Source organism: Mesorhizobium sp. P160219, assembly GCF_057786095.1.
This window is the reverse complement of record NZ_JBYNWG010000001.1, coordinates 3,730,353-3,845,695: the sequence shown is the minus strand read 5'-3', so window position 1 is coordinate 3,845,695 and position 115,343 is coordinate 3,730,353. Positions and strand designations below refer to the sequence as shown.

Here is a 115,343-nt window from a genome sequence, read left to right as displayed (position 1 = left end):
CATCGGCAGCGGTCGCGCCCATGCCTTGCTGAGGGCGATTAGATCGTGATGTTCGAGTTGCTCCAGTGAGACAGGTGTGCCCCGGCGGCCGAGGTAGGCCTTGGAAGTGTCCTGAAGGACCCGTCACGAAAGCGCGTGAGATCAGGCTGGAATCGCGCAACGGGCCGACGCGCACGGCGAGGTCGATGCCGTCGGCGACGAGATCGGCAACGCGGTCGGTGACGACGAGATCAACGGCGACCGCCGGATAAGCCTTACGGAACGCTGCAATAACAGGCGGTAGAAGCGTCTGCGCGATATCCACTGACGCCGTCAGCCGAAGCTGTCCGTCCATCCCCGCCGACTCTGCGCGAAGCTCAGCTTCGACGGTCTCGATTTCTCGCAGCGCGATGCGACACCGCTCGAAATAGGCTTGGCCCTTGGGCGTAGCGCGCAGCTTTCTGGTCGTGCGCTGGATCAACGAGAGCCCGAGCCGTCGCTCCAGGGCCGCGACCTTGGCGCTCACTGTCGTTGCAGGCATGCCGAGACGGCGCGCCGCGCCGGCAAAGCTCCCTGCCTCGAGGACGTTGATGAAGACACATATCTCGTCGATGCGCATTCCCGGATTATGCAGAAAACGGGATGCTCATTCCAGTCATCTCATATTTTCCGGGCAATGCATTTGCGCGATGATTTCGCTTGTGGAAATCGCCAGCAGGGGAGCGGAGGCCATGAACGATCAATCGATCAATCCCAATGACGCCGCCAGCGTCGTCGAAAAATATGCCATCAACCCGCGCGTTCGGGTCGGTCACGTCCATCTCAACGTCGCCGACATCGAGCGATCGCTAGCCTTTTATTGCGGTGCCCTCGGGTTCGGCGTCACCATGTCGCTAAGCGAGGAGGCTGCCTTTCTCGCGGCGGGCGGATATCACCATCATCTGGCGCTCACTAACTGGAAAAGCCGCGGCGGCGCCGCGCCCCCGATTGGCACGACGGGCCTACACCATGTCGCCTTTCTCTATCCGACACGGGCGGCGTTGGCGGCTGCGCTGCGCCGCCTGCGAGCAGCAGGGGTGACGCTCACCGGCGCGAATGACCATGGCGGCTCGGAGGCGATCTATGTGCGCGATCCCCGGCAACGGGGTAGAACTCTATTGGGATCGCCCGGAAGCGGAATGGCCGCGCAACCCGGACGGCGCGCTGAAACTGGTCAGCAATCCGCTCGACGTGGACAATCTCGCCCGCGAGGGGGCATCAGACTGCTAAGCCGGCCACCGCCATGGCGGGCTGCGTTCGGAGGACTGCTGCGACAGTGCTAGCCATTCACCGAGCCACGGAGCCGGTTGGCTGCGAGCGGAGGGCAACCACTCGGCTGGCGGGCTTCGCCACCCCAGGTATTAAAGTGTACGCTTCGAGAAGACCGTCGGCAAACTCAAGCGCTTAAAATGCGTCGCAATACCCTGCGGGAAGAGAAGCGAAGCTTCGCATCCGAGCTTATAGGACTTGACCGGCGGCTAGCCAGACGGCTCCCGCGCGGCTGAGACGGCCCTGTCCCGTTCCTTTGGATGAACTGCGCCTTGTGGCCGGTGATGTTCTCGATCGCCTTCAAAAGGGGTCGATGGACCTCACAGAGCTTGGCATGCTCGCTGTGGTACGCACAGCGACCCGAATATGCTCTTGTGCAGCGCTTCGGCTGCCGCCAGGAAGCGCTCGATTTCAGCCCGGGAAAGCTGTTCGGAAGGTTTGGTTCTGGCCATTGGTGCTTGCGCAATTACTAATTTAGTGAAACCTTACGTTCTTCTGGGGAGTAGACGTGAGACCGGTCGGTCCAGCTATGGGCGGCATTGAACATGATGTTTTTTCCGCGATTACTGATTGGGATGTTTGCCACGTCGACCGTGGTAGCGACCTGGACTTACCTAGCAACCGATTCGTTCTGGAAGTCCCTTGCATGGACCTTGCTGATTTTTATCATCTTTCAGGTTGCATATTTCCTATTTTCATTCGCGCTTTTCGACAAGCTTTGGTTGAAAAGAACCGAAGAAATACCGAACCCTGCCGAGCCTACCTGTCGAGACGGCGGTGTCTCATCTGAAGGGCGCTCGATGACGCTTTGAGGGAGACCGCCAGACACGAGAGCAGCGATCATGCTAATCTTTGCGAACCATGCGAAAGAAGGAAAGCCGTGGCAGCGCCAACAATCATCGAAAAGCGCGCTGGCGCTGGATGTCGCCACGGAGATCGTCGTTAGGGTGCGGACCGACGACGCCGAAGCCGAGGAGGGCGAGCGGGGTCTAAGGAGGAAACACAGATGGCTGCCTATCTGATAGCGGATGTAGACGTAAAAGACGCTGCCTTGTTCGAGGAATATCGGCGGGACGTTCCCGCTACCGAAGAGCGGTACGGTGGGCGGTACCTGGGCCGCGGTGGCGCCACCAAGGTTTTGGAAGGTGATTGGGATCCACACCGACTGGTCATTGTCGAATTCCCCGACATGGCGTCATTGATGGGCTGGTATAATTCGCCGGAATACGCCCGGCTGATCGAGATCCGCAAACGTTCCGCTAACACCAGGATCATCGCTTTAGAAGGGATTGCAACGCCTGCCGCGTGACCCATAAGCGCGGCCAGCGGACCCGACGACAGTTGGGCATCCTCAGCGTCATTTCTTCCTCACGGCGAGATGCCGGAGCAGCAAGACCACTTAGTACCGTCTATGATCAATTTGCCGCTGCGCCGGCGAGCGAGCAAAAGACGCGGGAACAGGTGTCTCGTGACCGCCGTGTTATCCCGATCATCCGAAGACGTTCGCTCTGGTGCGGGACGACTTCAAGTTCTTTTTCAAGGGTGTTCGGAGGTTGGCCCACGGCTGAAGGGCTGCACAACCAAGGGGCGACGATCAGCTTCTCCACCTTCAGACACATCGTGATAACCTGTCGGCCATGAAATCGGTGGCTTGAGAGAAACGTGGGCGGGCCCCAGGAGACTAATTTCTGCCCATGGGGAAGGCGATGTCCGCGCTAGCCGGAATGTCAGCTACCGAAGATCCGCCGTGTGAAGGCTGCCAGTCCGCTAACGGCCGCCCCAAAGCTGCCGGTCAAGACAAGGTCGCGTTGGAACCGATCCTTCGCATCCCCCGTTATCGAATGGAAGGGACATTACTTGCCATTAGGAGATGAAGAATGAAACGGCTTCTTTTTGCCACTGCCATGATGGCTCTTTCCAGCGGGCTTGCGTTCGCGGGGACGACAGGGACAACAGGGACGACGTCGAGTGGCTCCTCCACTACCACAACGATGCCGACGACAGATAACAACACGGATTCGACCACAACGAAGTCGACCAATTCGAACTCAGCGAAGGACTGTGCGCCCGGCCAGCAGAGTGGCAGTGCTAAGCAGGCCGCTCCTGGTCAACAGGATGACACCAGTGCCAAGTCCGCAGCCCCTGGACAGATGAAAACGACTGCCGAAGGTTGCTAATTGTGGCGGGAGGGGCTGGTTTGCACCGGCCGGAATGGATGCCTCCCGCTGCCGACCGGCGGCAACGGACCGGCCCGCGCCCTTCGATCAGCGCGGGCCGTTTTTCTGAAAGAACCTCCCTTAATCGTCCAAGGAGCCTGCAGCCTTTTCTTGGGCGAGCCGGAATGCATAGTTGGTTGCGGATGTGATTGTTGAATAGCGGCCCTTGGTGGGGCAGATTTGAACGCGACAAACGCCTCAAGCGGCACGCCCAGGAAATCGTATTGCTTCCCCCCTCGCTCAAACAGACCGAGAGAACCCTGGTCCGGGTCAATAGTCGAACTTGCGCATCGAGGTCGACGGCATGGTGCGTTTCAAGAAACCAGCGTGAGCCGCGGCCAGCCGGGTATGGACCGCCCTACAGGCTGAGCTGTATTCGAAGATGTGGCCGGGCGTAGAATGACCTCGCGTTCCGCCGCTTCGCGCGCCGCCCTGATCGGAGTTTTCGCGTTGACGGTGTGGGTGGCCGTCACGGCATCGGCTGCGATCTCCTCAACACGGTATTTCGGCACTTTTGTTCCTAAGCGTCGGTAGCGACTCCGCTTGTTTAGGGGTCGCCCTCAAAGAGGAGAAAAGGTGGCAAGCTCGTCGTCTCCCTGCCGCCGGGGGTGTGACCCGGCGGCTTGCACGTTCGACTAGGTCGTTTCAGCGGTGACCGGTCTTACGGCGTTGGCGCAGGATCCTGTTTGGAAGCCATCTCGTCGATCTTCTCGGCAAGCACGCTGTTGGCCCATTCGGTGACCTCGGCGTCGACCGGCTTGTTGGCCATATCGGCGAGCGCGTCATCCAGCGATGGGACGGCGGCAGCAGCATCGGCCGCCGCTATATTGGCGGCATCGAGCGCCGCCTGCGCTGCATCGATCTGCTCCTGGGTCGGGACTTGGTCGGCCGGAGTATTCGGGTCGTTCAATTTGGCGTTCAACGCGTCGACTTCCGCTTGGGCGGCATCTACCGCGGCTTGGGCGCCCTTGGCGGCAGCCGAAGCTGTCACATAAGCCTGAATGCCGGCGAATTTCTTGCTCTTGGAGTTCATATAAGCGTTGATGTTGCGCTGCAGCGAGTTCAGCCGGCCAAGCTTGGCGTGAATGTTCTTGTCCTTAGGCGTCGCGGCGACCTCAATGTCGTCGACGGCGACCTGGTCTTCGCCCGAGGCCTTCTTTCCGGCGTGAGCCGATGCCGACTTGCCGTGCGAAGCGCTGTTGCCGGACTTCCCGCCGCCGTTGCCGGACTTGCCGCTATTGCCGTGACCACCGCCATTGCCGTGACCACCACCATTGCCGTGACCACCACCATTGCCGTGACCACCACCGTTTCCACCCGCACCAGCGAAAGCAGGAGCGGTCACTAGCGCAAGCGCGGCAAGCGCCGCCAAAAGGGTTTTTCGGGATGTCATGGTACCTCCTCAGGCGAATAGCCACCTCGCCGATTCGTTATAGAGCGGCTTATAAGAGTTTCCTAATTCGACTGAATGAACTTTAGATAAATGCTTGTTGCAATGAGCGACTGACGACTGCGAAGCGCTTTGTAACCCTCTGAAATCTAGCAAAAAATCCGGAGTCGCAGACCGTATCCCCCTTTAGCGCGACTGAAGTCCCATACCGATCGACCTTGGTCGGGCGATGCACAACCGCGGAATGCTTGCGGCATTTCGGAGTATGGCGTCACCATGTGGCTGTGACTGCGCATTGGCAGACAACTCGCCGGGCGAAGACCCCAACAACCTCGAGCCCGGCGAGCCTTACACCTGATCAGAGTACGCGATCAGGACCGGGGATCAGCCGGCGAAAGATGTGGGTGCAATATGGGTGCCAAACTATTCGTCCCAAATTGGGACCATGCTGCGGCCGGCAAGCTGCGCTTAGGTCTCATAAAAGGCTTAGGCGCTGGCATCGGAAATGGCGATCCCTGGTCGCTCTGCGCCAAGCCGCAGGACCAGCATCATGGTTGCCCCATTTTGCAGAACTTGACGCACACAACCCCCCGCGACAAAGGCTGCTGGGCCGTCGTAGCGCCGATCTGCTCCGGCATGGCCGCGTGAATGCCCGCTCGACTCCAGCAACAGCTTCATCCTTGGTTGCGACGTTCCCGCGCGCGCCGCCGTCATCGAGCGTATCTTACTCGCCTAACCCGGATCGTGCCGCGTCCGCTTTCCGGGACGCACGGATCTATGCTCAATACCTAATGTCAGGCGCGTACCTGAATGGGTCCTCGAGCCGAGATAGCGCGTTAGTCCATACCCGACATTGCGATGTCCAGAAATCGACCGTTTCGCGAACAGCGATGACTACTCGGAGCTGCTATCTCGTTTGCGCCACGAACTGTCCCCTGCCCTCAATGCTTCCAACGTCTCATTTGGGGGCCGATAACGGACTGACAGCTTCGAGCGTCGAGCCGTTGGGTTAGACCCTGACGCCGATGCGTGCGCCGACGGAATCTTCCAACAGTCAACAACGCCGAGCTAAGCATCGAGCAAAACCGTCCCTCGCGGGCGGCTGCAACATGCCAGGACATAGCCGGCAGATTTCTCTTTAGCATTCAGTCCGCCCAAATCGTCCATGGTAACCTCGCCGGATAGTTTGGCTATTCGGCACGTTCCGCAAACGCCCTGCTGGCAGGCGGTTGGGATGTAGATGCCACAGTTCCGCGCCGCGTCCAGCAGGGTCTCTCCGGGCGCGCAGCGATGCTCCACACCCGAGCGGACAAAACGGACCGAAGACGAAATCGCCAAGCCCAATTCCGACCGAGAACCATTGCTGCCTCCGAAACTCTCCTCGTGATACTGCGCCGGCGGGAAGCCTATTGCATCAAGGCAGGCGCGTGCCGTCTTCATGTATCCTTCGGGCCCACAGGCAAAAACGGTGCGCTTGTGAAGATCGGGAACCAAGCTCAGCAGCATCCGACCATCAATTCGGCCGGTTGAACCCGTCCAAGCGGGACCTCCCTGGCCGCAAACCAAAGTCACTTGAACATTGGGAAAGCGAGCGGCAAGTGCTTCCAGTTCCGCTCGGAAGATGATGTCGCCTGGGGTTTTCGCGCTGTGAATGAAGCGGATCTCCCTGTCGTCTGCGCGGTCTGTAAGCGCACGCAGCATTGACATGGTCGGAGTCACGCCGCTCCCGCCCGAAAGGAAAACAGGTTTCTCCGACGGCAATTTATCCAGATCGAACGAACCGAGCGGCCCTTCGATCTCGATCTCGCTGCCCGGCGTCAAATGGTCATGGATCCAGTTGGAAGTGAGCCCGCCCTGCGTTCGCTTCACGGTGATCTGAAGATCAAGCGGTCGCGTCGGCGGTGACGATACCGAGTAGGCGCGCGTTATTGTGGCGCCGTTGATCCTGAGGTGCACGAGAACATACTGGCCCGCGCTGAAGCAGAACATCCGACCAGCGGCAGATGTGAGAACAAATGTTTTCACATCGTGCGTCTCGTCTATCACGCGACGGCAGAGCACTATATCTCGCGTCTTTTGTGCCCATCGCCGCTGACGCATGGTGGGCACGACATCTGAGGCTTGGATGGAGGCGTATGCATTCATCGTGCGGCTCGGCGTTAGGTCGAGCGAACATGCCAGTTCTTACCCCGCTGAACAGCAATATTATCCCAGCGTTATGATCGGGAATATCGATTAAACCTCCAGCGACATAACAGCGAGATGGAGAGCACGGATGCCTTTGCGAATGATCGGTTCGTGTTTGCGGCGTGCCAGTATCGCCGTATGGACTGGCTGGTGCAAGGTCGGCGCTCCTTCGACCAGGAACGATGGAATCTCACCGGTAAACCTGCGCGCATCATCGCTGCGCATGTAGCAAGTGCCGCCCGTTCGCCGGAGCATGATCTCCGCCAGAGCTTCCGATCCGGTCGAAAGTCGGCAGATCGCCAATTGAGCCAGCATCTCTGCGTGCGTTTTCTCCAGCACGACGGTGTAGCCTGGGCGGATGTAGGTGTCGGGATCGACGTCCGACAGGTTTCTGGCGGCAGTCGAAACCATTAAATATTCCTCGACCATCAGGTGCTCGTATGCGATCTCAGGCAAGTAGCGGGGGGCATAAAGCACCGCGATATCCAGGTTTCCCATGCTGAGGTCGCTGACCATCTGGTTCGAATAATCCGACTCGACATGGATTGAGGACTTCGGAAGTGCTTGGCACAGGGTTTCGACCCACCCGGGCAGGACTGAGCGGGTCATGCCCACTTGGGCGGCAACGCGCAAGGTGCCTTCGAAACGGTTGAAGGCCCGGACATCGTGGCGAGCCTGCGACCAAGTGGATACCAGAGATCTTGCGTAGGCTTCGAACCGGCGCCCTGCGGCAGTCGGCTCTGCCCCGGCGCGTCCGCGTTGGAACAGTTCAGATCCGATTGCGCTCTCCAGGTTCTTGATGCGGGTGCTGATTGTCGATTGGGTTAAGCCCAACCGATCTGCGGTGCGATTGAAATTTCTCGATTCGATGATGTCGAGAAAGGTTTCGATGTGATCAAGCTGCATGGAAATCCCGATCGAAAAATTCGATCATGTTCCTGCCTACCATAAGCTTGATCAAACAATACTCAAGGGGGAAGCTGCACCAGATCATCGGCCGGCGCACCGCCGGGACGGGCCACGGAGCGGAACAAAGTGTTCATAGTTGATTGCGACTGTCACAATTACTGGTCAAGCGCCACCGTGTTGACGCCATACCTTTCCGGCTTGTGGAAAGACATGTTCACCGAGGGCGAGAAAACAGGTCCAGTCGGCGCATTTCCGCATGGCCATCGCCCCTGGTTTCATCCGCAGGACTTCTCCCGCAAGGACGTCCGTCCGAAGACGGAAGCCGACAATTATCTCATCATGAAAGAGAAGCACCTCGACAAGTACAAAGTCGACGTGGCGATCCTCACCGGCGATGAGCCGATCGAGGCGTCGACCCTCGCCAATCCTTACTATGCCAGCGCCCTGGTCAGCGCCTACAATGACTATCAGATCAACCAATGGCTGCCGAAAGACGATCGTTTCATGGGTTCGATCATCATCGCACCACAGGATCCGAAGCTCGCTGCCGCCGAGATACGCCGTCTGGGCAGTTATCCGCGTATGGTCCAGGTTCTCGCTTCCCAAGGGTCCGTCAAGCCGTATGGAGACCCGTTCTACCATCCGATCTACGAAGCTTGCGCTGAAGTAGGGTTGCCGTTCGCCATACATCTGGGCGGGCATGGCGGCGTGAATTCAACTGCCATTGCGCCTGCGCCCACGACATTCTTCTGGGAAACGCATGCCATTTTGCACATGTCCGCGATGTCGCACGTGGCAAGCATGATCGCCCATGGCGTCTTCGAGAAGTGGCCGGACCTCTACTTCGTGATCATCGAGTGCGGTGTCGCCTGGGTTCCGTCGGTCCTGTGGCGCCTGGATGCCGACTACAAAGCGCTGCGCAAAGAGACGCCATGGCTGAAGATGCTGCCCTCGGAATATTGCCGGCGCAACATCCGCTTTTCCACGCAGCCGCTGGAGCAGCCTGCAAACATCCAACATCTCTGGTCCACGCTCGAAGCGATGGACGGGGAAAACACGCTGATGTTTGCGTCGGACTATCCGCACTGGGATTACGACGATGCCAACACGCTGCAAATCCCTCCTGCGTGGAAAAGCAAGATCATGGGACTGAACGCGCTGGAAGTCTACAAACGCATCCCCCGTGCGCAAGCCGCGAATGCCGCCTGAGGAAGCATACGATGCCCGAGAAAACATATATCTGCCGCGTCGACGAGATCGAAACAGGATCTCCGTTTATCGCCAAGATCCGCAGCCTTTCGGTCGGGATTTTCCGCATCGGAAATTCATTCCACGCGCTGCTGAATGTCTGTCCGCACCGCGGCGCTCCACTTTGCGAGGGACCGCAATGCGGGACAACCGCGCCAGTTGAACAAGCGCAATTCATCTATCATCGCGACAACGAGATCGTCCGATGCGCCTGGCATGGCTGGGAATTCGACATCAAGTCAGGTGAAGCCTTGGTCGATCCGTCCATTCGCGCTCGCACATTTCCAGTCACCGTCGAAGCCGGCAGCATCTATGTGACGGCCTGATTGGCCCAAAAGCCGATTGGGATGGAAAAATTCGAAGAAAGATGGCCGAAACCAACTAGCAGATTTGTTCGCAGGTGCTTGAAGAAAATAACGCGGAGAACTCCGCAATGGGAGAGTCAAATGTCAGAATCTGAATACAAGCTTGGTATCGCGCAAAGCCTGATCGGTGGCGGCAAAGTCTCCCGCCGCGACTTCATTCATCTTGGGCTGGCTGCGGGGCTGACCGTCGCCGCCGCCGACACGCTCTTCGTCGCCACGGCGCGTGCCGAACCGATGCACGGCGGCTTCGCCAAGCTCGGCATGGCTCACGGCGCGACGACGGATTCAATCGATCCGGCCGGCTACCCCGATACGTTCACACAAACCGCGTTCTCGGGCTCGATGTCCAACAGCCTCACCGAGGTCGACGCGAAAGGCAACGTCCAACCGGACCTGGCCGAGAGCTTTGAATCGTCGGATGGGGCCAAAACCTGGACCTTCAAGCTTCGCAAGGGCGCAACTTTCCACAACGGCAAGAATGTGACCGCGGACGACGTCGTGGCTTCGCTGCGCTATCATATGGGCGAGGAAACCAAATCGGCGGCGAAGCCGCTGCTGGAGCCCGTCGCAAGCATCAAGGCGGATGGCCCGGAAACGGTGGTCTTCACGCTCACGAGCGGCAACGCCGACTTCCCCTACATTATGAGTGACTACCATCTTGTCATCATGCCGGCCAAGGACGGCAAAGCGGATTGGGGGTCGGGCGTTCGCACCGGTGCTTTCGTGCTTGAGAATTTCCAGCCCGGAGTTTCGGCAAAACTCAAGCGCAATCCGAACTACTTCAAAAACGGCAAACCCTATCTCGACGAGGTGGAGTTCATCGCAATCACCGATCTCGCCGCTCGGATGGCCGCGCTATCGACAGGGGAGGTGGACTATATCGGCCGCGCCGACCTCAAGACCCTCGGCATGTTGAAACGCAATCCCAAGGTGGAGATCGTCGAGGTCACCGGCTATGGCCATTATACCTTGCCGATGAATGTCACGGTGGCGCCGTTCGACAATCCAGACGTCCGAATGGCTTTGAAATCGGCGATCAACCGTCAGGAGATTGTCGACAAGATCTTTCTCGGCCACGCCACTGTCGCCAACGACAACCCGATCGCGCCAGCGATCAAATTCGCTACGAATCCGCAGCCGCAACACAGTTTTGATCCTGAAAAAGCCAAACACTATCTGAAAAAGGCCGGAATGGAGAACCTGAAGGTGGATCTCTCGGTCGCCGATGCCGCTTTTGCAGGCGCGGTGGATGCGGCTTCGCTTATTCGCGAGACGGCAGCCCAGTGCGGCATCGACGTCAATGTCGTGCGCGAGGCCGAGGACGCTTATTGGGACAATGTCTGGCTCAAGAAACCCTGGTGCGCTTCCTATTGGAGCGGTCGGGCCACTGCCGACTGGATGTTCACGCAAGCCTTCGCCGCCGACTCCAGCTGGAATGAGTCGTTCTGGAAAAATCCCCATTTCAACGAATTGCTTGTTAAGGCGCGGGCCGAGACGGACGAGGCCAAGCGAGCGGCGATGTACGCCGAGATGCAGCAACTAACTCACGACGATGGCGGCAGCATCGTGTTGGTCTTCAACAATTTCGTCAGCGCCCAATCCAAAAAGCTCGCACATGGCGAAGTGGCGCCCAACTGGGAGAACGATGGACTGAAAATGGCCGAACGCTGGTGGATCGCCACGGCATGAGATGGCGGGCCGGAGCCGCGATGGTTGTGAGGCTCCGGTCGGCTGCTCCGAGTGCAGGGTTTGCCGCCCAAAGGAAACGCCACTCACATGAACCCCGTCGCAAGAACGGTTCTGCAGCGACTTGGCCTCGGCCTTGTCACGTTGTTCATCGTGTCCATCATCATCTTCTCTGCGATCGCGATGCTTCCGGGCGACTTCGCCAAGGCCACGCTCGGGCAGTCGGCGACGCCCGAAACGGTCGCCGCCTTTCAGCGGGAAATCGGCATCGATCGTCCGCCTGTCGAGCGCTACTTCGTTTGGGTCGCGCAAATGCTCCATGGCGATTTCGGCTCTTCGTTTGCGAGCCGCACCGGATATCGGCGAACCGTGGCCGAGATCATCGCTCCGCGCCTCTACAATACGATGTTCCTTGCAGCGGTGACCGCGCTGATAGCGGTTCCGCTGGCGCTCGGGCTTGGCATTCTCGCCGCGCTGTATCGCAACGGCTGGTTCGACCGGCTGGTGAATGCAGTGACGCTCACAACCATTTCGTTCCCGGAGTTTTTCGTCGCCTATATGCTCGCCTACCTTGTGATCTCGCGCGACACGTTCATCGGATCCGATTTCGCTCAATCCCTGCCCCATTGGCTCAGTATCTCACTGAACTGGGCGCTCAATGCGTTTCCCAAATTTCCGACATTGTCGAATGTGAACGATCAGACGCCATTTCGGGAGCACCTCTGGAAAGTGGCGCTGCCGGCAATCACCCTTACGCTTGTAATCGTGGCCCACATGATGCGCATGACCCGAGCAGCCATCATCAACATGCTGGCAAGCCCCTACATCGATATGGCGCGCCTCAAGGGAATGTCCCCGATGGTGATCGTGCTGAGGCATGCCCTGCCCAATGCCTGGGCTCCCATCGTCACTGTGGTAGCCTTCAATATGGCATATCTCATCGTCGGAGTGGTCGTGGTCGAGGTCGTGTACGTCTATCCCGGGATCGGCCAGCTGATGGTTGATGCGGTAAAATCCAGGGATGTTCCGGTTGTCCAGGCCTGTGCCCTCATTTTCGCCGCGACCTATATCCTTCTCAACCTGCTGGCCGACATTATTTCCATTGCCACCAACCCCAGGCTCTTGCACCCGCGATGAGCAGATCCCAATCTATCGCGGCGGTTCAGAGGCTGAGGCGCTCGCGTGCCAGCCGGGCGAAAACAGCGCTGAAGAAGGCACCGCTCAGTGCATGGTTCGGCATCGTGGTGATCGTTGGCTACGTCCTTGTTGCGGTCTTCGCGCACTGGATAGCCCCATATGGCGAGACGCAGGTCTTCAGCGAAGCCTTCGCGCCGTGGAGCCAGGAATTCAAATTGGGAACCGACCAGCTCGGCCGCGACATGCTCACTCGCTTGATCTACGGTGCGCGCAACACCATCGCTATCGCGGTCGCGACTACATTGCTCTCCTTCGCGGTAGGCGTGTCGCTCGGCCTCCTTGCCGCATTGTATAGGGGGTGGCTCGACCAGATCTTGTCGCGTGCGGTGGACGTGCTGATGTCGATCCCGAGTCTGATCTTTGCGCTGGTGCTTCTGTCGATCTTCGGCTCGTCGATCACCAGCCTGATTGTTATCATTGCGCTTCTCGATTCCACCCGTGTCTTTCGGCTTTCTCGCGCCGTTGGGCTTAACGTGGCCGTAATGGAATATGTCGAGGTGGCGCGATTGCGCGGCGAGGGACCGAGATGGATCATCGCCAAGGAAATTCTTCCCAATGTTATGCCTCCACTGGTCGCCGAGTTCGGCTTGCGATTCTGCTTCGTGTTCCTGACAGTCGCGGCGCTGTCGTTCCTCGGAGTCGGTATTCAGCCGCCGACGGCCGATTGGGGATCAATGGTGCGCGAGAACGCAACCCTGATCACTTACGGCGATGTCACGCCGCTGCTTCCGGCCGGCGCGATAGCTCTTCTTACCGTATCCGTAAACTTCGTTGTGGACTGGTTCCTGCACGCAACAAGCGGGTTGCGGGATGAAAAGTAGCGGTCCAGGCTCACGCGAAAAAGGAAAGGATCTACTGCAAATCCGCAATCTGCATGTGGAGGGATCCTCGGACGAACAGTGGCATCCCATCGTCCGCGGGATCGATCTTACGCTGAAGCGGGGGGAGGTTCTTGGCCTAATCGGCGAGTCAGGCGCCGGCAAGTCCACCATTGGCCTTGCCGCAATGGGCTATGCCAAACCGGGCTGCCGGATCACACAGGGCTCGGTTCTGTTCGACGGGATTGATCTCCTGGCAGTCAATGAAAAGGGGCGCCGTCGTCTCCGGGGCTCCCGCATTGCCTATGTCGCGCAAAGCGCGGCGGCCTCCTTCAATCCGGCACATCGACTTTTGGAACAAACCGTCGAAACCGCGGTGGCGCATGGAATCGTCAGCCGGGAAGAGGCGAACCGGAGCGCCGTGGATCTTTATCGACGTCTTCAGCTCCCAGAACCCGAGAGCATAGGCTTTCGCTATCCTCATCAGGTCTCAGGCGGGCAGTTGCAACGGGCCATGACAGCGATGGCAATGGCTTGTCGACCGGACCTCATAATATTCGACGAACCAACAACGGCGCTCGATGTGACCACGCAGGTTGAAGTCCTTGCCTCCATTCGCAACATCGTTGAGGAATTCAGTACTGCTGCAATCTACGTAACGCATGATCTGGCGGTGGTGGCGCAAATGGCGGATCGCATCATGGTTCTGCGACACGGAGTTACCGTGGAGGTGGCTGACACACGCCAGATGCTGGCCTCGCCCAGCCAGGAATATACGAGGACGCTCTGGGCAGTCCGCAAGCTCGCCAAGCCCGAAGTTCCAGCCGATGACTATCTCTTGACGATAGACAACGTCACCGCGGCTTATGCCGGAGGGGTCAAGGTGCTCCAGGATGTCTCCATCAAGGTTCCGCGCGGAAGAACAGTCGCTGTGGTCGGCGAATCCGGTTCTGGGAAATCGACGCTCGCTCGAGTCGTTACCGGACTCTTGCCGCCAAGTTCGGGTTCGATTTCTTTCGCAGGCCAACTCCTTTCCAAGAGCCTGAAGGCGCGGCCCAAGGAGGTTCTGCGTCGCGTCCAGATGATTTATCAAATGCCCGACAACGCCCTTAATCCCCGCCAAACGGTCGAAGAAGTCCTAGATCGGCCACTCGAATTCTACCTCGGCCTCAAAGGCGCGCAGAGAGATCGCCGGATAAGCGAACTTATGCACATGGTCGAGATGAGCGAGGATTTTCTGGAACGTCTACCTGGCGAGCTATCAGGTGGCCAAAAACAACGCGTCTGCATTGCGCGGGCATTGGCTGCCGAACCGGAGCTTATCATCTGCGACGAGATCACATCCGCGCTCGACCAAATTGTGCAGGAGGAGATCCTCAAGCTTCTGATGCGCCTACAGCGTGAACTCGGGATGAGCTACATCTTCATTACCCATGACATTGCCACGGTGCGCGCGATAGCAGACGAGATTGTCGTCATGCACGGCGGCAAAGTCGTCGAGCAGGGATTGAAGAGCGTGGTTCTCACACCTCCGCATGCCGCTTACACCGAACGGCTTTTGTCCTCTGTTCCCGAAATGGATCCTGACTGGCTGACAAGATTGCTGGCCAGTCGGAAAATCTGACAGGTTGCAAGGTGGTCAGGAATCAAGTCCCCGTCCGCCCATCTTCCACGTGCTTTGAAGGGCATGATCGAGCTCCACGCGCAGCGATCAGCGCGACCATTATCACGCTTTCTGGAGAGGCCGGCTATCGTTGATCCAGGATCATCAAGCTAGGTTTGGCGCTGAGACGTATCGGAAATTCGTTCGCGCAAGGCATGCTCGGTCTTGTCTGCTGTGGACTTCACGATCTCGCCGATCTGATCGGCCATCGTGTCTGCTTCCATATGTTCCCGGCCAGCTTCCTGCTTGATGGTCTCATAGGCGTCGGCGGCGACCTGCTTGGCCTCATCGAGGCCCCTGTCGAGCAAAGTTTCGGCGGAATCGCGAAGCTTGTCGCCATAGGCGCCTAGTTGCTCGTCCTCCGTTGCGGTATGGGGCAGCATTGCACCTATAGCGGCGCCGATGGCGAGACCGACGGCCGCTACGGCCAAGGGTTGATCCTCCAACAGATCTTGCGCGGAGCGGCTGGCTTTCGCCGCCATGTCCCCAGTCGTCGAGCTTGCATTGGCAGCGCTTCCCGTCAGACCCGCCGCAGCGGCTCTTGCGGTGCTCGATATGGTGTCGCCGACGCTGGCAGCGCTCGAGGAGAGCGATTCCGCGGCGTCGGAGAGCATGCCGCCCAACCCGCCGGGCTCCCCTGCTACATCATGTCGTCCCGGCGCTGAAGGCAATGGATAGCCAGCCGAACGGTGGGCGGTGTTTGAGGTACCGCTGCCGAACATCAGCCAGGCCAGACCTGCGCCCACCATGGTGACCGGCAAAGGATTGTCTCGGACCTGCGTTCTGAGATTGCTGAGCATGGCCGCGCTCTCCCCTCCCGAGAACAGCCCGGTGAACTCATCCAGCAATTGTCCAGGCGTCATCTTGCCTCGAATGGATTCGGCGGTCTCCATCACCCGAGCGCGAGCAGCCTCGGCCTCGCGTTCAAGTTCGGCTGCGGATTTCTCGTTCATCTCACCTGTTCCTTAATCGCGCTCGCGTCGCGCTTGAGCTGTCCCTGGGTCCGGTCGGGGGTAAGTTCCGAAGGCGCCATGCTGGCCGTCCCGGTCCGCAGCAGGATGACGCCGAGGACCGCCACGACCACACCGACCAGCAGGGAAGACCACCCCGCGCCAAGCCCTGCCCGCGTCAGCGCGATAATGAGCGCCTGCAGCAACACCAAGAGCGCGGCGAGCAGGCAAATCGCGCCGCCCAGCACTTCCGCGGCACCTGCTCCGGCTTTGGTAAGCTTTTCAGAGAGCTCGGCCCGAAACAGCCTCGCCTCGGTTTGCACCAGAGTGGTGACATTCTGGGCCAAATCGGTGACTAGCCCGGCAAGGCTGGGATTGTCCTGGGTGTTCATCTGTCCTGCTCCGCGATCTGCGTGGCCCCATCATCGCCGACCACGCCAAAATCTTGTGGACGATCAGCGGACCAACCCTGTGGCTGATCGGTGTGTGATCTGAGGCCTCCCGGAGCGGCCTCAGAATCGGGCGTTGCCGGCGGAGAAGCCTTGATGAACCGCCCGAGAGCCAATCCGGCCAACACCGATCCCGCAAGCAGGACACCGGGATTTTGCCGGCCGAAGGACTGCACGTCATCAAGGACTTGGCTAAAGGGCTTCTGTTTCAAGGACGATGAAAGCCGCTCAAGGCCACTGGCAGCATCCAAAGCGAACTTCGATGCGTTCCTTTCATCGTTGCTGGCAAGGTGATCGCTGGCGGCTCGCAGTGCACCACCCAACGCCGCCAAGCTCGATCCGATGTCGCGCTGCGCCTCCTCCGCCTTGTCGGAGATGACATGCGTGGCTTCAGATGCAAGTCGCCAGCCTTACGGGTCACCTCGTCCCGCGCGTCGTGAAGCAACTCGCTGGCACGCTCATTTTCCTGGCGAAGTCTGTCGGAGACGTCGCTTTTCGCCTTGTCGAAATCGGTGGGCTGTCCGCCCTGATCGTTCTCATGCTGCATGAGGCCACCTAGTGAAAACCGAGGAAGGAGAGGACCGCGAGCACGACAACGATAAGGCCGATAAGATAGATGACACTGTTCATGTGCACGTCCTCCGTAGCTTTCCAACTTCGACGAACCTGCGATGTTCCCTAAGTGAGAGCATTTATCTCAGCCGAAACGAAGAGCTTCGTCAGGCACGCACCCAGTCACCAGTGAGTTGCCCTGTCCCTCGTGCGGAGCGCCAGTTGCTCCGTACGAACGGGTGCGCCCGACATGGTTGACGCGATCCCAAAGAAAACCGGAAGAGCGGACTTGGATCGCTTGACCTGGGCAAATATGATCCTGACGCCTTGCAGAGGGACTGGATGGAAATCGGTCGGGTCGAGCGCAAGCTCTCGGCGATCCTTGCGGCTGACCTCGCCGGGTACAGTCAACTGATGGGCGCTGACGAAGAAGGTGCCCTCGAGCGCTTGAACAGCCATCAACGTGACCACCTCGATCCCTGTATTGCCACGCATCGCGGCAAGATCGTCGGCGACATCATCGAACAGGACGGTCACGTCTTGGGCGCGGGGGTCAACATCGCCGCGCGTCTGGAGAGGATCGCCGAGCCTGGCAGGATCTGCTTTTCCGAACGCGTGCAGGAACATGCAGCGGGAAAGATCGGCCTGCGCTTCGAGGACTCGTGACAGTCCGGCGGAGTGCCCAGAATTTTGCCTGGTATCGTCGCGCCTCATCCATTCGGCCCAGCTGAGCATTTGCCGCGAACATAACAGCCTGAGGGCTGGCCGTTTGGCGACGCCCGCTTTTGGTGAATGGACTGAACCGGGGAACCGACTGTCATGAGGCGCGAAGCCGCCGTTCGCGTCGTGAAAGACATACCTCCACATCGGTGAGATTGTGGAATAGCGGTGACCAACCTGGACTAAGATCTAGGGTCAAAGGGGGCGCTCACGAGCCGCCTAATCGATAGACCGGGATGCCGAGCTTGCGGGCCTTGTCGGCGAGGTTCTCCTGAATGCCGGTGCCGGGAAAGATGATGACGCCGATCGGCATGACCGCCAACATCTGGTCGTTGCGCTTAAAGGGAGCGGCCTTGGCGTGTCTGCTCCAGTCGGGCTTGAAGGCGACCTGCGGCACCTTGCGATGATCGGCCCAGCGGGCGGCGATCTTTTCAGCGCCTTTGCGTGATCCGCCGTGCATCAGCACCATGTCGGGGTGCTTGGCGCGGATTTGGTCGAGCTTTGCCCAGATCATCTCGTGATCGGCGGTATCGCCGCCGGAGAAGGCGATCTTGGGGCCGGCCGGCAACATGACCTCGGTTTCCGCGCGCCGCCTGGCCGCGAGGAAGTCGCGGCTATCGATCATTGCGGCGGTGAGATGGTGGTGGTTTACCATCGACCCCGTGCGCGGTCGCCAGGCAGAACCGGTGTACTGATCGTAGTGTTCGGCGGCCTGGTCACGCATGAGCTCGAAGGCGCCCCGCCGTTCGATCATGGTCTGGCCCTGGGCGGTGAGTGTCTCGAGTTCAACCGCCTTGATCTCGCTGCCATCCTGTTCGCGCTGCAGACAGCGCTGGGCCTGCTCGTTGTCTTCCAGTTGCCGCTCGATCCGTTGTACAGCTCGGTGGAAGACATTGGTGAGGGACCAGAGCAAGTCATCGAGGTCGGGTTCGAGGCGCGTGTCAGCCAGGGTGACGATGAGGGCGTCAAAGATGTCGGCCACGGCTCCGGCCACTTGGTCGCCACCGGGGAGCGGTCGCGGATCGGGCTCGTCCGCAAATGGTCGCCAGCCATAGAGCTGGAGTTCGGTGAGGATGTGATCGGTCGCAGAAGCGGCGTGGTGCGGTTCAGTGTCGTCGTGCTCTCTCATGGGGATGCTCCCGTCGGTTTGACCGCGACCCTCGCGGCCTTCATGGCGACGAGAGCCCACGGGCGGGACGGTCCGACACCCGCAGCGATGCGGAGGGCCGGAGCGCAGCGGAGGATGGCGGCGGCCGACTATTTTGCCTCGCGATGGAAAGGCGTCGCGCCCGATCGCTGCCATTCGCGACCAGTCGCGCGCGCCGGAAAATAGTCGGCCGCCGCCATTGCCTGGCCGGCCAGTTCGTGGGCCGATCGCCCTCTCGAAGGCCGGGTCTCGGGTCTCTGCCGGCGGGTCACTCATCCATGCGCCGCACCGGCACCGTGCGCCGCGCGCTTCCCCTCCCGGCTCATGCCGCCTGTGTCAGATATCGGATGCGATCTTTGCGCATGAGCTGGTCTGCAATCGAGGCCCGGAAGGCCGCAAGTCCGAAGCGGCTGAGGTCTTCGTTGAAGTCTTGCATCGCTGGCGACAGCACGATTGCATCGATTCCGGCGTCCGTCGCGCGCTCGAGCAGGCTGTCGCGGGCACCGTCACCGGCCGGATCGTTGTCGCGGATGACATAGAGCCGGCGCAGGGTTGGCGGGAACAGGATGGCGGCTAGATGGGCTGCCGAGAGTGCCGCAGCCATCGCCATATCGGGCAAGGCGCATCTGAGCGACAGCGTCGTCTCAATGCCCTCGCCTGCCGCCATGACGCTGCCGGGTGCACCGAAGCGGACGGCGTGACCCAGAAGGTCACCCATTGCGCGACGCGGCGTGTCGACGAGCGCCTTGCCGGTGCCGTCCGGTGCGAGCCAGGTGCGGTGCGCGCCGGTCAAATGTCCATCAAGGTCGGTGACAGCAGCGATCATTGCCGGCAAGGTCTCGGTCGGTCCATGATCGCCGGGCCGGTAGTAGCAGCGCGGATGGAACCGCAGCGATCCGGTGCCGGACAAAGTCGCAATGCCACGTCCACGCAAATAGGTTTCCACGAGGGTGCCGATAATGGGCTTCGACATGGCGACCAGTCGGCGAGCCGCTTCCGGAGATCCAATGGGGACCTGCGTGATCGGCGCGGCCGGTCGGGGTGGCATGGCATCTGGCATAGCGAGAAACAGGCGCGCCTCATTGGCGACGTCCCGGAAGTTGACCAGTCCGAGGGATTCGCGGATGACGTCGAGCAGGTCGCCATGCTCGCCGGTAGCGGCGTCGGTCCATTTGCCTGGCGGTCCCTTCGGGGATGGCTGCAGACGCACGAACGTCGAGCGGCCCGGCGCATTGCGGACGTCGCCGACGCTCCAATAGTTGCCCTGGCGACGGCCATTGGAGAGGTAGTGGCGGCACACCGCCTCGGCATGTTCGGCGAGGCGGTGTGCGAGGTCGGATGCAGCGTGACGCGTCATCATGCAGCCTCCCGCTCACTGACCCGCTCGATTGGGAAGCGGTCGAGCACGCGCTCCAGCACGGCGAGCCCGTTGGCGTCGATCGGCACGAACATCCTGAGCTTCCACGAAATGATCTCGTGGAAGAGACCGTAGGCGGTGAGGCGCTCCCGCATCATGTCGGTGAAGCCCGACAGTTCGATGCGCCACGCGCCCATGACGCGGCTGCGGCGAAGCTGGAGACCCTCGGCGAGATCAAGGATCGTCCGCCCGTCGATCAGCGCCGCGAGCGCCTGCTCGGGCGATAGCGATGCGACGCCTGTCACCGTGGCGTTGGCGGCCCAGGCCGGCGTGACAAGGCGACCAACTATGCGCTCGCCCTCGTCGGTCTGAAGTCGAAAAACGCGGGTCGACTCGTTTGGCAGACACTTCCAGATCGGCAACAACAGGCCCGTCACCATGTGCAGCACGGCATCGGCAAACTCGGGAGTCTCGGCGACCTCCGCATTCCATGCTGCAGCGAAAGCTTCACGGTGGGCCTCGACCCAGCGGGTTTCGCCCATAGCCTTGAGCGGCATGTTCTGGCCTTCCATTGGCCGGATCAGGCGGACCCGCGGCTCGATCTCGCCGTCGTCGAGCATGATGCTGGTGGTTGGGATCTGCACGGCGGCGCGGCCAGATTGCTCGTTGATCAGTAGGATGGCGCGCAAATCGCGAAGGTGATGGAGCGCCGCATCGAGCATGACGGGCCGATTGCGCTTGCGCTGGGTGATCGTCAGCAGCCGCGTTTCGGCGCCGGTGCGCGGATGGGCGTAGATGACCTGCCGGTCGGTGATGACGAAGCTCTCGGCCCGCAGGGTCTCCAGCCCGGTGTCATAGGTGCCCGAGGCGATGGCGCCACCGATCCGAGCGGCCAGAAGCTGCTCGAAGGCGCCGAACAGCACGCCCTGCACTTCGATGGTCAGCGCCAACAGGCGATTGAGGAAGGTGGTGATCGGCGGCAACTCGTCCTTGATGCCGTTGTTGTCCATCAGCTTGAGACCGGTCGCCGCCTCGAAACGCTGGAGTGTGCAACCCTCGACCTTGCCGCGTACGATCAGGAGATAGAGCTGCCGCAAGGCATCGCCGGCATAGTGGCTTTCAAGATTGTCCTCTGGCCGGAACAGCCCTTGGCCACCGGTCTGGCGCTGGCCGCGCGTGATTGCGCCCAACGTGTCGAGACGGCGGGCGATCGTCGAGAGGAAGCGCTTTTCCGCCTTCACATTGGTCGAGATCGGCCGGAACAGCGGCGGCTGCGCCTGATTGGTCCGATGCGTGCGGCCCAGGCCCTGGATGGCGGTGTCGGCCTTCCACCCGGCTTCGAGCAGATAATGCACACGCAGCCGCGTGTTCCGTGCCAAGAGTTCGGCATGGTAGGAACGACCCGTCCCGCCGGCGTCGGAAAACACCAGAACGCGCTTCTGATCGTCCATGAAGGACTGCGCCTCGGCCAGATTTGCCGACCCTGCTCGGTGCTCGACGACCAGGCGGTCGCGCTTGCGCACGATGCGGCGCGAGCGGCCAGTGACTTCGGCGACGAGGTCCGCGCCGAAATGTTGGACGATCTGGTCGAGCGCGCCGGGGACAGGCGTCAAGCTGGCGAGTTTCGCGATCAGCTCGTCGCGCCGGGCGACCGCCTCGCGGCTCTCGACCGGCTGGCCATCGCGGTAGACCGGGCGCGACGACAGATTGCCCTCCGAATCCGTGAAGGGCTCGTAGAGCTGCACCGGGAAGGAATGAGCGAGGTAGTCGAGGACGTATTCGCGCGGCGTGATGTCGACGCGAACATCGTTCCATTCCTCGGTCGGCAACTCGGCCAGCCGCCGCTCCATGAGCGCCTCACCCGTCGAGACGATCTGGACAACGGCCGCATGGCCCTCCTCCAGATCGCCGGTGATGGATTTGATCAGGGTCGGTGTCTTCATGCTGGTCAACAAATGGCCGAAGAAGCGCTGCTTGGCGCTTTCAAAGGCGCTGCGCGCGGTCGACTTGGCCTGGGCATTGAGCGTGCCGGTGCTGCCGGTGATGTTGGCCGCCTGCATCGCAGCATCGAGATTGTTGTGGATGACGCCGAAGGCCCCAGCGTACGCGTCATAGATGCGGACCTGTTCGGGCGTCAGCTCATGCTCGAGCAGTTCGTATTCGACACCGTTGAAAGAGAGCGAGCGGGCGGTATAGAGGCCAAGTGCCCTGAGGTCGCGTGCCAGTACTTCCATCGCCGCCACGCCGCCAGCCTCGATCGCCTCGACGAACTCGGCGCGGGTCGAGAATGGAAAATGCTCGCCGCCCCAGAGGCCGAGCCGCTGGGCATAGGCGAGATTGTGCACGGTGGTGGCGCCAGTCGCCGACACATAGACGATGCGGGCATTCGGCAGGGCGTGCTGTAGCCTCAGGCCGGCACGGCCTTGCTGGGAGGGAGCGGCGTCGCCGCGTTCGCTCTTGCCGCCACCGGCATTTTGCATGGCGTGCGCCTCGTCGAAGATGATGACCCCATCGAAATCCGGACCCAACCATTCGACGATCTGCTTGACCCGCGAAACCTTCTCGCCGCGATCGTCGGACCGCAGCGTGGCATAGGTGGTGAACAGGATGCCGTCCGCCAGCGTGATCGGCCTGCCCTGCGGGAAGCGGGAGAGCGGGGTGACCAGCAAGCGCTCCATGCCGAGCGCGGACCAGTCGCGCTGCGCATCCTCGATGAGCTTGTCTGACTTGGAGATCCAGACGGCCTTGCGACGGCCCTGCATCCAATTGTCTAGGATTACGGCGGCGGACTCGCGGCCCTTGCCTACACCGGTACCGTCGCCGATCATGAAGCCTTGCCGGAAGCGCACGGCCCGCGCCGCGTCATCTGCCGCCGCGCTAATTACGTCAAAGGTATCGTCGAGCGTCCAGGCGCCGGCGAGATACTCGGCGTGAGCATCGCCCGCATAGATGACGGTCTCGAGCTGCGCGTCCGAGAGCAGGTCAAGGACGTTCTTCGGCAGGCGCGGCCGATAACTCGGCTTGGGCGGCGCGACCGAGGCCATGGCCGCCGATTGCACGAGTTGGGTGGGGTGCGGCTGCGCGCCGGGAATGCGGATCGCCTGAAGCGCGTAGTCCTCGTAGATGGCGTCGCTGATGTGGCCGCCCTCGGCGGCCTTCCAGTCGAGCACCTGATAGGCGAGCTCAACGGCATCGGGATCAGTGAGCGGTGGCCGCGGTGTTATTCTTGCCGTGGGACCAAGATAGCCGCGCACTGTGCGGGGTGCGGCCGACGACGATGTGGGAGTTGCACCTGCGGGTATGGTGACCGGCAGCCGTGCCGGCACATGCTCGCCGACCCATGCGATCAGCGTCGCGGCATCCGGGGCAACGCCCTGATCTGCCGGGAACACGTCCGGATCGTCCGCCGGCACCCGGTCGATGACGGTGAGGCGTGTCGGAAAGGTCGTGCCATGCTTGGCGTAGGCCGAGCCGTCGATGGCGGCGGAGAAGACGATGCGGCCACGTTCCTGCAGGCGAGTAAAGGCGGCGGTCCAGGCCGGGTGGTCGGGCGCGAAGTTCGCACCGGTAATCGTCACCAGCCGCCCGCCGGGCGCAAGGCGCGCCAGGGCCGAGGCGATGTGCCGCCAGGCCGCGTCGGCCATGCGGCCCTCGACGTTGGCCATGACCGAAAAGGGCGGGTTCATCAGCACCACGCTCGGCACGGCGCCGGGATCGAGATGGTCGTCGATCTGGGCGGCGTCGAAGCGGCTGGCGCAGAGGGCCGGAAAGAGGCCGGAGAGAAGTGCCGCGCGGGTTTCGGCAAGCTCGTTGAGAATGAGCGAGGCGCCGGCTATCTCGGCCAGGATGGCGAGCAGCCCGGTGCCGGCGGAAGGCTCCAGCACACGGTCGGCCGGCGTGATGGCAGCGGCCGTTGCAGCGACCAGGCCGAGCGGAATCGGCGTCGAGAACTGCTGGAAGGTCTGTGCTTCTTCGGATCGGCGGGTATGCGTCGGCATGAGCCGGGCGATCTTCGACAATGCTGACAGCCGGAGAGCCGGAGACGCGGCCTTGCGGAACAACGCCTTTCCGTACTTGCGCAGGAAAAGGACCGTCGCAGCCTCGCAGGCATCGTAGGCCTGCTTCCAGTCCCAGGCGCCGGCGGCGTCGGAGGCGCCGAATGCGGCTTCCATCGCCGCGCGCAACTTTGGCGCGTCGATGCTGTCGCCGCGCTCGAGATGGGGAAGCAGAAGGCCGGCGGCGGCGAAGATAGCGCCGGCTGCACCGGTTTGGGGGAGCGGGAGCGGCGCGGCTGCGGGAACTGCCACAGCGGGCGAGATCATGTACATGGTGTGAACCTCGGGAGAGCGGGGACAGGATCGAGCCGCGCGGCGCTCTCTCTGGACCGTGCGGATTCAAAACCATCCCGGCTCGCCTCTCCCTCTCTGGCCTCCACCGAAGCCAAAATGAAACAAGCGCCCCGCCATGAGGTGGAGCGCTTGCCGGTATCAACCGATCTCGATCATATTCCGCCGTCAGGCCCCGACTTCTGTAGGAAACCATTGGCGCTGTCGGGATCGGGCGGCAGGTAGGCATCATAGGGATTGCCGTCGGCAAGATGAGCGAACGGCGTGAACTCGTAGTGAAGAAGAAAGGGCCGAGCGACCCGCGCCACTCCGCCGACGGTGCTATCCGGCGGCGACCGCGTGTGCGGCAGTCTCATGGGTGGCCGAGCCGTCCTCGTCATCACCGGCCAGGAATTCGGGGAGGTCAGCTTCCTCGCCCACATTCGGCCGGGCGGCGTCATTGCCGCGAAGGCGGAGCGGTTCGGGTAGCCAGCCACTATCGGCCAGGAGGCGCTCGGCCTCTTTGGCCATGTCGGCCTTCTTGAGATGGTCGATAAGCTGGGCGGCCTGGTCGCCGGCGCCTTCGCGCACGGCTTCGAGAATGCGGGACTTGGTGACGCGACCGAGATAGTTATCCACCGTCGGCCGCCAGCCGGCATCTACCATGTCAAGCCCGGTGGCACGGGACAACCGATCGGCTTCACGCCGGCGCTGATCGAGTCCATGCTGGGAAACGCCGCTGCCGTAGGGATTGGGTCGTTCGAACAAGGCGTTGATCCCATAGCTGACGCAATGCGCCAGCAGCGTCTGCCGGCTTGCTTCATCGAGTCCGTCGAGCCACGCCCATAGGGCCTCGTCGTCATCCAGTGGAATGTCGCTCTTCCATGCCTCATGGCGCTCATGGACGGCCTTGGCCGCAGGGCTGTCCTTGAGACCGACGTCCTGCCACGGCAAGTGGACATGTCGGACGAAGGCCTCGACGCAGCCGATGGCGCAACGCTGACCGAAGGTGTCGAGGACGAGCCGGTGCAAGAGCGCCGTGATGGCCACATGCTGGTTCTCGGCCAGTGCGTTGCGCAGCGCCAACGTGCGATGGGCAGTAAGTTCGATGACCAGGCGCTCGGGTAGCGGCTTGATGGTGTCGCCGTCATCCTCCTCAGGCTCGGACGCCTGCGCGCCGATGGTGATAATCGCGCGGGCCGAAGGATTGTGTCTGCTGTCTTCGTTCTCGGTGGCGCAACCTGGCTCGGCCGAGTGGCCGTCGACCGCCTGCATCGCTTCGTCCTCGGGGCGCACATGGGCCCGATCGACGACGAGATCGCCATCACGATCGATGCTGATGAACACACCGGCGCGGGCGATCTCGGCCCCATCGTAGTGCATCGGCCGGCTCTCGAAGGCCTCAAGCGCGGTCTCGATTTGACCGAGGCGCTGATCGACATCGTCGGGGAGTTCGTCGGATTCGCCATACTCGGCTTCCAGCCGGTCGTACTCCGCCCGCAGGGCTTCGCGTTCCGCCCGCTCCGCGTCGGTCAGACCGACGGGGGTGCCAGCGATTGCCCGCAGACCGTGATTGTACCCGTAGGGCAGATCGGCATCGACCACGATCCACTTCCAGCCCTCCGCCGCGATCTCGTCGGCGATCGACTTCAGCCTATCGCCGACCAAGCGGTCGAGCAGAGCCGGGTCCTGCAGCCAGCCGCCATTGTCGGCCTCGAACAGGTCGCGCAGCACCACGCCGCCGGCAGCGACATACGCGTCGACACCGACGAACAGCGCCCGGCGATCGCTTGCCCGCACAGTGGTCTCCGTCAGCAGGCGCCGGATCTGCTGCGGCTCCTTCGACCAGGAGTTTTCGAGCGCCTCCCAGACCTGCTCCTGACGGGCGTGATCGTCGGTCACGGTGAACGCCATGAGCTGCTCGAGCTTCATGCCATCCTGCTCGTAAATCTCCTGCAGCTTGGCCGAAACCCTGGCCAGCCTGAGGCGCTGCTGCACGAATGTTGCGGAGACGAAGAAGCGTGCGGCAATCTCCTCATGGCTCGCGCCCTGGTCATGAAGTGTCTGGAAGGCGCGAAACATGTCGAGCGGATGTAAATCTTCGCGCTGAAAATTCTCGGCCAGCGAATCCTCCTCGATCGGGACCGCGCTGTGGGCGTCGCTTATGACGCAGGGAACTGGCTCGGTCTTGCTCATTTGCTTCTGCTTGACCAGCAGCTCCAGCGCGCGATAGCGGCGCCCGCCAGCCGGCACCTCAAACATGCCGGTCTCGTTGCCCTCGCCGTCCAACACTGGCCGGACGTTGAGGCTCTGGAGCAGGCCGCGCCGAGCGATCGACGCGGCGAGGTCCTCTATGGTTTCCCCGCGCTTGATGCGCCGGACATTGGACTGGCTCAGCATCAGCTTGTTGAAGGGGATGTCACGTGAAGCGTTGAGGGTGATCTTCTGCTTGGGCGTAGCCATGTGGACTATCTCCGCGACGGGCGGCCGAAACTCTCTCGACCTCCAAACCCGCAAAAAAGACGGGCGCAGCCCTCTCACTCTGAGGACCGCGACGCACCGAAGATCCAGAGGTGGGGACAGGGCCGCAGACACGACTTTGCGCATCTGCGGCTTGCGGATTTAAGCTGAGATCTCACTCGCCGTCTCGGCCAGATTGGCCGGCATGGTCGAGTTGCGTTCGGCGTCGCGAAGGTTTCCGCCCCGGCGGACGGCCTCTGCCCAGAGGGAAATCGGCAGGTCGATGCCAAAGAGCATGTCGCGTTCGATGCCGATGCCGAAAGGCAGCCGGATCGACGTCATCTCGAGCGCGGTTGGAGCCAAATTCCTTCGCCGAGTTGATTTGAAGAGCTTCACCACGGATACGTGTTCGGCGTCGCGACCGCGGCCATTGGCGAGCAGGCACGCGCAGTTCCTCGGTGAGAACGATCATGCCGCCCACTTCTCGGTTTCGATCTCATCGACGTTGGCGGGCCCTGCCCTGGTTCCGTTGTCGGGTTGCGGAAGGAAGGCGAGCAACCAGTCGGCTGCCCTGCTGGCCTGGGAGGCGGCGCGCACGATGGCGCGGTTGTCTTCGCGCAGGACATCGAGCCAGGAGGCCAGGTAATCGGCGTGGCGCACGGTCGGCACAATACCTAGCGAGGCGCAGCAGAAGGCTGCGTTCATTTCGGCGACCAGTTCCTCGAAAGCATATCGCTTTGTGCCGAACGCGCCGCCGAGGTCACGGCCGATGCGGGAGGGATGGCCGGTCGCATGGCCAAGCTCGTGCAGGGCGGTGCGGTGCCAGTCAATGGTCTCGAAATACGCCTGCGGAGGCGGCACCTGCACGTAGTCGTGCGCCGGCACATAATAGGCGCTATTGCCGCCGATGCGGAAATCGATACCTGTCGCCTTGATCAGCGCCTCGACTGTAGGCTCGATCAGTCCGCGTTCCGGTGCAGGCGGAGCCGCGGCCAGATCGTCTGGCAGATTTTCGCATTGCGCGACGTTGAACACGGTGAAGCGCTTCAGAAACGGTATGGCCTGTGCTGCCTCGCCGGTCTCCCGCGCGCGATGCTTCTCATCGTCAGGAATGAAGCGGTCAGCATAGACGACGGTGGTCCCGTGTTCGCCCTTGCGGACATGGCCGCCCAGCGATAGCGCCTGGCGGAAAGTCAGCCAGCTTTGGACGGGAAAGCCATGCTCTACGACCGCACCCCACAGGATCAGCACGTTGATCCCGGAATAGGCGCGGCCAGTCGTGGCATTGGCCGGCATGACGAGGGGAGCTTGCCCCGCCGTCGTTCCCCAGGGCTGCACCCAGGGGAAGCGGCCGGCTTCCAGCTCCGCGATGATCTTGTTGGTGATATCGTCATAGAGGCTTGTCCGGTCGGCGCCGGCGCGAGCGTAATGTCTGGACATCGCGGTTCTCCGCGACGGGCGCCGGAGGCCTCTCCTCCAGCCCTCACCCGTCACGGCAAACCGGTCCGTACTCTCACTCTAGACGGCGTTGCGGGGACCTCCCGTAGAAGGGGGACGCTTTCGAATTTGGGCAAAGGCGGTCCGCGCCAAATCAAATGTCGCTAACCATCTAGTTTGCTTATTGCTACCGGACTGCGTGGCGGATGCGATCGGAAAGCGTTTGTTCGACGTCGAAATAGCCCTCCCAGGCTTCGGGCAACTGAGCCCGCGCGGCGGCGGCGAAAACATCGAAACCGTTGGCGCTTTCGCAGGAGGGCAACTCCTTCCAACTGACGGGCACCGCGCACGCCGCCCCCGCGCGTGCCCGAGTGGACCAGGGACAGATTGCAGTGGAGCCCTGGCCGTTGCGCAGGTAATCGAGAAATATTCGGCCCTTGCGCTTCGCCTTGCTCATGTTGGCGACGAAGCGGGACGGATCTGTACGGGCCAGTAGTTCGGCGAAGTCTTGGCAGAAGCTCTTGACCTCGTCCCAGTCGGCCTCGGGGACGAGTGGCACGACTACATGAACGCCCTTGCCGCCGGACAGCAACGGCCACGACTGCAGTCCAAGCGCTTCCAGAATGCCTCGAATGTCGAGGGCTGCCTGCTTGACGGCAGTGAAGCCCAAGCCTTCGTCGGGGTCGATGTCGAAGATCATGCGATGCGGCAGATCCGGCTGCTGGCGCAGGCTTCCCCAGATGTGGAATTCGAGCACGTTCATCTGGACGCCTGCGATCAGCCCAGCCAGGTCATCGACCCACAAGATGCGGCTTTCCTTCCCGGACATCTTGTCCAACTGGCCGTCATGGATGGCCTTGGGCATGCCGGGCAGTCTGTGCTTCTGAAAGAAGGTCTGCTGCAGGTCGCCATCGGTATCGCGCACCAGCGACAGCGGTCGATCCTGGATGTGCGGCAGCAGCTTCTCGGCGACCACGGCGTAGTAGGCGGCGAGCGTGGCCTTGGTCACCTTGGTCCCGGGATACATGACCTTGTCTGGATGCGTCAGCTTGACGCCGACAGCAGCGGCGATCTCCTTGCCGATTCCGGGATCGAGATTGGCGGAGCCAAGAGTTGCCGGCGTCTTCGGCATTTCCATTACCACCTGGTCGGCTCGCTTATCTTCGCGCATGCCCTCAAAGCTTGGATGTCGCAAGCTGCCGTCCGGTGTCACTTCGGCATAGGTGACTTCGGCAACTAGCTCGGGCTTCACCCACCGGGCACGGCGGGCGATGTCTCTCGGAACGGAGACGAAAGCCGGTTTCTCAATACGGCGTTTCTCGAGCTTCGCGAGGATGTCCTTGCGCATCGCCGCGGTGAACCCCGTGCCGACGCGGCCGCGATAGATGAGCTTGCCATTCTCGTAAGTGCCGAGGATCAACGATGCCATGCCACGTCCTGTATCACTTGGGCGGTAGCCGCCGACGACGAATTCCTGTCGCTTCGTGCACTTGATCTTGAGCCAACTCCCGGTGCGGTCGCCGACGTAGGAGCTGTCGGCACGCTTGGCGATGACGCCTTCGTGGCCGCCCTCGCACATGGCGTCGAACACCCTTCTGCCCTGGTCGACGATGTGGCTGGAGAATTGCAGGCTGTCGTCAGGGGGGCGCGCGCCCAGCAGGGACTCAAGTCGCGCCTTGCGCTCAAGGAGCGGCAGGGTAGACAGATCTTCGCCATCGAATTCTAGCAGATCGAAGGCGTAGAACTTGAGGGGCATACCCGCGGCGATGCCGGTTTTCAGCATGGAGAAGTTCGTGCGGCCCTGACTGTCGATGGCGACGATCTCACCATCGATCAGCACCGCGCCTTTGGTCAGTCTCTGAAGCGGCGGCAGGATGACCTTGAACTGTCGGGTCCAGTCGTGGCCATTGCGGGTATAGACGACGACGTTCGAGCCGGAGATGGCTGCTTGGGCACGATAGCCGTCGAACTTCATCTCGAAGAGCCAATCCCCGCCCACCGGTATGTGGTCAGTCAATGTGCAGAGCTGGAAGGACCGAAACTCAGGCAGCGGATAGGTGGGGATAGAGTTCGAGTCTCTGCGCCGTGTGCGCCTTTTGCTAGGGGTGCCATCTACAGCCGCCATGCGGAACTCGGGTACATAGTGCGATTCAATACCCTGCCTCGGATTCGGTTCCATCCCCAAGCATCTTCGCGCCGGCGACCGTCGGCGCTCTTAGAAAAACGGCGTATAAACCGCAGTCCTGCGCGCGTCCGCAACAGCGGATAATTGCCGCGCGTAGGACGGAGGAAATTCGCCCCCGCCGCGGGCGGTGAACGGGACAGCCGTAGGAGCGTCAGCATAGCGCCGGCCGCAGGACGGGACGCGGGGCCGACTGTCCCCGTCCGCGGTGGTCCGCAATGTTATGCGCCGAAGCCGACCGGCGGAGATCGCGCGCATTTCCGGCTCTCGACAGTCCGGCTGCTGATCGCGATCGGATTGCCCAACCCAGCGCCGAGTTGGCCTGGACGAAATCGATGAGGTCTTGCATCTTCACCCCTCAATTGCGTTGCAGTTTGTGAATTTCCAACCTGACAGGCCCTCCCCTGTCACAACTTGTGCAGAAGAGCGCTCGCTCGACCGAACTGAACAGAGCGCCTTTTCCATAGCGTTCGATGAGCCCGGCAGGCTTTACCGTTGCATGGTGCGAACAGGATCTGCACCAAGCCCGCAACACATGCCATTCGCGAAGATCGCCGAGCGCCACATCGAGGCCCGCATGAACGCTGCCATCAATGATGGCCTGCGGTGGGATCTTGACCTCGCCTGGTGTCAGGATTTTCTCCATCACATGCCGACTGTTGTAGTGGATCAGCAACATGCCCGGCCGGCGCCGGATGGCAGCTTGCCAGGCTGCCTGACTCACCGATGAATCGGGGGAACGCGAAATGGTTTCGGACAAAACCTGCTCCTCGCGATCCCAGACCTCGACCCAAAAATTGTGTTCCGCGGTTTTTGCCGTTGCTTCGCCATCCACGGCGATTGACGCCAAGCCATGGTCGCTTTGCTGCTCCAGATCACGCAGAAACAAGGAACATATTTCTCCCTCGTCAAGGGCATGCTTGACTCTTTGTTCTCATTTTGTTCGCTATTGGCACGTGCTGGCCTGCGTCATCCAGATTGGCGCAGGACTCATTAACTCAGCGTGGCGCTTGCGCAATAACTAATTTAGTGAAATCTTAAATGCTTCTGGGAGTAGACGAGAGACCGGTCGGTCCAATTATGGGGCGGCATTGAACATAAATGTTTTTTCCGCGATTCTTGGTCGGGATGTTTGCCACGTCGACCGTGGTGGCGTTATGGATTTACCTAGCAACGGGTTCGTTCTGGAAGTCGCTTGCATGGACCTTGCTGATTTTGATCATATTCCAGGTTGGATATTTCTTGTTTTCATTCGCGCTTTTCCACACGCTTTGGACGAAGAGAACCGAAGAAAAACCGAACACCGCCGAGCCTACCCGTCGAGACGGCGGTGTCTCATCTAAAGGCGGCCGATGATGCCCGACAAGCCGGCCACGCAGCGTCGTCAAATCGCCGGGGAAGGTTGACCGTCTTAAATCGCGCCACCCTTGGGCGGCAAGCGCCTCCCTGAAATCTTGCAGAGGAATGACGCAAGCCTTCCTCGCGGCGCAGGTGCCTCACACGTCCGATGATGCTGTCTTTGCAAGCAACGATCTCCCCACTGTTATTGGGTAGCCGGGCCGAGGCTTGCGTTTGCACATGATCGGCGATGCTGCCCTGGGGATCGCGGCGACTGGCCGAATAGGACGACAAATGACGCAGGAACTTGGACGCTACAGATGCTGTGGCACCAGCGGACAGGAATACCGTCGTTGAATACCAGAATATGGTCGGCTTCGACGCCAAGAGTGGCCGACAGATAGGCCGAGAACGAAAGAGCATCGCTTAGTCAATGGCGGCGCTGTCTACTCACCGACGACAAACCATTCAGACACTCAGCACCCACGAGTTCATCCAACAGGTGGATTAGGCCAGCCTCGATGTTAGTCCAGGGGCTCCGAACTCCGCGTGTAGTCGATCGTCCTCGAATTCACTCGGAGGGTCCTGCGGGCGCGCGTTCCCGCTGACCGCTCTCCATCCCAAGTCGTCAATCGATCCCGGCGGCAGCCAGCTTGCGCGCGGGGCCTCCTAGGTGATCACGCCATAACGCCGATCGACCGAATAGGTCATGACTTCAGCTGCGGCGGACCAGATGTCTGCTTGGCCGCCGCCGCACAGCCCAGCAGATCCCACCTGGCGCCGGCTTCTCGAGCGTTCGCTGCGGGCCATCGTCCAAAAGGCTGTGTTCCAACAACTCTAACGAGAGAGATACACTCCTGCTACTCGGCGCCGCTTCCCTCAAAGCGCTGTCTGGTAAAAAGGCTCGGCGCCCTTCTGGTTTGTTCAGGTTCAAAAGGAGGGCGCCGGCCCCAGACTTTTCCGCCCAGAATGGCGATTGGCGCTTCGGGGTGATCTCGTCGACCCTCACCTGTCGCCGATCTTTTTCGCCCAGGCCAGCGCCTTGGTCTTGGCTTTTGTGGTGAAACACCGTTGAGCAGTGAGGCGCTTCAAACACGCTCACAACAGGTCGCCACCGACTCGTCGAGCATGCTCCACCTTCGCTTAGTCCATAAAGGTGTGGTGCGTTCATATTAGCATCAGCATATATAACTTGGCAGCCGGCCATGTCCCCAGTCCCCAGCCGGTTAGGCCCGGCTGCTCTCTACCCCCAAAGAAGCCGGGCCGTCCCCGCGGCCAGAGCGTTCCGTGCTTGGTAGACAGCTCGCCGGGCGATACCCCGACCACCTCGAGCCCGGCGAGCCTGACCTGGATCAATGATCGGATCAGGACCGGGGTCAGCCGGCAAATATCTATGCAAGAGCGGTGTCACTTTGTTAGCGCTGAAATGGATCAGTTTTCAAAGGACCACCAACCCAGCGCAGCGAAACCAACTGCTGGGACAAGCATGCATGCACCGAATCGCGAACGGCGATTCAATTAGCACGCACTTAATTACCTCATAACATTTTTAACGAAACGTTGACCGCGCTGTCCCAGAATAGGACGGCGCGGTCGGACCCCACTGCGTAGGCGGCTTCGGCACTCAGCGCCCGCCGAACTATCGGAGCCGCCACCCACATCCCACGTTATACCAGCAGCGGTTGAATCAACTATTACTGCGCGTGCAAACGGCCTGCCATGGGAACAAAAGAGGGATTCACATCGAATACGGTTCAATCAGGATCGGACCATGCCTGCGCCAGCACGGCACGCACGGTCGCGGCCTCCACTGGCTTCATCGCGAGAGGTCGCGGTCGTTGGCCACTGTCCCCGTAGACGCCAGATCGCCCGACAACGCCTTCAAAAAGGTCGTCTTACCCGAGCCGTTCGGTCCGGCGATGGCGGCAATTTGGCCCGGCCTCGCGACGAAATCGACATTGGTAACAATGCGCTTGCCGCCGATCGCTACCGAGACATCGCGTGCTTCGATCATGCCGGCCTCATATGTTTCAAATCTCACAAGTCGATTACGCCGCGCTCGCGCAGCAGAATCCAGAGGAGAACGGCTCGCCGGCGATCGCGGTGACGATGCCGATCGGCAGTTCGGCCGGCGCCACGACCAATCGGGCAACGGCATCGGCGATCAGCAGCATGCAGGCGCCGAGCAGCGCCGATGCCGGCAAAAGATAGCTGTTGTCCGGACCGATCAGCAGCCGCAGCAGATGCGGCACGACGATGCCGACAAAACCGATGCCTCCGCTGACTGCGACAGAGGCGCCGACCGCTGCGAGACGCTAACGATCGCGGTGTATTCAGCCGCTGTACCGGGATACCGAGATGGCCGGCCGTCGCCTCGCCGAGCGCCAGCGCGTTGAGGCTTTTGGCCAGGAACGGCATCGCCGCCACCGCCAAAACGATGATCGGTCCGACGGAAGCGATCTTCGGCCAGGTCGCGCCGCCGAGCGAGCCCAGTTGCCAGAAGGTCAGGTCGCGCAACTGCCGGAAAACAATCTTTGACGATCTCTCCCCCAACCGCTCTCAGCGAGCCGCAATACGCGTGGCGCCCTGTCCGCGCCTTCGCCCTCGATATGGTCGCCAAGATTGTCGTGGCCTTGCCGTAGGTCTGGGCGTCGCCATCGGGATAACGGTCCGCGACCACGCCAGGCACACGCGCGCGCCCCGGCCATCCACGAAACTTGATAGGCGAAGCCGACTGTAAGGCGACCAAAACGGATACGCTGCAGTCCGAACCTGATTGCGGGGGCCCGTGTCAGAAATGGAGTTCTCCTCTAGTTGTCAATGGCGGCAGCCAGGACGTCGTCCTGGCTGATTGAACCGGGGTTTCGAAAGTTCAGGCAGCGCGTCCGCGACAGGTGACAACACGGCGATCGCTGACTCATAGACCTCCGTCAGGTAGGACGAGATCAAAGGATCGCTGCGCCACTCAACAGCTCGGCAAAGAAGGCCGTGGACCTCACGTTTGGTTCCGACGTCCACGCCGGCCGGGGTTTCGTCAAAGATGAAACATCGGCAAGAATGTCCCATTGAGCAGGACCTCGACGTCCTTCTCGACCATGCCCAGGCGCGGGCTCGACGATCTCACACTCAAAGTTGCGACCTGACGAAGTCGAAGCGTTGAATGGGTGATGCGCCCGTCGGGCGTTCATGGTTGTAGTAGCACCGCAGCACGATCACACCGGATCAATTGTCAACCCATCAGCCCTGCGCTCGAAGGGCCTCCTCTATGACCTTCGTGATCTCTGCTGGTAGTGAAGCAGATGTGTCGCTGCCAAACTTCTCGAAGGCAAGATCGACTTCAACTACCCGCGCTTGCTGCGCTGCGGAACTGTGATGCGGCGGTTGCGTCGCTGCTTCTTTGAGGTCGGAAAAAACGAGCGGGCCAGACAAAGTTCGCACGCCTGCTTTGCTGTCTTCGGTTCTACTAGAGCCAAGTGTGAACGGAACGCCGGGCGCTGGATTGTGCGCCCAAAAGGATCACTTTGTGACCACCAGCATCAGTACCGCCGTCGCTCCCTACGACGCTGCACGCAAGCTTGGGCGGGAACGTCGTCTGGTTGTGGAGCGGGTTGGTTCCACTGCCATGCTGCCAACACCAACAACGCCCTCACGCTCCCTTGCACTCGTTACTTTGTGCAAACGCTCATAGGGCAGCAACTCCTTGACCCGCGTACCAAGCGCAACAATTTCTGCCCGCAAATCTTCGCATTCCTGCCTCTGGACTTCGTGCTGCATCTGCTCGGAGGCGTATTGCGCCGAGATGTGCGAGAGGTCCGCAGTCAGCTTCGAAAGGTTCGTCATGTGGGCTTCGCTCTCTTTCAAGAGATCAGAATACCTTTCATCCGCAACCTGCTTTTCGGCCATGGTATCGCTCCATTGAGCCGTCAGCCTGGCGATTTCACTGGATGCTACGCTTGCCTCGTTCGTTGCCGCATCCAGTCGCAATTGAAGACTTTGAATTTCAGATCGCAAACCTCGCATCTCTGCGAGACTGCGTGCACGTTCGGCTCCCGTGTCATCTTCCATGATGCGTGCGGCCTCTGCCATTTCCGACAGTTTCGCCTGCGCGATCTCAAGCGACTTCTGCAACCGCGTTTCGTCCTTCTCGCTCTTGCCGAGCGCAGCCAGCAGTTCGGAATGCCGCACCGCATCGTTGGCGTGGATCGTCGACAGCTCATCAAGCCTCCGCCTCGCCTCAGCTTCCCGCTTTTGCGCCTTGTCGAGGTCGATCGAGAGTTTGACATGCTTTTCTCGCAAGGTATCGTTTTCGCGCGCCCGTCTATCGGCCTCGGCTGTTCTGGCCGAAAGAGCTTTGGCCGCCTCGCCGAAGTCCACCTCCCTTATTGCGATGGTATTGGCCGCTTCTACAAGTTCCAGCCTTACGGCGGCGAGCGCACTACGAAGAGCGTCCCTGTCCTGGACCAAGCATACTTCGCGCTGCTGTATGGCTCCGAACGCGCTGTCGTGCTCACGTTGCTTCCTCATCGCATCGTGCAGCTGTTCGGACAGGACCATGTGTTCTCTCGTCAGGTTGGCATTTGCCACTTCCAGTTCGTTGGCACGAAAGAAGTCCGCTTGAAGGATCTGAAAAAATTCGCGTGTGTAGTGGTGCGAAGTTGCAACCTCCATTAGCTTGGCTTTGACATCCTCCAAATGGCCATCCGCATCCTGAAAGAGCATCTCAAATGAGCTCAAAGCAGCCAGCCGGCTCTGCGTATGCGAAGTTAGCTGGCGAGGGGTTTCGTTGGGAGTGCCCTCGGGTTGCAGGGCATCGGTCCCTATTGCGAGGCTGTCTTTCGAGGCACTGCCGTCGTCTGATGGTGACACCTCGTCAAGGCTCAGGGAGATGTTCAAAGCCTCGACTAGCTCTGTCTCGAGTTCCTCGGTGGCTCTTTCCACATTGTCGTAACGTTTGATCAGGTTCGATAGTTTCATGACAAGCTCTCCCGGCGCACCACTTTGAATTAATGGTTTGGCAACCAACGATTACACACCATATACCGCTCCGCGAACGACGACTGCCATGCAATCGACTATATTAGATCATTCTAAAGCAGTACGCTCGCAAAGGGGGAGTGCCTGCTTCGGATCAATCCGGTGATCATGCCGCCAAGTCGAACGTCTTCGGGAGACGATCAAGGAAGCCTCAACGGCCGCCATTGGTCTGCCGCGGCCCGTGCAAGGCTTCGCGGAAGGATGCTGTCTCGTGCGCGTCAACGCTCGCAATTGCCTCCTTCGGTGCAGTTCCGAAGATCAGAGATGGCTGGTTTGTTCGTCACCCCCTTACCGATCAAGCAATGTGCAGCAGTTCGCGCAGCCGGACCGGCAGTCGGGGCGAGGCTTGCAGTTCGGCGCAACTCGCCTCCCATCGCTTCAGATACTCGGCGATCGGTACACCTGTGCGGCCGGGCCATCGGTTGATTGCGCCCAGCGCCTCGATGCAGTCGGGCGCCGCCTCGTACTCAGTCAGGATGGTTCGGGACATTGCTTGAGCAAACGGATTGAGGCCGGGTATTTCGATCTCGCCTCGATGGTCGCCGAACCAGGCAGCGGCGTCGCGGCTCAGCCCCTGGCTGTCGGCGAGCGCCGCGTAGCCGCGGGCGATGTTGTCGCGATACGCCGCGATGGCATCGCCGAACGCGTTGTCGCCGGCAAATGGCGGATTCTCTTTCCAGTCCTTTGCCAAGCGACCGAGACCGCGCAGCGAGAAGGCCTCGACCAACGCCTCCTCGAGCCACTGACAGGGCGGCGCCGGCTTGGCGTCCGCCTGCCAGCTGTTTGCCATGACGTGGCCGAGCTCATGGCCGAATTGGTAGGCGAGCTTTGACCAGTCGCGTTCGCCTATGTCGACAATGATCCACGCCATGCTGCTGCCGTCGGGGTGCAGCCAGATCGCCGGCTGCCCGGAAGTGTGCTCGTCGACACGAAGTCGCGTCGGCTGGCGATCGGAGAGCAGGCGGACGCCATCCAGGCAGGCGTGCCGCGTGCGCTCGATGACCTGATCTGCCGCGCGCGGAGGCATGTGGCCCCAGTCGCCGGCGAGTTCGAACGGGGCTGAAAGGAGGGATGGGGACGCAGTAGTCGGTGCCATGGTCGCGTAGCTTTCCCCGAGGGCGTCCCGATCGGTCAACGACGCAGAAATCAGGCTGCCGGCCGCCGAGCCTCCCAAGAGTGTAACGAAATCTCGTCGTCGCACTTCGATTCCTGATGTCCGACCGCCCAGATTTAATCTACCATGCTATCCACCAATGGCGAAGGCTCGGGGAGCAGATAGGGCATCAGGAGTGGGCGAGGCTATCCTTTCGCAAACTTACAGCGGAGATGATTTTTCAAATTGGCAGGTGGCGCATGAGATGTCTATTCGCCTAGAAGGCGAATTTCTTGTCGTCTCGGATACAGAACGACATAGCTGGCACCTCTTGCGATTGCAAGATCCAGCTTTTCTTTTTAGAATTGTTAGAGTGAAGTGTCGCGTAAAATTTTGCGTGAATTGCACCACCAATTTCTACGTCCACCACTACGGTTCTATTGATGTCGCCGAAATATCTCCTAGTGGAATTATCCTAGATAACGGCATAAGTATAAGTATATCGGTTGATCATGTCGCTGAGGATGTCTTTGATATCGACATACATTTTCTGAATCTCCACCCAACACTATCAATTGGCTGCTCCAACAACCGCAAGCCCGTCTATTCTGGTACAGGACATGAGCAATTTGTCCTCATGAGCGTTCTGGTTGAGACCTTTGACGCAAATGCTGAATTGTCTAGTGTGCCAGCGGAGGAGCGCATCACGATTGTCGATGTCGGCGGCCAAGGGGGCCTGCAGATCCAGTGGATGCTAAGAGCCGATCGGATTACGCCGATGGTTTTCGAACCGATACCGTCGGAGGCAGCCGCGATAAGGGAAACTCTTGGCCGAATCCCTGGCGCTCAAGTAATAGAGAAGGCCCTAGCGCATTCCACTGGCACTCAAAAATTACACATAGCTGCCTCATCGGACTGCTCATCACTGAGAGCGCCAAATACAGAGGTGTTGCAGCGGTATTCCATAGGACGACTTTTCACTACGATCGGCACCCAAGAGGTCGAATGTGTTCGATTTGACGAATTTTTCCGAACCCAGAGCGCGCCCTCACCGGACATGGTAAAAATTGATGTTCAGGGCTTCGAATACGAAGTACTTATCGGATTCGGTCGCCTTCTGGAGTCTTGCCTAGCCGTTGAATTGGAAACACACGTCACACCCATATATATAGGTCAAAAATTACTTTGTGATATCGTTTCACTCCTTGATGATTTTGGATTTTCTCTACGGAAGCTTAACGAAATAAAGCATTTTGACGGCGATGCGATTGAGTTCGACGCGGTTTTTACCAAGCGGCGTGAAAGGATCATGGCCTCATCGGAGCCGGTAAAGCGAAAATTTGCCGCGATCTCCGACGCATTAGGGCTTGCTCCATATTCTTAATTCTTAATGGTGACGTTCAGAGAAAGTTTTATTGAGAGTCATCAAATCAATGAGCTCGGTCCGCAGCTTCTCGCTCAGAAAGCTGTTCATCATCGGCAATGACAAGCGGCGGCATGCAGATGAACGCTTGCATCGAGCTATACGCCGCACACATCGCGCAGTCGATACCTGTATCCTCAAGAATTACTCCAGTTCCTGGAAATGGAATAGTTCTTTTTTTCAAAGGCAGGCATCGTTCAAGAAGTTTCTGCGCCCCCCTTGGCGTAAGTGAGTAGGCTTGCAGACCAAAAGAGTGCGCTATCCTAATAAGAGACCGAGAGGATTTGTCAGATTGGAACAAGGTGCCTTGCTTGCTGTATCGACGATCATAGAATTCAAGCTTAGCTTTCGAGAAACTGAAATCCAACCACAGGAAGAGCGGATCAAAGAGGAAACCCCACTTTATCATGTCCCAGTCCGCCGGTGCGTTGGAGAGAATGCGGGCAGATTCCGTAAGAAAGTCAAATGACGCACGAACATCATCTTCAAAAACAGTAATTATCTTATTTTCTGAAACCGCCAACTTCCATAGGTTGATGTGAGACAAAGCGCATCCAAGAGAACCTGGAAGGTAAGTGCAGTCCTCAGTAATAAATCCTTCCTTTATTAGCTGATCTCTGTCAACTGACGCACCATCAATTGCTGATACCCTCAAAGTATTTCTGACAAGATGCGGGTTATTGGCTTGATATTTAGAAAGTCGTGCAATACTGCGGTCCAGGTTTATCAAGTGAATCAATGGTGGTCCAGCTTCGCCATTTGATTGCAAGGCGACAGGCGCAAGGCTAATTGACCCTTGGTCGATATAAGTTCGAGTGGCTAAGCGAGAAGACTTGGCAGGCGATCCTGGTCGTTCGATCAGATCGACCCACTCATCAATCGAGTATTGCCAGTCGAACTTTCGCGCAGCTTCCCTCGTCATATAGCACTTTTCCACAAAGGCAGCGGGATTCTCCTTATAGTAGCGCAGAGTGGCACTGGTGAAGGCCTTGAATTTGCTGGGCTCGATCGGCGCAATTATGCCGCCTCCTTGATAAGCCTTGAGAGGAAAGTGGCCCACAGATGTGCCGATTACAAGCCTTCCCGCAGCTGCCCCTTCCATAACCGATAACGGGCCAGACTCGTTAACCGAACTTGTTACAACTGCATCGACGCTCTGATAGAAAATCGGCATATCGTGGAATGAAATCTGGTTTGCAGTTGAGCCGGCCACCTTGAATATCAACCCGGCCTCCTCCGCTGCCGCTTCGGCAAGGTCTCCGCGCTTCCACTCCACACCATACGTCTGTACGGACATTGATGTGGCGTAGCCAACTGTCGTTAGCCGTTCTGGCAAAGGACTAAAGAAGCTCTGATAGTCTATAGCGAGCGATGCGACCTCTGGCATTCTCGGTATGCCTAGCATCATCGAGGCTGAATACACCGATTCACTAACTACACCATAATTTGCAAACTTGTCGAATACGTCTTTTCCCTTCTGTTCTACAAGCATACGTATATCGAATTCGTGGTGGGAAATGGCAATTATTCGATCGTATGGAACTTGATATCGATCCACCAACGTGGACACTCCATCGAGGGCACTCATCCACACATCGTAGTATTTTGAAAGGTACTCGACTTGATCGATATTATTTATTTGCCAATCAAGTATATCTACAATGAACCCAAGGTCATGTAATTTACGCATTATATCGTAGTAAACCCTACCGTGAGACCACTTTGTATAGCCATATATCAGTACTCTCGGTCGTTTAGAATTCCTATTTGTTCTCGCCCTTATGACCGGATGAATAATGTAACCATGGATCCCGCTCCTGTCGAATTCCGGTCCAGCGGCGCGCAATATTTCACCGCCCAAGCCGGCGATGTCAGTGCACCAGTTCTCCGACGCGACGAATAGCTCCCACGTGCTGCAAACAGGAGCGCTGAGCCTCATCTGACCGTCAGGTATGGCCGACAGAAAAACTCCGCCGGACTTCAGCGCCAGCAAACCACGCTCTAGCGGAATGAATTCGAATATCGTGGGATCGACGGCTTGGTTTTCGCGCTGCGACTGTGAGACGGAAAAGCAGGTGCCAGAATAGCAGGAGATCGGTTCGGCCGAACCGTTGACGGCATGGATCAGGCGACCCTGCCGGTTTGCACCTCCCGAACGGTTGCTCGACTCAAAAAATGCGTTCGCCGGGCTGCTCTCGACAGGGCCGTGTCGCAACTCACCCGTTAAGGGCTCGACATATATGACGGTGCCGAACGCCGTGAACAGCCGCGCGGGCTTGTAGGACGGACTGTTCATGCCCCTGCCCGCAAGTCGTCTCGGTGTCTAATGAAAAAATCGAGGTTGTCCTTTAGCCGCTGATTGCCCGTATCCAGTTCTAGCGCCCTTTGCCCCCACTCCACCGCCTGGTCCATGACATTGAGGCGCCACGACGCGATCGCACCGAGATCACACAATCGAAAACCCCAGCAGTTCGCTTCGTCCAGATAGCTGCCGGTGCGGTGCGTCTTCTCGATCCCATTGGTGCAGGCCCAGAACAGATTCAGCCAGTCGGCCTTGCTGTGGAACTCCTCTGCCAGGTCGAGCCAGATCTCACGCCGGTGCGGCGCTTCCATCCGGGCCTTGTCCAGCCAGGACAATTTCTGCTCCGGCCGCATGCGCGCGATATAACGCATCGCCTCGGAGCGTTCTTCCGCCCACCTGCTTGTTGGCAATTCAAGGTAGCGCTCGAGCAGCGAAACGGCCCGCTCTTGCTGGTTGGCCCACATCAAGTCCCGTCCGAGCCAGAAGCAGATTTGAGCGTCTTCGGGGTCTTCCTTCAGTGCCACCTCCATCAGCGGCAGGTAGCTGCTCCTTGTTGGCTTGGCGAGGTCCTGCACCTCGAACATGACAATGTCACTGCTGTTCGCCGTGACCTCCGTTTCTCCAGTGAAGACCAGAGCCTCGTGGACTGGCCGCCTGAAACGATATCCCCAGCGATGATGAAAGTTTTTCGCTGGCCAGTTGCGAAGTGGGGTCGGGTCGTCGACGCTCGCTCTGTACACTGTCTGACAATAAAGGGCTGTCGTCTCGCGAGTCCAGACAGCCTCGAGCTTTGCCCGCCAGCCAGGTTCAAGGAACCGGTCCATGTCCATTGTGCAGCACACATCGACGTCGTGCGGGATCAGTGCCATGGCGGCGTTGCGGGCATCGTCGAAACGCCATGGGCGGACCGCTATCCTGTGCACGGTAACGCCGGCAGCGGTCAGCCGTTCCACCGTATCGTCGGTGCTGCCCGTGTCGGCGACAATGCGATAGTCGGCGTCGACGGCCGAATTGGCCCAGCGCTCCGCGTTTGCGGCTTCGTTCAAGGCGATGGTGTAGACAGCGACTTTCACGGCGCTCTGCTCACTCACGCACTGGTGCAAGACTTCGCCTGGCGGACATGCCCGACGGGCCCTTGCGGATAGCCACCAAGCCACCGAGCAGCTTTGCCCGATTCAGTTCGTAGTGGCTGTCGAAGAAGAGGATTTCGGCGAACTGACCGGCAAGCGCGCTCACGCCCAGCGGATCGACCGAGCGCGCGCTGCCGTGCTGCTGGATTTCCCGCAGCAGGGTCTTAGTCAGCGTGATCTTGCCGAGATCCTCGCCCGGCGGCTGCCAGTCAAGGTCTTCGAGGAAGTACCAGCCGCCCCCTGCGAGCAGAGGGAAAAACTCGCGCAGCGTCAACTGCTCGTCGAACGAGGCATGGCTGCCGTCGTCGACGATCACGTCAAGCGACCCAGGTCCGAATTTCGCGGCCACCTCGCGCAGATCGTCGAGCTTGGACTGGTCGCAGACGAACGACTTGAATCTTTCGTTGTTGAGCTGCGAAAAATCAGTCCGGTCGACGCCCATCACCCGGCAGAACGGAAAATAGCTCTGCCACAGGTCGACCGAAGGCGTCTCGGTCCGGTTGCCTTGTGCCTGCTTGGTGGACTGGCCGATCTCCAAGAGGAGTTTCATGGCCAGCCTTCTGCTCGACAGCAGCCGATCGTAGATCCGGGCATAGGCGTGTCGGTTCCCGGTGTGCCGGTTCTTGTCGGTATTGAAGCGGTCGGCGAGACTTGTGAATGTGGGGAAACTGTCGAGCGGGCTGATCAGCAGCGAGATCAACGGGGCCGCTTCGCCGCCCGGCCGGGCGTCGTTGCGGGCGGTCCAAAGATGGATGCCGAACACGCGATCATCGTTTAGATAGTCAGCCAATTCCGCTATCGGCCTGTCGAACCGGTCGATCTCCGTCCAATCGATCGCGTTATAGAACATCGGGCTGAACACCCGTTCTCGCAGTTCGGCTCCCGCATCGGAGGCGATGTAGTCAGACAGCAGCTTGGGGCCGATGTCGCCGAAATCCTTGCCGCGCGCTTCATGGAAACGCTCCAGCGACATTTCGTATAGCGCCCTGAGGTGGCGGCTGTAGGGCTTGGCGTATATGACGTTGCCGCAGATGAAGTGGCCCTTGTGTGCTCCCCGCCATTGCAGATTGAAAAAGTGATCGCCGCGAAAGGGGAACGGCCGCAGCAGGATCACGTCGGAATCCATCCACAGGCCGCCATGTTCGTAGAGCAGGGCGTAGCGGAAAATATCGCTGAAATATCTGATCTCGGAGCCGGCGACGATGCGCTCGAACAGGGCCCGCGGCATGACGTCGTCGGCATTGCGGACCTCGATCCCGTGCGGGACGAGGAATTCGAGCTTCTCTGGCGCATAGCTCCACACCCGCACCGGATGGCCAGCCGCTCGCATCGACGTTGTGGCGCCAATCAAGGTACGATGCTCAGCTTTGTCGGACATCGCTTCATAGAAGCAGTTGATCTGCGGAAGTGCGGTGTCGTCGCTGCCAAGGAAGGGATAAATCCGCGCGTCGAACTGGCGCGATCGTTGCCGTCGTTCCAGCGGAGAATCCACGTCGCGCAGAAACGGCGCGAGCTCATGAAAGATCTCTTCTGTCGACTTCATGCTGCCGGTGCCGAAGTCCTTACCTTCCAACGGCGCCCGGTTTGCATGACCCATGGCCCCACCGTCGGCGCGGCCAGGCTTGATCGCGGCTTTCGTTGGAGGGGCGCGAAAGGCCGGCGTCGACAGTGTCTGCTTCGTTCCTGGATCAGCCACCCCCGAAGACAGGCGATCCACATCCTCTAGCATCCCTCCCACATCCGCCTCATCGACGGTCGCGATCCAGCACTCGCTGTCGGCAACGCTGTAGGAAATCAGCAAGCGCTTCTCATCGGGATGCCAAGCCAATCCGGCAGCGAACTCGGCGCCCTTTTCCTTGAAGTAAAAGGGACGGCTCACCTTTTGCAGCAGGTTCATTGCGTCGAACCAAACAAACCGATGCAGGCAGTATCGCCTGCTCTCGGAGGGTCTCCATTGCACCTCGCGAATCAACATTAGCCAACCGCCGGCGAAAGCGACCTGTTGGCTTACGCCGCTGAATTGTTGGGCCGCAATTCCAGGAGAGCTCTCGCTGATCGTTTCAGCTTGCTCATCCGCCACCCGAACTGGATCGCCGAAATAGACGAACTGCAGCCGCTCCTCGCGGGCTTCGCCTGATTTGACCTGCGTCATCCATCTCCCGTCGTGCGCACTCGGCCCCGTCGCGGGCAGCACGCGCAGGTCGGTCATCCGGTGGTGGCTGGTTTCGCTGTCGTCGACGCGCATGATGACCTGCTTGCCCTCGCTGTCCGCCAGATCGCGGACGGAGGCCGAGCCCCACAGCTTACCTTTCCAGGCGAACAGACGCAGGTCCTCGACGCCGGCCTCGCGCATGTTTGTCGGCGGCAGCATCTCGGTTGTCGATCGGACGGCGAGCCCATTGGTCAACCGCAGAAGGAAATTCCGAGCGAGGATCGCCTCGCCGCCTTTCGTCCGGAGATGGACGCCGTCTTCGCTTGTGGTGTAGTTCACCGCTGCCTGAGCAAGCACAATCTCCTTGCCCAGGCGCGCCACCGAGGGGCTTGACGGCCTGTAGCCCTCGGGCGCAGCGAAAACGATCGGATGAGCGCTGAACGACGGCATCGTTGTCTTGGCTGGCTGCACATAGAAGAACAGGTTGGACCACGCGAGATCCCTGGGTCCATCGCCGATACTACGGTCCAGCGCTAACCAGTTGCATGCCGCGAAACCGCGGTCCTTGCGCACGGGATCGTGCGCGTAGTTTGCCGCAATGGAAAATTCTTCCAGCAGGCCTGTCGTGTAGACGAAATCCTCGAGGAACAGGATGTCCTGCTCCGGCCGCTTGATCGCCAGCCCTGCTTCGGAGAACAACACGCTGGCGTCGTTCATCCCCTTCTCGCGGTAAAACCGTGCCAGGTCATAAAGTGGCTCGGCGCGTTGCGGCCGTTGATTGAAGGCGGCAAGCGCCTGTTGAACAAAGCCAGCCTCGTCGCCGAGTTTGCGCAGGCAGCGCGCCTCCTGCAGGCGGGCATTCCACGCCTCCTCGTCCCAGCCGCCCATCGCGGCACGCTTGGCGTAGGCCACCGCCGCCTCCGCCGTCCGCCCAGCGTCGCGGTAGGACTGCGCCAGGTAGAACCAGTAGCGCTGATTTTCCGGATCGTTCTCAAGGGCGTCCAGCAAAAGCCTGGCATCACGCTCGAACTTGTCCACCCGGTTCGAGCCGCTGGCGTGGTCCTTGTACCAGGCACCCCTCAGTTCCTGCACGCCACCGGGCACGTCGAGATATTCGTGGGTCACGCCATGGTAGCGGGCACCGGCGTCGCGTTTGACAAGGCGCGTGTTCCAATAGGCCAGGCCGGAATCCGACCGCTGCAACAGCCGGTAGCCCGGGCCGTCGAGCCCCTCGCGGAACCCCGTATGCTCAACCATCAGCTCCATGTCGGCATCGTCGAACAGCAGATAGTCATAGGCGAGCGGCGAGGCATAGGCGTGATCGAGCGCGGCGTTGCGGGCCTGCTCGAAATTGTGGAACGGGAACTCGTGCAGCTCGCCAGGCAGGTTGTGGACGGCAAAGAACGCCTTGATGAAATCCTGGGTTCCGTCGTTCGAGCCGGTGTCGCCGATGACCCAGCAGTCGATGTGGTCGACAACCGCCCCGAGACAGCGTTGAAGGTTCGCCATCTCGTTCTTGACGATCATGTTAAGGCAGAGGCGCATACCGCTTGTCATATGCTGACTTTCGACCCCCATGACTGCGGGCTGAAGCGGTTACATTTGTGCCATGGTGCCATCGGGGACAGGGATCCGTTCCAGTGCGGACTTATCCGGCCTTCATGTCCCATGCACATTTTCCCCTGCCTCGGCCATCTGGATGCTACCTCAGCGTGATCCATTGTTAGCCAGCACCTTCCGCCGCAGCAAGGGTCTCGCGGTCACCCTGGGCGAGGCTTTGCGAATTGCCCTGTAGGCTCGATCGCCATGTACACCCCGCCGCGATATCAAGCGTTCGTCGATAACGAAGGTGGTGTATCTTAAGCCCCGGATTTTTCGATGCATTTGGTCGTATGCGCGCCATCTCGATGTTTTCCAAGGTAGTAAATCGTGGTTGGGCAATTAACAAATTGTAAACAGGTTATTTACAAGTTGCTAATTTTATAATTTACTAATGTCTTGTGTATGGGAGGGTTTCCGTGGACCGGGCAGTAGGCCTGTCGGTTCGCGTTGTCTGCGAAGCCAGGAGAGTATCTGGAGCAAGTGCCACTTCGTGCGTGAGGGCGCAGAAAGTGTTTGGCGCAAGGAAGACGTCATCCAACGTTTTCCCAACCTGATGTTCCCTCGCAAGTAGTCGATTTCCCTCGCAAGTTGAGACGCGTGTTGGGAGTTGGCTGTGGCTGGTGTGATACCAAGTGCGAAACGATGCGTCCGCAACGCAGCTTTCTGCTTCGATCAATCCCCCAATTATCTGCACCTGACCGCCAGCAAAGATTGCCTGGCGCTTGAGAAGTATTGCTCGTCGCCCTGCACGGCGCCCGTTGGTGTGCGGAGCTGCTGGCTGCTCAATGCACGCGGCTCGAGCGCCGGTAGAAGCTGCGACAGGCCTCAGCTGGCGCGGGCGCTCGGCAGCGATAGAAACCTAGGCACGAAACAAGACAAACGGCGGCGCAGCCGCTGCCGACGGAGGAGGAAATCATGAGCTATATAACGGGGTTTGCGGTCATGGAAGTTGCCGTGAGAGGCGTCTTGCCCATCGGCGACACGACCGAAAATGTGCCATATTTTATCCTGGACACCGCCAAGAGCGCCGTCGTCGGTCAAGTCATTCTTCCCAAGGCCGTCAAGCGAAGCCTCGCCGTCGCTGTCACCGTCAAGGTTCCGGCCGCAGCCGGTTCATTGGCGATTGGCACGTTTGACGATGGCGGGAATTTCCAGGCCTGCAGCTTCCTCCGCGTAGAGAGCCCCGCTGTCGAACATCCCGACGGCGCCGTCGGACCGTCCGGAAGATGAGGCCTCTCAAGCCGCTGATCCCGAGCGCTCGCCGGCCAGGCCGGTGGGCGGTTTCCGCTTGAACTGAGTTCGAAGCCAACAGGAGCCAGTCATGGCCCGTGCCTCTGAAATTCTTTTTGTCGATCCTTCAGTCTCCGACCTGCAGACGGTTCTCGGCAACGTGCGCCCCGAGGTTCAAGCGATTGTGCTCGACGGCCGCTGGCCGGCGGCGCGGCAGATCGCTGCGGCGCTCGCAGGGCATGAAGGGCTCGACGCGATCCATATTATGGCGCATGGCGCGCCTGGCCGGGTTAGCTTCACAGCCGGAGAGTGGTCGGCCGCTACACTGAAGGAAGATGCTGAGGATCTTGCCGCAATCGGCAGGGCGCTTGCCGCGGACGGTGAACTGCGGCTGTGGAGCTGCGAGACGGCATCGGGGGTTGCGGGCGAGACCTTCGTAACGGCGCTGCAAGAGGCCATCGGCGCGGACGTTTGCGCATCCAGGTCGCTGGTTGGCGCAGCCAAGCTGGGCGGCTCATGGGAGATGCCCGAAAACTCGGCCGGCTCGCGCTTGCCGCCGATGACATCCGTTGGCGTGGCGGCCTACACTGGGGTCCTGGCAGGGGGCAATTTGACGCTCACTGGTACTGTCTCATCCGGAAGCAGTAAGAGCATCAATACATTTTACATTATCGATACAACAACCAACACCGTTGTCGGCAGCTTCGTTCTTCCATCCTCGGCTAATACTGTTGCCCCAAATTTTGCTATAACGATTTCGATCCCAGATACTTTGCATGACTATGCAATATATGACAGCGGCTTTAACATATATGGCACGCTTATACACAACGCCGGCGGAACTGCGTTCGCGTTCAGCCCCGATTCTACCAACAACGGCAAAAACGGTGATACATTTGTTGGCGGCAACCTGGCTGTTACGAGCCAAGGCGCGACAGGCCCGGCAGGCCCCACCGGTCCGACCGGAGCCACAGGCGCGACCGGCGCGGGCGCAACGGGTGCGACCGGCGCGACGGGCGCCACAGGCGCGGGTGCGACTGGCGCGACAGGTGCCACGGGTGCTTCAGGCGGGACCGGTGCAACGGGCGCCACTGGCGCCACTGGCGCCACGGGTGCTTCAGGTGTGACCGGTGCGACGGGCGCGACAGGTGCTTCGGGTGGGACCGGTGCAACGGGCGCAACTGGCGCGACCGGCGCCACGGGCGCTTCTGGTGGGACTGGCGCGACGGGTGCTTCTGGTTCGACCGGTGCAACGGGCGCCACAGGTTCGACCGGCGATACCGGAGCGACTGGCTCTACTGGTTCAACCGGAGCCACAGGTGCGACCGGCGATACGGGAGCGACAGGCTCAACCGGAGCAACCGGTGATACCGGCGCGACCGGTGCAACGGGCTCGACTGGCTCGACTGGTGCTACCGGAGCCACAGGTGCGACCGGCGATACGGGAGCGACAGGTTCAACCGGAGCAACCGGTGATACCGGCGCGACCGGTGCAACGGGCTCGACTGGCTCGACTGGTGCTACCGGAGCCACAGGTGCGACCGGCGATACGGGAGCGACAGGTTCGACCGGCGCCACCGGCTCTACCGGTGCGACAGGCTCGACCGGAGCAACCGGTGATACCGGCGCGACCGGTGCAACGGGCTCGACCGGCGCGACTGGTGCTACCGGAGCCACAGGTGCGACCGGCGATACGGGAGCGACAGGTTCGACCGGCGCCACCGGCTCTACTGGTGCGACAGGCTCGACCGGAGCAACCGGTGATACCGGCGCGACCGGTGCAACGGGCTCGACCGGCGCGACTGGTGCTACCGGAGCCACAGGTGCGACCGGCGATACGGGAGCGACAGGCTCAACCGGAGCAACCGGTGATACCGGCGCGACCGGTGCAACGGGCTCGACCGGCGCGACTGGTGCTACCGGAGCCACAGGTGCGACCGGCGATACGGGAGCGACAGGTTCGACCGGAGCAACCGGCTCTACCGGTGCGACAGGCTCGACCGGAGCAACCGGTGATACCGGGGCGACCGGTGCAACGGGCTCGACTGGCTCGACTGGTGCTACCGGAGCCACAGGTGCGACCGGCGATACGGGAGCGACAGGTTCAACCGGAGCAACCGGTGATACCGGCGCGACGGGTGCAACGGGCTCGACTGGCTCGACTGGTGCTACCGGAGCCACAGGTGCGACCGGCGATACGGGAGCGACAGGTTCGACCGGCGCCACCGGCTCTACCGGTGCGACAGGCTCGACCGGAGCAACCGGTGATACCGGCGCGACCGGTGCAACGGGCTCGACCGGCGCGACTGGTGCTACCGGAGCCACAGGTGCGACCGGCGATACGGGAGCGACAGGTTCGACCGGCGCCACCGGCTCTACTGGTGCGACAGGTTCGACCGGCGCCACCGGCTCTACTGGTGCGACAGGCTCGACCGGGGCAACCGGTGATACCGGCGCGACCGGTGCAACGGGCTCGACTGGCTCGACTGGTGCTACCGGAGCCACAGGTGCGACCGGCGATACGGGAGCGACAGGTTCGACCGGCGCCACCGGCTCTACTGGTGCAACAGGCTCGACCGGAGCAACCGGTGATACCGGGGCGACAGGCTCGACCGGAGCAACCGGCTCTACTGGAGCGACTGGCTCGACCGGAGCGACTGGCTCGACCGGAGCAACCGGTGATACCGGCGCGACCGGTGCAACGGGCTCGACTGGCTCGACTGGTGCTACCGGAGCCACAGGTGCGACCGGCGATACGGGAGCGACAGGTTCGACCGGCGCCACCGGCTCTACCGGTGCGACAGGCTCGACCGGAGCAACCGGTGATACCGGCGCGACCGGTGCAACGGGCTCGACCGGCGCGACTGGTGCTACCGGAGCCACAGGTGCGACCGGCGATACGGGAGCGACAGGTTCGACCGGCGCCACCGGCTCTACTGGTGCGACAGGCTCGACCGGAGCAACCGGTGATACCGGCGCGACTGGTTCAACTGGTTCAACTGGTGCATCCGGAGCGACCGGAGCAACAGGTGATACCGGGGCTACTGGCTCCACCGGCGCGACTGGTTCAACTGGTTCAACTGGTGCAACCGGAGCGACCGGAGCAACAGGTGATACCGGGGCTACTGGCTCCACTGGAGCTACAGGTTCGACTGGTGCAACCGGTTCCACCGGGGCGACTGGCTCGACCGGAGCAACCGGCTCGACTGGCTCGACCGGAGCGACTGGCTCGACCGGAGCAACCGGTGATACCGGCGCGACCGGTGCAACGGGCTCGACTGGCTCGACTGGTGCTACCGGAGCCACAGGTGATTCCGGGGCGACAGGCTCGACTGGTGCAACGGGCTCTACCGGCGCGACTGGTGCGACCGGCGCCACAGGTGCAACTGGCGACACGGGAGCCACAGGTTCGACTGGTGCAACGGGCTCCACGGGAGCAACCGGTTCGACCGGAGCTACTGGCTCAACTGGTGCAACAGGCTCTACTGGCTCGACCGGAGCGACTGGCTCAGCCGGATCGACGGGAGCGACCGGAGCGACCGGAGCGGGCGGTGACACAGGTGACCACCACCATGGCAATAACGGCTTTGGCAACGGAGATCAGGATGCACCTGGTAATTCCGGGAACCATAACAATGCCGAAAACGGCCCTGGTCACAAAGCAAACGTCACGACCAATACGCTGGGCCTAAAGGACTCGACGCAGTTCCTGCAATCCGGCTCGACCGACAGTGGTGCCGTCAGCCATGCGTCGTTCCGGCAGCTTGTTGGCCTGGCGGCCAGTTCGGTGACGACCGACCTCCTGAATGTCCTCAACACGATCAGTGGATTTGGTCAGAACCAGAACAAGCCGTTTGGTGCGAGCACCGACCTGATCTCGGACAAGACCAAGCAGGGCGCCGGCTACGCCAACACCGACGACACAGTGAAGAAGGCTCTGAAGGATATTCTGAAGCCGCATGAGTGAGCAGTGAGTGAACCTGGACAGGAAATGGTCCAGATTAAACCAGGCGCGCGGGCTTCGCTGGAAAGCGGACCCGCGCGCTGATCATTCCAGGTTATTGGGTTCCCGACCATGGTCAGCCACCATGACCACACAGGACGAAACGTACGCGCGGACTTCGCGGGAGAGCGGAATTCGCGCGTTCATCATTTTCAAACAGGGATTGGCATCAGAGTCGCGTGGCCGGTCGGTTCGAAGTATAATGCGGCGTTGCCGGAAACCTCGGCAAATACCTCGGCTTGGGCATTTTCGAACCCTCGCCCTGCGTACCGGATGAGAAGTCCATGGTAAACGTGCCCGTAAACGCCGAAAACCAGCCGGCCTCGATCCGTGCCGACGCCGAAGGCGACGTCGCAGCGCGCCAAGCGGGCGGCCACAACGCGGCGGCGCGGACCCCCGGCGGTCCCGCCGAGCGCGACCAGATCGGGCCACGCATCAAGGCAGTACTGCAGGCCGCGCGTTATCATGGCGTCGAACTCGACCCCAACGAATTCAGGACAGCGAGCGCGGTTCCGACCGCTACCGATCTCTCCGAATGGGCGCAGACCGCCGGCATGTGGGCGCGTGCCCTGCGTATCCGCTGGTCACATCTTTTGCGCTTCCAGGATACCGGACCGGTCGTGCTGTTGTTCAGCGATGGCGGCGCGGCCCTCCTGACCGGAGCGAGTGCGGAGCGCAATGTCGTCTTCCTCAAAGGTGCCGACGCGCCGGACGACGGTGAGGCCACCCCCATCGACGAGCTTCGGCTGTCGCGGGTGTGGACGGGCGAGGCGGTGCTGCTGCGCGCGACACGGTCGCACGTGGCGGCGGATGCGCCTTTCACCCTTCACTGGCTCACCCAACTGGTGCGGCTAGAAAGCCAGCCCCTGCGCGACATAGCCATTGCCTCGTTCACGCTGAGCATTCTGACCATCCTGCCGCCACTCATCGTAATGACGCTGGTCAACAAGGTGCTGCAGTTCAACAGCATCTCGACGTTGCTGCTCTTGTCTGCGGTGATTGCCGTGGTCTTCGCCTATGAGACACTTCTTGGCCATGCGCGGCGACTGATCATCAACGTCGTCGGCGCCCGTCTGGACACCAAGCTGCAGTTGCACGTCTTTAGCCGGCTCTTGCGCCTGCCGCTCGACTATTTCGAGCGTCATCCGGCCGGCGAGACGATGTATCATCTGGCCCAAGTCTATCGTATTAGAGAGTTCCTGACCGGAAAACTTCTCAGCACGTTCCTGGATCTGATCACACTGTGCGTGCTGATACCGGTCATGTTCTACATCAATGCCACGCTCGCCTGGGTGGTAATGGCGTGCGCGGCCGTGATCATGCTGATCATCCTTGCCTTTCTCAGACCGCTGCGCCGCAGATACCAGCGAGTGGTCGAAGCCGAGACCTGGAAGTCGGCAGCGCTTGGCGAGACTGTCGTCGGCATCAAGACAGTGAAGGCGCTCGGCCTCGAGCCGCAGCGCAAGGCGCTCTGGGATGAGCGCGTAGCGGAAGCCGGAAAGGCTCGCCTCGCCTTCGGGCAGCTTGCAAGCTGGCCGCAGACGCTGGTCACGCCGATCGAACGCGTCATGGTGCTCGGCACCATGCTGATCGGCGCCTATCTCGCATTGAACGACCGCTCGGGCTATATGGTTGGCAGCCTGTTTGCCTTCATGATGATCTCCCAGCGCGTAGCGCAGCCGCTGGTCGGCCTGGCCCGACTGGTTGAAGACTACGAGGAGGTCGGTGCAGCTATTGGCGAGGCGGCCTCGGTTCTCAACCGGCCGCTGGAGAGCAGTTCGAATTCCACCGGCCTGAGACCCAGGCTTGTGGGCGAGGTCACTTTCAGCGACCTGACATTCAGCTACATCGCTACAAAGACACCGGCGCTTGACCGGGTCAGCTTCCACATTCCCGCCGGCAGCATGTTTGGCATTGTTGGGCGTAGCGGTTCGGGAAAATCAACGATCGCGCGCCTCCTACAGGGAATCAACCGCGACTACAGTGGCTTCCTCAAACTTGATGGCGTCGACCTCAAGGAGATCAACCTACGCCATCTTCGTCAAGGGCTCGGCGTGGTCCTGCAGGACAATTTTCTCTTTCGCGGGTCGATCCGCGATAACATCATCGCCGGGCGTCCAGGCTTGACGCTTTCCGATGCCATGCGCGCCGCGCACCTCGCCGGCGCCCAGGAATTCATCGAGCGCATGCCCAATGGCTTTGACACCTATATCGAGGAAGGTTCGCCCAATTTGTCAGGCGGTCAAAAGCAGCGGCTGGCGATCGCACGCGCCCTCATCCACGACCCGACCATTCTCATCCTCGACGAAGCGACCAGCGCGCTCGACCCGGAGAGCGAGGCAGTGGTAAGCGCCAATCTTATGCGCATCGCCAGCGGCCGCACGATGATCATCGTTTCGCACCGGCTGTCCTCGCTAACAGAATGCGACAACATCCTGGTTATGGATCAAGGTAAGGTCCTTGACGTCGCGCCGCACTCGACACTGCTCGAGCGCTGCGCGCTGTATCGTCAGCTGTGGTCGCAGCAAAACCGGCACCTCGACGGCCGTCATGGCCGCCCGGTCGCCATCCCACCGCGGTTGGTTTGACGATGCCACGACTCAGATGCGCTTCAGGTCCGGTAACCCATGAGTAGCACCTCTCTCATCACCCTCCCCTCTCGGCGGCATCGGATGGAAACGAGGGATCTGACGACGCCAGCCATACTCGAATTCCAGTGGCCGTCGACGGCTGTCGCCAATGCTCCTATTCCGCAGGCGGCGCGGCGCATCGTCTGGATCATCGCGAGCCTGGTCATCGCGCTGATCGCCGTGGCCGGACTGATACCGGTCGATCAGGTTGTAACGGCCAGAGGACTCGTGGTGTCAAAATCGCCCAATATGGTCGTGCAGCCGCTGGAGACGGCGATCGTGCGCTCGATCGACGTTCGTGAGGGACAGCACGTGCAGGCCGGTCAGGTGCTTGCTCGCCTCGATGCGACTTTTGCTTCTGCCGATCTGGCGGCGCTCGGGATGCAGGTTTCGACACTTGAAGCTGAAGTCGCGCGGTTGAAAGCCGAAGCGGACGGCCAGACCTTCAACTATGACGGTCTCGACCCAAGCTGGACCTTGCAGGCATCGATTTTTGAGCGCCGCAAGGCGGTCTATGACGCCAAGGTCGAGAATTTCGACCGGCAGCGCGACGAACTCAGTTCCGTAATCTCGCGGTCGCTATCGGATGCAGATGGCTACCGCCAGCGGCTCGCGGTCGCGGGCTCGATCGAAGAGATGCGCAAGCAGCTCGAAGCAAGGCAGGTGGGCAGCCGCCTCAACACGCTGCTCGCCGAAGATAATCGCGCGGAAATGTCCCGGGCGCTCGGCAATGCCGAGCAGACCGCGCAAGCCGCAAAGCTCCAGCAGGCGGCGGTGGCCGCCGAGCGCGACGGCTATATTCAGGGCTGGCGAGCGGATGTTTCACAGAGCCTGTCCGAAGCCAGTTCGCGCATGTCGGACGCCCGTGAACTTCACAACAAGGCAAAGCTGCGTAAGCAATTGGTCGAGCTGAAGAGCGAAGCAGACGCGATCGTTCAATCCGTGGCCAAGGTCTCGGTCGGTTCGGTCCTGCAGTCCGGCGAGCGCTTGATTACGCTGGTGCCGGCCAACGCGCAGCTTGAAATCGAGACAAACATCGTCGGCCGCAGCAGCGGCTTTGTGCATATCGGCGACCCGGTGGTCATCAAGTTCGATACCTTCCCCTATTCGCAATACGGCCTTGCTCATGGCACCGTGCGGACGCTCAGCCCTGATTCCTTCTCTGCGCAGGATCAGGCGCGCGATCCGAACAGCTCACTGGCCATGCTGCCTTCGGACGCCGAACCGTTCTATCGCACGCGGATTTCCATCGACCAAGTCGCCCTCCACGGCGTGCCTACCGGTTTCACCGTGAGCCCTGGCATGCCGGTGACCGCCGACGTTAAGGTCGGCCGCCGCACAGTGCTCAAATATATTCTCGGTGTGATGCTCCCGATCGGCCAGGAAGCCATGCGGGAGCCATAGCGCAGGGTGTTTTCGGAGGCTCGGATCGATGACAATCCTGGATCGGCTGACTGTCTTGGCCTCCCCGGCGGCAGCGTTGCGCCGAGCGATCCAGCTCTCTGACAGCGGCAAGCCCGCAGAAGCCTTTCCGCTGATGGCGACCGCGGCGCGCGCGGGGATCGTCGAGGCCGAGTACCGGGTCGCGCGTTGCTATCTCGAAGGCTCGGGTGTGCCGCCAAGCCGTATGGAAGGGGCGCGATGGCTGCTGCGGGCAGCCAACCACGGGAGCGCCGATGCGCAAGCGCTGCTCGCTGCTCTCTACCTGACCGGGCTGGTGGCTAAGGAAGGCGACGGCAAGGGCTCCGAATCCGACCAATTGTTCATGGCGGATTCCTCGGGCAAACCGGACTTCACAGCGGCGTTCGATTTTGCCACCAAGGCGGCTGAGGCGGGCTCGGCCACCGGACAGGCGATCCTCGGCTATATACTTACCAGCGGTCCCAAAGCAATGCGCAATGCAGATGCGGCGCACCGATGGTACGAGAAGTCGGCTTCTGCCGGCTGCGCCGAGGGGTGTCTCGGCTTTGCCCTGTCGCTCGCCCGTAGTGGCAAACGTGAAAACAGGGTCAGGATTGCAAACGAGGTAAGACGCGCCGCCGACGCCGGTCTGCCGACCGCAATCTACCTTCTCGCGGTCCTTACCGAGCACGGGCTCGGCGTCGTGCGCGACATCAACGCAGCCGTTCAACTCTATCAGGCTGCTGCAGAAAAAGGCCTTCCCTCCGCTCAGTTCCGGTTGGGACTGGCACTGATTGATGGTGCATCTGTCGACCAGGACATATCTGCTGGAGAGGCGTGGATGCGGCGCGCTGCATTGGCGGGCAATATTGAGGCTGCCTATCTCCTTGGCGATCGCTATGTAAAAACGCAGCGGCCGGATTTTGCAGAATCCGCAAACTGGTATCGGCGGGCGGCCGAAGCGGGCCATCAGGCCGCCGCCCGCGCTTTGGCCTCGCTTTATTTGACGGGCAACGGCGTGGCTCAGGATCTCGAAGAAGGGGCACGCTGGCTACGCGCCGCTGCACTTGGCGGCAATCAGGAAGCACAGGTCGATCTCGCCAATCTTGTTCTCGAAGGAGCCGGCGAGCCGGATGATCGTGCAAGCGTTGCCGGATGGTTCGAAGCGGCCGCTTCATCGGGGGACCTGATCGCCGCGTTCAATCTTGGGCTCTGCTTCGCCAATGGCGTTGGCGTCCGCCAGGACGAGGGCCAAGCGGCGCAATGGCTAAGGCGCGCGGCTGAAGGTGTCGCCGAGGCGCAATATATGTACGCCCGTCTCCTGCAAGATGGACGCGGCGTGGTGACCGACCTATCGCAGGCCCGCCTCTGGTTTGCTCGGGCGGCCAATGCCGGCCTGCTCGACGCCCAGGTGGCGCTTGCCGAGATGCTGCTCAATGGCCGCGGTGGCGCGCGTGAGCCAAAGGTAGCTATGCAGCTGTTCGAGCGGGCCGCGCTCGACGGTCACGCCGGAGCGATGTTTGCACTTGGCGCGATGTATGGAACTGGCCAGGGCGTGCGGGTCAGCCAAACGGCGGCGCAGAAATGGTACTCCGCCGCTGCTGGACGTGGGCACGGCCAAGCCCAACTCATGCTCGGGCGTTATTTCTCAAGGGGTATCGCTGGGGAGCGCGACCCGGCAGCCGGTCGCCTATGGCTTGAGCGCGCAGCAGCACTCGGTATTAGTGAAGCGGCCGACGAACTTGCCGAACTCGCCCCGGGTTGAGACCCGCATAGTGCGAGCGCGCCAAACGCATGTCAGCCACGAATGAGAATCCAGCGGATTCTAGGTTTGGTGCGGAAGCCAATTGCCCCCCTGGCGGTCATATATCCGTGCTCCGTTTTCCTTCATCTGGTTGCCGATCAACTGGGTCGTGCCGTCGAGTTCTGGTCCGCAATGCGCGCCTGGGTGACCGTGCTGACGGCGCCAAGCTCGGCAAAGGCGAGTCGCTTCCCCATACCATCTCTGCTCGATTTGCTGAACGGCGGCCCTTTAAGCGGCCATTTCATTCAAGGAATCCCGCCTGACGAAGCTTCGTAAGCAAAAGCGCGATGGCGCCCGTGTAGCTAACGCGGGCTTGCTCAGCCATCGGCAGAGAACACCACACGGTTAGTTCGACAATTTTGTCCTCGTCGCCGTCTATCGGAGCGGAGCTAAGTTGCCCTTGCTTGTCCATAATGATTGCGACGGTGCCATTTGCACCATACCCAATTGCCGCCAACCTCTGGATTCGCATGTCGCCATCGACGCGAACATCGAACAGGATGGAACCGTCCGTTTTCTCGGCGACATCACTCACTCGATCGAAAAACGGACGGGTCATCCCGCCAGCGTTGGCAAGAGATTGCTCCAGTAAGACTAGTTCAACGTACTCCGCCTTCATACGGCAAGAGTGCTCGGCCTGCCTCGCGGGACCAATGACCGTTGAAGGCTTATCCACACCAAACACCCATCCATCTAAGTTGTTTTTGAATGATGGAAGGAGCCGGGGGCGGCAGAGCGCTCTATCGCCGACTTACAGATCGTGCCTTATCGCGCTGAGGCCGGCAGCCTGGCGCAGTCTGCATCGGAGCTGAATGGACGCGGGCTCGGATCGAGGATGTCGAAGAAGGCCGACAGCCTCCGTGTTCGACCACGATGAAGGTCTCGATTTTGGGGCCGTCCGCGCCGCTGCCTTTCAGTGTATGCTTATCTGGCTGGGCTTACGACTTTCGCGATGCTGAAGGCAGGGAAAGGAGTGCACCTCATCCCTGCCCTCATCCCTGGCGCCGAGTGGCCGTATCGGCGCGCGCGAGCACATCTGAGACGGTACCACCCACATGGGCCAGCACGGCAACAGATGTGATAGCGCGCCGCCAGCGATGACGCACAGTCAGCCTGATGCCTGCGGATGATCGCGAGCGCAAGAACGCTCGGAGTTTGCTGGGCTGAATTCCCGCTGCGGCAACTATTATCAATAAGGTTAGACCCAACTTGCTCCTTTAAAGGAGCCTCTTGTCCTCTGGTTCCGTTGACAAAAAGCCACTACCCGATACCTTTTCACGACCATACTGAAACTTACGACAATTTTTTCCGTGGCATTGGATGAATGCCGTCAATGGGTTCGATACCCCTATCTGGAGAACGGTCGTTGGATATTGAAAAGCGGCAAGGTCCACGGAGGGCGGCGGGAAGAGTTGGATCGACTTGTTCCGAACCCTTCGGGGCTCTCGCCGTTGGTCGTCCACTCTTTGAAAACTCGTTATCGATATTGAACCGGACTGGTGCTTGGCATATCGCAAAGGACCTTTGCCAGGAGTTCGTACCACAGCACGCACGGGTTCGATATTGGAGACTTGGCGCGGTGGCTCCCGGAGGGCTGGCGCGCAAGATCGCGGCAAGGCTGATGATGCTGGAAATCAATTGGCTTAAGGATAGCCGATATTGCTTGATCGGCAGCAAAGCCGCTGATGGCTACAGCCGGGTTTTTCTCGATCCGCTCTTTGTGCTGAGGTCAGAGCTGGCTGAAAAAGATGTCGTGCTCTGCCATGACGTCGGCCCTTTGAGCCACAGCTTCCTCTATGACCCTGGAACCGTTGAGAATTACCGTGTCGCATATGAAAAAATCCGCAGACACAGGCCCGGGATTGTTTTCGTCAGCGATTGGTCGAAGGATAATTTCGTCTCCATCTATGGGTCAAATTTCCGATTCCTGATCACCATTCCGCTGTACGTGCGTACGGGCCTGTTTGATGGATCCCTGGAATCCCTTCCTGCTGTCAAAGGGCCATTCTTCTTGACTGTCGGCGCCTTTGAAACACGCAAGAACCAGATCACGGCGCTTGAGGCATATCGAAACGGCGGGTTCTACAAGCAAGGTATCAAATACGTGCTTTGCGGCTCGCGAGGCGACGGCCGCGAGAAGATCATCGATCTTGCGAAATCGATACCAGGGACGGTGCTGCCGGGATATGTGCCGGACAGCCAGTTGCGATGGCTCTACGCGAACGCTGAGGCATTCGTTCTGCCGAGCCTTCTGGAAGGGTTTGGAATGCCCGCCTTGGAGGCGGCCCATATGGGCCTCTTACCGATCGTCTCCGAGAGAAGTGCATTGGTGGAAGCGGTGGAAGGAGTCTGCGTGCAAGTTCCTCCACACGACACGACTGCAATCGGACAGGCGATGCGGCAAGCGCTTTCACGCAGTTCGAGCGAAAAGGCACAGGCCAGCCGCGAACTGCGGGACGTTGCCTCGCGCGCTTCTAAACAGCGCTTCCTGCAGGGCTGGCGAAGCCTGCTGCTGGGCGGATAAAGCAGGCCGGACGTTTCGTTGAGGCGTGGGCGTACCTCGCCTCTGGAGTAGCTGCCAAAAGGGCAGGCCTCGCGATATCACAATCGCAAATTGCCCGCTGCCAACGCAAGCCTACATTTATCAGCTCGTCCTAGAGCCAAAGACACATGGCACTGCATACGGCTGCTGAGATCGCGCAAATATCACAAGGAGTCGGCGAAGCAGTGAATGGCTACGAAAGCAGTAGTCCGATTTTCCGGCATCGCTGGCAAAACAACTCGAGTGGCACTGGGCGTCGCGTAGCGTTCCGGTCGCCTAAGCGGCATCGATAGCAGGCATGGGCTGTGCCGCCTGATAGCGATTGTGTCTTTCAAATCCTGCTGCCATGCGTAAGGCGCTGACCCTGGTGGCGGAGACGACGGCGATTGCGATGCAGAAGATGGGGCCTGGGTCAGCGCTGCCGCCCGACACCGAGTTGGCAATTATGGCGGCGAAGGCGGCGTTCCTGATGCTCATTGCGACTGCAGCCGTCTCAGGCGTCACCCATTGTTGTACCCCGCCCAATCCCCTGGTCAGGACACCGAGCAGCATGGCCATCATCAGAGACCCAAAGAAGCCAAGCTGGGACAGAACCGCGATCGGCCAGCTCGATGCCCTGGAACTGCCGAAGCCCACGCCAAGGCCACTGGTGTCAACGAACGACTGCAGGCTCTTGAGGTTCCAATAGGTGCGCTCGTTGCCCGAGGCGGAAGCTGCCTTGTTGATGATGGTGCTGTTGATGAGCCTGACGAAGGGATCCAGCGCGTCGGCCCGGTAGAGGCTCACGCCCATAACAAGGGCCACGCCCAGCACCATCAGGACGGTGATCAATATCTCCTCCCGCTCGACTCGTCCCCTGAGAACTGATGCCAACATTGAGAGGGCGACCGGAATGCACAGCAGAGTGAGGCCAACATAGGCGGTCGAGGACGTCGACAGGATGGTCAGGAAAAGCAGGATGGCCGACAGCCACTGGGCGAGACGGGACCTGGTCATTCTCCAGTATGTATAGGAGAATGCCAAGCAGGCCAGGGAGGCGCCGGCAAACGAAGAGGCCTCGGAAAAAGGTCCTGTGATGCGTGCGAAACCGGCCTCGTAGGCGTCACTTATGATCGCATAGTTGGCGGTTCTGATCGGGGCGAGTACGTCGCCCACGCCGGCATTTTTGCTGACGAAATCAATCAGCCCCATGCCAGCATGCAGGCCGCACCACAAAAAGAACCCACGGCGTAGCTGGTCTATCCTGTCAGAGTGCAGCAACAGGGTGCAAAGCGCGATGGTCGTGAGCCCACCGAGAATGAAATAGCCTGTCTGAGAGGTATTGCCTGAAACCGGAGCCAGCGAAGCTTCCACGACGGTGCCGCGGATTTTCGACTGGACAAAGACAGCCGTCTGCCCGGCGAAGAACCTTGGAAACAGCCACGCTCCAATAACTGCGTAAACCATAGCGCCCGCAAGAACCCAGACCGCGCGGATGCTCCCAAACACCTTTCCTAAGTCGATCCATATATGTCGTCTGGCAGCGACGGCAGCGACGAGCAGAGCCTCGAACATGGTGTAGATGAGCGGAGAAGACCCACCCAAAAAAGTCAGGGTCATAACGGCGGTAGCGCCGAATGCCTGGGAAGCAATCAGCCCAACTATCAGCATTCCTCGGGAATAGTATGCAATGATCAGAATGGCCGCGCACACCAGAAGACCCGGCAGAGAAACCTGCATTGCTGACTGAGCCTCTCTCCCTGTTGGTCATTCTAGCGTTCGAAAGACGCTATCCGATGAGTGCATCATTCGACAGGTGCATAGCTTGGGCAAGAGAGCCAAACGGCGTAGTCCTGCTTTCCGCAGGAAGCCGTAGCCCCGAGCAGCGGCAGATCCCACGGCGCAAAGTTATTTTGCCGGTGAGCCTGATAAAATGGCTGCCAGCCTGGTGCCCAAATGTCGTGTTGGTTGCCTGCAGCTTGAGAAGCAAAGCGCGGCATAGGCCGACACGTCCGGGACCCTTCGACCCGCCGGCCGTTCCGATTCCGGCCTACCCCTTCCTGCAAACGGATAATTGGCAAACGCACCCTAAAGAACGCCTCGACGGCGCGAAACGTCACTCTTATACACAGGCCAGCGGGCAGGTTGTGCTTACAATCGTGAAATGACGTGTTAAGTTGGAGATTATTGGGTGCTCTTGGTGACGGGGTGGGTTCTCGAGAGTTCCATGAGGAGGATAAGCGGTATGACCGCCCGTGTTATACATGGCCCATTTGGCCCTAAGCAGATGATGCAACTCAGGGAGATTTACGAACGGGCGCGGGCTGTGACCGCCCAGTATCCCGAATCCCACGTTGCCAACAAAGCCGCCAAGAAGTTGATCGATGCCTTCGAAACCGTGACCTCCAGCGATGCAAGGGGTGGGCGGTGTCTGAGTGAGACGGATCCCCAGGGAAACGCCTGAGGTCCAAGCGTTAAGTCCAGGAGCATCTATCCGCCTGCCAGCCAAGCTGGCAGGCGGATTCTTGTTTGCTGTCCCGGCGCGCCGCTCCCATAAAACGATAGGGGAGCCACTGGGGCGGGCGAGTGGCTCCCCTATCCTGTCTTCGCTATATCCGCAGACAGACCGCGTAAGCCCGGGCAGACGCCGGCAAATCCATGTTCGTCTTGGCAACGTATCTCGTCAACGAAGCCTTTGGGGTAGTTTGCCACCGAGGAGTGTCTGCCCAGCTTCCGCCTATCGGATGAGCATGACAGCTCTGCCAATCTCGAACTGTTATTCAATGAAGTGAGCGTGTCGACCAGCCCCTGTTGGCCGCGCATCAGCGAGTTCTATGACGTGAGAAAAAAGTTCACCGAAAATTAACTTAGATTAGCACCCGCTTGTATAGCATAATCTACACAATTCCAGGTGGCATAGAGGGAAATGATGAGCGTCTAAGCTGGAGAGATCCGGCTAAGCCTTCACGGGTAGAACACTTCAAAAAATCCAGGAATTGTGAGGGGGTTATGGCGACCGCCAGAGGGTCGCTTTGTGTATAGGCAAAGTTGGGGTACTAGTATGGTTTCTGCAATCGGACTGCATAGTTTCGATTCGGCAAGTCAACGAGAAGCTGCTTTGAACAGTACGGGAAGGGGTAACGAACAAGCCGACAAAGAGTGCCTACTTATCCTGGACGGAAGGGCCCTGGACCGGGAATGTCTGGCATCAGCCCTTAAAGACCATGATCTCGGTATGGCCATTGCCGCCATGGGTGCGATCGAAGAATGGCGCATAAAGAAGGAGTCTTATCCTTCTCTGGCTGCCATTCTATTCAACCTTGGCGGGCGTAAATTAGCCGACCGCGGCATTGCAGATGAGATTAGATTAATCTCTTCAGAGTTCAGCTCTGTTCCGGTAATAATTTTGTCTGACACAGATGATCTCGGGCAAATACTAACAGCGCTTGAATGCGGTGCACGTGGGTACATCCCGACTTCAGTTGGTATTGATGTCTGTGTCGAAGCCGTCAATCTTGCAGCGGCTGGCGGCATCTTTGTACCGGCCAGCAGCGTTTTGTCCATGCGCCATCTGATCGATTCAGGCAGCCGCGACACGCGTCCGTTGACGACTATGTTCACGCATCGGCAAGCTGAAGTGGCTCAGGCGCTTCGGCGCGGCAAGGCGAACAAGATCATAGCCTACGAATTGAACCTGCGCGAAAGCACGGTGAAGGTGCACATCCGAAATATCATGAAAAAACTGAAGGCGACGAATAGGACGGAAGTCGCCTATAAGGTCAACGATCTTTTCGGGGAAGGCGCTCTCGCGCAAGAGTGAGTGGTTTCAGGCGGTGCGCCGAGGTCAACCCTCGGCGCACCGATGGTTTTCCTCCCCTTGGCGGTGGGTGGGAACCACCTGGAATCAGTTGTCATGCCCGATGCTGCAAATGATAGTTTTGCCAGGACGAGGCTCTGCTGGGTGCAGGACACTCCAGCCTCAACGAAAATCCTCCATGTCCACTCAAGATTCCGCGATTACCAAAAAGGCTGCCAATGATTGCACCTATGGACGAATATCGTTCCCTCGGGGCTTCGTGCACGCCTGGCCGACCGTCTAAAGAGCGGTACACATCGGTTCCAATAGTAACAATGCGTGTGTCGCGGCCACCGCAACAAGCAATTTCGGGTCCAAGTCCGCGACGTGATGCATCTGTCTGATGATCTCGGCCTGGCATGTCGATCGCGGCAATCGACTTGCCGGCGCTTTTTGTGGCCGGAGGCGGAGCAATGGACTTGCAAATGCCGCCGCCATAACCAGCGTCTTGTCCTGCTTAGTAGGGCGCGGGCACATCCGAGGCGTTGCGCAGGGCAGCATGTCGGGACTTGAATTCGCTCGAGCTGACGATGCCAAGGGCAATGCTATCACGCGTCATTGATCCTGCCCGCAACTGACGGGAATAGGTTTCGATGCCGTAACTGTCTGCGGGGCGATCCAGCAGCATCAGGTAAAGAAAGCCGATATAGGCTCGGTCGGTAAGGCCAATCGTGGCATATTTGGCCTCGAATTCGTCGGAGCGGAACATTTCCATGATCACGGCAGTGAGCGTGGCGTCTCCGTTCTCGAGGGCTGGCGACCACCGATCCAACCCTGCGGCATCGCCATCATGGCCAAGGACGAGGCAATAGGCAAAATTTATCTGATGGACATAGGTGAACCGGCCGGCAAACTTTGCTTCAGGGGCGCAATCTCGGTGTGGCTTGGGCAACGGCTGCGGGCCACGGGTAATGTCGCGAACAGCCATGTAGGCAGGCTTTGGTTCACCGGCTATCCATTTGCCGTTGTTGTTCTTGCTAAGTCGAACCAGCCCCATATTGGCTTCGAAGCTCGGCGCCCAGTAGGTCTCATCCAGCAACTCGTAGATGTGCGCCGCTTCGACTTTGTACGTATCCTGGAGTTCGCGAAGCCGTGTCATTGCCTGTTTGACGCCGTCGGCCTGCTGCCGCTCGCTGTGCTGACTTCCGTAGGGGTTGTTGAATTCGGTGACCCAGATGGGTTTGCCGTAGGCGGAAATCTCGTGGAAAGCCCATTCCGGATCTTCCCCGTACATGTGCCAGACCGAGATGTCCCAGGCGATTCCGTCCTGTTTCATCCGCGCGAAGGCGCCGGTATGGCCCCATCCAGCCGTACCCATTGCCTTTTTGATGCTCGGGTCAACTGCTGTCATGCCGTCGGACAGGCCCTTGAGGGCAGCGCTCACCTTCACCCAACGCGGACCGTAGTAGTCGAGCGCTCCGGTTCCACCTGCAGGCCCCCAGCTGCATGGATATTGTGATCCGTCATCGCGTTTCTCGCAGGGCTTTATGATGGCATAGATTTCCATCTCATTGCCGAGTTCCCAAACGCGGATATCGTTCTTGAACCTGCCCCCAAGGACGACCGCCAATTGCCGGGCCTGACTATAGAGTTCTTCCGGATCGTGCTTGTCCAGGTCTAGTCCCGGCGTGATCACGGGGAGTATTTCGATCCCTCTTTCTTTACCGGCCTTCACGACCCGAGCAAGGGTATCTCCTTGATCTGCGGCGGTGATGTTGACCCGGTATGATTTGAGACCGAGGTTCTTGACGAAATCGAGTTGTTTTTCGATCGGAACATCCGGGTAGGAAATCACCGGATGGCCGTTCACGCCCCAGAGCAAATCGGCGGATGCGGGCGCCGATGCTATCAGCAACAAAGCAGTCGCGGCTGCGAAACGAAACGACATGGCGATCATGCCTCCCTGCACGACGATCAATATTGGGATTGTCGGAACTGCGGGACACGGGAGCAATTGGTCAAAATGGATATGGGAAGCTTCGCGTTACCTCCTTTGGAGGCTACAACCTAGCCATCAAGCGGCATGACCATTGGAGTGCCGCTGCCCCGATTTAGCACCCCGATGAGCGGGGGGTGACTGCCGAGGATGACTCAAATTGATTGCGATGTGCGCTAACCAACGGGGTAACTGCGCTCGCGGTCAATTACCCGTAGACTTCCCCGAAATCGGCGTCGACCTGGATCATAAGCTCGAGATATTTCCAAGCGATCCAGCGCCAGGAATAGCTGCTCGCCCTGGTATGGCCCTTGCCAACCATTCGCTTGCGCATATCTGGGTCGACCGCTAGCTGGCGAACGTTTTCGATCCATGATTGGACGTCGTCCGGATCGGCATAGAGTGCGGAATCTCCGCAGATTTCAGGCAAACAGGGCGAAGTCGAGGCTATGACCGGGCAACCCGACGCCATAGCCTCGATAGCGGGCAACCCAAAGCCTTCGATCCGTGATGGAAACAGGAAGCAGAGGGCGCCTTCAAGCGCCTTTTTGAAGTCGTGATCGCTTATGCGCCCAAGAAGGATGATGTTCGCCGGCATTTTCGGGACGTGCCGCAAGACCGTGGTTTCGTCGATGTCACCCGGCATCCACAGATCGAGGCCCATCTCATCTAGAAACGATGCGAGCTTAGCGAGAAGCCCCATGTTCTTGTATTCTTGATCCCGCCGGCCGAGGCAAACGACATATGGCCTGCCCCGATTGACAGCCAAGGATGATATCGTCGCGTCCCACTTCTTAGCATGGTCGCTGCCGTTGTAAGTAACGACAATGTTCTCCTCGCGCGCTATGCCGAACGCGACCAAATGACTGCGGGAGAGTTGCGAAACCGTAGTGATCCGTGCAGCCCGCCTGCCCAGCAGCGGAAGGATCAGGCGGTGAGCCCAACGGAACCCTCGCCCGTAGCTCGACGGCATCAACCTTGTATGCATGTCGTGGATGCATGCGATCTGGCGTCTCAGCACGACCGGTGCGAGGTTGCAAAAGCTCACCAACCCTCCCGGCACATGCCAGGGCAACTGCGCCTGTACCCAGAACTGGGGAAGTCGAGGCCTGTTGAATTCGGGGACGACCCGCACCGCGATTGCCTTCAGATGAAGAGGCTCGGCAGGCTGGCGCGGCACCACGAGATCGATCTCAAGGTCGCGACCCAAGGGATGCCCTTCGGAAATAAGGGCGTCGAGAGCCATCGTCACCTCGTGGGCATAACGCGCTATCCCATTGCGTCGAAGCGTGGTGAAATCACCGTTTATCGTCCACCGGCGCTTTGGCGGCACTAAGTCCGCCAATGTCCGGCCCGGATGGCCAATCAGGTACTGCGAGCCTCCGGGAAGCGATCTTGCCACCACGGCGGCAACGCTGTGTCCGTTCAAATTCCCCGATTGCACCGCCGGCGCCGCATCGAACTCAGATTTGCCGATCATCACGTCCCCCGCCTTGCCGCCCCAACATCCAGACTAACACTCTCTGAACCGCAGCGACCCTCAAACGTTTGAGGTAGCTCCAACGCTCGCCCTCGCCTGCCTGGATGATGCTGCGCGCGTCCGCACGACCCAACGGCTGTGGTGACCCCACGCGCTGACGGTTTCAAACTAGGGACATGGAGAGGGTGACATGGCACGGCAGTGGACGATCAACGGGCGTTTCCTTTCCCAACCGACAACGGGCGTCCAGCGTTATGCCGGAGAGATCGTGCGTGCGCTGGATGCCCTGTTCGCCGAGCAGGCGCCGCTCACCCGTGGGCTGGAACTCAGGCTTCACTGCCCACCTGGCAGCTCAGACATCGCGATCAATTCCATCGAACGTTGCGAGATAGGCAGCAGGGGTGGGCACCTATGGGAGCAGACCCGGCTAGCCGCCTCTCTTCGGGGTGGCGGGCTCCTCAGCCTGTGCAATACCGGCCCGCTTCTGTCGCGCAAGCACATTGTCTGCATTCATGATGCAAATGTCTGGAATGCCCCAGAGAGCTATTCACTTCGCTTCAGGACCTCCTACAAAGCGCTGCTACCCTGCCTCGGCAAGACTGCATGCAGCATTTCGACCGTTTCCAATTTTTCGCTAGGCGAGCTGGTTCGGCTGGGCATCGTTGCGGAGCAGAGGGCCTTCGTTGCCCCCAACGGTCATGAACATGTCCTCCGATGGAAGCCTGAACATTCGGCGGCGACACGATTGGCGGCCTCGCGTGAAACAATCGTCATGATCGGCGGCGCCGCACCTCACAAGAATGTGAAGCTCATTCTCGATATGGCCGAGCGCCTTGGCAAGGCCGGACTGAAGATCGCGGTCGTCGGCATGTCGGATTCGGACATTTTCAAAACAGGATCAGCCAGAGCTGAAGCCCAAAATATCCATTGGCTCGGACGCATTTCCGACAACGAGTTGGCTGCTTTGCTGATGGACTCGCTTTGCCTGGCCTTTCCTTCGCTAACTGAAGGCTTTGGTCTTCCGGTTGTCGAGGCAATGGCGCTGGGCTGTCCGGTCGTCGTGTCCGAACGCGCCAGCCTGCCCGAGGTCTGTAGGAACGCAGCTCTTTATGCCGCTGCCAACGACCCGCAGGCGTGGTTCGACCGTTTCATGGGGCTGCGCAATTCCAAGGCGCTACGCGTGCAGTTCATGAGGAAGGGAAAAGCCCGAGCCTTGGCATATAGCTGGAGAGCGAGCGCCTTGCGCTACCTGCAGGCGATGGCTCTTGCCGACGGTATCGATCCAGAGACCAGGATAGTCAGGTTACGTGAACTCACGTGATCGTGTGAAGTGCCTGGACCGCTCCGATCGAGTCCAGCATGGCGCGGTCGAAATTCTCTTCGGAAAAGCGCTGCGCGTTCCGAGCGCAGGCCCGCGGGGTGATGAGGTGGCTGTTTTCCTCGAACCGTTTGACCGCTTCCTTGAGGTGATCGATGGTCTGAGCCTTGAACAGCACCCCCGTCGGCTCGGAATTTGACCCCAGGCTGCGTGCAATATCGACCGCGCCGCCTCTCCCGAAAGCGATCAGCGGCGTCCCGCAGGCCTGCGCCTCGGCGAGCGCGATGCCGAAGTCCTCGCAACCCGCAAAGACCATCGCCTTCGCTCGGGCAAGCGTATCGATATAGTCCCTGCGAGGAAGGAATCCCGAGAATGTGACGTTAGGACCTGCCAGCGCCCGCAGGCTGGCCGATTGCTGTCCTTCGCCCACTATGACCAGCCGTCGCGACGGCATCTCGTTGAAGGCCCTGATCACGAGGTCGGTGCGCTTGTAGGGGGCCAGGAAGGACGCCGAGACGTAGTAATCGTCCTTGTCCTCGACACAGGGCAGTTCCTTCAGCGAGACCGGCGGGAAAACAACCTTTGCGTCACGTCCGTAGATGTGGCGGATCCGAGAACGGACATAGTTGGAATTCGCCAGCATCAGGTCTGGACCGTGCGCGGTTCTCGTATCCCAGGTCCTCAGACGGTGCAGCATATAGCGGTAGAGTATTCCCTTCGGACCGAAACCGAGCTTGCCCTGCTCAAGATACGAGAATTGCTCGTCCCAAGCATAGCGGACAGGGCTGTGCACATAACACAGATGCGGCTGATCAGGCCTTGTGATCACGCCACGAGAAAATGCGGCCGACGACGAGATCACAGCGTCATAGCCGGTCACGTCGAACTGCTCGATCAGAAACGGGCAAAAGAAGAAGAGAGACCGGTAGAATTTCCGCACCAGAGGGATCCGGTTGGCCGGAGAGGCATGAAATTGCACGTCGCGGAAGTATTGCTCCTTCACCTCGGCCGGGAGGAAATCGAAAAGTGTGAATACCTCTGCATTGGGAAGCTGCTTGCAGATTTGCGCCAGAACTCGCTCGCCGCCCCGGAAATTTGGGCACCAGTCGTGAACGACCGCTATCCTGGCATATCTGTCGAAGTCGGGCGCCGGGGCAGCCGGAAACTCCTCAATCGGCATTTCGACCTTGGCCGCGATGGCCAGGTCGGAAGAACGTTCATGGAGCATGGTTCTCCCCTTTCTTTTAAGCCCGAGTTTCCGTTTTGTGCGGGGACCATCGCAAGTTGTCCGATCGATCACCGACCGCTGCCGGCGCGTATGCGCCTACCGCTTATGGTCGTGACCCGCTTGCAGGAAGTACGTCAAAAGCTGGTACTCGATGAGGTAGGCCGCGTTGGTCGCGCCCACTTTTATTCAAGCTGTTTGAGCCATCGCGTCATAATATGGTCAGGGGGAGCGACGCCTGGACGAAACATGAAACTTGCGGTGATTATCCCAACCCTCGGCCGCAGCGAGCAAGTAGCTCGCCTGCTCGGATATTTGGGCAGCCAGAGAAGACTTCCCGACGAAGTCATATTGTCGGCACCCGACGCCACACACATCGACCTGCCGGACGGCTGCCCCTTCCCTGTGTCGAATGTGTTCGGTCCAAAAGGATTGGCTGCGCAACGCAACGCCGCTCTCGTGCCTTCATTGCGGCGCTTCGACATCATAACATTCTTCGACGACGATTTCGTTCCATCCACCCAGTACCTGGAGCAGATCGAGCAGGCTTTTGCCGGAAATCGCGGATGGGCGGTTGTGATGGGCAGGGTCGTCAGAGACGGCGCCACCAATGCTGGTCTCACCTGGGACGATGCAGAGGCTGCGCTGAGGGAAGCCGAGGGCCTAAAACCGAATGGAGCGTCCGTGGTCGACCATGTCGGTGCCTACGGATGCAATATGTCGCTCCGCTCCTCGCTGGTTGGCGATTTGCGCTTTGACGAGCGCCTGGTCCTCTACGGCTGGCAAGAAGACATCGACTTCACAAGTCAAATGCGATCCAGAGGCCGCGTCGTATGCGTGACGTCGATCACGGGCGTTCATCTCGGAATCAAAACGGGCCGCGTCAGCGGAAAGCGGTTCGGCTACTCCCAGGTCGTCAATGCGATCTACCTGATAAAGAAGGGGTCAGTTCCAGCCTCTTTCGCACTGCCCCTTATGTTCAGGAACATTGCGGCCAACCTCGCAAAGAGCCTTTGGCCCGAGCCATATGTCGATCGCAGAGGTCGTCTCAGCGGCAACGCGCTCGCGATCCTGCATATCGCCATGGGGCGCATCGAACCCGAATACATCCTGAAGATCTGACGACGGTGAAGACAATGCGGAAATGGCTTTCAACAGCGGCAGGGATTTCATTGGCGGCAGCCTCTGTCTGTCCGTATCCGGCATCAGCCGCGGAGTACCTGCTTGGGCCGCAGGACAAGGTCAGGCTCAAAGTCTACGAATGGCGCGCATCGCGTGATGTGATCTTCGAGTGGGCGGCTCTCAACGACAGTTTCACTGTCGGTGCCGACGGGACTCTCTTCCTGCCATTTGTCGGGCAGATACGCGCGGAGGGCACCGCTCCTGGGACTCTCGCCCGCGCCATAGGCGATCGGCTGATGCAGCAGATGGGACTCGGCCGCCAGCCGGATGTCGCCGTGGAGATTGCCCAGTACAGGCCGTTCTATGTGGTCGGCAACGTCAAGCAATCCGGAGAGTTTCCCTACAGGCCCGGCCTGACAGTGCTGCAGGCGCTTGGGGTCGCCGGCGGGTTGCCGATACGCGAGGATGATGTGTCTCGGCTTGGACGAGAGTTCATCACGGCCCGGGGCGATGTCGGGCTGCTGGCTCTGAACAATGTCAGCCTGCTCGCACGCAAAGCGCGGTTGCAGTCAGAGCTGGCCGGCAGTGACGACATCGCTTTCCCCCCTGAACTGAGGGACAGGGTTTCAAACGAAACCGTTGCCCTTGCAATGAACCAGGAACGCAAGATTTTCGATATCCGAAAGGATGCACTGGCGACCCAGCTCCGTTCACTGCGAGACCTCAAGGACTTCCTGCAACAGGAGCTGGCCTCGCTCGAGCAACAGCTGACTTTCCATGACAAACAGATCGAGCTCATCCAAAAGGAGCTCGCGGGTGTCTCGAATCTCGTGCAGAAGGGCCTTGCGGTTGCACCACGGGAACTTGCGCTGGAGGGGACTGTCGCCCAGATGCAGAGCGACAGATTAGCGGCCGAGACCTCGATGCTGCGTGTCAGGCAGGAGATGAGCAAGACAGACATCGAAATACTCAACCTTAGCAATCAGCGTTCCAGCGAGGTCGCCGAGGGCTTGCGCGAAACACAGCAGCAGCTCAACGAGGTGACCAGCAAATCCGACACCGCAGTGCAGTTGCTGAGCGAGACGCAGGTCGCTGTGCCCGCTCTGCTGGCGCTAAGGCAGAGTGCGGCGAGGGCCAAGCCGATCTTCACCATTGTGAGGCCGAAAGACACCGGCACGGAAGAACTTGCTGCCCAAGAGACAACCCTTGTCGAGCCGGGCGATACCATCAAGGTCGAAATCCCCCTGCCGCAGTCTGGCTTGGACAGCTTGCCTGCAGCGGATGCAAGCGTCCAGGCGGACACCACTGCTGTTGGAACTACGAACTGACCAGATCCGCTTGGCGCGAACCAGGCCAGCATCCTGGCTCCGTCGATGCTCACCAGGACCGCCACCTGTTGCAGGTGGGGTTGGATGGCTGGGGCGTTAGGCATGGGGCTGCGACCCAAAAATATGTGGCTCTACAAGTACCCCTTTGCAATACCGCAAACAGCATTCCGAAGCACCGTATCTAGCACTTGCCTTGCACTCCTAGGCCGCCTATCAGTTGGCGCACGGTGGGTCTCGGCCCCTGACGGAACTCCCCGCCGCGGAAAGCCAACTCCTTCTGCGGGTGCCACTGGAGATATCGGTGCTCACAAGCATACTGGCCGTATCGGTGGCAGGGATACTTCTGGGTCTACGCTTCAAGGCTGCCGCGCTGCTGGCAGCGACTGCAGTGCTTCTGATCGCAATCCTTGCCTGGAATAGCCTAGGCCTGTGGGGCCATGTGACTGGTGGCAAATCTCTGGTTTTGATATTTCTTTTGGCTTGCGCCTACCTCGCAGGCTTGTCTCTGTCGCACTACTGCAATCGAAACGAGAAGTGATCGTTCGACGTTTCAGGAGGCCCTGCCGACCCGCATGACCGCGACGATGGTCCTGAGCAAGATCACGATATCAAGCCAGATCGACCAGTTCCGCACATAGTGGCTGTCCAGCGCAACGCGGTTATTATAGTCCATGCTGCTTCTTCCACTCACCTGCCAAAGACCGGTGAGCCCCGGCCTTGCTGCGAGGTACTCTGCCTGATGCTCGCCATAACGCCTGAGTTCGTCCTCGACGATCGGCCTTGGGCCCACGCAACTCATGTCACCGCGCAGTATGTTGATGAGTTGGGGAAGCTCATCCAGGCTGGACTTGCGCAGCAGTCGCCCGAAAAGCGTAACGCGGGGATCGTTCCTGATCTTGTGGGTCTCTTCCCACTCCTTGCGTGCGTGGGCGTTGGACTCGAGATATGCCTTCAGAACCTCGTCCGAATTGGCGACCATCGAGCGAAATTTATAGCAATTGAATGAGCTTCCACCCAAGCCTACTCGCCTATGCGAGAATACGGCTGGACCGCCGGCCGTAACCTTGATCAACAGACCGACGACAATCATGACGGGCGCGGCCAAAACGAGCGCTGCGCCGGCTATGGCCAGATCCATGATCCGTTTGAGGAGGCCTCCAATCGGAGGGTTCGTCTTTCCGGTGAGGACACCCGGCAGCTCATTCAACACCGTTCCGGTGCTGGCGTAGTCACGCGCAGAAACAACATGCAGGATCGCCCTGCTTTCGATCGCGGCCGGCACAACGGGTTGGCTCCAAAGCGCCTCACCCTGGTGCTGCTTTTCGAAGGCGTTTGTCATGTGACGGTCGCTGTTTCTCGTTGATTAACTTCGACAGTCTTCCAAGGACGGAACGTGCCGGCAAGAAATGCAAAGGAGGTAGCGCGATACTCCAGGGGCTACCCCCTATCCTCACATATGATTGCTCTACACGCTTTGCCGGCTTCCGAAAGCGCTCTGCTTAGCGGCAACCCGACGGTGCTTGGACGTCATTACCCTCGCGTTCGCGAGAAGCACGCCAAGTATAGGCGTCCTGGAGGCCTGAAGTGTTCTCACGAGTTCCCGCAGTGCGTCGACGTGCGTCTTTCCCCACTCCGCAACCACCACGACACCGTCGAGCACGGATCCAACGACCAGGTCATCCGCCCCGGATTCAAGCGATGGCAGGTCAACGATGACGATATCATAAGCGGCCAACTCGTAGCCTGCCGCGTCCCCAGCAGTAACTTCAGAAAGGAAAACCTGCATGTTCCTTGGCACGAGCAGGTTCTTTGCATCCACGACGGAACTTGAAAGAACGTCGAACCGCCGCCCCAGAGCGCGTATGATATTGTGTCGAGCGGGATCCAGGCACTCGTTGCTCTGGACGTTTGAGTGCCCAATCAGTCTTGTGGTAATCGTCGACCTGCGAACATCAGCGTCAATCACCAACGTCTTTAGACCGGACATCGAATAGAGCGTGGCGAGGTTGCTGACTACGGAAGTCTTCTGACTGTTGTTCGAAACAGCGGTTAGTCCAAGAAACTTCACCGGATGGTTCGTTTCCGCCAAGCTGATTTCGGTTCGCGCTTTCCTTAGGCTCTGGCTGTATCGCGACCACGGATGCTTGGTCACTTCGTCGACGTTTCCGAATTCCCTGCGCCTGCTCGTGGGCGGTAGTTCTCCGACGCACTCTATTCCCAGATTATCGCGGACATGACGTGGCAATCGTATGGTCCAGTCGAACGAATGCCGCGCGAAGGAAAGGCCAATGCCGAGAATGAGCCCTGCGACGCCAGCGAAGACCAACACCAGCTTCGGTTTTGGAGCGCTTGGAAAAAGCGGCGGCGTCGCGGCAGTGATCACTCTTGCATCTGCAACCGGGTAGGATTGCTGGCTTACCGAATTGGTGTAAGCCTGCAGAAAGCTCTCATACATTTTCTGATAGGTGTCAGCAGTTACCTCGAGTTCTTCGAGAGTAGGTTCAGAATTAACGCCGCCACCGGCACTTGCACCACCTCCTACGCTATAATCGTGCCGAGAGCGAAATGCCTGCGCCCTTGCCATGGCCTCGTTCATCTGGGTGCGCAGCTGCTGAAGGCGTTTTTCCAACCATGCTCCACCTTCTCTTGCCGAATCGGCCTTGGTGTCGATCTGTTCATGCACGAAGGCGTCAGCCGTTGCATTCGCAATCTTGGCGGCGCCCTCCGGATCGGCGGAGGTGAAGGATATGTCTATCGCGTAGGAGACACCTACCCTTCGCACATCGAGGCCACTGAGGAAAATCAGCATGCTGAGACGGGACTTCTGGTAATCGGTCAGCTTTGCGGTCGACTCCGGAGCGCCTAAGCCGATATGCCCCCAGAGTGAGTTCAGCCGTGCGCTTTTCTCAAGCCCTAAAGCCTGCACCATTATATCTTTGAGTTTCCTGAATCTTTCCTGCAACATCGGTGTCTCGGGGCGATTGAAACTCGTATCCTCAATCAATTTCAACTGATCAATTACCATCGAAGCAATCTTTTCAGATTGCAGTACTGCGATCTGACTTTCAATTTGTGCGGTGTCCAATGACAGATTTACTTCACCGCCCTCCTGCAAATGTTGCGGTAGCTTCGGTTCGATCAATATCTGGGCGCTGGCTGTAAAAACCGGATCGGTGGTCAAATCGTAGAACCATGCGACCAGGAGTGCCGCGGCAAGGCAGGCCGTAATTGTTCCGACATAATGTCTCAAAAACCCGGTTATGTCCGAGAGGCCGACGAATTCCTGTCCGACATTGGCCTGCTGATTGGTTGCCAAAGGCCATTGGTTGGCGAACAAGCGGTTCATTCAAACGTCTCCGGCGGGCATGGGAGAGTCCTTCGTGCACGCCGCCCGATACAGAGCTTCATGGCGTCCGCCCGATGTTCTCATAAGAGCCGGGGCCCGCGATCCCGGCTTTTGCAGAAAGACTACGCCGACGTGGGGGAAGGTAAACGCCGCCAATTGGCGTAGACCTACATCCTTTGCGAATGAAGAATGCGCGGCAGACCGGCCCTTATCTTGGCTAGAAATGACTTCTGCTGTTCCAGCAGCAACTCTCGTGCTTGGTTTGCCGCAAGATCGTGCGAGAGGATAACCAGTTTGGCTGAAAGACGTTCGCCCCTATCCCCGTTTTCCGTCGCCTCCAGGCAAAATGCGGCACAATCTGTCATTCGTTTCCGAGCTTGGCGAAGTCGTTCCGATTCCCTTTCGATCTCCGGCTGAATGAGGTCGAGGGCACGCGCCAAAGCCTGGAAACGCCTATCATCGACGTTCTTGTGAAAGGAGAATCCGAATGATGTCAGCGGCACTACAGAGCCACAATTGATGTTGGCGCCCGATGCGGGCCTACCCCCACGATACGCGACCGCCATGCCTGGACGAGATATCCTTTCGATCATCGATCGGCACCACCTATTGGATGAAGCGGCACGAGCCGCGGGGTAGCGCTACCCGAATTCATGAAGGGGCCGAGGTTCGCGGCCATGCTAGGAATATTGGCGCAATCCCGGAGCGGTAGCCGTGACCTTAACGATAGTCGCCCAAGCCAGGCCAAACACATTCGCGTTCGAGAACAATGCTCTCATCAAAGCCACTGGCTTCCGGGAATATGATGCGCGGTGGTGGTTCGGCCACCCTGGCTCGGAGAAAGAGCCCGAGCTCAATTTGATGGGCGCCCAAGCACTGGGAATGGGTCTCGCCACTCTGATCCGCCGAATGGGGGTCGGCCCGGAGATCGTCACGGGTCACGACTTTCGCAGTTATTCAATGTCCATAAAGATGGCGTTGGTCTCAGGGCTGATGGCGGCTGGCGCACATGTCAAGGACATCGGCCTGGCGCTTTCCCCGACCGCCTATTTCGCCCAGTTCGCACTCAACGCTCCGTCTGTTGCGATGGTCACGGCTTCCCACAATGAGAACGGCTGGACCGGAGTTAAAATGGGCGCACAGAGACCGCTAACATTCGGTCCTGACCAGATGACAGCCCTCAAAGCGCTCGTACTGAACGGCGACTTCGATCTTGTCGGTGGCGGCGGCTACGAATTCGTGTCCGGATTTCGTGAGAAATACATCGACGACTTGACTGCCGGAAGGACGGCTCGACGCAAGCCGCGCGTGGTCGTGGCCTGCGGCAACGGGACGGCTGGCGCATTTGCGCCACAGGTGCTGAAGACCATCGGCTGTGACGTGATCCCACTGGACGTGGAGCTCGATTACACCTTCCCGCATTACAACCCCAATCCCGAAGACATGCAGATGCTGCATGCCATCCGGGACAAGATTCTGGAGACCGGTGCCGATTTGGGTCTCGGCTTCGACGGCGACGGCGACCGCTGTGGCGTCGTCGACAATGAGGGCACCGAGATCTTCGCTGACAAGGTCGGCGTCATGCTGGCGCGAGACATTTCCAGCCTGCATTCGCAATGCACCTTTGTCGTGGACGTGAAATCAACCGCGCTTTTCATGACGGATCCAGTTCTGGCGCGAAACGGCGCGCGCACGGACTATTGGAAAACGGGACATTCCTACATCAAGCGGCGGGTAGCCGAGCTTAACGCAATCGCCGGCTTCGAGAAATCGGGACACTTCTTCTTCAACCCGCCGATCGGGCGTGGCTATGATGACGGCCTTATCACGGCGATTGCTGTCTGCGAGATGCTCGACCGTAATCCGGGAAGGACGCTGGCCGAACTCTACCGCGCCCTGCCCGTGACCTTCGGCACCCCAACAATGTCCCCCCACTGTCCCGACGAAGTCAAATATGGCGTCGTCGACAAGGTCCTGGGCGACTTCATGAAAATGAAGGGGGACGGGACCGAGTTTGCGGGGCAGCCGCTTGTTGATCTGGTTACCGTCAATGGGGTGCGTGTCGTGGCTCAAGACGGCACCTGGGGTCTGGTCAGGGCTTCGTCGAACAAGCCCGAAATTGTCGTCGTCGTCGAAAGCCCCGTCTCGTCGGAGCGACGTCGACAGATGTTCGAGGCGATCGACGCCGTCCTGCGCCGCAATCCAGAGGTCGGAGCCTACAACCAGACATTCTGAGAGGAACCGAAGCATGGCACACCGGATCGTAAGTTTTGTTATGAGCGGCGGGGTCGGGTCCCGGCTGTGGCCGCTCTCGCGCGAAGACAATCCTAAGCAATTCCACGATCTCTCGGGGGATGGCTCTATGCTGGCGAAGACGGTTCGGCGCCTGAAGGCGTGGCCGGACAACGAAACGCCGATCTATCTGATAGCATCCGAACGCCATGCCGAACGCGTCATCTCCGACATTAGTTCGCTCGGTCTGAACGGGGGAAAGCCAATTTTCGAACCGCTGGGCCGCAATACGGCCGCAGCGGTCGCCATTGCGACACTGCAGACGATTTCGGAGCACGGCAACGAAGCGCTTGTGCTCGTGGTTCCCTCCGACCATGAGATATCGACCGAGACGCAGTTCTGGGAGACCGTTGAAGCGGGTATGCCCGCCGCCGGCTCGGGAAGCATTGTCGTGTTCGGCATCAAGCCCACTCATCCAGAGACCGGGTACGGATACATTGAGGTTGCGGCCAATGGTGACGGCGCAGCCGCGGTCTCACGCTTTGTCGAAAAGCCGAACATCGAGACGGCGCAAAAATATCTGTCGTCGGGGAGGTTTTACTGGAATGCTGGTATCTTCCTTTTTCGTGCCGACACGATGCGGAGGGCTTTGCTCGAGTTTCACCCGGAGATCTGGGAAACCGCCGAACGCGCCTTCAGCACTGCCAAGGTGGATGTGTCGGGCGTTTACCTGCCGCAAGGCTTCTACTCGGCTGTCCCCTCCACATCGATCGACTATGCAGTCATGGAACATGCGCGGGGCATCGCGATGGTGACGGCTTCGTTCCGCTGGAACGATCTTGGGTCGTGGCAATCCTTGCTGGAGGCCAGCCCCGTGGACGGAAACGGCAACGTCGTAATGGGCGATGTCGTCGCCATGGACTGCGACAACTCCTACCTCAGAAGCCAAGGTCGGCTGCTCACCGTCATAGGAATGAAGGATGTGGCGGTGGTCGCAACGCCGGACGCCATATTCATCGCCCCGGTCAGCCATAGTCAGAATGTGAAGAAGGTCGTCGAGCAACTTGAGAAGAGCGGGCGCCTCGAGACGAAATTCACAGCGTCGGAAGACCGGGTCATTGTCAGCGGATCATGGCGCAAGCGCGTCGAGCACTGGCTCTTCAACGAGACCCTTCCGCTTTGGTCAGACGCAGGCGTCGACAACGCGCATGGCGGCTTCCACGAAGCGCTCGGTTTCGATGCCAGGCCATTGGGCAAACCCAAGCGGATGCGCACGATGGCTCGCCAGATCTATGCTTTCGCTGTGGCCAAGGAACGTGGCTGGACGGGGGCCGCCGACAAGCTCATCGATCATGGTATAGACTTCATCGCAAAATACGGCCGCACAGATCGTGGAGGCTGGGTACGCACCCTCAATTCCAATGGAAGCGTGGCCGATCCGGCGGAGGATGCCTACGACCATTCCTGCGTGCTCCTGGCACTTGCTCATGCCTATCGCTGCGGCCACCAACCTGCCCTTCAGCTTGCACAGGAGACATTTCATTTCATCGATTCGCACCTTGAGGATGGGAGCTTAAATGGCTTCCTCGAGACACCAGGCTGGAACGGGGTTCGGTCCTCGAACCCACACATGCACATGCTCGAATCATTCCTTGCCTGGTACACCGCAACCGGCGATCGCGCATATCTGCGTCGAGCGGCTCGCATCATCGATCTATTCCGCAGCCATTTCTTCGACCAGGAAAGTTGGACGCTCGGCGAATATTTCGATGCCGACTGGCTGCCGTTGCCCGGAGACAAGGGACAGTGGACCGAGCCTGGGCACCATTTCGAATGGGCCTCCCTGCTCGTCGACTTCGCGCGGGCAACCGGACAGAAAGATCTGGCTGCTTACGCGAGGAAACTCTATTCGTCGGCGGTCGCCAGCGGACTGAATCGAGCCACAGGGCTGGCTTATGCGGCCGTTTCGAGACAAGGGATGCCTCTCGACAGGCTCTCGCGCAGCTGGCCTCAATGCGAAGCCATCAAGGCGGCGATCGCGTTGGACAACATCGGTGGGCCTGATCTGAAACCCGAGATCGAAGCTCGCGTCGCGCGCCTTTTCAGATGGCATATCGATCCCGCGCCGCTTGGCCTGTGGATGGACAGGATCGACGAGCGCGGTCGGTCGCTGGCGACGGAGGTTCCTGCCAGCATCTTCTACCATTTGGTGACGGCATTGATGCAATATCTCGACAAGACTGAGGGGCAGGTTCAGGCGTTTCCGGGACTTTCTCTGAAAGCGGACAGCCTTGTTGCGAAGCAGAATTATGGTTGAAGAAAGCGACTGCTCATCGCGTCACGACGCGGCAGATCTTACTCCAAACAGGGAGTCTTCTCACCGTTCGCGCTGATGCGGTGGGAGGTACCGCTAATTCGGTATCTTCTTGCCTCTGTGTCACCATGGCAAACTGCGGTACCTTAAGCAGAGGCCGCGCCCACAAACACGAGGGTCTCCCGGCTTCTGGCGGCGTAAACTTATCAAAGTGTGGGAAGTAGAAGCTTTTTGTCCGGGCAGCTGAAGGGCGACGATGGCAAAAAAGAAATCGCGGGACAGGCGCAGTGGTGATCTCTTGAAGCTGCTTGCAACAAGACCTCGGGTAGTTGCGCTTGCAGCGCTGCATGTGAGTGAATCGGTCCTCTTGGAACTTGAAGCATCGGAGTTGTTATCTCCGGCGCAGATCAGGGGCCTGCTGCGGGATGCGTCCCTGACGTTGCGCAATGCCGCCGACCAGGCGGACAATCGGAGCTGTCTCGTTGCCAGTGAGATCGTTGAGTCAATGAGGGAGAATTTTAAGAGGAGTAAGTCATAGATAATACAAGCTCTAGGCGGCATCAATCGACCCGTGGCCTATTCCGATCCAGGTTTCGACAGGAGATTGATGTCGTGGCACCTTCCTTTGGCGAGATCTGAAAGAACGCTCATAAGCTAAAATTTAATATGCATGATGAGTTTCAGGAGGGTACATAGGAATTGGGTAGGGTTAGGGATGACACAGGCTTCACGTTTTTTTTCGAGAGGAGATGAGCACAGTTTGTCATACGTTGGACTTAACGATGACGACGCCGCTCTGATCAAGACCCTCGGCTTCGCCGCGAAGCGGTATCTAGTCGACGCGGTAATCTTCAGCCAAGGTGACGACAACGATCGTATTTACGTCGTCGAGTCGGGTTGGGGGTGCATTTCCCATGAGCTTCCGGACGGGCAGCGACAAATTCTCGATTTTGCCCTGACTGGCGATGTCGTTCTGTCTCAATCACCTGGAAGCGGCTCTATTGGGACATTCGTAGCTCAAACTGAACTTTCATTGCTGGTGGCACCCACCAAGACATTGACGCTTGCGGCTATGAAATCGCCTCGTCTGTTCGCGTTCATCGTTGGAGCCCTCTTGCGCAATGGGGCGGTTATGGCTCAGCACCTTGCCAGCGCAGGACGACGCAACGCATTAGAGCGGACAGCACATTTGCTGCTCGAGCTGACAGCGCGTCTGCAACGAGTAGGCGCAGTTGACCGCAACGGCTTCGACTGCCCGCTCACCCAATACGACCTCGCTGACGCCCTTGGCCTTACTCCGATCCACGTCAATCGAATGCTGCGGGAACTTCGCGAGCGGAAGTTTCTCGAATTCCGGCAGGGCCATGTCCGCCTGCTCGATTACCGCGGTCTGGCGAAGTTCGCTGGATTCGACGGCGAATACATCAAGAGTTGAGCGCCGGGCGCCTTAGCCTTTGGAACCCTCGCTTTGGTAAAGCGCGCTCGAGCGCTGGACTGGCCGCAACGGAATTCCCATTGGTGAATAGCTGCAGCGATGGAAAGAGAGTTGCGCCGAGCTACAAACCAGTCCGAACCTGCCGCTCCGCTTAGGCAAGCTTTTGCGTGTTTCTTGAGCCTAGCAAGTAAGATCGGGCATAAAGCTGCGTCAGCCTGGATTAGCTGGCAATATGGCCTGCAGGTCCCACATTTGCCGTTTATTCGGAGTACGCCTGATACCAGTCACGCTTCGCCTCTACTCCTTCATTATTCGTTTGGATGAATTCTTCTTATATAATCAATAGCACATAATCGTTGTCACCGGGCGCGAAGTGGATCCTGCCGGTCAGGTCCGGCGGCGGTGCCGCTACCCCGCAGCGGGCCGCACGCGCTCATTTGGCCGGGAGCGGAATCCGCGCAAGCGGCCCGACAGCCTGTTGGGGTGCAACTTGTCTGACCATCGGGCCTCACCGGCTCCCTGGGTGGCGTTGCCGGCTGGAACGATGGTAATATTAGGACCTTCGAAGTAACACCTTTCAGAGCCGTTTTCCCCGGCTTTGTGGCACCCGGTGAAGTTCTGCTTGGCTTCTGGGCTAGCACTGGGGGCGGGTCGGTCGTCCTCAGCAATGCAGAGCTCGATCCGTTTGCTCAATCGGCTAATGTCGCTGCGTCGTCACAGAAGTCCGAACCGATAGAGCGCGCTGACCGCAAGTGGGCGGAAGATCGCACCATAACGCCCGGCTACGGGCTGACCCCAACTCTGCTTGTAGTCTTGCCCGGAACCGAGATCGAACTGGCGATACGCAGCGCTTGCCGCCCATTCGATCGAAGCCTGCATTATGCGGACACCGACCCAAAAGCCGTCGTATTCGGGGTCGCGAACGATGCATTGGCCGAGCACGGCACCGTCCTGACACATCAGGACGGTGCCGGCCGTGCGCCGACCGCCGTCGAGCAGGTGCAAGGTGTGGAACTGGATCGGACTGTCGGCGGTCTGCCGTTTCATGAAGGCGCGCCAGAACCGCAGACGATCCTCCGCGGCGACCGTCTCCTCGGCGTCGTTGCTTTCCCACACGCGGCTCCACTGGGTGCAGCACCATTCCAGGTCGCCCACATCGTCGACGCGAAGGCGCATGAACTCGTCGCAACGTTGGCGGGCCTTGCGCACATTCTTGCGGTGATTGCGGCTCCAGAGTGCCTCATAGTCGCCCTGCAGGTCGACGCGGTAGTTGTCTGGAGACCAGTAGGATCGCGGCTTGAGATCCACGACGCTCTTGTCGAGCCCCGCCTCGACCCGGACCTCGACACCCAGGGCGTGTAGCGCCCGACCAAGAGCGGCGGGAGAGGACGTGGGCGCGATTACGCCGGAAAGCGATTGATAGGCGACGGGCTCCCAGTACCGGCGGCGGCGACGCAGCGAGATGAGCGCGGTCGGCCGGCCGCTCTCCGTCGCCAGGGCGTGGCGCTTCTGGACGCTCGTAGGCTGGGTGAGTTCACGATAGAGATCGCGGTCGCAGCCGGGAATTGCCGGTAGGTCGTCTAAGACCTGGTCGAGGGTCGAGTTCCAGACATCAAACCAGGCGATTTTAACGCCCCGCGAGGTTAAGGGGGTGACGATGCGGGCAGCGGAGATCACGGCGGGCGCGGCGAGATGGCCCAACGCACGCTTGAAATCCGAGCCGGCGGCTTTCGCGCCGGCAGAATCCATGGCGTCAGAGTGATTCATCACCGGTTCCCCCTGCAGTCAGTGCTTGTCTGCCATCCAGGCAATCCTTCGAAGAAGCGGTCCGCCGGTGTTCGCGTCGGCCGGCGCAGGCGCCTGCCCCTGTTCGGTGTCCTCACCCAGGAAGCGCCGGAGGTGGGCAAAGGGCGCGCGCAGGCGCACAGGCGCCAAGGCCTGGATCCTGCCCAGCAGATAAGCCAGTTCGGCGGCAAACGGATGACGGGTCCAGCCCATGGCCAGGAACCAGAACACTGCGCCAAGCCCGCCGCCCAGGACAGTCTGTAAGACCGACAGGTTCATGTCGAGGCCGTTCAGTCCGATGACGACGAGCGGGCCCAGCGCCGTCGCGAGGGTGGCGACGGCGCTGGGCAGTAGGGCGCGCAGATATTCGCCGACGCTCAATTTCAGCCGCCGCATCAGGAACCAGAGGCCGACGCCCACCTGGATCGGCGTGGTGGCGAAGATCGAGAGCGCTAGCATAAATGGGCCATGCTGGGCCGCCAGGATCATGATCAGGCTGGTGATCGGCAGGGAAATGATCCAGGCCTTGGCCGTGTCTCGGATGCCGCCGACGGCTACCAAGGCCGGAAACATAAGGGGGACGGGGAAGCAGAGCATGGTGGCGGCCGCTATCACTTGCACCAGCGGGATGGAGGTCTCCCATCCTGGTCCCAGTAGGGTGTGCACCAGGGGATAGGCGAAGAGGATGACCATCGCCAGGCCCGGCCAGTGGAATGCGGTCAGGCTGGCGGCGGCTTTGAGATAGGGGGCCTTGAGGGGACGCCCCGTGCGCGCATGGGCGGCGAACCCTGGCAGGGCCACCGCGGAGATAGCCGATATGACTAGGCGGCTGGGCATCTGTGTGACCTGTTGGGCTCGGCTGTAGAGACCTACATCGGTGCTGCCGCTGGCCCGCCCCAGCATGAAGGTTGGAATGACCTCCCCGAGGGTGGTCAGAAGGCCGGTCGCGGTGTTCAAGCCGCCGAACGCCAGAATCTCGCGCCATTTTGTGAGCTCGATCCGGAAGATGGACAGGTCCGGGCGCATGAGGACGGCAAAGACAAAGGTGGAGAGCGGATAGCTAAGCGAGCCCCAGGCGAAGCTCATATAGCCGAAGCCCATCATCACCAGGCCAGTTGTGGTGATGTTGCCGACGAGAGCGGAGCCCAGGTTGATGGCCGCGATACTCCAGAACTTCAGGTCGCGGCGAAGCAGAGCCACGATCGGCGAACCGATGCTGGAGAACAGATAGCCGAATGCCACGGTGCGGACAAAGTTCTCCAGACGCGGTTCGTGGGCGAAGGCGGCATAGAGGCCCGCCGTCGCGACGAAGGCGGTCGTAAGGACGACGGCGACCGCCAGCATCAAGGTGAAGGCAGTGCGTATTTCCCCCTTCGAGAGTTTTTCGGCGTTGACGATGTAGTTGGTGACGCCGAAGTCCCGCATACCCTCGGCGAGCGCGACGAGGCTGGCGCCAAGGAAGGCAGCACCGATTTCGTTGGGTGTCAAAAACCGCGACGAAACATACAGCGTCGCCAAATTCAGGATGAGGGTGGCGTACTTCTCGAAATAGACCGCGACCACCGCGCGCCGGATGCTCGCCATTCCTATCTCTCACTTTCGCACAGACCGGCCCCGATGTGGGACCTCCATCACATCTCGCTTGAATTCCAGAATTGGAGTCATGGGCCTTGGATTTTGAACCCGGGTAGCCTTGATCAGGGTCGAGGCGACCTTCTGTTGATCCTCATCGGTCATCTGGGGATAGAGGGGAAGGACGATGGTATGATCCTGGGCTGCCTCCGATTCCAGCAAGGACATGCGCAGGGGCCGGGAGGCATAGACGTCCTCGCGGTGAGCGCACATGATACCGCGGCGGGTGGCGATATCGGCATCCAGCATAGCCTGCATGACAGTGCGCTGGTCGGCGGAGTCCGGCAGACGGACACAGAAGCTCTGCCAGTTGGTGCGCGCGTAGGCCGGCTCGCGCACCAGGCCCAGCCATTGCGCCTCGCCGAGCAATTCGGCGTAGCGGGCGGCAAGCGCGCGGCGGCGGGCCACGATGCCGGGCAGGCGCTTGAGCTGCTCGCGGCCGACAGCGGCCTGGATGTCGGTCATGCGATAGTTGTAGCCGAGCACTGGGTGCGTCTCGAAGATCACCTGGGTCGAGCCGTGGCGGACCGTGTCGGGCACGCTCATGCCGTGCTGGCGCAACGACTTGAATTTGGCGACCCAGTCAGCGTGCTTGGTGGTCAGCATACCGCCATCGCCGGTGCTCATAATCTTGCGTGGGTGGAAGGAGAAGCAGGCCACGTCGCCGTGCGCCTTGCCGACCTTCTCCCATCGACCGTTCCAGAAGATCTCGCTGCCGCTGGCGCAGGCCGCGTCCTCGATTAGGGGCAAGCCCCTAGCCTTGGCGATGTCGACCACAGCAGCCATGTCGCAGGGCAAGCCCATTTGGTGGACCACCAGGATCGCGCTGGTTTTGGCCGAAAACGCGTGCTGGATCAGAGCCGGATCAATGTTGTAGGTGGTCGGATCGATGTCGACGAAGACGGGGATCGCGCCACAATAGGCCACCGAATTGGCTGTGGCGATGTAGGAGTGACTGACCGTGACCACCTCGTCGCCGGGCTTCACCCCCGCCGCCAGCAAGGCCAGGTGCAGGGCCGTGGTGCAGTTCGAGACGGCCGCAGCGTGCGGCGCGCCCGTGAAGGTGGCGAATTCCGTCTCGAAGGCCGCCACCTCGGGGCCTTGCGTGACCCAGCCGGACAGGATGACGCGGCGCGCCGCCTCGGCCTCGGCCAGATCCATGGTGGGCTTGATGATCGGAATCATGTCAGATCCTCAGAACGAAAGACCTACTCGGTGCGAGAAGTTGCAGTGGTCGTATCACGACAAAGCCGGTGGCTCACCTTGTCCTATTGTGGGATGCAGATACCGACGGCCGGCGTGCCTGATGTATTGGGACAGTTGGGTTCCTACCATACGGATACCGCTTTCGGTCAGCGGACAGGCTCTGAAACAACCTTCCGGCCCCATTGCAATGGGGCAAGCAATGTGTGGCCCGACATTTTCGGCGGGGAAACTCCAAAATGTGTCGCACCCGCCATTCGATAATATACGCTAACGCTTAAATATTGAATTCAATATAGGGATTTCCGGCGGGTGGCCTACAGCAAATTCATCTACCCTAAATCACCAGTTGTGGCAGTGCGACAATGCAGCTTAGCGTCCAGTCAAGCCGAAGCGTATGTTGTGCTGCGAGATAAGCTCGGCCTGCGAGAAATGTTATCGTTACGCTTCTTTTCATTGATCCATCGTCTGGAAGAGACGAGTAACCCACCTATAGACGACCGGCGCGCAAACAACATTTTTCAGGATCTCAATTTGGCGAGACGTACGCCTGCACCGTCACGCTCAGAGCCTACGCCTTCTGGCCGAATTGATGTGACAAAGAGTTAGGCGTTTATAACCAAGAAAGTCTGACGGCCCCCGGGGCCGAACCATGTCTCGGTTGCGGAGCATCGGCTCGAGTATTGACCCATGGCAACCATTGATCAAGGCGCGATTTTCGCCGTCCGGTCGGCCAAGGCCGTCGCCCGGCCGGCGGAAGATCGTATCGCCGGCTTCGACGGCGTGCGCGCGATCGCCGTCCTGATGGTCTTCATCAGCCACAAAACGACCCTGCCGCACCACGATTCCTATGGTTCCGTCGGCGTCTGGCTCTTTCTCGTGCTAAGCGGCATGCTCATCTCCTCGATACTGTCGGAGATGCGCGCAAAGGTCGAAGCGGGGGTCCAGTCGACCTGGCGGTCGATGGGTGACTTCTATCTGCGCCGCAGCCTGCGCATTTTCCCACTTTATTACGCCTGTCTCGGTGTTTTCGCACTGGGTTCGCTGTTCACCTCATTCGTCGGCTTCTCGCGCGTGGAAGCGACGATCTACGCCCTCTATGGCACCAACATCTATATCGAGATGACGCCGACCGGGGCCCACGGTCATTTCGGTCACCTCTGGTCGCTGTCGGCGGAGGAGCAGTTCTACCTGCTCCTGGCGCCGATCCTGCTGTTCACCCCGCGCAAATACCTGCTTCGGATTTGCATCGGCTTCATGCTCGCCGGCGCGGCAAGGCTGGCTTGGCTCGTATCGGTGAACACCCACCCGAACGCCATTCACGTCGATCCGCTGATCGCCTTCGGCATGCTCGGCGTCGGCGGCTTTCTCGCCTCATTGAAAAACTTCAAGCCGCCCGCATGGCTGGTGAGTGCGCAATCCCAGGCGGCGGCTGGCCTGGCGTTGATCGCGATCCCGCTGGTCTTCGGATATTTCCGGGACGCATGGAACGTCTTCGGACCGCTGACCTGCACTGTGGCCGGTTTGTTCCTATTCCAGATCGCCCGTAACCAACAGACCCCGGTCGTGGCTTTCCTCAACCTGTGGCCGCTGCGCTCGCTCGGCCGGGTGAGCTATGCCTTCTATATCCTGCACCAGTTCGTCCATTTCTACGACCTCACGGCGGTGCTCCATAAGCTGCATCTGGAGATCGACGCGCCGGCTAACGTTCAACTGGCCCTGGAGCTTTTCATCACCATCGCGCTGGCGACGCTCTCCTGGCACTTCTTCGAGCGGCCGCTTCTGCGGTTGGGCGCCAGATTGACGGCGCGGGAGGGCACCGAGGCCAGCAGCGCAACCGCTGCCTTGTCCCCTGGCCGGCAAAGAGCCACGTAGAAGCGGGCGGAGCTACGACCAATGCGACTCGACGACGAACGCCGCATCAAGGGTTTTGATGGCTTGCGCGCGATCGCCTTCGTCTTCGTATTCATTAGCCACAAGTTTCATCAAGGGACGTATGGATCCCTTGGCGGCGACGGGGTGATGCTCTTCTTCGGGCTCAGCGGCCTCTTGATCACCCGTATCCTGGCTCGCACGCGGGTGGCAGTCGAGGCTGGCGAGACGACAACGCTTGCGGGTCTGGGGCGATTCTATCTTCGACGCACGGCCAGGATATTCCCCGTCTATTACGCGACGATCGGCGTTTTCCTGATCGCCTCGCTGTACGTTCACTTCGATGGCTTCGAAGGCGGCGCGCCCCAGGCCATGCTGCTCTACGCCACGAACATCTATGTGTTCACGACCGGCCACTGGGTAGGCCATTTCAACCACTTCTGGACGCTGGCGATCGAAGAGCAATTCTATGTGCTGTTTGCACCCTTGCTGCTGTTCACCCACAGCAAGGCCGCCGGTCAGATCTGCGTTGCTTTCGTGGTTGTGGGTCTCATCACTCAGGCGGGCCTCGAATGGGCCGGAGCATCGTCCAAGGTCATCGGCTTGAATCCCATGATCGGCTTTGGCTATCTCGCCTTGGGTGGTCTGGCAGGACTGAACCTCGACCGGCGGGTACCGGCATGGCTGGTTTCCACGGCGGCCCAGAGCATCGCCGCCCTGGCGCTTCTCATCTTGCCCCTGACAGTCCTCAAGGACGAGATCGTCTGGCGCGTCTATGCGCCGGCAGTCGCGGCTACAGCCGCGCTTCTGGTCTTCCAGATCGCGAGGAACCAGGCCTCGCGTTTCGTCGCCCTTCTGGACACAAGGCCCCTGCGCAACCTGGGACGCATAAGCTACGGCTGTTACGTTTTCCACGAGTTCATTCATTTCTACAACGTCGAGGCAGCGGCCCGGAAGTTCGGCGTCGCATTCGAAGCGCCGGACTGGATCTCGGCCCCCATCGAACTTGTGTTGACCATCGGCTTGGCGACCGTCTCCTGGCGATTCTTTGAACGACCAATCATGGCCTGGGCCCATCGGGCGACACCGAAAGCCGCGCCGGCCATCGCCTGAGCCCCCCCCTCAGCTTGCCAGACCGAACAGCTTCCGCAGCAGACCAATGTTGTGGTTCAGGCGCAGGTAATATTCGCGTTCGGGCCGGTCGAGCATCTGGAACGCGGCCAGCACCGGGGTGGCGACGATCATCTTGATTGCTCGCGCGATCTTCTGGCCTGGCGTTTTCAAACCCCTCAGTTCCACCTCGCCTTCCTTGCGCGCGCGCTCTGTGAGCCACGCGCGCGTAAGACGGCCAGCATCGACCTTGTGGTCCACGACGAAGGCATCCGCGTACCAACAGCGATAACCTGCTCCAATCAGATCGGTCATCATCTGGGCCTCTTCCCCGCTGGCTAGGTTCGAGCCGACCCGACCGGTCTTTACGTCGAACCCACCATGAGCTTGAAGCGCGCTGCGGCGGAACAACAAGTTGGCGCCGACGCCGATGGGATGATCGGTCGTGTCGCGGAAGCCGTCCTCATCGACCACCGACAACAACAAGCGCGCTCGCGGTCCGAGCTGGCTCGGCGGTATTTCAAGACTGCTGGCGTCGTCGGGCCAGTGTGCGACCACCCGCCCCGCCAGGATGGCGGTCTGGGCGTCACAGCGGGCCGCGTAGGTGATCGCCGCTTGTACCCAGCCGGGCCGCGGCACCGCGTCATCGTCCAGCAATGCAATCCAATCGCCTTTGCCTGCCTCGAAACCCGCGTTACGGGCCCGGGCAACGCCGGGCTCGTCGAGCCGTATGAAGCTCAGTCCCGGGCGCGCCTTCAGGGTCTCCAGCACATCGGCGTGCGCTGGCGCCGAGGCGCTGTCGATGACGATGACCTCCACCGCCTGGCCGACGCATTGCGGCAGCAGGGCGTCGACGTTTTCGAGGACCTCGTGGCTGCGGTTGTGTGTGGCGATGACGATGCTAATGGCCGGGGCACCTGTGCTGATCTTCGGCGCGTCCTTGGCGTCGTGCATGCCCATCCGATCCTTAAGCTCCACGCGCGTTCAGTCCAGCGCCGCGTCCTCGACGGCCGGCGGGCGCGCGCCTAGGCCGATCGACCAGAAGAACGCCGCGCGCAACGGCGTCGGCCTCACGAGCTGCCTAACCGCCCGGAACGGAAACACCAGCAGCGCATGACGCACCGCGAACCGCACGCCCTTCGCATCCCCCTTGGCCGCCCGCTCCACCGCCGCATCGGCGAAATAGGTGTAGAATCCCAAGAGCGTGGCGAAATAGGAATGCAGCCACTCCTTCGGTGAGCGCCACTTGCGCCAGACGGGTATGGCGTGCCGCATAAACACCCTGCGCGTATAGGGAATCCGGCTCAGGACCAAGGCGTCGTAGGATCCCGACGGACGCTGGCGGAACAAGACGCATGGCACGGCCACATGCTCCACATGCCCACCGCTGGCGACGCGCATATGCCAGTCCCAGTCCTGGTCGGCCAGCAGGGTCTCGTCGAAATAACCGTAGGCGTCGCGTACCGCGATACGCGCCATCGTGGCGCCGATCTGCGGGAAGTAGCCGTCCAGCATCATCTTCAGATGATCGCCGTCGGGGCGCACGTCATTGGGGATGGGAGGCGCGATCGGCCGCAGACTAGGATCGGCCATCACAACCTGACCGAAGACCGCCTCCACCTCCGGCTGGCGATCGAAGAGTTGCAAATGCGGCCGCACATGTTGCTCGGTCCACACGTCGTCGTCGTCCAGGAACGCCAGGAACTCCCCCGAGGCCGCTTGCATCGCGGCGTTGCGCGCGGCGCCAGCGCCCGCGGTCGTCACGATGAGGTGCTGCGCGCCATGGGCCTGTGTCACTGCGCCGGTGGCGTCGTGGTTGGAGCCGTTGTCGCCAACAAGGATCTCAAACGTCAGATCCGGGCCTTCGAGCGCGCGAATGCTCGCCAGCGACTGGTCCAGGTACTGCGGACGGTCGCGGGTCGGGACGACTACCGAGACGATGCGCGCCTGACTCACCCCCATTCCTCCCACCGATCAAAGACGCCCGCCAGGGCCGCCGAAAATACCCGCATGTTGTCGAAGCGCGTGATGAAGGTCCGCGCGATGGTGCCAGCCGAACGCGTCTCCTCTGCCTGGGCGTACACCAGCTCATAACCTGCTGCCTTGGCCTCCCGCATGGCGATCGGGGTCCAGTTGGTCGATTGGCCGAGCGGAATTGCGAACGAGGTCGGCGCAAAGCCGAGCCGGGCCTCGATCATAGTGCGCGAGCGGTCCAATTCCTCACGGGCGGCGGCGCCGTCCAGCTGTCCAAAATCGGGATGGCTTGCGGAGTGGCTGCCGATTTCGGCGCCGTCGGCGGCCAGGCGCTCCAGATCGCGCCAGCCTAGAACCTCGTCGGTCGGCCAGGGAGACCCGCCTTCGCTCCAGTCGGTGACGACGAAAAGGCTCCAGGGAACCGCGAAGTCTTTCAGGATTGACGCGGCCTCGGTCATCACGCTGCGCAGACCGTCGTCGAAGGTGATGGCAAGGTCCATCGGGTCGCCCCCCGTCCGAGCGATCTTCGAGGCCGGGACGAACCGGTAGCCTCGCGCCGCGGCCCACTCCAACTGGCGACGGAACAGCTTCGGCGGCACGTCGTTGTGATCCATCAGCGGCTGGCCGACCGAGTGGTAGGCCAGGATACGGCCGCCCGAACGGCTTACGCGTCGGCCAAGGACGGACATGCCCTCTCGTTCGAGGACCATGCGTGCGCCGACCAGATGACGCCTTTCGACACCGAAGGCGCGGACAGCCCGCTTCAGAATCTTCGGCGGTCGCCCAATCATATTCACCTTCGCCTCAGTTCTTTCTGTCGGTGTCGAATTGCAGGCCCCATGGCAAGTATGACTTCTGACGCCAACGCCACCATGTCGAAACCCGAGGCACCCATACCCATCCCGTCAAACGCAATCCTCACCAGAAGGAAAGCAAGGCCTCAACAGGCTCTGTTCCGTCGAACGTATCAGAATGAGGTGCTGAACAGACCAGAGTCAAAAAGGGTATCCCGGTATGTTTTTGTCAGCCTGCTAAATCAAAAGTGTAATTCGCGATGGCTGCCTGACTGACAGCCCTTCAGGCTATAGGGGTACTGGGAATAAGGTGTGCGGGTCGCATCTGAAGATCGATCTCGCGTCGCAGACGCGCCCGACGAAGGGACGCCGGGCAAACCATGCCGTTAAAACTCACATCCAGCTGTCGCCCCTCAGCCGGCTCGCCGACCGCGGCAGCCATTCGGGAAGCAGGTTGCGGACTGCGTCCCAAGGCCCGTCGAAGCTCTTGGTCCGCGCCAGGCGCCGCCATACCCGTAGCCGCTCCGGCAGCGCCATCAGGCGCAGGGAACGCTTCAGGATCGCCTCGGCGCTGTCGAACTCGCCGAACACCTCGTTGAGCAGGATGTCGGGATATCCTTCGTAGAATTCCTCGTTCGCGGGCGCGCCATTCCCACGCAGCGGTGTGACTGGCGGGATCGCGACGGCTCTGGCGTAGAGAACCTCCAGGCTTTCGATCCAATTCGGCGTGGTGTGCAGCCGCTTGACATTGGCCGCCGTCTCATCGCCCCGCCGACGCAGCGCCTGCGGGTCGGCGAGCCAGTCCGCCAGGATGCGGTTATACTCCGCCATCGAGGTGGCGAAGCCAATGGTAGGCGCCAGCCCAGGCATATCGGTGCTCATGACGTTAGCATCCAACGGATAGGGAAACAGCGTCGCGCAGGGCGCGCCCAGCCCGCCGGCTTCCAGCATCGAGGTAATCGATACAAAGGGGTAAGAGTCGAGATAGATGTCCGCCGCCTCGAAGCTGAGCGAAGGATCGGGCGTCTCCGGCCGCCCAATGATCCGCCCGCCGGTCGCCGCTATGGCGTCTTGCCAATCGGCCGGCTCGCCCGGCCCGACGACCAACAACCGCGCATCGGATCGGGCCAGCAGTGCCTCGACATGCATGTCGGCGAACGACACCCCGCCCATCGTCCGGTATTTCACGCCGCGCGCGACCGAAACCAGAAGCGGTCCGTCGACCGGGATGCCGAGCTTCTGGCGCGCCTCGGCCCGGCTGTGCTTGCGGATCGGCGGATCGATTTGGATCGGCAGGATGGCGTGACGCTTAGCCGAGATCCCACGCCGTTCCACCACCAGACGCTCGCCCGAGACGCGCGAACTGGCGATCAGGTCGCACACACAGAGCCCGACCCAGAAGGCATGGTCGGCATGGTTGACCAGCACCACGGGCGGTCGGTTGCGCTCGTCGGCGAAGGCTATACTGGGCGTCGGGTCCTCGTTGCTGACGTGCAGGACGACCAGGTCGAAATTGAGCGACAACTTGCGGAGCGCGCTGGCCCATTCCACCGGTCCGCCGCGTGTTGCGCCGATTACGTGGATATGTCCGCCACGAGCCTCCACGGCCTGGCGCACCGAGGCCGGCGGCTTCCCCGGATGGCGCAACAGGGCCAGGGAGTGATGACGGCTCTCGTCGGCGACGATCCAGCGGCGCATCATCCGCGTCAAGCCGCCGACTTCGCTCAAGGCGGTGGCCACATGCAGCACGCGGCCGATCTTCGTTCGCGTCGGTCGCGCAGTTTCGGCCTTCGGGGCGAGTGTCCGTCGCGCGATCTCGATCAGGATTTGCTCAAGCGGCTCGGACCGATAAAAGCCGCAATGCCGCTTGCGTGCAAGCGTGACCGCCGCCTCTACATAGGCCGCCGCGGAGTTGAGGTCGTCAGCCTCCAGACAGCGCTCCGCCTCACACCGAAGGCTTTGAAACTCTTCATAGTTGTGACGCATACGCGCCACCTCGGAATCGGAGCGCACGGCTTCAAATCGCATCGTCTCCGGCATCCTTCCCCCCACGGTCGCGGCCTGCCCTAGAACTTGTTATACCTAGTGGTGAAGGCTTGCCAAGCGACAAAGCAGGTTACATAGAACTGTAGCCGACCGCTGCTATCGCTTCAGCGGCGCACCAAGGATCATATCCGATTTGCAGGCGATGGCACGTGACAGACAGTTCCAGGGGGAAGCGATGCCTATTTCGGACAGTGTGGTGCTGCGTGGCGAGGTCGTCATCCACCACCCCAGTATGGTGAACCTCTACGGCTGCGAGGTCGGTAACGGCTCGCGCATCGGCGCTTTCGTCGAAATCCAGAAGAATTCCTCAGTCGGCGAGCGCTGCAAGATCTCCTCGCACACCTTCATCTGCGAGGGCGTAACCATCAAGGACGAGGTCTTCATCGGCCATGGGGTGATGTTCACCAACGACCGTCTTCCCCGAGCCACCAACCCGGACGGGAGCGCGCAGAATGAAGCCGACTGGAAAATTGAGCCGACCCTGGTCAAGAAGGGCGCCTCCATCGGCTCCAACGTCACCATCACCCCGGGCGTGACCATCGGAGAACGGGCCCTGATCGGCGCTGGCGCCGTCGTCACCCGTGACATCCCCGACTTCGCCATCGCTGCCGGCGTGCCAGCCCGTGTGGTCGGAGACGTAAGGACCGCAAAGACTGGCTGACCCCCCTCGGCCCCTCTCGGCACGGCTTCGTACACCGAATTGCGATCCTTTGGTGTATTCGGAGAGATCATTTGAGGTAGATCCGGCGCCCTGCCCTCGCCTGGCTGGATGATCCTGAGGGGGTCTTGATGACCCAACGGCCATAGTGACCGCACCGCTTCGCAGCTTCAAACTGCATTGTGAAGAGGTCGAGGTGGCACGGCATTGAGCGATCGGCGCATCCCTTCTCAACCAACGACAGGCTCCAACAAGCCTCCAAGACTCCGGTGGGCGGGGGCGGAGTGAAGGGTAGTCAATATGATCAATATCGGCATCATCGGTTACGGCTATTGGGGGCCGAACCTCCTGCGCAACTTCATGGAGATCCCCGATGCCCGGGTCCGCGTGGTCGCCGACCTGGACCCCAAGAAGCGCGAGTTGGTGAACCGTCGCTATCCGGGTGTGCAGTCCACCAGGGACGTCCAGGCCCTGTTCCAAGATCCCGAGATCGACGCCATCGCCGTGGCGACGCCGGTCAATAGCCACTTCGAACTGGGCATGTCTGCGCTGAAGGCCGGCAAGCATCTCTGGCTCGAGAAGCCTATGACCGAAACCTCGCTACAGGCCAGGATGCTGGTTAATGAAGCGGACAAGCGCGGGTTGACCCTGATTGTCGATCACACCTTCATCTATACCGGTGCAGTCCGGAAGATGCGCGACATCGTCGCCGCCGGCGACCTCGGCCAGATCTATTATTACGACGCCACCCGGGTGAACCTGGGCCTCTTTCAGAGGGACGTAAACGTCATATCCGACCTGGCGGTCCACGACTTCGCGATCATCGACCGTCTGTTCGAAGAACATCCGACCGCCGTTTCGGCCAGCGGTATCAACCACTTCCCCGGCACCCCGGAAAATTTGGCCTACATTTCGCTGTTTTACGACTCTGGCATGATGGCGCACATCAACGTGAGTTGGCTAGCTCCGGTGAAGGTGCGTAACATACTGGTCGGCGGCTCCAACAAGATGATCACCTACGACGATCTGGAGCCGTCCGAGAAGGTCAAGGTTTACGACAAGGGCGTCTCCTTCACCGACGACCCGGCCAAGATCCACGAGATGCGCGTCGGCTACCGGACGGGCGACATGTGGGCGCCCAAGCTCGACTCCACCGAGGCCCTGCGTATCGCCGGCCAGGAGTGGATCGACTGCATCGTCGAAAAGAGGGTTCCCATCGCAGATGGCCGGCTTGGCCTGCGCGTGGTGGAGATCATCGAAGCCGCCACCAGTTCCATGCGCGGGCGTGGCGAAACCGTGCACCTGCGACGCAAAGATGCAGCCTAATATGATCCCGTTCGTAGATCTGAAAGCCCAGTACACCACGATCAAGCTCGAGGTAGATGCCGCCATTCAGCGCACTTTGGAGAGCTGTCAGTTTACCCTGGGCGCTGACGTCGCTGAATTCGAAAAGGAATTCGCCGCCTATTCGCAAGCGGCCTTCGGCGTCGGCGTCAATACCGGCACCAGCGCCCTGCACCTGGGCCTGCTGGCCGCCGGGATTGGACCGGGCGACGAGGTGATCACCTCCCCCTTCACCTTCGTGGCGACGGTTGCGGCCATTTACTACACAGGCGCGACCCCCGTGCTCGTCGATATCGATCCTGCGACCTACACCATCGACCCGGCCCAGATCGAAGCCGCGGTCACGCCGGCCACCAAGGCGATCATCCCGATCCACCTCTACGGCCAGCCCGCCGACATGGATCCGATCATGGCCATCGCCCGGAAGCACGGCCTGATGGTGCTGGAGGACGCTTGCCAGGCCCACGGCGCGGAATACAAGGGCAAGCGCGTCGGGGCCATCGGCGACATGGCAGCTTTCAGCTTCTATCCCGGCAAGAACCTCGGCGCCTATGGCGAGGGCGGGATGCTGACGACCAACATCGCCGACCACAACCGTGCGGTTCGCATGCTGCGAGACTGGGGCGCCGAGCGGAAGTACCATCACGAAGTCAAAGGCTATAATTATCGCCTGGAAGGCCTCCAGGGCGCTGTCCTGCGTGTGAAGCTCAAACATCTGGACCGATGGACCGAGCAGCGACGCGCCACGGCCGCCCGCTATGACGCCATGTTCGCCGGCATCGGCCTGTCGACCCCGTTCGTCCGCGACGATGTGCGCCACGTCTACCACATCTACGCCGTGCGTACGCCCGACCGCGCGCGCTGGGGGGAGGCGCTGAACGCTCAAGGCATCCAGTCGGGTATCCACTATCCCATTCCGGTTCACCTGCTGCCCGCCTACGCCGATCTCGGCTACAAGCAGGGCCAGTTCCCGCACGCCGAAAAGGCCGCCGCCGAGGTTCTCTCCCTACCTATGTTCCCGGAGTTGACGGAGCAGCAGCAGGACGCGGTCGTGGCCGCGGTCATCGAATTGCAAGCAAGCGTTGAGCGGGCCCCACTCAACCGGAAACACGCCTCGAACCGATGACAGGGAATACGATGAAACTTGAAGGCTCTCGCATCCTGGTGACCGGCGGCTGCGGTCTGGTCGGCTCGACCACCATCGACCTGCTGCTTAAGGAGCACGCGCCGGAAAAGATAGTGATCCTCGACAACCTGGTCCGCGGCAGCCTGCAAAACGTCAAGGACGCCCTGCAAGACCCGCGCATCGAACTCGTCGAAGGCGACATTCGCGACGTGGCAACTGTCCACAGGGCCACCGACGGCATGGACGCCGTCATCCACATGGCAACCCTGAGGGTCATCGCCTGCGCCGCCGAGCCGCGCGAAGCCCTGGGCGTCATGTGCGACGGCAGCTACAACGTCATTGAGGCCGCCCAGGCTAAGGGCGTGAAGAAGATCTGCGCGGCCTCCTCGGCCTCGGTCTACGGCCTGGCCGACCTCTTCCCGACAGAAGAGAGCCACCACCCGTACAACAACCGCACCTGGTACGGCGCCAGCAAGGTCATGCTGGAAGGCCTGTTGCGCTCGTTCAATGACATGTACGGCCTTCCCTACGTGGCTTTGCGCTATTTTAACGTGTACGGCCCGCGCATGGACGTGCATGGTAAGTATACCGAGGTTCTAATCCGCTGGATGGACCGCATCGACGCCGGCCAGCCGCCGCTGATTCTCGGCGACGGTTCCACCACCATGGACTTCGTCTATATCGAGGACATCGCCCGAGCGAACATCCTGTCCCTGCTTTCTGACGTGGAGGACGATGTGTTCAACGTCGCCAGCGGCGTGGAGACCAGCCTGAACGAACTGGCCGCCTCACTCCTGCGCGTGATGGACTCCGACCTTCAGCCGGAGTACGGGCCCGAGCGCAAAGTGAACCCCGTCTCGCGGCGCCTTGCCGACACGTGCAAGGCGGAAAAGATGCTGGGCTTCAAGGCGAGCATCGACCTCGATGAGGGCCTCACCCGCCTGGTCGACTGGTGGCGAGCCACACGCGGGCAGGTGACCTGACGAACCGCTCGCGCGACGACGAAATCTTTCCTGGTAGGCTTGCCCCTACATGGCAGAAGCGTGCGATCCTTGACATGGGCGCGCCCCGCGGCGTCACCCTCACCCGCCGCCCATCGCGACGTAGAATGTGCAGTCGCTCCACATGGCGTAAATGAACGCAGCCAGCTTGCGCGCTATCGCAGGCCTAGCGATGGCAAGAGCGTTGCCGATCTCCAGGCCCCAGCTCTTGATCTTGTCCTTGCCTTGAAGCGCGTCATCCGTCCCGACACCCGCCTCGGAGAGCGCGCGCCGCACGTCGGCGTCGCCAGCCTTTGAGATAGGGACCTCGAACATCGATCGAAGCGCCCGAGTGCCTGGGCCGCGAGACTAGGCCGAAGTAGGCGGCGAGTCGCCTGAGGGACGAATGCGCGTCGGGTCCTCGATCGCTGTCATGAAGAAGTTGCCGTCACCGGGCTGACGCCGCGGATCGCCATAAAGCGCCAGCATGCCTCGCAGCGCGCGACGGTCCTCATGACCAGATCATGCAGCCGGCAGTACTGTCGCCACAGCGCGCGCGGGCCGGTGAGCATGTCGTCTATCAACTCGGCCGCAGCCTGCGCACCGCCTGCGCGAAGGCGCCGCCTCCGACCTTGCCCCATGCGGATGCCGAACGACTTTAACGAGTGGCGGACGGCGTTCTCCAGATAGAGCAGCTTGGCTTTCAGCTTCGCCGGTGCGTTAGCAGCAGGTGCGTTCGGTTGCACCTTTCCGACTTGATATAGCCCCAGCGGGACCAGCAAGTGCGCAGGATTTTGGCGACGCCGACGCGTCGGTCTTGTTGAGCTGCGTGCGATAGCGGAAGCCAAGCCGCAGTCCCCCAACGCCGAATGGCGCCGTCTATCTTTGGCTCATATTGGGACACCCTTGGTTTGGCACCGCAATTGCTTCTAAAGCTTTGTCGTGGCGCGAGGGCGCTGCTTCCTGGTTGGCGAAGCAACAGGGCGAGGTAGGCAATGCGCATCCTAGTGGGACCTGCTAAACGAGAAGGTGTTTCTCGAACGATTTTCCATCGACCGTTGGGCGATGCCGATATCAGATCCGAAACGGGGGCGGTCATCATGTCGATAGATGCCGGCGGCATTTATGCAAGCGGTTCGCAATACCGGTACCAGATTGAGTTGACGCTTGATGAACTTGAGGTGCTTGCGAGCCGTCTGGCAATGAGATCCAACTAGAATACTTGGCCGCGCCAGCTCCCCTGACGCAACGAATCAGCTGCTTTAGCTTCGCCGGACCTGAAGGAACTGTCGGCCGGCGCATGCGGTTCTAGCTATTTCTATTTGGCTGGTAGCATGCTTCTGTTGGATTTTCACCAACGACGGCCGATTCATCATTGGCCCTTGTGCGCGAGCTGCCAGGCTAGTGCACCGGACCGTACCGGACGTCGGTGGCACCGTTCGCTGTCCCGATGCCGCTGCCTGGTGCTCGTCAGCCAGATCACCGCACTCTGCACGCAAGATGGAACTGTTTGAAGAATGGGTTATGGCCAGAGCGGCGCCGACGCGGCTTCCGGCGGCACGCCGCCGTCACCTAGAGAACCGCCAGCGCAAGCGGCGCCAACGCCCGCAACGGTGCCTGGCATCACCCTTCACTCAGCCGGCGCCGCACCCACCTGCCCCACTACATCGTGGTGCAGTTCGGCGAGGAACCCCACTGATCCGGGCGGCATTGTCGCCGAGGTCGTAGCGGCCGTAAGCGGGTATTGATGACGTCTGCGCCCTGGCCAAATCCGCGATCACACGCTGGGCACGACTATTGTCGTCTGAAGTCATAACAGAAAATCGGCTCTGCCAAACTTGCGGGATGAAATCACAAGATCAGAGCGCGTCATCAAGTCCGGCTATAACTCCACCGGCAGAGATTGCGACTGAAGCCGCACCCGCCCTTCAGCACCGTAGCTGATCGCACCGCCTACCTTGGTCTCAACCGCGCTGTCACACGGCTTTCGTTCATTCGCATGGTTCGCGGAGATTGGCATGATCGCATACTCTCATCTCATCCGGCGTCGTCTCCCTCACAAAGCAGCGCCGGTAAGGCTCGGCGCCCTTCTTTTCGTTCCCTGTGTGTGTGTCCAAAGGAGGTCGCCGGGCCTGCCGTTGCTCGGGTGGTTGCTCCTGATGGCTGCGCTTGGCGCCGTGGCCCTACCTCTTCCTTCCGGGTAAGCCAGCGACGCGCTTGCGAGCCGGCTCGGCATGTAGGATTATAGTCCTTGTTGCGGCGAAGCTCCATGACCTGAGATCGCCAATGGCCAGAACCAAACCTTCCGAACAGCTTTCACAGGCGGAAATTGACCGCTTCCTGGCGGCAGCCGAGGCGCTGCACAAGAGCATCGTCGGCCGCTCCTGGCGTACCACAGCGAGCACTACAAAGCTCTTCGTGAGGTCCAGCGGCCCTTGTTGAAGTCGATCGAGACCATCACCGGCAGGAAGACGCAGTTCATAAAATGGAACGGGACAGGACCGGCACAGGCTTTGGGAGAAGCCTCCGGGCTAATGCCCAGCCTCGCGCACCTCTCGCCGCCGCATCACCTCCACAAGCAGTTCAAAGACGGTTTCAACCTCGCCGTTGATTTCGTCGGCGCCGATGCCGGCCTTCTCGGCAGCTGTCATCAACTGATCTTTCAAGTCACCGATGGTGATCGGATCCCCCAGCGCCACAATGGGCAGCTGCTTGGCCACCCACTTGTCGAGAAACTTCATGCCGCGTGTGCTCGTTTATTAGCAACCTCTCATCTTGACGCCGCAGCCGCCCACCCCAGAGTCTTGCACATGGCTCGAGGCAATATCAAAGTTGGCGATGAGGTCGCCGTCACTGCGGTTGTGCGCGGCCGGGTGACGCCCGATCGCGTAAGCGTGACGATCCCGTCCTATAACTTCCCGCATTCGGTTGTCGATTCGACTTTGAAAGCCGTGATCGGCCAGAATATGGAGGTCACCGGCACGGTCACGCGCGTCGATGGAGACAAGGTGACCGTGAGCCTCCGGCCATTGGTGACTGTGGACGCCGAGTATGTGCGGCTGGTTGAGAGCTATGTGGCGCCGAAGGGGAAAACGCGGCTTGTTGACAAAGCCTAACGGCACAGCCGACCCAAAGCACAGGCCACTGAAACTTTTCCCTTCACATCGGCTCTGGTCGCCTCGCGCTAGCTGCCGACGATGGGTCGGCATCTTCCCAACTTTGCGCCATGTCATCGCGATGATGTTGACGAAGGCGCTTCAGCAGTTCGCGAGAGGCTTGGATCGCCCTGCGCGATTGATCCATGTTCTGGCACGTGGCGCGTTCCTCCATGGACTTCTGCCACTTTAGCAAGGTGGCGGTAGTCGCAGTGGCCGCTTGAGCGATATCTATGGGCGTTGCAACCATCGCATCCTCCCAAAAGGCAATGGTAACCACAATCTTTATAGGCGTCGAAACCCTCCCTTCAATCAAAAACGGATTCATACGGCAAAATGGCTATTTCTCAGGGGCGCTCGACGGCGGCTTCGTCGCCCTCGGCTTCCATCTCTTGACGATCTGAATGATTGTCCTAATGCCCGTAGGGTCCGGTTCCTGGCAGCGTTCCCTTCGTTCTTCAAGGAACAGCTTGGTGTGCTCGTTCCGCTCAAGAGGCGTTGTCCCGTGCTCTTGAGCGAACTTTCCAAACGCCTTGCGCAGGTCGGCAAGGTCCAAAGCCCAAAGATGCTCACTGCTACCGGGTGCGACATTGCGTTCACCAATCCGCCCATTCTCTCGGAACTAAGTTGGCTTCGCGGTTGAGCCTTCAAGATGGCATTGCGAGATAATTCGCTCGGTTCCTAATACGCATATATCTTCGGCAGCGCGGGGCTTCCTGTCTTCCCGCAGTGGCCGGTGCAGTTAAGCCCCCCACAAGCTTGCCCAACTGCACCGGCCATTCCCTTATGGCTGGGGATGGTCTTTGCGTTCGGCAATCTTTTCCAAGGAGCTTCCGTGAAGCCTCTAGTACGCGGCGTGTCTCTTGGATGGTCGATTGTAGGGATTCCAGCTGGCTCTCCGCTCGGCGCTGGCCACGGCGGGCGCTTTCAATGAACTGGTGGTCAGGTTCCCACCGGTCTTTCATGGGACTTAGCCTCTCTTACCGGTAGCGGATCAACGCCAAGAAAACCCGCCATCCGCGCGCAACAGCGGGTTTCCATAGTCACGGCTACATCCGAAGAATCGACCGCTCAGATTAGGAAATGTGCGGTTCTCGCTACGGTTCCATACAATTTTAGAAAGCCAATTCCCTATGGCTGGGTCGTCCCAATCCGTCGATTCAATTGGCTTGTGCTGAAATGGGGTCAAAAATCAAATAGGCATGGAAACCAAAAAGCTCTTGTTGCGTTCGGCGCACTAAAGACGGGGAGGTTGTGCCCATGGGCACCTTTTTACCGCTATTCGTTAAGCTGGTAGACCGGAAATCAATGACGGTTTCCTCTATTTGTGAGGCCGAGCAAGCGCTCCAGGGGCAGTGGCCAAATAAGGGTGCGGCGGCCTATAGGGATGCGTGCCGATTGATCGCGGAGGCCAAGGATGGAAGCTGCAGTCCGGCCGTAGCATTTGCGGCGTTCAAGGCCGCCGCTATCGACCAGCACTTGCTGCAGCCCGAGCCCGGCGCTCGGCATGTCGAACAACGTGCCATAAACCATCGTGATGATGAACCGCCGTCCCCGAGTATCAAATAGAGACCGACACACGGGATCTCGCTTGGTCGCGACGGTGGGCTCGCACCGTACCGGGGCAGGTGTGATGCGAGCCCGGCCGAGTCTTGCGGGACCTCGACCAGCAGCGAACACCCACTCGCTGCCGTTCTATCAACATGCCCCCAAATTTCAGGTTCCGCTAATGTACAAAAAAGCCCACCACCGTTCAGGTAGTGGGCAGTTTTGGGAGACACTGATATGGGAACAGTGCGATCGCCCCAAGTGTTTCGAGCCTACAATGTTCCAGGGGGATTCACAGTGCGGGCGTTTCTATGAAGGCATGGACACGGTTTCCGATGATACCGGCCAGGCCTCAGGGAGCCCCGCCGGACTTGTGGCGCCCGTCCGCGCCTTCGCCTTCGATGTTGCCGCCACGCTGTTCCTGGGCCTCGCAGTCGGCCTTGGTGTTGGCTTTGGAATGGCGATCGTGGGTTAGATCGCGTCCTTCCTTCGTTTGTATGTTTCGTGGGCATTGGTAGCAGTGCCCATATGTTTGCCAGCCGGCGCTAAGTATCACCGGTCAGGCCCAGTGGCCGCCCGTTAGCGCCCCCCCGCAACAAGCTGCTGGGCCGCCCTATGTACTGCCGAGGCGAAAAAAGCCGCTGCGCGAGATGGTCAACTAGCGCCAGTGAACTGCGCGAACTAATTGCGCGCAAAACGCATAGGCGGCGGGCTTTTTGTCTGTCCGGGGAACAGGCGTCAGGCGGGTGAGTTGGGTGGTTGCAGCGTCTCCCGCTGCCAACCGATGTCGACGGTTGAGGCCCGTGCTGTGCTTTAGGCTGGCGCGGGCCGCTCGTGCCCCGTTAGGTCCATCGAACTTAGCGATCCACCTGGTTCGGGTCGCCCCCGTTTAGGTCTTAGATTTGCCTTCTCAGGCCATTCGCAGCCGGCGAAGTCTATGGGCGACGTAGTGCGGACCTGGCCCCGCGAGCGGTCGTCCGGTCATCAGGAAGCCGTCCAGCATGGCTAGCAATTCGCGCGCTGCGCCGGATGAGCAGTAGTAGTAGATTACTTGACCGTCGCGTCGGGTGCCGACAAGGCCGAAGGCGCGGAGCTTGGCAAGATGCTGCGACAAAGCCGACTGGCTGAGTTGAACTTTCTCGGCGAGGACACCGGCCGAAAGTTCGCCGCCGGCCAGGTGGTTCATGATCAAAAGCCGCTTCTCATTTCCCATCAAGTTGAGAAAGGCGGAGACGGTTTTGGCACTGGCGGCAAGGTTTCTTGAAATCATCGAATCAGACTAAGGTCCTACCCAAGATAGGAACTTAAGTCTGCAGGAACGCGGAATCAAACCCTCAGTTCCGCCAAAAAAGCAAATTCCTATTGATCCTCATCCTCGCGGAAATCCTGCAGCCATGCAAGCCGCAGGTCATCCTCGCCGCGCAGATGCTTCACGCGGCCGATCAGCCTCGGCTTGACCCATTGCGTGGCCGGCCGCTTCACGATGCCCTTGGGCGTCGTGCCTGAGTGCTCCTGGACGCGTTTCCATAGCCTCTCGCGCAATTTCCCGGTTCAAGGTGACGAATGCGCTTCCGACATAGCGCCCGGTGCCGCGCTCAGCCATCAGAGCGAAAGCCGGCTTGCCCGCTTCACGCTCGACGCCGAGCAGATCGAACTCGTCGATCGCATACCACTTGGCCTTCAGCCAGTTGGTCGACGGACCGCTTCGGTATTTGCTGTCCTTCCGCTTCGACACCAATGCCTTCAAGTCCGGCCTTGTCGAGCAAGTGAAAGATGGCCTTCGCTTCGCCCGGCAAGGGCTCGCTGAACTGAATACGCCCGCCGGGCTCGATCATGCCGGCCAGGATCTCGCGCCGCTCCTCTAGCGCCATATCGCGCAGATCGTGGCCGTTAAGATGAAGCAGATCAAAGGCAACAAAATACAAGTCGTGCTGCCGGCGGGTAATGGCTTTGCGCAGCGCTGCGAAGTCCGAAAGGCCCTTGTCGTTCAGAACGAGGATCTCGCCGTCGACAATGGCGCTTTCGGCACCAAGGCGCTTGGCCTCTCTCACCAGGTCGCGATATTTCGCCGTCCAGTCGTGGCCGTTGCGCGTATAAATGCGTGTGCCGTCTTCATCGATGATCATCTGCGATCGGTAGCCGTCGAACTTGACCTCGTGGGTCCAGCCTTCACCCTCGGGAGGGTTCTCCACAAGGGTCGGCATCAACGGCTCGATGAACTTCAAACGCATGCACTGATCCGCCCTCCGGCGATTCAATAAGATTAAGCTAAAATAGTTCCGAAACTGGAAATCAGCCTCTTGGGTGCAACAAACTCGTCAACTCGGCGTTGCGGGATGAGCGAAGGAGGAATCGATATGGCCGACGACAAGAGCAAGCGGGACTTCCGCGATCGGGACCGGGTCTCGGCCGATGAGGATTATGAAGTTGAATATTTCGCAACAAAGACCGGCATCACACCCCAGCAGGTCAAAGAGCTGATCGCGAAGCACGGCAACCAACGCGAGACTTTGGAGCGGGTAGCCAAGGCGCTGCGGAAACAATGACCAGGCTATCTGATCTCGGCAGACCACTAGTCGGGCACCGACATAAAGGCCCGCCCGCGAGCGAACTCGCGCATTTCCTCCCTTGCCCTGTTTGCGGTCAACAGATCGACATGCGCGATTTTCGCCAGGTCACTTATCATGCCGATCCGGAGCACGAGCCGCTCGAACTGGACGCTTAGGACCAAAAGTGCCGAAATACCACGTTGAGGAAATGGACGGCGATACCGTGACGGCTACCCACATCGTCCATGCGACAACGCCGATCAGGGCGGCGCGGGAAGCGACGGATCGCGACATCACTCTGCGCACCAGCGAGCCCATCTGGATCAGGGTTGCCGACGAAAAGCGCGGCCACATATTCGAATACAGTTTTAGCCAACTCGGCTAGCTGAGTTTTTTGAATGGCATACCATGCCGTCGACCTCGATACGCAAGTTCGACTATGACCCCAACACTAGGGTTCTCTCGGTTTGGTTTGTAGCGAGCGGGAAGCATTACGAGTTTTTGGACGTACCTGCTGAGGCCGTTGCTGCGTTCAAAGCTGCCTTTGCCAAGGGCGTCTATTTTAACAGCCACATCCGCAATCGTTATGCAGTCCGGCTCGCGCCAGGGCGCTGACATCTGGAGACGCCGGGCTTGTTCAGGGATGGCCCGCGCCTGCTTCCGAGCGCGGGCCGACCATGATGAGTGAGGGGCCATCTTGGTCACCGGCAGGACCGCTGAGAACGCGAGCCGGGTGTGACCGAACAGCCTCGGAGCGAGGATGTTCCCGGCTGACGCAAAAAGGCCGAAGGGCGCAATTAGCACCGACTTAATTAGGTCCGGATCATTTTAACGAATCGTTGACCGCGCTGTCCCAGAATAGGACGGCGCGGTCAAACCCCAACCTTGGCTGCGCAGGCGGCTTCGGCACTCAGTTCCACCCCCGAGCTGTCGGAGCCGCCACCCACCCCACACTCCAGCAATGGTTGAATCAACCGTTACTGCACGTGCTTTCCATGGCGCTTCCCTGATCGTTAGACTTTGACGGATCAAACAGGGGATTCACAGATTCGGAGACTCGACCGATGGAAACGATCTTCGATGACATCGGCAACGGCCTCAGAGCGCCCGCACAGACGCATGGCGCCCTGTATGCGCCTTCGCATCGACATGGCCGGCAAGCTGTTCCTTGACGTCGCAATTGGCCTGGGCCTTGGCTTTGGAATCGCGATCGCGGGTTAGACCCGACCTATCGGTTCGGGCGTCCGTAGCCAAAGCGTTGTAGAGCACCAAACACGCCAGCAACGAAATGACGCTGCCCAGCAGGTCGCCTCAGGCGGGAAAAATAGACAAGATCGAACGCCGGTACCGCCATCGCTCCAGCCAATCATGATTCGGGACACTGCCGACATTAACCGTTAGTCGGCGCTAATGTTCTGGTCTGGATAACCTGTTCAATCTTTTGGTTGAACTTGCGCCATTCGCCCACAATCAAATTTGGGCGAAGCAATCAAGCTTGCGAATGAATACGCCTCCGGAGACGTCCCCATTGGCCAAGAGGTTTTCGACGCCATCGGAGCGTCGCGGAAAGAAATGATAGAGAGTTGGCGAAAGAGGCGGAATGCTATCCGGTCTGGCAAGCTCGCTCCCACACCACGCAACGGCATCCAAAGTACCGCGAGGAATAGGAATGGCTCAGGTCCGCAAGCGCACCCTGCCCTCCGGTGAGTTCGGTGGCTGGCAGACTACTTCGATGCCGGCGGCAATCGCCGCGCCAAGCAGTTCGACAAGCGCAAGGATGCCGACGCCTATCTGGTAAAGGTGCGACGTGACCTGCAGCTCGGCGTTCATGTCGTAGACAGCACCTCGATCACGATCAAAGAGGCATCGAAGCTGTGGCTGGAAAGATGCGACGCCGAAGGCTTGGAGCGCTCTACGCGCGATGCCTACGCCCAACACGTCAACATCCACATCGTGCCGCTGATCGGCGCCAGAAAGCTCTCGCAGTTCAACACGCCGCACGCCCACGCCTTCGCTGACGAACTGGCGAAGGATCGATCGCTTGCCATGGTCAAGCGCGTTGTGCGTTCGCTCGGCGCGATCTTCGTTGAAGCAAGGCGGCGTGGCTTGGCGGCGACAATCCGCTGTCGAACGCCAAGGTGAAGACGAACGATCGGCGAAAGTTGAAGCGGCCCGAGATCCGACCAAACCCGAGTTGCGGACGTTACTGGACGCCGCCCAAGGCAAGCACCGCGCCCTGATAGTCACGGCGCTATTTAGCGGCTTGCGCGCCTCCGAACTGCGTGCCTCAGATGGAACGCCGCCGACCTGAAGCGCGGCGTCCTCACGGTGAAAGGCCGCGTGGACGCATGGGGTGATTTCGGGCTTCCGAAGACTTCGGCCGCGAGCGCGACGTGCCGCTGGCGCCCATGGCAATCAACGCCCTGAAGCAGCAGCGCCTGGCCATTGCGAACGGTCCCGATGGCTTGGTGTTCCCCTCCGACGAAGGAACGCCGCTCGACCATCACAACATCCTTGCGCGCGTCTGGACGCCGATGCTCGTCGGTGCCGGCATATTCCGGCTCCACCCCACAAGGCTCGATCCCGAAGGCGATCCTCTCAAAATCGCCAAGTACGACTTCCATGGCCTGCGTCATGCAGCGGCCAGCCTGTTCATCGAACAGAAGCTATCGCCGAAGCGTGTCCAGACCATTATGGGGCATAGCTCGATCACGGTGACGTTCGACAACGGCGATTTGTTCGAAGAAGATGCCGCCGATCAGACGGCAGTTGCCGAGATCGAGGCCCGCGTGCTGTTGTAGCGGGAGATTGCAACACGACTGCAACACGAGGCGAATTTTGCTAGGGACGGTAAAATCTGTCTCTGACTCTGTTAGAGTAGTCCTGGTTCGAATCCAGGTTCCCCAGGCAAACTGGACGACGCAAACGACGCAAACTGGACGCCGCAGACAACAATCAGGTTCACGGACATCCTGGTGAGCATTCGCATTGGAGCGGATAGATATCGTCGGCAAAAGAGGGTCCGAAAAGCAGCTCCCTCGTAGGAACGAAAAAAGAAGAGAAGCGGAACTTGCGTGTGCAGTATTTGCACACGAACCCTCATAAATATTTGATTTTGTTGATCTATCTTCCCTATCCATCATCGGATCGACACCGCCGCCATAGACGATCATCAGATCGGCTGATCGGCAGTAGCGGACGTTGCCGCAGCTGTTCTACCCTGCCCAACATGCGGAAAGCGCTGGAGGTTGGAGGCTGCGCAGATCTCCTATCGTGACCCCGAACCATAGTCCACTCCAACCCGAGTCCTGGACGCACGGCGTAGCACCGAGCCTACTTCCTGCCGTCGTTCAATAATAATCCCGCGCCGCAGTCAGCCAGCGAGATCACCGTCGTCTGCCGGACGCGTGTCGGCTTCCAAACTGACAAACGCACCGCCTTTGTAGCGACGCTTTCCAGCCACGATCACCTGCGCAGCTTTGCCGCGCTCGCTGCGCACCAATAATTTCCATCTCCTTCCCTCAAACTGATCTTGCGCAGGCGGTCGTTTTGCCGCTGGCAGGCGCTGTCCTTCCGCTTCGATCGCGGCAGCGCCCAGTATCAACGCTGGCGGATCAAACCGCACAATCAGCACCTCAAAGCTGATCAGCAGAAGGAGCAGCGAATCAGGATGTTGTCGATCAGGGTCCAAAGGGCCGAGCACATATGTCTGGGCACGGTGACCGTGGCATAGCCGGCGCTGCAATGATGGCGTCGGCGCCCGGAGCCGGAAAGCCCAACTAAGAAAATCGTCGGCGGTGCCGATCTCGAAGAAAATTCTAGCCCGGCACGGTGAACAGGCTGGGGGCCGCATCGCGATATAGGGTTCAGCACAGCTCCGGCGGCACCACGTCGATCGACCCACTCCCGCTCGACGGCCCCGGCTACGTCCATGGTCAGCACGCGCAGCATGGTCAGCTGGCGCTTCATCGCGCGCAGATCGCGACGGTCGGTCTCTTTCGGCTCATGAAAACGTCACTCTGCTTTGCTAAACGCGGTGCTGGACCGGGTTACCACGCGTCAGATTTGGATCATCACCTTGCCGGCCTCGATTCTCGCCGGATAGATCGCGAGATTGACGCAGACCGGCGCGCCCTTGGCCTGGCCGGCCGCAATTGAAGCGGCCAATATGCTTCAAGGCATTGGATGACGTCGTCGATCACCAGCGCTTCGGCCGGATGCGCCTTCTCATGCGTACAATATCCGTCGGTGGCGAAGAACTCGTCATCGGGCGAGCGGCAAACCGCGAAGGTGCGGCCGCGAAGATGGAAGCGGATGACATCCTCTTCCGAGATGTCGTCCACCGCGCACGCTTCAATCCAGTCGGCCATCTCCGGTCCGGCAAAATTCGCGATCGCTATTCGGCCGCCGCCGACATATCGACCTGGTGAAATTCACCGCGATAGGGCCGCGCCGTCGGCGGCAATTCGCGCTTGAGGAAATAATCCTCGTACCGCAGCTGCTTCAGCAGCACCGGCCAGACTTCGCGATAGGCATGCCACATGGACGGGTTCGCCGCCGGCAGGTCGTGCTTGATCAGCTCGTGCAGCCTCGGCAGCGCATGGTAGGGCACCATCGGAAACATGTGATGCTCGACGTGGTAATTCATGTTCCAGTAGATGAAGCGGCTGACCGGGTTCATGTAGACGGTGCGCGTGTTCAGCCGGTGGTCGACGACATTGTCGGCCAGGCCGATATGCTGCAGCAACCCTGTCAGGACCATGTGCCAGCTGCCATAGAGGCGCGGCAGGCCGATCACCACCAGCGGCAGCAGCGACCAGGTGAACAACGCCAGCCCGACTGTCGCCGCATAGATGGCGACATGCCAGCGCGCAGCGATCACCGCCTTGTGCTGCTCCATCTCGGGGATATAGCTCTTCTCTTCATCGGACAGCTTGCCGAACGCCTGGCGCACCAGCGCCGGCAGCGAATAGCGGAAATCGAGAATACCGGTGAAGGCGAGCGCCGCCCGCAGCAGATCTGGGGGGCGCATGACGGCGATTTCGGCATCGCGGCCGACGATGATAGTATCGGTGTGATGGCGGGCATGGCTCCAGCGCCATTGCACGGGGTTGCGCATCAGCATGAAGCTTGAGATCTGGTAGACGACATCGTTCATCCAGCGCGTCCGGAACGCGGTGCCGTGGCCGCATTCGTGCCAGCGCGAGTCGCTCGACGAGCCGTAAAGCACGCCATAGACGAACAGGAACGGCACCACCCACCACGTGCCCCAGAACCATACGATGCCGGCGGCCGACAGCAGGATCGCCGCGACCCAGATGATCGTGTCGCGGATCGCCGGCCCGTCGGAGCGTTGCATCAACTCCTTGATCGCCTTGCGCGGGACATCGGTGTGATACCATTCGGCCGAAGCCAATCCGGTCTCGATGGCGCGCTTGGTGCTTTCACCGACCAGGCTGTAGTCACGCTTCCTGCTTGCCGTCATCGTCATCTCCGCTTTCCCGCCTGCGCTCCGCAAGGGCCGCTTGGGGTCGGCCGGGCCGCGCCTGCTTCCGTATTCCGGCGCACTTCCCGCCCGCCGGGGCAACCGATCGTGTGTTTCAAGCCGGTCACGCCTGCAGTCTCGCAAAAGCGCCCGACGGCGCAGGGTAATCCTGTTGCGGCTGCCGGGCGATCGACCCTATCCTCGCTTCCGCTTCGGCGATCTGGCCGGCACCGTCGAGCACCCGGAACATGGCGTCATAGGAGCGGCTTTCGCCATGGTCCAGCCAGATCATCTCGCCCCGTTCGCGCGCGGCGAGATTGCCCAGAACATGATGCGTCGAGGGTTCGATCCCCAATGCATATAGGCCGGCCTGGAAGTTCTGCCACTGATAGGTGCAGGGCAGCTGATCCTTGCGGGTAACGACCTCGAAGCCGAGCCCCAGTTGGTCATTGACGACGGCCACCGGCACCTCGCCCGCCGCATCGGCGCCAAGCTCGTGCTCCCAGACCTGCTCGCTGAATCCCAGCTGCGGCGCCGGCACGGTTCGGTAGCCGACCTTCTGCGCCTCGTAACGATCGCCGGCGTGCGCCGCCCAGACGACATCCCGGATCGGCGCCAGGTAGCGCGAACCCTCGTCGAGCAAGGGATGGCTGACATTGACGTGATAGAAATACATGTGCGGCGTGCGGCTGAAACCATGATTGACGACGCGGTCCGACAGCCGGATCTCGCTGCCGCCGACATCGGCCTCGATGCGGCGCAGCAAATGGAGATCCTCGCCGAACACGGTTGCCTGCTGGACAATGCCTTCCGCCCACAGCACGCAGCGGTCGCCGTCCCAGGCCTCGCCGTAGCCGGTCAGCCGCGCCGGCACGGTGCCGATGCGGCCATGCAGCGAGTGCAATACCCGCTTGCGCCCGGGATAATTGTAGCTTTCGGCCGGCACGTCTTGCCGGCCCAGTATATGATCGAGGCCGCAGGTGACGAGCAGCCCCGAGAACGACCGGCCAAAGGCGAAACCGTCCTCCCCTTCATGCTCGTGCAGTCCGGGGTGGCGAAAGCCGCTCGGCGAATGCCAGCCGATCGCCTGGCCCCGGAAGTCGCAATCGGCGATATCAAGCGCCCGGTCGACCAGCGCCGTGAAGCGCAGGCCGGAGCCAGTGCGGAACTCGAGCATCCGGATGCCGCGCTCCACGCCGTCGCCGAGCGTCATCAGCCGCACACCGGCAAACTGCGACAGCATGCCGGACCGCTCAGCCACCTGCCTTCGCGACAGCGTCTTGCCGTAAAGCTCTACCATGCGACGTCCTTCACTTTGCCCTCGCCTCCTTGAGCAAGGCCGACATGTCGGCGCCGGTGATGATGCTTTCCACCGTCAACAGGTCGGTGTCGGCGACCGTCTGTTCCGCGACGATTTCGCCGCGGCGCATGACGATGATGCGGTCGGCGACCTGGAACACGTGGTGGATGTTGTGGGTGATGAGCAGCACCGAGTGGCCGGCGTCGCGCACCTCCTTGACGAAGCGCAGCACGCCGTGGGTTTCCTCGACGCCAAGATTGTTGGTCGGCTCGTCGAGTATGATCACCTTGGCGGCGAACTGCATGGCGCGCGAGATCGCGATCGATTGCCGCTCACCGCCCGAGAGCGTGCTCACCAGCGCATCTGCATCGAGCTTTTTCGAAATGCCGACCCGCTTCAGCAGCGCCGAGGCGGCGTTGCGAAGCTTGGCGAGGTCGAGGGGCGCGAACACGCCGAGCCAGCCGAAATTGACCGGCTCCCGGCCCAGGAAAAGATTGCGCGCGATGCTGAGGTCCGGCGCGAGCGATGTGTCCTGATGGATAGTCTCGATGCCGAGGTCCATCGCGTCGCGCGTCGAGCGGATCGACGCCTTCTCGCCGCGCACGAAGATGTCGCCGTGATCGGCCGGGAAGACGCCGGAGATCGCTTTGATCAGCGTCGACTTGCCGGCGCCATTGTCGCCAAGCAGGGCAACCACCTCGCCTTCGTTGAGGGCGAACGAGGCGTTCTTCAGCGCACGCACGTTGCCGAAGGACTTTTGCAGGTCTTGCAGACGCAGCACTTCCATCCTCAGCTCCTTGCGGCGTTCTTCTGCAGCAAAGCGTGCAGGATGAGCATGGCGAGGATGATGACGCCGACGAAGATGTTGTATGCCAAGCCCGGCACACCGATCAGCACGATGCCGTTGCGGATGGCGCGCAGCATCAGCGCGCCGACGATGGTGCCGAGGATGGTGCCGCGCCCGCCGGTGAGCGCCGTGCCGCCGACCACCACCATGGCGATCACTTCGAGTTCGTAGCCGGTGCCGGCCACCGGCGAGGCGGCCGAAATCCGGAACGCGCTGATCATGCCGGCCAGCCCGGCCACCACCGAGGTCAGGATGAACAGCCAGATCTTGACCGCGTCGGCCGGCACGCCGCGCGCCACCGCTGCGTTGCGGTTGCTGCCGATGGCGCTGATCCAGTTGCCGAGCTTGGCGTAGCGCAGGATGTAAATCGCCAGCAGCGACAGGCCGATGAACCACCAGAGCGAGATGTAGAACCGGAACGAGCCTACATTGAAGCTGCCGGCCAGCAGCGTGACGAAGAAGCCGGGCTGGTCCCACGACTTCAGGGGGAATCCCTGCGTGATGTAGAGCGCCGCGCCGCGCACGACGAGCAGCATCGACAGCGTGACCAGGAACGAGGAAATGCCGATCTTGGTGACGATCAGCCCGTTGATGGCGCCGATCGCGATGCACAGCACAAGCCCGGCCAGGAGGGCGACGCCGATGTCGATACCGCCATTCTGCACCAGCAGCATCACCACGACGGGCGCAAGGCCGAACACGGCGCCGACCGACAGATCGAACTCGCCCGCCGTCAGCAGCAGCGTCATGCCGAGAGCGATGATGCCGAGCTCGGGCAGGAACGCCATCATGTTGGATATGTTGAGCGGCGACAGGAAGTTGCCGTCGGCGATGGCGAACACCACGAGCAGCACGATGAGGATGATGAGCGAGGAGAATTGCGGCGAACGCAGCAGCGCAGACCTGCCCTTCGCTCGCTGCGTGTCGTCGTCTGCTGTGATTGCCATATCTGTCAGGATCATGCGTTTCGTCCGGCGCCCGCCATTTCGCGGCGGGCGCCGATTGTCGTCACTTGTTGTAGAGTTTCAGGATCGGCTCGACGCTCGAGGCGTCGTAGAGGCTGAATGTGTGAATGTCGTAGCCGATCGGCTCGCCAGAGGCCGCAAGCCCGAGCAGCGCCACCGGCATGAAGCCCTGCGCCGACGGGTACTGCCAGGCCGCAGCATTGACGAAGCCGGACTTGACCGCCTCGGCCGTCTCCTTTGAGTTGCCCCAGCCGACGACCGGGACCTTGCCGGCCGACACACCGGCCCCGTCGAAGACGCGTTTGATGCTTGCTGCCACGGAATCGCCCAGTGCAATGATTGCCGGCGGATTGTTGGCGACCATGTAGTCGGTCATCTTGGCGATGATGCCGGCCGGGTCGGTGCCGCAATCGACCACGTCGTACTTGATGCCGAGCGGATCGAAGACGCTGGCGATGCCCTCGGTCTCGAGCTGCTGGTAGCTGGCGCCCGGCACTTCGACCGGCAGGAACACCTTGTCGCCCTGCTTCACCATCTTGTGGTCGACGAGATACTTGGCCCAGATGACGCCCGCTTCCCTGAGGTCGGCCCCGACATAGGCCTGCCGCCCGGTCGCCGGATCGTCGGTGTTGAAGAACACGATCGGTATGCCGGCGGCCTTGGCGGCCTTCACCTCCTCCGTCCACAGGCCGGGCTGAGCCGAGGTGGTGGCGATGCCGTCCGGCTTGGCGGCGAGCGCCGAGTTGAAAGCCTCCTTCTGCGCCGCCATGTCGCCGCCGCTGAACGAGATCTTGCAGGTCACCTTGAGCTGGTCGCAGGCCTTGGTCGCGCCGGCATTCCAGTCGATCCAGAACGCGTCCGAAGGGCCACCATGCGACAGCAGATAGAAGGTCTTCTGGCCGTCCTGCGCGAATGCCGGCAGGCTCAAGGAGACCCCGGCCACCAGCGTTGCCGCGGCAGCCACTTTCAATGCGAATTTCAACATTCATTCCTCCCTTGGTTGGAGTTGCGCCGCCATGCGCCGGCGGCGCAACCGGCGCTCACAGGCCGTTGGCGCGGAACTTCCCGTCGAGGAATTTCTTCGCGCGCGGCACGTCGTCTTCCGAGAGATGCTCGATGATGACCGGGATGTTTGGGTGCTTTTCCGCCAGCCGCTGCAGATAGAGATCG

At 60.4% G+C, this 115,343-nt stretch carries 85 protein-coding genes and 7 pseudogenes (3 of these 92 running past the window's edge); 40 read left to right on the top strand and 52 right to left on the bottom strand.

What is annotated here, in order from left to right; all coding sequences use genetic code 11:
* A protein-coding gene (locus AC3EMP_RS18555) for a LysR substrate-binding domain-containing protein (protein ID WP_084013112.1) crosses the window boundary here: on the bottom strand, positions 1-66 show its 5' end (the start). 303 nt of this gene lie to the left of the window's left edge; only the first 66 of its 369 coding nucleotides appear in the window; its start codon is at positions 64-66; its stop codon lies beyond the left edge, outside the window.
* Positions 1-598, bottom strand: the 5' portion of a protein-coding gene (locus AC3EMP_RS18550; protein WP_023690457.1) for a LysR family transcriptional regulator. It extends 29 nt beyond the left edge of the window; only the first 598 of its 627 coding nucleotides appear in the window; it begins with the start codon at positions 596-598; its stop codon lies off the left edge, out of view. The genes AC3EMP_RS18555 and AC3EMP_RS18550 overlap by 95 nt, the downstream gene beginning before the upstream one ends.
* 112 nt (positions 599-710) lie before the next feature.
* On the opposite strand from AC3EMP_RS18550, the pseudogene AC3EMP_RS18545 reads away from it, so the two are divergent.
* From AC3EMP_RS18545 to AC3EMP_RS18535, 3 genes and pseudogenes are all read left to right on the top strand, one after another.
* A pseudogene (locus AC3EMP_RS18545) lies at positions 711-1,248 on the top strand (VOC family protein).
* A gap of 584 nt (positions 1,249-1,832) precedes the next feature.
* A complete protein-coding gene (locus AC3EMP_RS18540) occupies positions 1,833-2,099 on the top strand; it encodes an exopolysaccharide production repressor protein (RefSeq protein ID WP_352872723.1) in 267 nt (88 codons plus the stop codon).
* A gap of 194 nt (positions 2,100-2,293) precedes the next feature.
* Entirely contained in the window at positions 2,294-2,596 is a 303-nt protein-coding gene (locus AC3EMP_RS18535) for a DUF1330 domain-containing protein (RefSeq protein WP_023670645.1), read from the top strand.
* Between the two features lie 1,568 nt (positions 2,597-4,164).
* On the opposite strand, the gene AC3EMP_RS18530 is transcribed toward AC3EMP_RS18535, so the two are convergent.
* The 3 genes from AC3EMP_RS18530 to AC3EMP_RS18520 form a co-directional block, all read right to left on the bottom strand.
* A complete protein-coding gene (locus AC3EMP_RS18530) occupies positions 4,165-4,896 on the bottom strand; it encodes a hypothetical protein (protein ID WP_023694064.1) in 732 nt (243 codons plus the stop codon).
* A gap of 1,065 nt (positions 4,897-5,961) precedes the next feature.
* Entirely contained in the window at positions 5,962-6,918 is a 957-nt protein-coding gene (locus tag AC3EMP_RS18525; RefSeq protein WP_352713665.1) for an FAD-binding oxidoreductase, read from the bottom strand.
* A 210-nt stretch (positions 6,919-7,128) separates the two neighbouring features.
* Positions 7,129-7,986, bottom strand: coding sequence for a LysR family transcriptional regulator (locus tag AC3EMP_RS18520; protein WP_023690450.1), 858 nt, complete (start codon positions 7,984-7,986; stop codon positions 7,129-7,131).
* A 129-nt stretch (positions 7,987-8,115) separates the two neighbouring features.
* Here AC3EMP_RS18520 and AC3EMP_RS18515 point away from each other — a divergent pair, with 129 nt between their 5' ends.
* The 6 genes from AC3EMP_RS18515 to AC3EMP_RS18490 all read left to right on the top strand — a co-directional run bounded on the left by AC3EMP_RS18515 (position 8,116) and on the right by AC3EMP_RS18490 (position 14,927).
* Positions 8,116-9,198 (top strand): amidohydrolase family protein, encoded by a 1,083-nt coding sequence (locus AC3EMP_RS18515; RefSeq protein ID WP_031201701.1) that lies wholly within the window; start codon positions 8,116-8,118, stop codon positions 9,196-9,198.
* An 11-nt stretch (positions 9,199-9,209) separates the two neighbouring features.
* Complete coding sequence (locus AC3EMP_RS18510) at positions 9,210-9,563, top strand: Rieske (2Fe-2S) protein (RefSeq protein ID WP_352676570.1); 354 nt, start codon at positions 9,210-9,212, stop codon at positions 9,561-9,563.
* Positions 9,564-11,291: an ABC transporter substrate-binding protein gene (locus AC3EMP_RS18505; protein WP_352713669.1), complete on the top strand. Its 1,728-nt coding sequence runs from the start codon at positions 9,564-9,566 to the stop codon at positions 11,289-11,291. It begins immediately after the preceding gene.
* An 87-nt stretch (positions 11,292-11,378) separates the two neighbouring features.
* Positions 11,379-12,425, top strand: coding sequence for an ABC transporter permease (locus AC3EMP_RS18500; protein ID WP_352713672.1), 1,047 nt, complete (start codon positions 11,379-11,381; stop codon positions 12,423-12,425).
* Complete coding sequence (locus AC3EMP_RS18495; protein WP_352713675.1) at positions 12,422-13,306, top strand: ABC transporter permease; 885 nt, start codon at positions 12,422-12,424, stop codon at positions 13,304-13,306. The genes AC3EMP_RS18500 and AC3EMP_RS18495 overlap by 4 nt, the downstream gene beginning before the upstream one ends.
* Positions 13,296-14,927, top strand: coding sequence for an ABC transporter ATP-binding protein (locus AC3EMP_RS18490; protein ID WP_352713678.1), 1,632 nt, complete (start codon positions 13,296-13,298; stop codon positions 14,925-14,927). The genes AC3EMP_RS18495 and AC3EMP_RS18490 overlap by 11 nt, the downstream gene beginning before the upstream one ends.
* Before the next feature lie 149 nt (positions 14,928-15,076).
* On the opposite strand, the gene AC3EMP_RS18485 is transcribed toward AC3EMP_RS18490, so the two are convergent.
* From AC3EMP_RS18485 to AC3EMP_RS18475, 3 genes are read right to left on the bottom strand one after another with little or no spacing between them, the layout of a single operon-like run.
* Positions 15,077-15,919, bottom strand: a complete 843-nt coding sequence (locus AC3EMP_RS18485) for a hypothetical protein (RefSeq protein ID WP_488494646.1) — start codon at positions 15,917-15,919, stop codon at positions 15,077-15,079.
* The gene (locus AC3EMP_RS18480; RefSeq protein WP_023702904.1) at positions 15,916-16,308 is read right to left on the bottom strand and encodes a phage holin family protein; all 393 of its coding nucleotides are present in this window, start codon (positions 16,306-16,308) and stop codon (positions 15,916-15,918) included. Before AC3EMP_RS18480 ends, AC3EMP_RS18485 begins: the two co-directional genes overlap by 4 nt.
* Entirely contained in the window at positions 16,305-16,697 is a 393-nt protein-coding gene (locus tag AC3EMP_RS18475) for a hypothetical protein (RefSeq protein WP_488494645.1), read from the bottom strand. Before AC3EMP_RS18475 ends, AC3EMP_RS18480 begins: the two co-directional genes overlap by 4 nt.
* A 562-nt stretch (positions 16,698-17,259) precedes the next feature.
* On the opposite strand from AC3EMP_RS18475, the gene AC3EMP_RS18470 reads away from it, so the two are divergent.
* Entirely contained in the window at positions 17,260-17,583 is a 324-nt protein-coding gene (locus tag AC3EMP_RS18470) for a nucleotidyl cyclase domain-containing protein (RefSeq protein ID WP_352713554.1), read from the top strand.
* Between the two features lie 262 nt (positions 17,584-17,845).
* Here the strand turns inward: AC3EMP_RS18470 and AC3EMP_RS18465 are convergent, their stop codons facing one another.
* The 9 genes and pseudogenes from AC3EMP_RS18465 to AC3EMP_RS18425 all read right to left on the bottom strand — a co-directional run bounded on the left by AC3EMP_RS18465 (position 17,846) and on the right by AC3EMP_RS18425 (position 31,434).
* The gene (locus AC3EMP_RS18465) at positions 17,846-18,766 is read right to left on the bottom strand and encodes a DUF2493 domain-containing protein (protein WP_023690439.1); all 921 of its coding nucleotides are present in this window, start codon (positions 18,764-18,766) and stop codon (positions 17,846-17,848) included.
* A gap of 340 nt (positions 18,767-19,106) precedes the next feature.
* Entirely contained in the window at positions 19,107-20,141 is a 1,035-nt protein-coding gene (locus tag AC3EMP_RS18460) for a DUF7146 domain-containing protein (RefSeq protein ID WP_352713585.1), read from the bottom strand.
* Positions 20,141-24,469 carry a strawberry notch-like NTP hydrolase domain-containing protein gene (locus tag AC3EMP_RS18455; protein WP_352713557.1) on the bottom strand — a complete coding sequence of 1,443 codons (4,329 nt, stop codon included), beginning with the start codon at positions 24,467-24,469 and terminating at the stop codon, positions 20,141-20,143. Before AC3EMP_RS18455 ends, AC3EMP_RS18460 begins: the two co-directional genes overlap by 1 nt.
* 173 nt (positions 24,470-24,642) lie before the next feature.
* A pseudogene (locus AC3EMP_RS18450) lies at positions 24,643-24,762 on the bottom strand (DUF6117 family protein); the annotation flags it as partial.
* Between the two features lie 46 nt (positions 24,763-24,808).
* A complete protein-coding gene (locus AC3EMP_RS18445; RefSeq protein ID WP_352713587.1) occupies positions 24,809-26,929 on the bottom strand; it encodes a ParB/RepB/Spo0J family partition protein in 2,121 nt (706 codons plus the stop codon).
* A 159-nt stretch (positions 26,930-27,088) separates the two neighbouring features.
* On the bottom strand, positions 27,089-27,325 hold the full coding sequence (locus AC3EMP_RS18440) for a DUF2958 domain-containing protein (protein ID WP_352908163.1): 237 nt from the start codon (positions 27,323-27,325) through the stop codon (positions 27,089-27,091).
* 69 nt (positions 27,326-27,394) lie between these two features.
* Positions 27,395-28,366, bottom strand: a complete 972-nt coding sequence (locus AC3EMP_RS18435) for an ArdC family protein (RefSeq protein ID WP_352713562.1) — start codon at positions 28,364-28,366, stop codon at positions 27,395-27,397.
* A gap of 184 nt (positions 28,367-28,550) precedes the next feature.
* Complete coding sequence (ligD, locus tag AC3EMP_RS18430; protein ID WP_488494644.1) at positions 28,551-30,488, bottom strand: DNA ligase D; 1,938 nt, start codon at positions 30,486-30,488, stop codon at positions 28,551-28,553.
* Between the two features lie 415 nt (positions 30,489-30,903).
* Positions 30,904-31,434: a hypothetical protein gene (locus tag AC3EMP_RS18425; RefSeq protein WP_352713568.1), complete on the bottom strand. Its 531-nt coding sequence runs from the start codon at positions 31,432-31,434 to the stop codon at positions 30,904-30,906.
* 212 nt (positions 31,435-31,646) lie between these two features.
* Here AC3EMP_RS18425 and AC3EMP_RS18420 point away from each other — a divergent pair, with 212 nt between their 5' ends.
* Entirely contained in the window at positions 31,647-31,901 is a 255-nt protein-coding gene (locus tag AC3EMP_RS18420) for an exopolysaccharide production repressor protein (RefSeq protein WP_023699083.1), read from the top strand.
* Positions 31,902-33,655: 1,754 nt separating this feature from the next.
* Here AC3EMP_RS18420 and AC3EMP_RS18415 read toward each other — a convergent pair.
* From AC3EMP_RS18415 to AC3EMP_RS18400, 4 genes and pseudogenes are all read right to left on the bottom strand, one after another.
* Positions 33,656-33,897 (bottom strand): annotated as a pseudogene (locus tag AC3EMP_RS18415) (ATP-binding cassette domain-containing protein); the annotation flags it as partial.
* A 23-nt stretch (positions 33,898-33,920) separates the two neighbouring features.
* Positions 33,921-34,406 (bottom strand): annotated as a pseudogene (locus tag AC3EMP_RS18410) (FecCD family ABC transporter permease); the annotation flags it as partial.
* 1,032 nt (positions 34,407-35,438) lie between these two features.
* Positions 35,439-36,857, bottom strand: a complete 1,419-nt coding sequence (locus tag AC3EMP_RS18405) for a coiled-coil domain-containing protein (RefSeq protein ID WP_488494643.1) — start codon at positions 36,855-36,857, stop codon at positions 35,439-35,441.
* A gap of 355 nt (positions 36,858-37,212) precedes the next feature.
* Entirely contained in the window at positions 37,213-37,944 is a 732-nt protein-coding gene (locus AC3EMP_RS18400) for a hypothetical protein (protein ID WP_245274095.1), read from the bottom strand.
* A gap of 262 nt (positions 37,945-38,206) precedes the next feature.
* On the opposite strand from AC3EMP_RS18400, the gene AC3EMP_RS18395 reads away from it, so the two are divergent.
* Positions 38,207-39,394: an FkbM family methyltransferase gene (locus AC3EMP_RS18395; RefSeq protein ID WP_196814960.1), complete on the top strand. Its 1,188-nt coding sequence runs from the start codon at positions 38,207-38,209 to the stop codon at positions 39,392-39,394.
* A gap of 46 nt (positions 39,395-39,440) precedes the next feature.
* Here the strand turns inward: AC3EMP_RS18395 and AC3EMP_RS18390 are convergent, their stop codons facing one another.
* The 3 genes from AC3EMP_RS18390 to AC3EMP_RS18380 are packed head-to-tail and all read right to left on the bottom strand — an operon-like array spanning position 39,441 to position 46,544.
* Positions 39,441-41,729, bottom strand: coding sequence for a glycosyltransferase family 25 protein (locus tag AC3EMP_RS18390; RefSeq protein ID WP_352713575.1), 2,289 nt, complete (start codon positions 41,727-41,729; stop codon positions 39,441-39,443).
* Complete coding sequence (locus AC3EMP_RS18385) at positions 41,726-42,808, bottom strand: tetratricopeptide repeat-containing glycosyltransferase (RefSeq protein WP_196814961.1); 1,083 nt, start codon at positions 42,806-42,808, stop codon at positions 41,726-41,728. Before AC3EMP_RS18385 ends, AC3EMP_RS18390 begins: the two co-directional genes overlap by 4 nt.
* A gap of 10 nt (positions 42,809-42,818) precedes the next feature.
* Positions 42,819-46,544 carry a glycosyltransferase gene (locus AC3EMP_RS18380; RefSeq protein ID WP_488494642.1) on the bottom strand — a complete coding sequence of 1,242 codons (3,726 nt, stop codon included), beginning with the start codon at positions 46,542-46,544 and terminating at the stop codon, positions 42,819-42,821.
* Positions 46,545-47,534: 990 nt separating this feature from the next.
* Here AC3EMP_RS18380 and AC3EMP_RS18375 point away from each other — a divergent pair.
* The 6 genes and pseudogenes from AC3EMP_RS18375 (at position 47,535) to AC3EMP_RS18350 (ending at position 57,648) form a co-directional block, all read left to right on the top strand.
* The gene (locus AC3EMP_RS18375) at positions 47,535-47,849 is read left to right on the top strand and encodes a hypothetical protein (RefSeq protein ID WP_155923361.1); all 315 of its coding nucleotides are present in this window, start codon (positions 47,535-47,537) and stop codon (positions 47,847-47,849) included.
* A 91-nt stretch (positions 47,850-47,940) separates the two neighbouring features.
* Positions 47,941-48,435, top strand: a pseudogene (locus tag AC3EMP_RS18370) (DUF4347 domain-containing protein); the annotation flags it as partial.
* 537 nt (positions 48,436-48,972) lie between these two features.
* Positions 48,973-51,816 carry a beta strand repeat-containing protein gene (locus AC3EMP_RS18365; protein WP_488494734.1) on the top strand — a complete coding sequence of 948 codons (2,844 nt, stop codon included), beginning with the start codon at positions 48,973-48,975 and terminating at the stop codon, positions 51,814-51,816.
* A 320-nt stretch (positions 51,817-52,136) separates the two neighbouring features.
* Complete coding sequence (locus AC3EMP_RS18360) at positions 52,137-54,440, top strand: peptidase domain-containing ABC transporter (protein WP_352713488.1); 2,304 nt, start codon at positions 52,137-52,139, stop codon at positions 54,438-54,440.
* Positions 54,441-54,479: 39 nt separating this feature from the next.
* Positions 54,480-55,886 carry an HlyD family type I secretion periplasmic adaptor subunit gene (locus tag AC3EMP_RS18355; protein ID WP_023697333.1) on the top strand — a complete coding sequence of 469 codons (1,407 nt, stop codon included), beginning with the start codon at positions 54,480-54,482 and terminating at the stop codon, positions 55,884-55,886.
* 28 nt (positions 55,887-55,914) lie between these two features.
* The gene (locus AC3EMP_RS18350; protein WP_352713491.1) at positions 55,915-57,648 is read left to right on the top strand and encodes a tetratricopeptide repeat protein; all 1,734 of its coding nucleotides are present in this window, start codon (positions 55,915-55,917) and stop codon (positions 57,646-57,648) included.
* Positions 57,649-57,928: 280 nt separating this feature from the next.
* Here AC3EMP_RS18350 and AC3EMP_RS18345 read toward each other — a convergent pair whose 3' ends face one another.
* The gene (locus AC3EMP_RS18345) at positions 57,929-58,363 is read right to left on the bottom strand and encodes a hypothetical protein (protein ID WP_245260159.1); all 435 of its coding nucleotides are present in this window, start codon (positions 58,361-58,363) and stop codon (positions 57,929-57,931) included.
* 945 nt (positions 58,364-59,308) lie between these two features.
* On the opposite strand from AC3EMP_RS18345, the gene AC3EMP_RS18340 reads away from it, so the two are divergent.
* Positions 59,309-60,211, top strand: a complete 903-nt coding sequence (locus AC3EMP_RS18340) for a glycosyltransferase (RefSeq protein WP_245275364.1) — start codon at positions 59,309-59,311, stop codon at positions 60,209-60,211.
* Positions 60,212-60,505: 294 nt separating this feature from the next.
* Here AC3EMP_RS18340 and AC3EMP_RS18335 read toward each other — a convergent pair whose 3' ends face one another.
* Positions 60,506-61,948: a hypothetical protein gene (locus AC3EMP_RS18335; RefSeq protein ID WP_023715468.1), complete on the bottom strand. Its 1,443-nt coding sequence runs from the start codon at positions 61,946-61,948 to the stop codon at positions 60,506-60,508.
* Between the two features lie 1,321 nt (positions 61,949-63,269).
* Here AC3EMP_RS18335 and AC3EMP_RS18330 point away from each other — a divergent pair.
* Positions 63,270-64,028, top strand: coding sequence for a LuxR C-terminal-related transcriptional regulator (locus tag AC3EMP_RS18330; RefSeq protein ID WP_352446911.1), 759 nt, complete (start codon positions 63,270-63,272; stop codon positions 64,026-64,028).
* 493 nt (positions 64,029-64,521) lie between these two features.
* Here AC3EMP_RS18330 and AC3EMP_RS18325 read toward each other — a convergent pair whose 3' ends face one another.
* The gene (locus tag AC3EMP_RS18325) at positions 64,522-65,961 is read right to left on the bottom strand and encodes a DUF4214 domain-containing protein (RefSeq protein WP_488494641.1); all 1,440 of its coding nucleotides are present in this window, start codon (positions 65,959-65,961) and stop codon (positions 64,522-64,524) included.
* Positions 65,962-66,208: 247 nt separating this feature from the next.
* A complete protein-coding gene (locus tag AC3EMP_RS18320; RefSeq protein WP_023697341.1) occupies positions 66,209-67,480 on the bottom strand; it encodes a glycosyltransferase family 4 protein in 1,272 nt (423 codons plus the stop codon).
* 190 nt (positions 67,481-67,670) lie between these two features.
* On the opposite strand from AC3EMP_RS18320, the gene AC3EMP_RS18315 reads away from it, so the two are divergent.
* The gene (locus AC3EMP_RS18315; RefSeq protein WP_023697342.1) at positions 67,671-68,801 is read left to right on the top strand and encodes a glycosyltransferase family 4 protein; all 1,131 of its coding nucleotides are present in this window, start codon (positions 67,671-67,673) and stop codon (positions 68,799-68,801) included.
* Here AC3EMP_RS18315 and AC3EMP_RS18310 read toward each other — a convergent pair.
* Positions 68,794-70,026, bottom strand: coding sequence for a glycosyltransferase (locus tag AC3EMP_RS18310; RefSeq protein WP_023697343.1), 1,233 nt, complete (start codon positions 70,024-70,026; stop codon positions 68,794-68,796). The two genes, AC3EMP_RS18315 and AC3EMP_RS18310, sit on opposite strands and share 8 nt — an antisense overlap.
* Before the next feature lie 246 nt (positions 70,027-70,272).
* Here AC3EMP_RS18310 and AC3EMP_RS18305 point away from each other — a divergent pair, with 246 nt between their 5' ends.
* Both AC3EMP_RS18305 and AC3EMP_RS18300 read left to right on the top strand, forming a co-directional pair.
* Positions 70,273-71,145 carry a glycosyltransferase family 2 protein gene (locus tag AC3EMP_RS18305; protein ID WP_023697344.1) on the top strand — a complete coding sequence of 291 codons (873 nt, stop codon included), beginning with the start codon at positions 70,273-70,275 and terminating at the stop codon, positions 71,143-71,145.
* A 14-nt stretch (positions 71,146-71,159) separates the two neighbouring features.
* On the top strand, positions 71,160-72,473 hold the full coding sequence (locus AC3EMP_RS18300; protein ID WP_023697345.1) for a polysaccharide biosynthesis/export family protein: 1,314 nt from the start codon (positions 71,160-71,162) through the stop codon (positions 72,471-72,473).
* 550 nt (positions 72,474-73,023) lie between these two features.
* Here the strand turns inward: AC3EMP_RS18300 and AC3EMP_RS18295 are convergent.
* From AC3EMP_RS18295 to AC3EMP_RS18285, 3 genes are all read right to left on the bottom strand, one after another.
* Positions 73,024-73,812 (bottom strand): sugar transferase, encoded by a 789-nt coding sequence (locus AC3EMP_RS18295; protein ID WP_023697347.1) that lies wholly within the window; start codon positions 73,810-73,812, stop codon positions 73,024-73,026.
* Positions 73,813-73,938: 126 nt separating this feature from the next.
* Entirely contained in the window at positions 73,939-75,819 is a 1,881-nt protein-coding gene (locus tag AC3EMP_RS18290) for a GumC family protein (protein WP_023825218.1), read from the bottom strand.
* 167 nt (positions 75,820-75,986) lie between these two features.
* Positions 75,987-76,412, bottom strand: coding sequence for a hypothetical protein (locus AC3EMP_RS18285; protein WP_155923507.1), 426 nt, complete (start codon positions 76,410-76,412; stop codon positions 75,987-75,989).
* A 121-nt stretch (positions 76,413-76,533) separates the two neighbouring features.
* Between AC3EMP_RS18285 and AC3EMP_RS18280 the strand changes: the two genes are divergently transcribed.
* The 3 genes from AC3EMP_RS18280 (at position 76,534) to AC3EMP_RS18270 (ending at position 81,800) form a co-directional block, all read left to right on the top strand.
* Positions 76,534-78,054: a phosphomannomutase/phosphoglucomutase gene (locus AC3EMP_RS18280; RefSeq protein WP_023697350.1), complete on the top strand. Its 1,521-nt coding sequence runs from the start codon at positions 76,534-76,536 to the stop codon at positions 78,052-78,054.
* Positions 78,055-78,067: 13 nt separating this feature from the next.
* Positions 78,068-80,368: a mannose-1-phosphate guanylyltransferase/mannose-6-phosphate isomerase gene (locus AC3EMP_RS18275; RefSeq protein WP_023715461.1), complete on the top strand. Its 2,301-nt coding sequence runs from the start codon at positions 78,068-78,070 to the stop codon at positions 80,366-80,368.
* A 712-nt stretch (positions 80,369-81,080) separates the two neighbouring features.
* Entirely contained in the window at positions 81,081-81,800 is a 720-nt protein-coding gene (locus AC3EMP_RS18270) for a Crp/Fnr family transcriptional regulator (RefSeq protein WP_023697353.1), read from the top strand.
* Positions 81,801-82,514: 714 nt separating this feature from the next.
* On the opposite strand, the gene AC3EMP_RS18265 is transcribed toward AC3EMP_RS18270, so the two are convergent.
* The 3 genes from AC3EMP_RS18265 to AC3EMP_RS18255 are packed head-to-tail and all read right to left on the bottom strand — an operon-like array spanning position 82,515 to position 86,402.
* Complete coding sequence (locus AC3EMP_RS18265) at positions 82,515-83,567, bottom strand: GNAT family N-acetyltransferase (RefSeq protein ID WP_023715460.1); 1,053 nt, start codon at positions 83,565-83,567, stop codon at positions 82,515-82,517.
* A gap of 18 nt (positions 83,568-83,585) precedes the next feature.
* Positions 83,586-85,169 (bottom strand): oligosaccharide flippase family protein, encoded by a 1,584-nt coding sequence (locus AC3EMP_RS18260; RefSeq protein WP_488494640.1) that lies wholly within the window; start codon positions 85,167-85,169, stop codon positions 83,586-83,588.
* 9 nt (positions 85,170-85,178) lie between these two features.
* A complete protein-coding gene (locus AC3EMP_RS18255; protein WP_023833445.1) occupies positions 85,179-86,402 on the bottom strand; it encodes a DegT/DnrJ/EryC1/StrS family aminotransferase in 1,224 nt (407 codons plus the stop codon).
* A gap of 708 nt (positions 86,403-87,110) precedes the next feature.
* On the opposite strand from AC3EMP_RS18255, the gene AC3EMP_RS18250 reads away from it, so the two are divergent.
* Positions 87,111-88,295: an acyltransferase family protein gene (locus AC3EMP_RS18250; protein WP_023715458.1), complete on the top strand. Its 1,185-nt coding sequence runs from the start codon at positions 87,111-87,113 to the stop codon at positions 88,293-88,295.
* A gap of 21 nt (positions 88,296-88,316) precedes the next feature.
* Positions 88,317-89,405 carry an acyltransferase family protein gene (locus tag AC3EMP_RS18245; protein WP_023697358.1) on the top strand — a complete coding sequence of 363 codons (1,089 nt, stop codon included), beginning with the start codon at positions 88,317-88,319 and terminating at the stop codon, positions 89,403-89,405.
* A gap of 9 nt (positions 89,406-89,414) precedes the next feature.
* Here the strand turns inward: AC3EMP_RS18245 and AC3EMP_RS18240 are convergent, their stop codons facing one another.
* The 4 genes from AC3EMP_RS18240 to AC3EMP_RS18225 form a co-directional block, all read right to left on the bottom strand.
* The gene (locus tag AC3EMP_RS18240) at positions 89,415-90,356 is read right to left on the bottom strand and encodes a glycosyltransferase family 2 protein (RefSeq protein ID WP_196814964.1); all 942 of its coding nucleotides are present in this window, start codon (positions 90,354-90,356) and stop codon (positions 89,415-89,417) included.
* Positions 90,357-90,386: 30 nt separating this feature from the next.
* Positions 90,387-91,358, bottom strand: coding sequence for a glycosyltransferase family 2 protein (locus AC3EMP_RS18235; RefSeq protein WP_196813648.1), 972 nt, complete (start codon positions 91,356-91,358; stop codon positions 90,387-90,389).
* Positions 91,355-92,167: a polysaccharide deacetylase family protein gene (locus AC3EMP_RS18230; RefSeq protein ID WP_023697361.1), complete on the bottom strand. Its 813-nt coding sequence runs from the start codon at positions 92,165-92,167 to the stop codon at positions 91,355-91,357. The genes AC3EMP_RS18235 and AC3EMP_RS18230 overlap by 4 nt, the downstream gene beginning before the upstream one ends.
* Positions 92,168-92,563: 396 nt before the next feature.
* Positions 92,564-94,198 carry a glycosyltransferase family protein gene (locus tag AC3EMP_RS18225; protein WP_031201966.1) on the bottom strand — a complete coding sequence of 545 codons (1,635 nt, stop codon included), beginning with the start codon at positions 94,196-94,198 and terminating at the stop codon, positions 92,564-92,566.
* Between the two features lie 193 nt (positions 94,199-94,391).
* Between AC3EMP_RS18225 and AC3EMP_RS18220 the strand changes: the two genes are divergently transcribed.
* The 4 genes from AC3EMP_RS18220 (at position 94,392) to AC3EMP_RS18205 (ending at position 98,327) form a co-directional block, all read left to right on the top strand.
* Positions 94,392-94,877 (top strand): acyltransferase, encoded by a 486-nt coding sequence (locus AC3EMP_RS18220; RefSeq protein ID WP_023697363.1) that lies wholly within the window; start codon positions 94,392-94,394, stop codon positions 94,875-94,877.
* Positions 94,878-95,174: 297 nt separating this feature from the next.
* Complete coding sequence (locus AC3EMP_RS18215; RefSeq protein WP_023697364.1) at positions 95,175-96,200, top strand: Gfo/Idh/MocA family protein; 1,026 nt, start codon at positions 95,175-95,177, stop codon at positions 96,198-96,200.
* Position 96,201: 1 nt separating this feature from the next.
* A complete protein-coding gene (locus AC3EMP_RS18210; RefSeq protein ID WP_023715456.1) occupies positions 96,202-97,344 on the top strand; it encodes a DegT/DnrJ/EryC1/StrS family aminotransferase in 1,143 nt (380 codons plus the stop codon).
* A gap of 11 nt (positions 97,345-97,355) precedes the next feature.
* On the top strand, positions 97,356-98,327 hold the full coding sequence (locus tag AC3EMP_RS18205) for an NAD-dependent epimerase/dehydratase family protein (protein WP_352713508.1): 972 nt from the start codon (positions 97,356-97,358) through the stop codon (positions 98,325-98,327).
* A 99-nt stretch (positions 98,328-98,426) separates the two neighbouring features.
* Here the strand turns inward: AC3EMP_RS18205 and AC3EMP_RS18200 are convergent, their stop codons facing one another.
* From AC3EMP_RS18200 to AC3EMP_RS18190, 3 genes are all read right to left on the bottom strand, one after another.
* On the bottom strand, positions 98,427-98,660 hold the full coding sequence (locus tag AC3EMP_RS18200) for a hypothetical protein (RefSeq protein ID WP_023697367.1): 234 nt from the start codon (positions 98,658-98,660) through the stop codon (positions 98,427-98,429).
* Between the two features lie 95 nt (positions 98,661-98,755).
* A complete protein-coding gene (locus tag AC3EMP_RS18195) occupies positions 98,756-99,070 on the bottom strand; it encodes a hypothetical protein (protein ID WP_196813647.1) in 315 nt (104 codons plus the stop codon).
* Between the two features lie 1,785 nt (positions 99,071-100,855).
* Positions 100,856-101,065: a DUF768 domain-containing protein gene (locus AC3EMP_RS18190; protein WP_023697370.1), complete on the bottom strand. Its 210-nt coding sequence runs from the start codon at positions 101,063-101,065 to the stop codon at positions 100,856-100,858.
* A 69-nt stretch (positions 101,066-101,134) separates the two neighbouring features.
* Between AC3EMP_RS18190 and AC3EMP_RS18185 the strand changes: the two genes are divergently transcribed.
* The 3 genes from AC3EMP_RS18185 (at position 101,135) to AC3EMP_RS18175 (ending at position 103,502) form a co-directional block, all read left to right on the top strand.
* The gene (locus AC3EMP_RS18185; RefSeq protein ID WP_023697371.1) at positions 101,135-101,440 is read left to right on the top strand and encodes a hypothetical protein; all 306 of its coding nucleotides are present in this window, start codon (positions 101,135-101,137) and stop codon (positions 101,438-101,440) included.
* Positions 101,441-102,739: 1,299 nt separating this feature from the next.
* Positions 102,740-103,048, top strand: coding sequence for a DUF982 domain-containing protein (locus tag AC3EMP_RS18180; protein ID WP_023715453.1), 309 nt, complete (start codon positions 102,740-102,742; stop codon positions 103,046-103,048).
* Between the two features lie 256 nt (positions 103,049-103,304).
* Complete coding sequence (locus AC3EMP_RS18175) at positions 103,305-103,502, top strand: hypothetical protein (protein ID WP_023715452.1); 198 nt, start codon at positions 103,305-103,307, stop codon at positions 103,500-103,502.
* Positions 103,503-103,937: 435 nt separating this feature from the next.
* On the opposite strand, the gene AC3EMP_RS18170 is transcribed toward AC3EMP_RS18175, so the two are convergent.
* Complete coding sequence (locus AC3EMP_RS18170) at positions 103,938-104,297, bottom strand: ArsR/SmtB family transcription factor (RefSeq protein WP_023697377.1); 360 nt, start codon at positions 104,295-104,297, stop codon at positions 103,938-103,940.
* Between the two features lie 89 nt (positions 104,298-104,386).
* A pseudogene (locus tag AC3EMP_RS18165) lies at positions 104,387-105,258 on the bottom strand (ATP-dependent DNA ligase).
* A 126-nt stretch (positions 105,259-105,384) separates the two neighbouring features.
* On the opposite strand from AC3EMP_RS18165, the gene AC3EMP_RS18160 reads away from it, so the two are divergent.
* The 5 genes from AC3EMP_RS18160 (at position 105,385) to AC3EMP_RS18140 (ending at position 108,377) form a co-directional block, all read left to right on the top strand.
* Positions 105,385-105,573 (top strand): DUF3606 domain-containing protein, encoded by a 189-nt coding sequence (locus AC3EMP_RS18160; protein WP_023708231.1) that lies wholly within the window; start codon positions 105,385-105,387, stop codon positions 105,571-105,573.
* Positions 105,574-105,760: 187 nt separating this feature from the next.
* A complete protein-coding gene (locus tag AC3EMP_RS18155) occupies positions 105,761-105,961 on the top strand; it encodes a hypothetical protein (protein WP_155923316.1) in 201 nt (66 codons plus the stop codon).
* Between the two features lie 23 nt (positions 105,962-105,984).
* Positions 105,985-106,191 carry a KTSC domain-containing protein gene (locus AC3EMP_RS18150; RefSeq protein WP_023697380.1) on the top strand — a complete coding sequence of 69 codons (207 nt, stop codon included), beginning with the start codon at positions 105,985-105,987 and terminating at the stop codon, positions 106,189-106,191.
* A gap of 1,185 nt (positions 106,192-107,376) precedes the next feature.
* Positions 107,377-107,718, top strand: a complete 342-nt coding sequence (locus AC3EMP_RS18145) for a tyrosine-type recombinase/integrase (protein ID WP_352712445.1) — start codon at positions 107,377-107,379, stop codon at positions 107,716-107,718.
* Positions 107,719-107,969: 251 nt separating this feature from the next.
* A complete protein-coding gene (locus AC3EMP_RS18140) occupies positions 107,970-108,377 on the top strand; it encodes a tyrosine-type recombinase/integrase (RefSeq protein WP_023697385.1) in 408 nt (135 codons plus the stop codon).
* A gap of 572 nt (positions 108,378-108,949) precedes the next feature.
* Here the strand turns inward: AC3EMP_RS18140 and AC3EMP_RS18135 are convergent.
* The 8 genes and pseudogenes from AC3EMP_RS18135 to AC3EMP_RS18100 all read right to left on the bottom strand — a co-directional run.
* Positions 108,950-109,267 carry a hypothetical protein gene (locus AC3EMP_RS18135; RefSeq protein ID WP_352843115.1) on the bottom strand — a complete coding sequence of 106 codons (318 nt, stop codon included), beginning with the start codon at positions 109,265-109,267 and terminating at the stop codon, positions 108,950-108,952.
* Positions 109,268-109,635: 368 nt separating this feature from the next.
* Positions 109,636-109,946: pseudogene (locus AC3EMP_RS18130) on the bottom strand (Rieske 2Fe-2S domain-containing protein).
* 26 nt (positions 109,947-109,972) lie between these two features.
* The gene (locus tag AC3EMP_RS18125; RefSeq protein WP_352712441.1) at positions 109,973-111,067 is read right to left on the bottom strand and encodes a fatty acid desaturase family protein; all 1,095 of its coding nucleotides are present in this window, start codon (positions 111,065-111,067) and stop codon (positions 109,973-109,975) included.
* 118 nt (positions 111,068-111,185) lie between these two features.
* Positions 111,186-112,361 carry an aldose 1-epimerase family protein gene (locus AC3EMP_RS18120; RefSeq protein WP_023715439.1) on the bottom strand — a complete coding sequence of 392 codons (1,176 nt, stop codon included), beginning with the start codon at positions 112,359-112,361 and terminating at the stop codon, positions 111,186-111,188.
* A gap of 10 nt (positions 112,362-112,371) precedes the next feature.
* Complete coding sequence (locus tag AC3EMP_RS18115; protein ID WP_488494733.1) at positions 112,372-113,154, bottom strand: ATP-binding cassette domain-containing protein; 783 nt, start codon at positions 113,152-113,154, stop codon at positions 112,372-112,374.
* The gene (locus AC3EMP_RS18110) at positions 113,151-114,155 is read right to left on the bottom strand and encodes an ABC transporter permease (RefSeq protein WP_050592942.1); all 1,005 of its coding nucleotides are present in this window, start codon (positions 114,153-114,155) and stop codon (positions 113,151-113,153) included. The genes AC3EMP_RS18115 and AC3EMP_RS18110 overlap by 4 nt, the downstream gene beginning before the upstream one ends.
* A gap of 61 nt (positions 114,156-114,216) precedes the next feature.
* Positions 114,217-115,158 carry a sugar ABC transporter substrate-binding protein gene (locus AC3EMP_RS18105; RefSeq protein ID WP_023689426.1) on the bottom strand — a complete coding sequence of 314 codons (942 nt, stop codon included), beginning with the start codon at positions 115,156-115,158 and terminating at the stop codon, positions 114,217-114,219.
* A gap of 55 nt (positions 115,159-115,213) precedes the next feature.
* Positions 115,214-115,343, bottom strand: partial view of a sugar phosphate isomerase/epimerase family protein gene (locus AC3EMP_RS18100; RefSeq protein ID WP_352712437.1) — the 3' portion only. The gene runs 785 nt beyond the window's last position; the window shows 130 of its 915 coding nt (coding positions 786-915); the start codon falls outside the window, past its right edge; it ends in the stop codon at positions 115,214-115,216.

Excerpts from the sequence above, each read along its gene's own strand:
- AC3EMP_RS18540 (WP_352872723.1), top strand. The coding sequence starts at position 1,833 with ATGATGTTTTTTCCGCGATTACTGATTGGGATGTTTGCCACGTCGACC.
- AC3EMP_RS18535 (WP_023670645.1), top strand. The coding sequence starts at position 2,294 with ATGGCTGCCTATCTGATAGCGGATGTAGACGTAAAAGACGCTGCCTTG.
- AC3EMP_RS18530 (WP_023694064.1), bottom strand. The coding sequence starts at position 4,896 with ATGACATCCCGAAAAACCCTTTTGGCGGCGCTTGCCGCGCTTGCGCTA.
- AC3EMP_RS18520 (WP_023690450.1), bottom strand. The coding sequence starts at position 7,986 with ATGCAGCTTGATCACATCGAAACCTTTCTCGACATCATCGAATCGAGA.
- AC3EMP_RS18510 (WP_352676570.1), top strand. The coding sequence starts at position 9,210 with ATGCCCGAGAAAACATATATCTGCCGCGTCGACGAGATCGAAACAGGA.
- AC3EMP_RS18500 (WP_352713672.1), top strand. The coding sequence starts at position 11,379 with ATGAACCCCGTCGCAAGAACGGTTCTGCAGCGACTTGGCCTCGGCCTT.
- AC3EMP_RS18495 (WP_352713675.1), top strand. The coding sequence starts at position 12,422 with ATGAGCAGATCCCAATCTATCGCGGCGGTTCAGAGGCTGAGGCGCTCG.
- AC3EMP_RS18490 (WP_352713678.1), top strand. The coding sequence starts at position 13,296 with ATGAAAAGTAGCGGTCCAGGCTCACGCGAAAAAGGAAAGGATCTACTG.
- AC3EMP_RS18485 (WP_488494646.1), bottom strand. The coding sequence starts at position 15,919 with ATGAACGAGAAATCCGCAGCCGAACTTGAACGCGAGGCCGAGGCTGCT.
- AC3EMP_RS18480 (WP_023702904.1), bottom strand. The coding sequence starts at position 16,308 with ATGAACACCCAGGACAATCCCAGCCTTGCCGGGCTAGTCACCGATTTG.
- AC3EMP_RS18470 (WP_352713554.1), top strand. The coding sequence starts at position 17,260 with ATGGAAATCGGTCGGGTCGAGCGCAAGCTCTCGGCGATCCTTGCGGCT.
- AC3EMP_RS18465 (WP_023690439.1), bottom strand. The coding sequence starts at position 18,766 with ATGAGAGAGCACGACGACACTGAACCGCACCACGCCGCTTCTGCGACC.
- AC3EMP_RS18460 (WP_352713585.1), bottom strand. The coding sequence starts at position 20,141 with ATGACGCGTCACGCTGCATCCGACCTCGCACACCGCCTCGCCGAACAT.
- AC3EMP_RS18455 (WP_352713557.1), bottom strand. The coding sequence starts at position 24,469 with ATGTACATGATCTCGCCCGCTGTGGCAGTTCCCGCAGCCGCGCCGCTC.
- AC3EMP_RS18445 (WP_352713587.1), bottom strand. The coding sequence starts at position 26,929 with ATGGCTACGCCCAAGCAGAAGATCACCCTCAACGCTTCACGTGACATC.
- AC3EMP_RS18435 (WP_352713562.1), bottom strand. The coding sequence starts at position 28,366 with ATGTCCAGACATTACGCTCGCGCCGGCGCCGACCGGACAAGCCTCTAT.
- ligD (WP_488494644.1), bottom strand. The coding sequence starts at position 30,488 with ATGGCGGCTGTAGATGGCACCCCTAGCAAAAGGCGCACACGGCGCAGA.
- AC3EMP_RS18420 (WP_023699083.1), top strand. The coding sequence starts at position 31,647 with ATGTTTTTTCCGCGATTCTTGGTCGGGATGTTTGCCACGTCGACCGTG.
- AC3EMP_RS18405 (WP_488494643.1), bottom strand. The coding sequence starts at position 36,857 with ATGAAACTATCGAACCTGATCAAACGTTACGACAATGTGGAAAGAGCC.
- AC3EMP_RS18400 (WP_245274095.1), bottom strand. The coding sequence starts at position 37,944 with ATGCCTCCGCGCGCGGCAGATCAGGTCATCGAGCGCACGCGGCACGCC.
- AC3EMP_RS18390 (WP_352713575.1), bottom strand. The coding sequence starts at position 41,729 with ATGAACAGTCCGTCCTACAAGCCCGCGCGGCTGTTCACGGCGTTCGGC.
- AC3EMP_RS18380 (WP_488494642.1), bottom strand. The coding sequence starts at position 46,544 with ATGATCGTCAAGAACGAGATGGCGAACCTTCAACGCTGTCTCGGGGCG.
- AC3EMP_RS18375 (WP_155923361.1), top strand. The coding sequence starts at position 47,535 with ATGAGCTATATAACGGGGTTTGCGGTCATGGAAGTTGCCGTGAGAGGC.
- AC3EMP_RS18360 (WP_352713488.1), top strand. The coding sequence starts at position 52,137 with ATGGTAAACGTGCCCGTAAACGCCGAAAACCAGCCGGCCTCGATCCGT.
- AC3EMP_RS18355 (WP_023697333.1), top strand. The coding sequence starts at position 54,480 with ATGAGTAGCACCTCTCTCATCACCCTCCCCTCTCGGCGGCATCGGATG.
- AC3EMP_RS18350 (WP_352713491.1), top strand. The coding sequence starts at position 55,915 with ATGACAATCCTGGATCGGCTGACTGTCTTGGCCTCCCCGGCGGCAGCG.
- AC3EMP_RS18340 (WP_245275364.1), top strand. The coding sequence starts at position 59,309 with ATGATGCTGGAAATCAATTGGCTTAAGGATAGCCGATATTGCTTGATC.
- AC3EMP_RS18335 (WP_023715468.1), bottom strand. The coding sequence starts at position 61,948 with ATGCAGGTTTCTCTGCCGGGTCTTCTGGTGTGCGCGGCCATTCTGATC.
- AC3EMP_RS18330 (WP_352446911.1), top strand. The coding sequence starts at position 63,270 with ATGGTTTCTGCAATCGGACTGCATAGTTTCGATTCGGCAAGTCAACGA.
- AC3EMP_RS18325 (WP_488494641.1), bottom strand. The coding sequence starts at position 65,961 with ATGATCGCCATGTCGTTTCGTTTCGCAGCCGCGACTGCTTTGTTGCTG.
- AC3EMP_RS18320 (WP_023697341.1), bottom strand. The coding sequence starts at position 67,480 with ATGATCGGCAAATCTGAGTTCGATGCGGCGCCGGCGGTGCAATCGGGG.
- AC3EMP_RS18315 (WP_023697342.1), top strand. The coding sequence starts at position 67,671 with ATGGCACGGCAGTGGACGATCAACGGGCGTTTCCTTTCCCAACCGACA.
- AC3EMP_RS18310 (WP_023697343.1), bottom strand. The coding sequence starts at position 70,026 with ATGCTCCATGAACGTTCTTCCGACCTGGCCATCGCGGCCAAGGTCGAA.
- AC3EMP_RS18305 (WP_023697344.1), top strand. The coding sequence starts at position 70,273 with ATGAAACTTGCGGTGATTATCCCAACCCTCGGCCGCAGCGAGCAAGTA.
- AC3EMP_RS18300 (WP_023697345.1), top strand. The coding sequence starts at position 71,160 with ATGCGGAAATGGCTTTCAACAGCGGCAGGGATTTCATTGGCGGCAGCC.
- AC3EMP_RS18295 (WP_023697347.1), bottom strand. The coding sequence starts at position 73,812 with ATGACAAACGCCTTCGAAAAGCAGCACCAGGGTGAGGCGCTTTGGAGC.
- AC3EMP_RS18290 (WP_023825218.1), bottom strand. The coding sequence starts at position 75,819 with ATGAACCGCTTGTTCGCCAACCAATGGCCTTTGGCAACCAATCAGCAG.
- AC3EMP_RS18285 (WP_155923507.1), bottom strand. The coding sequence starts at position 76,412 with ATGATCGAAAGGATATCTCGTCCAGGCATGGCGGTCGCGTATCGTGGG.
- AC3EMP_RS18275 (WP_023715461.1), top strand. The coding sequence starts at position 78,068 with ATGGCACACCGGATCGTAAGTTTTGTTATGAGCGGCGGGGTCGGGTCC.
- AC3EMP_RS18270 (WP_023697353.1), top strand. The coding sequence starts at position 81,081 with ATGACACAGGCTTCACGTTTTTTTTCGAGAGGAGATGAGCACAGTTTG.
- AC3EMP_RS18265 (WP_023715460.1), bottom strand. The coding sequence starts at position 83,567 with ATGAATCACTCTGACGCCATGGATTCTGCCGGCGCGAAAGCCGCCGGC.
- AC3EMP_RS18260 (WP_488494640.1), bottom strand. The coding sequence starts at position 85,169 with ATGGCGAGCATCCGGCGCGCGGTGGTCGCGGTCTATTTCGAGAAGTAC.
- AC3EMP_RS18255 (WP_023833445.1), bottom strand. The coding sequence starts at position 86,402 with ATGATTCCGATCATCAAGCCCACCATGGATCTGGCCGAGGCCGAGGCG.
- AC3EMP_RS18250 (WP_023715458.1), top strand. The coding sequence starts at position 87,111 with ATGGCAACCATTGATCAAGGCGCGATTTTCGCCGTCCGGTCGGCCAAG.
- AC3EMP_RS18245 (WP_023697358.1), top strand. The coding sequence starts at position 88,317 with ATGCGACTCGACGACGAACGCCGCATCAAGGGTTTTGATGGCTTGCGC.
- AC3EMP_RS18240 (WP_196814964.1), bottom strand. The coding sequence starts at position 90,356 with ATGCACGACGCCAAGGACGCGCCGAAGATCAGCACAGGTGCCCCGGCC.
- AC3EMP_RS18230 (WP_023697361.1), bottom strand. The coding sequence starts at position 92,167 with ATGATTGGGCGACCGCCGAAGATTCTGAAGCGGGCTGTCCGCGCCTTC.
- AC3EMP_RS18225 (WP_031201966.1), bottom strand. The coding sequence starts at position 94,198 with ATGCGATTTGAAGCCGTGCGCTCCGATTCCGAGGTGGCGCGTATGCGT.
- AC3EMP_RS18220 (WP_023697363.1), top strand. The coding sequence starts at position 94,392 with ATGCCTATTTCGGACAGTGTGGTGCTGCGTGGCGAGGTCGTCATCCAC.
- AC3EMP_RS18215 (WP_023697364.1), top strand. The coding sequence starts at position 95,175 with ATGATCAATATCGGCATCATCGGTTACGGCTATTGGGGGCCGAACCTC.
- AC3EMP_RS18210 (WP_023715456.1), top strand. The coding sequence starts at position 96,202 with ATGATCCCGTTCGTAGATCTGAAAGCCCAGTACACCACGATCAAGCTC.
- AC3EMP_RS18205 (WP_352713508.1), top strand. The coding sequence starts at position 97,356 with ATGAAACTTGAAGGCTCTCGCATCCTGGTGACCGGCGGCTGCGGTCTG.
- AC3EMP_RS18200 (WP_023697367.1), bottom strand. The coding sequence starts at position 98,660 with ATGTTCGAGGTCCCTATCTCAAAGGCTGGCGACGCCGACGTGCGGCGC.
- AC3EMP_RS18190 (WP_023697370.1), bottom strand. The coding sequence starts at position 101,065 with ATGAAGTTTCTCGACAAGTGGGTGGCCAAGCAGCTGCCCATTGTGGCG.
- AC3EMP_RS18185 (WP_023697371.1), top strand. The coding sequence starts at position 101,135 with ATGGCTCGAGGCAATATCAAAGTTGGCGATGAGGTCGCCGTCACTGCG.
- AC3EMP_RS18180 (WP_023715453.1), top strand. The coding sequence starts at position 102,740 with ATGGGCACCTTTTTACCGCTATTCGTTAAGCTGGTAGACCGGAAATCA.
- AC3EMP_RS18175 (WP_023715452.1), top strand. The coding sequence starts at position 103,305 with ATGTTCCAGGGGGATTCACAGTGCGGGCGTTTCTATGAAGGCATGGAC.
- AC3EMP_RS18170 (WP_023697377.1), bottom strand. The coding sequence starts at position 104,297 with ATGATTTCAAGAAACCTTGCCGCCAGTGCCAAAACCGTCTCCGCCTTT.
- AC3EMP_RS18160 (WP_023708231.1), top strand. The coding sequence starts at position 105,385 with ATGGCCGACGACAAGAGCAAGCGGGACTTCCGCGATCGGGACCGGGTC.
- AC3EMP_RS18150 (WP_023697380.1), top strand. The coding sequence starts at position 105,985 with ATGCCGTCGACCTCGATACGCAAGTTCGACTATGACCCCAACACTAGG.
- AC3EMP_RS18125 (WP_352712441.1), bottom strand. The coding sequence starts at position 111,067 with ATGACGATGACGGCAAGCAGGAAGCGTGACTACAGCCTGGTCGGTGAA.
- AC3EMP_RS18120 (WP_023715439.1), bottom strand. The coding sequence starts at position 112,361 with ATGGTAGAGCTTTACGGCAAGACGCTGTCGCGAAGGCAGGTGGCTGAG.
- AC3EMP_RS18110 (WP_050592942.1), bottom strand. The coding sequence starts at position 114,155 with ATGGCAATCACAGCAGACGACGACACGCAGCGAGCGAAGGGCAGGTCT.
- AC3EMP_RS18105 (WP_023689426.1), bottom strand. The coding sequence starts at position 115,158 with ATGTTGAAATTCGCATTGAAAGTGGCTGCCGCGGCAACGCTGGTGGCC.